This window comes from Actinoplanes sp. NPDC023714 (genome assembly GCF_040639855.1).
Lineage (GTDB): Bacteria > Actinomycetota > Actinomycetes > Mycobacteriales > Micromonosporaceae > Actinoplanes.
The window spans coordinates 112,819-227,778 of the sequence record NZ_JBFAAR010000007.1 but is presented as its reverse complement, the minus strand read 5'-3'; the positions used below and the strand labels follow the sequence as shown (position 1 = coordinate 227,778).

The following is a 114,960-nucleotide window of genomic DNA, read 5'->3' as shown; positions in this document are numbered from 1 at the left end:
TACGTCACCTTCGGCCTGATCCAGGCGCTCGGCATCGCCGGCGCCATCGGCGCCGGCGTCACGCTGCGGACCATGGAGGGGAATCGGCGGCGGGCCCTCGATTCGGTACGGGTCGAGCAGCGTGCCGAGTTCGCGCGCGACCTGCACGATTTCATCGCCCACCACGTCACCGGGATCGTCGTGCAGGCCCAGGGCGCCCGGTTCGTCGCCGAGCAGGACCCGCAGCGGGTGCTGCTCGCCCTGGAACAGATCGAGCAGGCCGGCGCCGAGACGATGGCGTCGATGCGGCGGATGGTCGGCGTGCTGCGCGACCCCTCGTCGGAGCCGGACGCCCCGCTCGCGCCGGTCGCCGGGGTCGGCGACCTCCCGGCCCTGGTGGAGCAGTTCGCCGCGGCCGGTGACCTGCCGGTCCGGCTGGACACCGGGGACGACGACGGGTCCGGCCTCCCGGTGGAGGTGTCCACCTCGGCGTACCGGGTGGTGATGGAGGCGCTCACCAACGCCCGGCAGCACGCGCGGCAGGCCACCGCCGTGGACGTGTGGCTGCGGCGTACCGATCATCAGTTGCTCCTGCGGGTGGCGAACGACGGCCCTCCGCCCCGTCCGGCCGGCCCGCGTGATCGTCCGGGGTACGGTCTTGCCGGGCTGACCGAGCGGGTCCGCGCGGTCGGCGGGCAGATCACGGCCGGCCCCGGGGTCGACGGCGGCTGGGTGGTCGACGCCGCGTTGCCACTGAACGGGAGTGATTCGTGATCCGCGTGCTCATCGCCGACGACCAGGCCATGGTCCGCACCGGCTTCGGCATGATCATCGGCGCGCAGCCGGACATGGAGGTCGTCGGCGAGGCGTCCGACGGCGTGGAGGCGGTCGCGGCCGCCCGGCGGCTCCGGCCGGACGTCGCGCTCTTCGACATCCGGATGCCGAAGATGGACGGCCTCCAGGCCCTGAGACTCCTGGCCGGGCCGGGCGTGCCGGACCCCGTGAAGATCGTCGTGGTGACCACGTTCGACCTCGACGAGTACGTCCACGCGGCACTGCGCAACGGCGCCGCCGGCTTCCTGCTGAAGGACTCCGGGCCGGCGCTCCTCGTCGAGGCGGTCCGGGCCGCCGTCTCCGGCGACGCCCTGATCAGCCCGTCGGTCACCGTCCGCCTGCTCAAGCACCTCGCCACCCCGGCCCGGCCGGCCGACGACAGCGGCCTCTCCCCGCGCGAGCTGGACGTGGTCCGCCTGACCGCGCGCGGCGCCACCAACGCGGAGATCGCCACCGAGCTCTTCATCTCGGTCGGCACCGTGAAGACCCACCTGGGCAGCGTGCACGCAAAACTCGGCACCCGGAACCGCGTCGAGATCGCCGCCTGGGCCTGGGAACACCGCCTCGTCGGCTGACCACTCCGCCCAGCTCTCCCTTCCCGCCCAGCTCTCCCTCCGCGCAGCTCTCCCTCCGCGCAGCTCTCCCTCCGCGCAGCTCTCTCTCCGCGCAGCTCTCTCTCCGCGCAGCTCTCTCTCCGCGCAGATCTTGGAGAGTTGCGCCCGCATTCCGACCCAAACTCGCCAAGATCTCGGCCGGGACGGCCGGGACGGCCGGGGACGGCCGGGGACGGCCGGGGACCGCCGGGGAGCGCTCTCACCAGCCAAAAGATCCCTAAAGAATCCTTAACACTCTTTACTGTTAAGAGAACTTAATTTACGTTGGTGAACATCCCCGCACCTCCTACATCGGAGTAACTGGATGAAACGCAGGTTCTCTCTGCCCGCGCTGACCGTCGCTGCCGTGACCGGTTCCCTCTTCGTGGCGGTCTCCCCGGCCTCCGCGCACGGCTACATCTCGTCCCCTCCCAGCCGGCAGGCCAACTGCGCGAGCGGCGCCGTCTCCGGCTGCGGCGACATCGTCTACGAGCCGCAGAGCGTCGAGCAGCCGAAGGGCTCGACGCAGTGCAACGGCGGCGGCAGCCGGTTCGCCGTGCTGAACGACAACGGCAAGGCGTGGCCCGCCGCGAGCGTCGGTTCGACGGTCACGTTCAACTGGGTGCTGACGGCGCGGCACTCGACCGCGACGTGGGAGTACCTCATCGGCAACAAGGTGGTGGCGTCCTTCAACGACGGCGGCGCGCAGCCCGGCGCCACGAAGAGCCACACGGTGAACTTCGCCGGCTACTCGGGCCGGCAGACCGTGCTCGCCCGGTGGAACATCTCGGACACGGTGAACGCGTTCTACTCGTGCGTCGACCTGAACTTCGGCGGCGCCACGAACCCGGCGCCCACCCCGACCACGCCCGCCCCGACGCCGACGACGCCGGTCCCGACGACCAGCCCGACCCCGACCCCGACGGCCACCAACCCGGGCGGCACGACGTGGGCGGCCGGCACCACCTACAAGGTCGGTGACCGGGTGACCTACGGCGGCCGGACCTATCAGTGCCGGCAGGCGCACACCGCGATCAGCGGCTGGGAGCCTCCGAACGTCGCGGCGCTGTGGGCCGCGGTCTAGCAGCCAGGCGAGCAGCAGGGGGTCTCCTCCTGCTGCTCACCCTGCTGCTGAGCGGGTGTGGCGCGGAGGAGGCGGCGCACAACGACACCGACGTCATGTTCGCGCAGATGACGCTCGCACAGATCGGCGAGGGTGATCAGGTCGCGGCCGTGGCCGAGAGGTCGGCGACCGGCGCCTCGCTGCGGACGCTGGCCGCCGAGCTGCGCGGCCAGTGGCAGACCGAGAAGGCCACGATGACCACCTGGCTGACCGATTGGGATCAGCCGCTGGAGGCCGATCCGGGCACCGGGCTGCACGCCGGGCACGGTGATCTGCACGCGCTCCAGCCGGGCGACATCGACGGCCTCTCCGCGGCGAAGGGCTCGGATTTCGACCGGATCGCGGTGGCGCTGCTCCTCGGCAACCTGCACAACACCATGGAGACGTTGCGGATGCAGGCGGACGGCGGCGCCCACCCCGAGGCGCTGAGCCTGGCCGAGTCGATGACCACGACCCGTCAGGGGCAGATCCAGCGCCTGCTGGCCCTGGCCTCGGGGTGAGATTCAGGAGCAAGGTCAAAGGCGTTTTCTGTACGGTCGGAGCATGCCCGACCTGATCCGGCCGACGATCCGCCTGCACGAGTCCTGGCTGCGGTCCCGCGCCGAGTGGGGTGCCGTCCACCAGCCGGGCTCCGGGCTGCGGCCGGACGACGACGTCGAGTCGGCGGCCGGGTTCGCCACCTGGGTGACCCGGCTGCGGTCCGAGGAGGACACGTCGCTCACGCCCGTCGAAGGGCTGGTGCACTGCACCTACCGCTGGATCGTGGAGGACGACGAGCTGCTCGGGGCGATCTCGCTCCGGCACACGCTCAACGACTTCCTGTTCCGCGCGGGCGGCCACATCGGCTACGGGATCCGCCCCTCGGCGCGCCGCCGGGGCCTCGCGAGCTGGGCACTCGGCGAGATGCTGGTCGAGGCCGGCAAGCTCGGCATCGACCGCGTCATGATCAGCTGCGACGTGACGAACGAGGCGTCGGCCCGGACCATCGAGAAGCACGGCGGCGTCCTCGAGGACATCCGCGACTCGGAGATCGGCCGGGTGAAGCGGTTCTGGATCACGCTCTGACCGGCACCGCCGTGACGGTCTCCCGGAGCAGCCGCATCACCTCGGCCACCATCGGGTTCGGCGAGCGCCGCCGCGGCGTCGCCGTCCCGATGAACCGGCAGGGGCCGGGCGGGGCGAGCCGGATCGCGGTGATCCCGCTGCGGTCGGCGGTGAGCGCCACCTCCGGGATCATGCTGATCCCCACGCCGGCCCGGACCAGCGACTGGGCGAACTGGTAGTCGGTCCCCCGGCACGCGGTGCGCACCTCGAAGCCGGCCAGCGCCGCGTAGTGGCCGAACACCTCCTCGATCCGCAGGCAGCCGAGCACCCAGCGCTCCAGGGCGAGCTCGGCCAGGGTGATCGAGGAGCGGCCGGTGAGCCGGTGCCCGTCCGGCAGGACGATCCACATCGGGTCCTCGGCGAGCGGGGTCCAGAGCAGGCCCGGCGCCGACGGCGGCGGACCGTCGAAGTGGTAGGCGAGGGCCAGGTCGGCGGCCCCGGTCCGGACCAGTTCGAGGCTTTCCTCGGGCTCGCTCTCGATGACGGTGAGCTCGACGCCCGGGTGCTCCGCGGTGAACCGGGTCAGCGCGGCCGGGAGCAGCCGCTGGCCGCCGCTCGTGAACGTCGCGACGGTGAGCCGCTCGGTCCCGGCGCCGGCCAGCCGCTCGATCTCCTGGTGGGCGTGGAGCAACTCGGCGGCGATCGACTCGGCGGTCTCGACGAGCACCCGGCCGGCGTCGGTCAGCTCGACGCCGCGGGTGCTGCGCCGGACGACCGGGGTGCCGACGGTCCGCTCCAGGGCGGCGATCTGCTGGGAGACGGCCGACGGCGTGAGCCGCAGCACGGCGGCGGCGCGGTTGAAGCTGCCCTGGCGGGCCACCTCGGCCAGCACCTGCAGGCGACGAGTGTCGATCATCAGTTTTCCTTACAACGCCAACAGGAAGTCGTCACTACCGCTTACCACCGTACGCAATGAAGCTGATCCTGTGAATCGTCTCGCGTGGCTCCTCTTCGTCCTCGTCTCAGCCCTCTGGGGCGTCCCCTACCTCCTCATCAAGATCGCGATCGTGGACCTCTCGCCGGTCTTCGTGGTGGCCGGCCGCACCGCGATCGCGGCCGCCGTGCTGATCCCGATCGCGGCGGCCCGCGGCACCCTCGGGGCCCTGCGCGGCAGGCTGCCGGTCGTCACGCTGATCGCGATGGTGCACATCGTCGGCCCGTTCCTGCTGATCACCTACGGCGAGCAGCACATCTCCTCGTCGCTGACCGGCATCCTGATCGCCGTCGAGCCGGTCGCCATCGCCCTGCTGATGGCCCGCAGCGAGCCGCTCGGCCCGGTCCGCGTGGCCGGCCTGATGATCGGGTTCGCCGGCGTCGTGGTCCTCGTCGGCCTCGACGTCTCCGGCGACCGGTACGGCCTGCTCGGCGCCGGCATGGTGCTGACCGCCGCGATCAGCTACGCGGTCGCCACGATGCTGGTGCAGCGCCGGGCCTCGGACGTCCCGCCGGAGACGCTCACGGTCGGCACCACCGTCATCGCCACGGTGGTCCTGCTGCCGTTCGCGCTGATGAACCTCCCGGCCGGCCCGGTCAGCACCGGCTCCTGGTCCGCGCTGGTGGCGCTCGGCGTGTTCTGCACGGCGGTCGCGCTGCTCGCGTTCTACCGGCTCATCGGGCTGGCCGGCCCGACCCGGGCGGGGCTGGTCACCTACGTCAACCCGGTCGTCGCGCTCGGCCTCGGCGTGGTCCTGCTGCACGAGCCGATCGGGCCCGCCACGATCGCCGGGTTCGCGCTCATCGTGGTCGGTTGCTGGCTCTCCACCCGCCCGTCCCGGCCGGCGCCCGCCACCGCGCCGGCGAGGGATCTTCACCTCGTCGGTCAAGATTGACAGGCAACTCCCAGGCGGACGACAGCGTGTGCACCTATTCTGCACAGACTCTTTGCGAAATCTTTTCCTGGTCAACAAGATCGCCGAGGGGAGTCTCGTCATGTCGCGGGATGGGAGCACGCCCACCGACCGCCCGATCTTCGTGGTCGGGTGCCCCCGGTCGGGCACGACGATGCTGCAGCTCATGCTGCACGCCCACCCACGGATCGCGATCCCGCCGGAGACGAGGTTCCTGCTCGCCGGATACGCGAAGCGCGCCGAGTTCGGCGACCTCACCGACGCGGCGAACCGCCGCCGGCTCGCCGCCTGGATCGCCGAGTCGGCGCAGTTCGGCGACCTCGGCCTCGATCCCGCCGCGACGATCGAGGCGATCGTGGCGGCCCCGCCGACACTCGGCTCGGCGTTCGGGACCGTCTTCAAGATGTACGCCGACCGGTTCGGCAAGCCGCGCTGGGGCGACAAGCGGCCGCTCTACCTGCGTCACCTGCCGACGATCCTGCGGCTCTTCCCGGACGCGCAGATCATCAACATCATGCGCGACGGCCGGGACTGCGTCTCCTCCCTGAAGGAGACCCCGTGGAAGCCGGCCGAGTTCGACACGCTGATCGACTACTGGACGCAGTCGGCCGACGCGTCGCTGCTCGCGGCCCGGCGCTACCCGGACGACGTCTACCACCAGGTCCGCTACGAGGATCTCGTCGCCGACCCGGAGCCGCACCTGCGCCGGATCTGCGCGTTCCTGGAGGAGGACTTCGACCCGGCGATGACCCGGCCCAACCGGCTGGCCTCGGTGGCCGTGCCGGAGTGGAAGACCTGGCACACCCTCACCCACAAGGAGCCGACCACCGAGCGGGTGGCGAGCTGGAAGTCCCGGCTCACCGCCGACGAGGTGCGCCGCTGCGAGACGGCCTTCGGCGACCGGCTCGCGAAGTTCGGCTACCTGCCGTCGCTCCCGGTGCCGCGCAGCGCCCGGATGCGCTACGACGCCCGCCTGATCGCCCGGCACCGCCTCGGCCCGGCCCGCAGCGCGGCCCGCGACCTGTGGACCCAGGTGCGCAGCGGGCAGGGCGAGCCCGAGGTGGCCGCCCGGCTGACCTCCCGCCAGCTGGCCGGCTGACCCCGCCCGGTTCTAGGCCCGGCGCTCCAGGAAGTCATACACATCGCGGTTGTCCACGCCCGGGAAGGTGCCCGGCGGCAGCGCCGCGAGCAGGTGGGAATGCACCCGGGCGCTGGGCCAGGCATTGCCCGCCCAGCGGTCGACCAGCGCGACCGGCGGGCGGCGGCAGCAGTCCGGATCGGGGCAGTGCGAGACGGTCCGGCCGGCCACGTCGCCGCCCCGGAACCAGCGGGCGTGCTCGTAGGGCGTCCCGACGGTCACCGAGAACAGCCCGGCGCTCGTCGACTCGACGTGCACGGTGCACCAGTACGTCCCGGCCGTCGTGTCGGTGAACTGGTAGAACGACGAGTACGGGTCGTCCGCCTCGAAGACCGTCCGGGACGCCCACTTGCGGCACACCGGCTGCCCCTCGATCGCGCCGGTCACGTCGGACGGGAAGCGGACGTTATCGTTCTCGTACGCCTTGTAGACGATGCCGCTCTCGTGCACCCGCGCGAAGTGCACCGGGATGCCGAAGTGGTGGGTCGCCAGGTTGGTGAACCGGTGCGCCGCGGTCTCGTAGGAGACGCCGAACGCGTCCCGGAAGTCGTCGATCGCGAGGGCCCGGTCGGCCTTCGCCTCGGCCAGGAAGTCGGCCGCGAACTTCTCCGGCATGAGCAGCGCCGCCGCGAAGTAGTTGACCTCGACCCGCTGGCGCAGGAAGTCGCCGTAGTCGGCCGGGTCGTTGTGGCCGAGCACGAAGTGGCCGAGCGTCTGCAGCACCACGGCGCGCGGGTCGTGGCCCTTGCCGCTCGCCACCTGCGGGAGGTAGATCCGCCGGTTCTTCAGGTCGGTGACGGATCGGGTGGACGAGGGCAGGTCGTTGACGTAGTGAAGGGTGAACCCGATCTGCGCGGCGATGTCGAGGATGCCTCGCTGCGACAGGGGGCCCGTCGTGTGCCGTACGGATCGAAGGACTTTCGCGGCGGCCTGCTCGATCTCGGCGAAATAGTTGTCCCGCTTGCGCATCTCCGCGCGGAGCTGCGCGTTCGCGCGGCGGGCCACCTCCGGCGTCGCGCTCTGCTCGGTCAGCACCCGGTTGAGCTCGCGGTGCATGCCGATCAGCGACTCCAGCGCGTCGGCCGGCAACCGGCGGCCCGCCTTCACCACCGGCAGCCCGAGCGCCTGATAGGCGGGGTTCTGCTGGAAGTGGGCCAGTTCGATCTCCAGCCCGGCGCGCCTGCTCGGCGCCTCCGGGCGGAGAAGATCCTGCATGGGTACGCCGAGGGCCTGTGCGATCGCCTGCAACACCGACAGCTTCGGCTCCCGCTTCCCGTTCTCGATGAGCGAGAGCTGGGACGGCGCCCGGCCGACAGCCTCGCTGAGCTGGTCGAGCGTCATGCCCTTGGTGCGGCGCAGATGCCGGAGTCGTTGCCCGAGGGTGACGAGGTCGACGTCGGTCTGCTCGGAAGGTGAAGCGGTCACGGGTTTCACGCTAGCAGAATTTCTTCACTTCTTTCCTCGCAGGAGCCCTTCAAAGGGGCTTGTGTGATCCCCGAGAGTGAAGTTCTTCCACGAGGAAGAACGCGACAGGGCAGGAAAGGGATCTTTCGTCATGACTGAGCTGACCGGAAACCGTGGCGGTACCGCTGAGGACCTCACTCGGGAATGGGCCAGTGACCCCCGCTGGGCCGGCGTCAAGCGGGACTACACCGCGCAGGACGTCGTGCGGCTGCGGGGCACCCTCCAGGAGCGGCACACCCTCGCCGAGCGCGGCGCCGCGAAGCTGTGGGACCTCCTGCACACCGAGGACTACATCAACGCTCTCGGCTCGCTCACCGGTGGCCAGGCGACCCAGATGGTGCGCGCCGGCCTGAAGGCGATCTACCTGTCCGGCTGGCAGGTCGCCGCCGACGCGAACCTCTCCGGCCACACCTACCCGGACCAGTCGCTCTACCCGGCCAACTCGGTCCCCGCGGTGGTCCGGCGGATCAACAACGCGCTGCTCCGCGCCGACCAGATCGACACCGCGGCCGGCCGGTACGAGCGCGACTGGTTCGCCCCGATCGTCGCCGACGCGGAGGCCGGCTTCGGTGGCCCGCTCAACGCGTTCGAGCTGATGAAGGGCATGATCGCGGCGGGCGCGGCGGGCGTGCACTGGGAGGACCAGCTCGCCAGCGAGAAGAAGTGCGGCCACCTCGGCGGCAAGGTGCTGATCCCGACCCAGCAGCACGTCCGCACCCTGAACGCGGCCCGCCTCGCGGCCGACGTCGCCGGCGTCCCGACCCTGGTGATCGCCCGCACCGACGCCCTCGCGGCCGACCTGCTCACCACCGACGTGGACGAGCGCGACCAGCCGTTCCTCACCGGCGAGCGCACCTCCGAGGGCTTCTTCCGGGTGCGGCCCGGCGACGACGCGGCGATCGCCCGCGGCATCGCGTACGCCGACTACGCCGACCTGCTCTGGGTGGAGACCGGCAAGCCGGACCTCGAGTTCGCCCGCAAGTTCGCCGAGGCCGTGCACGCGAAGCACCCGGGCAAGCTGCTCGCGTACAACTGCTCGCCGTCCTTCAACTGGAAGAAGAACCTGGACGACGCCGACATCGCCCGCTTCCAGAAGGAGCTCGGCGCGATGGGCTACAAGTTCCAGTTCGTCACCCTGGCCGGCTTCCACGCGCTCAACCACTCGATGTTCGAGCTCGCCAAGGGCTACGCCGAGACCGGCATGACCGCGTACGTGAAGCTCCAGGAGGCCGAGTTCGCGGCCGAGGCCGACGGCTACACCGCGACCAAGCACCAGGCCGAGGTCGGCACCGGTTACTTCGACGCCGTCTCCACCGCTCTGAACCCGGACAGCAGCACCACCGCGCTGTCCGGATCCACCGAGGCCGAGCAGTTCTAAGGGGTTATCCGATGGGCGCCGAAGAGATCACCATCACCGGTACGGCCGAGGGCCGCTACGCAGAGATCCTGACCACCGAGGCCGTCGAGTTCATCGTGGCCCTGGACCGCGAGTTCGGCGCCCGCCGGGTGCAGCTGCTGGAGCGCCGCCGGCGCCGCCGGGCCACCCGGACCACCGACCTGGACTTCCTGGTCTCCACCCGGCACGTGCGGGACGACCCGTCCTGGCAGGTCGCGCCCGCCGCGCCGGACCTCACCGACCGGCGGGTCGAGATCACCGGCCCGCCGGAGCGCAAGATGACCATCAACGCGCTCAACTCCGGCGCTCGGGTGTGGATGGCCGACTTCGAGGACGCGACGTCTCCCACCTGGGAGAACGTGGTCCTCGGGCAGGCCAACCTGCGGGACGCGCTGGACGGGACGCTGGGTTTCACGGCGGCCGACGGCAAGGTCTACGAGGTCGGCTCCTCGGTGCCGACGATCATGGTCCGCCCGCGCGGCTGGCACCTTCCCGAGTGCCACCTGCGGATCGGCGGCCGGGCCGTCTCGGCGTCGCTCTTCGACTTCGGCCTCTACCTGTTCCACTGCGGCCAGAAGCAGATCGACCGGGGCAGCGGGCCGTACTTCTACCTGCCGAAGCTGGAGTCGCACCTGGAGGCCCGCCTCTGGAACGACGTCTTCGTCTACGCGCAGGAGTACCTCGGCATCCCGCGCGGCACGATCCGCGCGACAGTGCTGATCGAGACGATCAACGCGGCTTTCGAGATGGAAGAGATCCTGTACGAGCTGCGCGAGCACTCGGCCGGCCTGAACGCGGGCCGCTGGGACTACCTCTTCAGCATGATCAAGAACCGTCCGGACGCCGTCCTGCCGGAGCGCTCGCAGGTCACCATGACCACGCCGTTCATGCGGGCGTACACCGAACTGCTCGTCCGTACCTGCCACAAGCGCGGCGCCCACGCGATCGGCGGCATGGCCGCGGTCGTCCCGAGCCGCGACCCGGTGGCCGCGAAGCGGGCGCTCAACCAGGTCCGCCAGGACAAGCGCCGCGAGGTCGGCGACGGCTTCGACGGCTCCTGGGTCGCCCACCCGGGCCTCGTCGACACCTGCCGCGAGGTGTTCGACCAGTGGCTCGGCGACGAGCCGCACCAGATCGTGCGCAAGCGCGAGGACGTGCGGGTCACCGCTTTCGATCTTCTCGAGGTCAAGAGCGCCGACGTCACCGTCAGCGAAGTGGCACTACGCACCAACGTCAGTGTCGCCCTCCGCTACATCGCGGCCTGGCTCGGCGGCCGCGGCGCCGTCGCCCTCGGCGGCCTCATGGAGGACGCCGCCACCGCGGAGATCTGCCGGGCCCAGCTCTGGCAGTGGATCTCCTCGGGAACGCTCACCGACTACGGCGTGCCGGTCACGGCGGGCCTGGTCACCCGAATGCTCCGCGAGGAACTGGACGTTCTCAGCGAGACCGGCGCGTTGGACGAGGACGCGGCCCGGTGCTTCGGCCAGGCCCGGACGCTGCTGACCGTCCTGCTCACCGAGCGGACCTGCCCGGAGTTCCTCACCCTGCCGGCCTACCTACGGCACCTGTCCGGCGGGGTGGCGGCTCCGGTCACCGCTCAGGCTCCTGTCGCGGCCTGACGCGGTACGAGGGAGGCGGGGTGGCTCGGGCCGCCCCGCCTCTTTCCTCCTTTGAAGCCCTTTGCTCCCGCCCTTTGCTCAGGCCCGGTCCTGCCAGGCGCTTCGCGCCCCCTATGCCCGGTCCTGCCACGTGCAGAGACACACCCGGTTGCCCTCCGGATCGGCGAGCACCCAGAAGCTCGGCGCCTCCGCGTCACTCACCAGCGTCCCCCCGGCCGCGATCGCCGCGTCGATGCGCGCCCGCACCTCGGACGGATCCACCCACAGATCCGGATGCCAGCGCTGCCGCGGTTCCGCACTACCCGACCGCTGAAACCAGAGCGTAGGCAGCTTCTTATCCGGATTTTTCACCTCATCTTCGCCTTTATCACCACCGAAGATCGCGTGCCAGAACGGCAACACCTTCGCGATCTCCGGACTGTCCAGGGCGAACTCCAGCTCCACCAGTCCCGCACTCTCCAGAGCCACCCCGGCCTGCGAGGCGAGATCAGCGATCGTACGGGCCATCCGCAGGTCCCGCTCACTCACGGCGCCGACGTCGTGACTGACCAGCCGGACGTCAACCCAGGTGTACCGCAGATCCAGATCAGGGTGATGATCGGCCGCCTCGGCAGCCGCCCCGATCGCGTTCACGAGCGCCAGCCCGGTCCCGAAGTCCCCGGTCCGCAGCCGCGTCCGCAAAGCCCCGAGCAGATAAACCCACCCCTCCGGAGCCCGCTCAACGATCTCCCGTGCCGTCATTTTCGTCATGCCCCCATGCTCCCCCGCACCCCTTCCTCCCACTTCCCGCTCTCCCTCTCCCCTCGCAATCTTGTGACTTCCCGCAGAACCGCCCCCGCGCGCGATCACAAGATCGCGGAAGCCCTCCCCGCCCTCCCCAGCCCTCCCCTCGATCTTGTGACCTCGTGCAGGACCGGCCCTGCGGGAAATCACAAGATCGCGGAAGGAGCAGGGCGCGCCGCGGAAGGGCAGGGCGCGGAAGGGCAGGGCGCGGAAGGGCAGGGCACCACGGGAAGCGCACGCCGCGGGAAGCGCACCGCGGGAGGGATCTGCCGGCGCCGAGCGGCCACGATGCCGGCGCCGCAGCGCGTTGGCGGCGATCACCACCCACGGGAGGCGGCAGAAGCTCGGCCAGCGCCTCCGCACGGACCTCCCCGCGGTCGAAGTCGCCGGCCTCAGCGTCGCAGCCGGGAACGGTCACCCGCCGAGGGCGCCACCACGACCGGGAAGACCCCCGGCGAACCTCACAGGTCGAGCAACTCGACAGTCACCGCCGCCACATCGCCGGCCTCGAGGGACTCCGCCTGGCGGACCGCCCGCTTGATCGGGAGCACGAAGGCCTCCGCACCCGGGAAGATCGACGTCTTCCAGGTGGTGCCGCCCACGGTCACCCGCACCCGGAGTGAGCCGAAGCCCCGCCGGACGCCCTCGGTCAGCTCACGGATCAGCTCCGACTCGGCCTTCGGCAGGCTCACGAAAGTCCAGCTCTCGCCGCGTCTCGCATCCCAGATCCACAGCTCCCCCTCGAACTCCACCAGCACCGGGACAGCCTCCCACAGGGGTACGACAACAATCCGGGATAACCCTTTACTCCTATCGGCCAAGGGGTTAATGTCGGCAGCGCCTTCCGAGATCCACAGGAGACGATGTGACGAACCGTGGGACCACCCGCCGCGGGGTTTTCGGCGCGCTCGCCGGCGCTGCCGCAGTGACCGCCATCCCGGCGGAGGCCGGCGCCGCCCCCATCGAGACCCCGTTCAAAGCCGAAAGGGGAAGCGCCAGGCGACCGAACATCCTGTTCATCCTCGCCGACGACCTGGGCTGGGCCGACCTGAGCAGCTACGGCTCGCCGGACATCAGCACGCCGAACCTGGATCGGCTGGCCCGGGGCGGCGTGCGGTTCACCCAGGGCTACTCGGCCGGCGCGGTCTGCTCGCCGACCCGGGTGGCGCTCTACACCGGCCGCCTCCCCGGCCGCACCCCGGGCGGCCTGCCCGAGCCGATCGGCAGCGTCAACGAGCGGGACGGCATCCCGGCCACCCACCCGACGCTGGCGTCGCTGCTGAAGCGGCAGGGCTACGCGACCGCGCTGATCGGCAAGTGGCACGGCGGTTTCCTGCCGAACTTCAGCCCGCTGCGGACCGGCTGGGACTACTTCTTCGGCAACTACTCGGGCGGCGTGGACTACTACTCGAAGTACAGCCACACCGGGAAGTACGACCTGTTCGAGGGCGAGACCGCGGTCGAGAACGACGGCCGGTACTACACCGACGTCATCGCCGACAAGGCTGAGGGATATATCCGCAAAAAGCATGACGGGCCCTGGCTGCTCAACCTCAACTTCACCAGCCCGCACTGGCCCTGGGAGGCGCCGGGCGACCGGAGGATCAGCGAGGAGATCACCGCCCGGATCAAGGCGGGCGACGTCCAGGCGATCTTCCACAACGACGGCGGGTCGCTGGAGACCTACGTCAAGATGGTGGAGAACCTGGACAGGCGCATCGGCCAGGTGCTGACCGCGCTCCGGCAGACCGGCCAGGAGGAGAACACCCTGGTCGTCTTCGCGAGCGACAACGGCGGCGAGCGGTTCTCCTACAACTGGCCGCTCACCGGCAACAAGGGCAGCCTGAGCGAGGGCGGCATCCGGGTGCCGACGATCCTGCGCTGGCCGGCCCGGATCCGCGCGGGCCAGGTCAGCCACGAGCCGGTGGTCACTCACGACTGGACGGCCACGCTGCTGGAGATCGCCGGCGCCGCACCCGACCGGGCCTATCCGCTCGACGGCACCAGCCTCGCCGGCTATCTGCTGCGCGGCTCGGACGTGCCGGAGCGCGACATCTTCTGGCGGACCCGGGCCAACCGCGCCCTGCGCCGCGGCAGGTGGAAGTACCTGCGGCTCTCCACCAGCGACGCCCTCTACGACGTCGAGGCCGACCCGCGCGAGCAGGCCAACCTCGCCGCGAAGCACCCCGAGATCGTCGCCGAGCTGCGCGCCAGGTGGGAGCAGATCAACGCGGGCCTGCTGAGCTACTGAGATATGCCGAGAGCCGGGAGGCCGCCGCCGTCTCGAACGGCTCGATCCCGGCGCTGAGCCGGCCGACCAGATCGCCGGTGGTCGCGAGCGCTTTCGCGATCACCGGCTCCGGGTATCCGTAGATCACCTGATGCTCGGCGAATTCGTCCTCGTCGAGCACGCGCACCGAGCCGTCGAAGAGCCGGACCACATCGAGGTCCAGATCAACGGCAGAGACCACCCCTTCCGTGTACGAGGGAAGCGTCGTCACGTCGAGATAGACCGCCACGTCGGTATCGGCCGACGACGGGTTGAAGCTCGCGATCCAGTCCTCGGCGTAGGGCACGAGGGTCACGAAGTCGTGTGGCTGCGGGACGGGTTCCTCGTACCCTCGCTGCATGATCGTCCCGGCGCGCGCGCCGAACCAGAGACCGTGCCGATCGGAGCCGATAGGCTCCAGCGCGTAGTGCCAGTGCAGCTTGCCGCCCCACTTGGTGAACCGCATGCGGGCCGTCACGCCGGCACCGCTGCCGTCGCCTCCACCTCGATCAGCAGGCCGGGGAGGAACAGGCCGGCCACCTGGACGAGGGAGCTGGCCGGCGGCTGCAACGTGTCGACGAACTCGTCGCGGACGCGGCGCACGGCCGGCAGGTCGCCGACCCCGGTCACGAAGTAGGTCAGCTTCACGACGTCCGGCCAGCCGGCGCCGGCCGCCGCGAGCACCGCCGTCAGGTTCTGGAAGACGAGCCGGGTCTGCGCCTCCCAGCCGGCCGGAATGCTGCCGTCGGCGGCCATCGCCACCTGACCGGAAGTGATGATCAGCCGGCTGCCCGGAGCGATCCCGACGACGGGGCTGAAGCCGTTCGGCGCGGGCGGGGAAGGGAAGTCGAGCGTCGCCATGGGCCTACCCTACGGTCCAATATGGCCCGCGACATGACCACGACACAGGTGGTTCCGTTGATGAAGGCGGCGACCACGTCGCTCGGGTGGTGCATGCCGCGGTACATCCGGGAGAACGCCACCCCGATCGGCACGAGGACCAGCGCCCAGCAGAGGGCCTTGAGCCAGGTGTGCCGGGCCAGGCCGGCCAGCAGCAGCGCCAGGCCGAGGTAGAGCGCCACCGCCGCGGACGTGTGCCCGGACGGGAAACTGCTGGTCGGCGGGGACTCGTCGAGCCGCTGCACGTCCGGGCGGGGCCGGTCGATCGCCTTCGTGGTGAAGTAGAAGACGAGCGCCTGCGCGGTCACCGCGAGGCACAGGAAGACCGGCTCCTGCCAGCGGCGCAGCACCAGCCAGAGGATCGCCGCGACGGCCGCGGTGACCGCGATGATCCAGCCGGTGTTGGCGACCGCGCTGACCCATCCGGAGATCCGGGTGAGCGGTTCGAAGCGCTCCGCCTCGAACTCGCGGTTCACGCCGTCCTCGACGGTCAGCGGCCACCAGTGCGCCGCCTGGTGGGTGAGCAGGAGTCCGAGTCCGATCAGGAAGACCAGCAGGGTGCCGATCGGCAGCACGATTCTGGTGGCGGCCTGTTTGACGACAGCGAACATGGTCGCTGCGTTTACCCTTCCACGGGCTCCGGCACACCTCGGCGGGAATGGATGGCCGCCGATGCGACAGCGATCGCCGCGCCGAGGAAGAGGCCGGCCGTCACGTCGCTGAGCCAGTGCACCCCGAGGACCACCCGGGTGAGCGCGGTGACCAGCGGCAGGACGATCGCGGCGGCCCAGAGCCCGGCCGTCGCGAGCCGGCGGCCGCGCACCATCGGCGTCAGCACCAGCAGGAGGACGGCGGCGCCGAGGGCCGCGTTGAGGGCGTGCCCGGACGGGAACGCGTACCCGGAGGCCTTCGCGACCGGTTCCAGGAACTCCGGCCGGGCCCGGCTGAACAGCAGCTTCAGCACGGCCCCGAGCAGCCCGCCCGCGATCATCGTGATCGCCGCCCAGATCGCCACCGATCGGGCGTCCCGGCGCCACAGCCAGATCACCAGGGCCAGCACGGCGACCCGCCAGGCGGTCGGGCTGAGCAGGTGGGTCAGCCAGGTCATGGTGTCCACCCAGCCGGGACTGGCGAGCGCCACCTCGTGCATCCGCGCCGAGACCGACTCGTCGAGGTCGTGCAGCGGCGGCCAGCGCACCGCCACCAGCGACGCGAGCAGCACGAACGGGACGAGCAACGGGAACGCCACCCGGTTCCGGGCGGCGACCGAGATGGGAGGGGCGGAGGTCGGCATGGCGAGTGATTACCCCACACGCCGCTGCGAACCACCTGTGTGCCCGGGACCGGCCGCCAGCTCTCCGATGCCGCCGAGCGCGTCGCGGACCTGGGCCACGAGCGCGCCGATGGTCTCCTGCTGGTCGTCGGCGACCGAGCTGACCTGGCCGATCGCCACCCGGACACTCGCGATCGCCTCGGTCATCGTGGCGACCGCGCCGGAGACGTCGGTGGCGGTGCTGGTGAGCGTGCCGAGCGTCGCGGTGATCCGCTCGGCGGACTCGGCGGTGTCGTCGGCCAGCTTGCGGACCTCGTCGGCGACCACCGCGAAGCCGAGCCCGGCCGGTCCGGCGCGGGCCGCCTCGATGGTGGCGTTCAGCGCGAGCATCCGGGTCTGCCCGGCGATCGAGGCGATCAGCGCGACCAGGTCCCGGGTGGCCGGCAGGCTCACCGTGAGCGCCTCGACGGCGCGGTCGGCCTGCTCGGCGTTTCCGGCCATCCGATCGGTGGCGATCCGGGCAGCCGCCGATCCCGCGGTGATGTCGCCGACCGAGGCGCGCACCGCGTCCACACCGCGGACCGCGTCGCCGAGCCGTCCGGACACCCCGCTGATGATCTGCTCGGACTCGGCGCGCACCCGGTCGGCCGTCTCCCTCCGGTGCTGTTCCTGCTCCTGGAGACGGTCCTCGCGGTCGTGCTCCTGACGTACCCTCATCTCTTCGATCTCTGCGGACTCGCGCGCGATCTCGGCGAGCATGTCGTTGATCGCCCGGCCTACCGCGTCGATGTCCGGACCGGCGGCGGGCGGCACGCGCAGCGCCAGGTCACCGGATTTCATGATCTTTTCAACGGTACGGCGGAGCGGCCTCACCTGGACGCGGACCGCCCGCCGCTGCGCCATCGCGATCATCAGACCGGCCAGTGCCACGCTGAGCAGCACCACCCCGCCGAGGCGCAGCAGGGTGGACTGCGCCAGCCCGTGGATCGACCGCTCGTTCAGCGACTCGAGGGTCACCGCGACGCCGTCCACGCCGGTGATCGTGCAGGCCACCGCGATCTCGTCGCCGGCCGGCACGGTGCTCACGGCGATCGTCCCGAACGGGCTGTCCAGCTCGCGCAGTGGCTCGGCGCCCGCGCGCGGCGCGTCCCGCAGCGTGATCGAGTCGTCGGTCTGCCCGGCCAGTGAGCCCACCCCGGCCGCGTCCAGGGCCCGGACCAGCAGCAGCGATCCGGCGGACGCCCCGGTGCCGGAGTCCCGGTAGACCGGGAAGCTGCAGAACTCGGCCGGCTCGCCGGTCACGCTGGTGAGGCCGCAGAAGCCCTCGGCCGCGGGCGCGCCGGGCCTGATGTAGCCGCGCATGGTGGCCGGGTCGCCGAACGGCGCCGGCATCGGGGCGTAGGCGTCGCCGCGCATCACCCCGCCCACCACGATCCGGCCGGTCGCGTCGACACCGGCCGCCCCGGTGATGCCGTACTGCTCGCGCAGCACCGCCGGCGGCAGGTCGACGGCGAACTGCCGGTCGTCGCCGCGCGCGAGGTCGTCGTGCAGGCCGGTCCAGATCGAGTTCGTGACGCCGAAGTCGCGCAGGCGCTGGGCGTGCGCGCCGATCGCCACCCGCAGCTCCTCGGCCTCCTGGCCCAGCTCGCTGCGCTCCAGCTGATCGAAGGCACGGAGGGTGATCAGGTAGACCGGCACCACCAGCACCACGAGCATCAGCGCCACCAGGGTCAGCGTCGGCGGCCACTCCCCACGACGCAGTGCCGCCACCGGCCGGAACCCCACACCCTCCCCGTTCGGCAACCGCCCGGCATCACTGAGCGGCGGGTCGCCCCGGCGCCCCGGACACCTAGACGCCGCCTCGCAGGGCCCGGACCGCGTCGAGGAGATCGTGCTGGGAGATCGGGTCGGCGCCGGCGCCGCGGGCGTCCTGCATCGCCTTGGTGAGCTGGACGCGGCGCAGGATCTCCTTGATGTCGGCGCCGGTCATGCCGGTGGCGGCCACGCCGAGGGCGCCGAAGTCGAGGTCGTCGGCGAACATCCGGAAGCCCGGGGTCTCGTGCGCGGCGATCAGGGCGCGGACCATCTTGCGGAAGATCTCGGCGCGGGCCGTCTCGTCCGGTTTCGGGACGCTCACCTTGATGTCGAAGCGACCGGAACGGATCAGCGACTCGTCGACCCGGCCGGGGAAGTTGGTGGTCGCCACGACCAGGACGTTCGGGTTGGCCTCGATGAGGTCGTTCATCTCCTGCTTGAAGATGCCGGCGACCGCGTTCAGCGCCTGGCTGGCCGCGTCCCCGCCGGCGCCCGCGTAGCTGACGATCGAGTCGAACTCGTCGAACAGCATGAGGGTCGGCACGCGGTAGCGGCGGGCGTCCCGGAAGATCTGCTTGATGTTGCGCTCCGAGCCGCCGAGCCACTTGTCGAGGATCTCCGGGGTGCGGATCTCCCGGAAGTCGGCGCCGATCTCGTTGGCCAGGGCCCGGGACAGCATGGTCTTGCCGGTGCCCGGAGGCCCGTACATGAGAATGCCCTGAGGGCGACGGGCCCCCCACCGTGCCATCGCCTCCGGATGGCGGAAGGAGACCGCCACCTGGCGCAGCTCCGACACCACGTCGGCCAGCCCGCCGACCATGTCCAGCGTGACCGCCTGAGTGGTCACCGGCGTCTTCGGCAGGCTCTCCCGGCTCACCACGTAGTGCCGCCCCCGCAGCGCGTCCGGCTCGCTCACCTCCAGCACCGCCTGCAGGGTCAGCGTCACGAAGGCGCGCAGATGCTCCGGCCCGACCGTGTCGCGCGGCACCCGCGCCTCGAGCCGGGCGATCGTCCCGCCCTCCTCGTAGGTCACGCTCGCCTGGAGACCCACCGCGGCGTCGGCGAGGACTCCCGGTTCGCGTTCGGCCGCCGGGCCCGGGGGACGATCAAGACCGAGCCTCCGGTACGCCGCGGCGGCCGCCGTTCCGACGCCGTCCACGATCCTGGTCGCCACCGGGTCGCCGGCGGCTATCCGCTTCGACAACAGGAGTCCGAGCGGGTCGTTGCCGAGCACGATCCTGCGCATCTTCTCGGTCGACATCGGCTCGGCGCCGGCCGCGATGCGGGCCGTGAACACGTGGTCGGCGCCGTCCGCCGACACGGTCAGGTCGACCCGCTGCACCGGCGGCGGCCAGGTCGCCCGGCGCAGCAGCTCGACCGGGTTCACCCGGGCCGCCGCGAGCAGGGTGACGGCGTCGACGAGCTGGACGGTCGCCCCCGCGTACTCGAAGGTCTCGGTGTTGGGTCGCGCCTCGGACATGCCACCCTCCGCATCGTCTACTCCTCCCAGAGTGACACGTGCGCGCGATCCGCTTCCCGCGGACATCCAGGCGGGTTAATCTGCGCGCTGACAACCCTCGATGTCGCGGGCTCGCGCCGGACTGCTCCGGCGGCGGATCGCGACCGTCGCACGGAGGAGAGTTTCGTTGCGTAGATCGGCCATACCCGCCATCGCGACACTGCTCGTCACCCTGGCCGCGGCACCGGCGACCGCCGGAGGACACGGCCACGGCCACCATCCCGAGAGCTCCAAGCGCCTGCGCGAGGCCGTCACCGTCGGCGGTGTCCGGGACCATCTCAAGGCGTTCCAGAAGATCGCCGACCGGAACGACGACACCCGTGCCTCCGGCACACCCGGCTACGAGGCCAGCGCCGCGTACGTGAAGAAGAAGCTGCAGCGGGCCGGCTACCGGGTCACCGAGCAGAAGTTCATCTTCCCGTTCTTCGACGAGCTGGCCCCGGCCCAGCTCACCCGGGTCTCCCCGGCCGGACCGGCCTACGAGACCCACACGTTCGACTTCTCCGGCACCGGCGACGTCACCGGCCAGGTGGTCCCGGCGCTGAACAACGTGCTGCCGCCGACCCCCGAGCCGAGCTCCGCGGCGGGCTGCGCGGTCACCGACTTCACGCCGGCCTCGGCGACGGCTCCGCAGATCGCCCTGATCCAGCGGGGCGGCTGCGACTTCGCGGTCAAGGCTGCGAACGCGAGGACCGCCGGCTACGACGCGGTGATCATCTTCAATGAGGGTCAGCCGGGCCGGGACACGCTGCTCACCGGCACCCTGGGCGGCCCGTTCGACCTGCCGGTCGTCGGCCTCAGCTTCGCCGACGGCAGCGCCCTCGCCGCCGAGGCCGCCGCCGGCGTGGTGACGCTGCGCGTGGTGACCAGCACGTTCACCGACCCGAACGCGACCACCAGCAACATCATCGCGGACAGCCGGGGCGGCGACCCGAACCGCGTCCTGGTCGTCGGCGCGCACCTCGACTCGGTCACCGCCGGGCCGGGCATCAACGACAACGGCAGCGGTTCCGCCACCATCCTGGAGATCGCCGAGCAGGTCTCCGCTCTGAAGATCAAGACGAACCAGAGGCTGCGGTTCGCGTTCTGGGGCGCCGAGGAGGCCGGCCTGCTGGGCTCCGAGCACTACGTCGCCTCGCTCTCCGAGGCGCAGCTGTCCTCCATCTACGCGAACCTGAACTTCGACATGGTCGGCTCGCCGAACTACGTGCGGTTCGTCTACGACGGCGACGGCTCGGACACCGGCACCGCCGGCCCGGCCGGCTCCGGCGAGATCGAGTCGGTCTTCACCGACTACTTCGCCTCGCAGGGCCTCGCCAGCGACCCGACCGCCTTCGACGGCCGCTCCGACTACGGCCCGTTCATCGCCGTCGACATCCCGGCCGGTGGTCTCTTCAGCGGCGCCGAAGGGGTCAAGACCGAGGAGCAGGCCGCGGAGTACGGCGGCACTGCCGGTGAGCCGTACGACCCGTGCTACCACGAGGCGTGCGACGACATCAGCAACCTGAACAACCGGTCGCTGAGCGAACTCGGCGACGCGGCCGCGCACGCGGTCTACACGGTCGGCCGGCTCAAGGGCGACCTGGCGTCCCCGTCGGCCTCCGCGGCGGCCGCCGCGGCGGCGAGCAGCGGCGGATCACACAGCCACCCGTCCCGCTGACCGTTCACGCATCAAGGGGCGCTGTCATGACGACAGCGCCCCTTCCACGCCACACCCGCCCCACGTGTTGAGTTCAGGTCCACCCCACACCCCAACTCAACACACGGCACGGCACCCGCCCCACGTGTTGACTTGAGGTCCGCTCCGCACCCGAACTCAACACACCAACGCCGCACCAGCACAGCGTGTTGACTTGAGGTCCACTCCGCACCCGAACTCAACACACCAACGCCACACCGGCACAGCGTGTTGACTTGAGGTCCACTCCACACCCGAACTCAACACACCAACGCCGCACCAGCACAGCGTGTTGAATTGAGGTCCACTCCACACCCCAACTCAACACGCCGGCACGGGACCGGCGCGGGACCGGCGCGGGGACGTCAGGGGCGCGGGCTCGTCAACCGGTGCGCGGCCAGGATCACCAGGCAGGCGACGGCCCCGCCGATCACCGTCTCCAGCCCGCGGTCCCACAGCAGATCGACGGGAGGGCGCGGCGCCGCCACCTGGTTCATCAGCAGCGCCAGCGGGGTGATGAAGAGCATCGCCACCCCGTAGTTGCGGGCCACCACCAGTTCGGCCGCCACCTGCAGGACCGCCAGGATCGCCACGGCCGTGTACGGGCCGAAGCCGGGCGCCAGGATCACCGCGGCCAGCAGCAGGCCGCCGAGGGTGCCGGCGATGCGGTGGCCGGCCCGGACCAGCTGGGCGGTCCGGCCCCGGGCCGACAGCGGGGCCACGGCCGCGACCGTCGCCCAGTACGGGTGGCCGATGCCGAACCCGGTCGCCACGGTGCCGGCCACCAGGGCCGAGGCGGCGGTCGACATCGCCGCGGGCATCGTGTGCCGGAGCTTCGTCCGTACATCGAGGGGCCGGAACTCACGATCGGCGGAGGACGCGGCACGCGGCCCGCCGCCCGGAAGAGCTCGCGCGAGGGCCGGCGCGTTCGCGACGAGCAGGGAGAACGCGGCGCTCGCGGCGGCCACCGCCACCGCCGCCGGGAGGTCGGCGAGCCGGTGCGGCACCGACGCGACCGCGCCGAACGCGAAGACCAGGAAGAGCGCGCCGGGCGGATGCCATTCGGCGAGCGTGGCCAGGACGGTCCCGGCGCCGCCGATCAGGGCCGCGATCAGGACGGCCGGCCAGGTGCGCGCCTCGAGGACGCCGGTGAGCACGCCCAGCAGCACCGCGGTGACCAGCGCCGACGCGGCGCCGCACTGCATCGTGAAGCGTTCCGTGCCGGAGCGGGTGCGGCCATAGAGGGAGGTGAAGGCGCCGAACGCGGCGTACATCGACCAGTGCGGGCGGTCGATCAGCAGCACCACGAGCAGCGGGGTTGCGACGCTCACGCCGGCCCGAGAGCGGCGGGAGCATCCTTGGCGAAAAGGCGCATAACGACTCGACTCTATAAGCCGCCCATCAGAAATCCGCGAGGGACGCAATAGTCACTTCCGGGCGATGACCAGCGGACCTGGCCGGTGGCAGCATGACCCAATGTTGGTCTTGTTCGCGCACAGCGGTACCGGCTCCACCGTCGCCACGGTGCACCGCGGCGACGGGGTCGTCCTTCAACTCCCCGGCTACGACCGGAAACATCGGGTTCCCCACGATCTCGCCCACTTCGCCACCGAGCGCGCCCTCGGCCTGACCGCCGGGGTGTTCGGGGCGATCGCGGCCGGCGGGGTCTTCGCCAACATGCGGCTGGTCAGCGGGAAGCCCCGGCACGACGCCGCGCTCCGCAGCCGCCGCCTGCTGGAGGCGCACAAGCGGGCGCTCACCATGGCCGAGCTCATCGCGGGCGTGGTGCACCGCGCCGTCGAGGAGGACGAGGCCGGCCGGGCGCCGGTGCTGGTCCGGGAGGCGTGGGTGTCGTTCGACGGCACCGAGTGCCCGTGGACGGACGCCCAGGTGACCGAGGCCGTGACCACGCTGGCCGAGCTCGCCGAGGAGTGGGAGGCGCACGGCGCGGTGCGGGCCACCTGGCCGGACGACCTGGTGGCGCCGATGCCCGAGGCGCACGGGGTGAAGCGCGGCCGGCGCGGCCGCACCTGAGCCACCGGCCACGGATTGGTCGTCGCGGGCTCGCCGGAGCCGGGCGAGGCTGGAGCCGTGGTCACGATCTCCTCGGTTCTCGCCGTCTCCGCCGTCGCCCTCGGCATGGTCCTCACGCCCGGGCCGAACATGATGTACCTGATCTCCCGGAGCATCACCCAGGGGCGCCGGGCCGGCCTGGTCTCGCTGGCCGGGGTGGCGCTCGGCTTCCTGGTCTACCTCACCGCCACCAACCTCGGGCTCTCGGTGCTCTTCGTCGCGGTGCCGGAGATCTACCTGGCGGTGAAGCTGGCCGGCGCCGCCTATCTCGGGTGGCTGGCCTGGAAGACGCTGAGGCCGGGCGGCACGTCGATTTTCCAGACCCAGGGCCTCGGGTACGACGACAACCGCCGTCTCTTCACGATGGGGCTGCTCACGAACCTGCTGAACCCGAAGGCCGCGATCCTCTACCTGTCGCTGATCCCGCAGTTCGTCCGCCCGGACGAGGGCCACGTGATGATGCAGGGCTTCCTGCTCGGCGGGGTGCAGATCGCGGTCAGCATGGCGGTGAACCTGCTGATCATCCTGGCCGCCGGGTCGATCGCGGTGTTCCTGGCCGGCCGCCCGGGGTGGCTGCGCGCGCAGCGCTGGGTGATGGGCACGGTCCTCGGCGCGATGGCCGTCAAGCTCGCGACGGATCGGGCACGGCCGATCGCCGCCTGATCAGGGTTTCCAGCCCCAGCAGCAGGATCTGGGCGGCCGGCACCGCGAGCACCGTGGCCAGCATCGCCCCCTGCGGCCGCATGCCGAGGTGCAGCAGCGTCATGAGGCCGCTGATCGCGAGCAGGCTGACCCAGGCGGCCCGGTCCGACGGCGCCCGCCACAGCCGCAGCCCGCACGGCAGGCAGGCGAACGCCAGCACGGCGAGCCCGGCCAGCGCGGCCGGCGCGTGACCGGCGTGCTCCCCGGCGAGCGCCAGGTGCACGGCGATGCCGGCGGCCCCGAGCAGAGCCGCGAGGCGGCCGGGTGTCGCACCATTGTGGATCACCGGCCGAACTATGCCAGGACGAGACGCCGGTCACAACGAGGCAACGGATCCCGCCCGGCCGGCAACTGGATCATTGCACCGGTCGCCTCTGTCCCCAGCAATCGCGGCCGGACGCCAGGGCCCCGCCCTCCCCGCCAGGAGGAGCGGGGCCCTATTTCGCTCTCCACCGCCTGCTCCCCGCCCGAGGAGGAGTCCGAGGCCTCGTCGAGCAGCGCGGCGACCGCCACCAGCGCAGCCGATCTGGGTGGCCTGGACGCCCTGGTCGCCGAGGCGAAGAAGGAGGGCGCGCTCAACGTGATCGCCCTGCCGCCGGACTGGGCCGACTACGGCGAGATCATCAAGGCGTTCGGCGACGAGTACGGCATCAAGGTCAACTCGGCGCAGCCGGACGGCTCGAGCCAGGCCGAGATCAACGCGGCGACCCAGCTCAAGGGGCAGGTCCCCGCCCCGGCGAACGTGGCCGACCTGCTGAAGCCCGAGTACAAGGGCAAGGTCGCGCTCAACGGCGACCCGACCCAGGCCGGCATCGAGTCCGGCCAGACCCCGGTCGTCTTCGACCGGGACTACCTGAACGCCGCGCAGTCGAAGAACACTCCGAACTGGAAGGTCTTCCTGCCGTCCGACGCGGTGCTCGGCTCGTACTACGCCCAGGCGATCAACAAGGATGCGCCGCACCCGGCCGCGGCCCGGCTCTGGCAGGAGTTCCTCTACTCGGACGAGGGCCAGAACCTGTGGCTCCAGGGCGGCGCCCGCCCGGTCCGCGCCGACGCCATGCAGAAGGCCGGCACCATCGACGCGGCTGCCTTCGCCGCCCTGCCCGCGGTCGCCGGCACCCCGGTGATCCCGACCGAGGCGCAGAACACCACGGCGAAGGGGTACCTGACCGCGAACTGGGCCAAGGCCATTGGCTGAGATCGCTTCGGCGGCTCCGCGGCGCGTGGTCACCCGGCCACGCCTGCGGGGCGCCGCGCTGCTCGGCACGGTGCCGTTCTTCGCCTACGCCCTGGTCACGACGCGCCCGGACGGCGTGCTGCGCCGGGTGGTCACCGCCGCGGCCGGCGTGCTCGCCCAGTTCGGCGGCGTCACCCTGGCCTTCGCCTTCCTGGCGACGATCGGGCTCTCCGGCTTCCTCACCCTCTGGCTGTCGGAGCACGGCGTCGATCTGTACGCCGGGGGCGTCTGGCTGTTCGAGCTCCCCGGCCTCACGCTCGTCTACACCTACTTCCAGATCCCGCTCACGGTCATCGTCTTCCTGCCGGCCCTCGACGGCATCCGCCCGCAGTGGCGGGAGGCGGCCGAGAGCCTCGGCGGCACCACGTGGCAGTACTGGACCCGGGTGGCCGGCCCGCTGCTCGCCCCGGCGTTCCTCGGTTCGACGCTGCTGCTGTTCGCGAACGCGTTCTCCGCGTACGCGACCGCCGCGGCCCTGGTGAGCCAGGGCAGCCCGATCGTGCCGCTGCAGATCCGCGGCGCCCTGACCAGCGAGGTCGTCCTCGGCCAGGCGAACCTCGGCAAGGCCATGGCGCTCGGCATGGTGATCGTCGTGGCGGTCGTGATGACCCTCTACTCCCTGCTCCAGAGGAGGACCGCGCGATGGCTGGCCGCCATGGTGGAGTTCAGCACCCGGGACGCGACGACCTGGCCGCTGCTGGTGAACTGGCCGGAGCTGAGCAGCACGTATCCCGGCCTCGCGAACGGGATCGTGGCGTCGCTCCTGCAGGCGGCGCTCACCTCCGTACTCATGCTGGTCCTTCTCGTCCCGACCGCGATCTGGGTCCGGCTGCGGCTGCCGCGGCTGCGCCCGCTCGTCGAGTTCCTCTGCCTGCTGCCGCTCACCATCCCGGCCATCGTGCTGGTGGTGGGCCTGGCCCCGGTGTACGCGTGGGTCAACTACTTCCTCGGCGGCTCCTCGCTGACGCTGGTCTTCGCGTACACGATCCTGGTCCTGCCCTACGCCTATCGCGCGATCGACGCCGGGCTGTCCGCGATCGACGTGAAGACGCTGGCCGAGGCGGCCCGCAGCCTCGGGGCCGGCTGGACCACGGTGATCTGGCGGGTGGTGCTGCCGAACATCCGCTCGGCGGTGCTCTCCGCGGCGTTCCTCACCGTGGCGCTGGTGCTCGGCGAGTTCACCATCGCGTCCCTGCTGCACCGCACCAACCTGCGGGTCGCCATCGACTACCTGGGCAAGAGCAGCGCCACCATGTCGGTGGCCGTGTCGCTCGCGGCGCTGCTGCTGGCGTTCGTGCTGCTCATCGTCCTGTCCCTGATCGGCGACCGCCGTAGCCCCTTCGGCGACCGCCGTTAGATCCAAGGAGTCCCGATGACCGGTGTCGCTGTGCATCTCGAGGGTTTGCGGCGGACGTTCGGCGCGACGCGCGCCCTCGACGACCTGGACCTCAGAATCGAGCCGGACGAGCTGATCGCCCTGCTCGGCCCGTCCGGCTGCGGCAAGACCACGGCGCTGCGGATCCTGGCCAGCCTCGACGACGCCGACGCCGGACGGGTCCTGGTCGGCGGCAAGGACGTCACCGGGCTGCCGGCGAACAAGCGCGGCATGGGGATGGTGTTCCAGGCGTACAGCCTCTTCCCGCACCTGGACGCCCAGCGCAACGTGGAGTTCGGCCTGCGGCTGCGCTCCTCGCGCGACGCCGCGAAGCGGGCCGCCGAGATGCTCGATCTCGTCGGGCTCGGCGCGTTCGCGAAGCGTTTCCCGCACCAGCTCTCCGGCGGCCAGCAGCAGCGGGTCGCGCTGGCGCGCGCCCTCGCCATCGAACCCCGGGTGCTCCTTCTGGACGAGCCGCTGTCGGCCCTTGATGCAAAGGTACGGGTCCAGCTGCGCGACGAGATCCGCCGGATCCAGACCGAGGTCGGGACCACGACGCTCTTCGTCACCCACGACCAGGAGGAGGCGCGCGCCGTCGCCGACCGGGTGGGCGTCATGCGGGCCGGCCGGCTGGAGCAGCTGGCCGCGCCGTCCGAGGTCTACCTGAGACCGGCGACGGCGTTCGTGGCCGACTTCGTGGGCCTCAGCAACCGCCTGCCCGGAACGGCCGCCGGCGACGTGGTGGAGGTGCTCGGCGCGCGGCTCCCGCTGGTCACGCCGCACACCGGGGACGCCGCGGTGACCGCGCTGGTCCGGCCGGAGTCGATCGCTGTCACCCCGGACCCGGCCTCGGACGCGAGGGTGCTCACGGCCGGCTTCCTCGGCCCACCAGCCGGGTCACGGTCGCCGCCGGCGATCAGCTCGTCGTGGCGCAGGTCCCGAGTGGACAGCTGCCGTCGCTCGCCCCGGGCACGGCGGTCCGCCTCGACCTGCAACCGGTGCCGGTGGCGCTGGAGGTCTGATCGGTTTTACACACCTCGATGATCGGGCTAGAGTCGGGCTCCTTGGGAGCGCTCCCAGCACCCGATCCCCCTCCATCCCCGAGGTGTCGCAGTGAAACGCAGAGCGAAACTCATCCTGGCCACGGCGTTCGCCGTGGCCCTCGCGTCGGGCACCGCGTTCTTCGCGCTGCCGGCCGGCGCCGAGACCGCGACGTTCGCCGTCCAGAACTCGTGGAACAACGGCTACCAGGGCCAGGTGACGGTCACCAACGACACGTCGTCGACGCTCAACACCTGGAAGGTCGAGCTGACGCTACCCGCCGGAACGACGGTGGGCCAGGCCTGGAACGCGACGATGGCCGTCTCCGGCTCCACCTACACGTTCACGCCGGCCGGCTGGAACGCGACGATCGCGGCCGGCTCCTCGGCGAACTTCGGCATGATCGTCAACGGTTCCGGGCGCCCCACGTCGTGCCTCGTCAACGGCAAGGCGTGCACCGGTTCCGTCGTACCCTCGTCGCCCGCCACCTCCTCGCCGGCGCCCTCCTCCCCCAGCGCGTCCCCGTCGGTCTCGCCCTCGGCGTCCGCGTCCCAGCCGACCGGCGGCACCCCGGTGCAGGTCAACGGCAACCTGAAGGTGTGCGGGACCAAGCTGTGCAACGAGCACGGCAACGTGGTCCAGCTGAAGGGCATGAGCACGCACGGTCTGCAGTGGTTCCCGAGCTGCTACACCGACTCCTCGCTGGACGTGCTCGCGAACGAGTGGAACGCCGACCTCTTCCGGATCTCGATGTACGTCCAGGAGGGCGGCTACGAGACCAACCCGAGCGGCTTCACGGCGCAGGTCAACAACCTCGTCGAGAAGGCCACCGCCCGCGGCATGTACGCGCTGATCGACTTCCACACGCTCACGCCGGGTGACCCGAACTACAACCTGGACCGGGCCAAGACCTTCTTCCGCGAGGTGTCCGCGCGGCACGCGTCCAAGAAGAACGTGATCTACGAGATCGCGAACGAGCCGAACGGCGTCAGCTGGCAGCAGATCAAGAACTACGCCGACCAGGTCATCCCGGTGATCCGCGCGAACGACCCGGACGCCGTCGTGATCGTCGGCAGCCGTGGCTGGTCGTCGCTGGGCGTGTCCGAGGGCTCTTCGTCGTCGGAGATCATCAACAACCCGGTCTCGGCGTCGAACGTCATGTACGCGTTCCACTACTACGCCGCGTCGCACAAGGACAACTACCGCGCCGAGGTCGAGCGGGCCGCCGCGTCGATCCCGCTGTTCGTCACCGAGTTCGGCACGGTCACCTACACCGGTGGCGGCGCCGTCGACGTGGCCAGCAGCAACGCCTGGTTCGACCTCCTCGACCGGCTGAAGATCGGGTACGCGAACTGGACGTACTCCGACGCGGGCGAGGGCAGCGCCGCGTTCAAGCCCGGCACGTGCAACGCCGGCGCGTTCTCCGGCACCGGCTCCTTGACCGAGTCGGGCACGCTGGTGCGCAACCGGATCCGCGCATAGTTCTCCGGGCACCGGTTGTAAGGGGCCGGTGCCCGGTCGGCGTGTCATCCAGCTCGGGGATCCGGTTCGCCACCGGGTCCCCGAGCTTCGTCGTGTCCGGCTGTACGGTGGGGCTCGGTTGGCGCCCGAAATGCCGCTCTCCCGTACAGCCAACCGCGACCGGCTGTACGCCATGGTTCGATCGGCGCCCGAAAAGTCGCCCTCCCGTGCAGCCGGCGGCCAGCTGTACACCACGGCTCGAACTCCGCCCGAAAAGTCGCCCTCCCGTACAGCCAACCACGACTGGCTGAACGCCACGGCTCGGTTGGCGCCCGAAAAGTCGCCCTCCCGTGCAGCCGGCGGCCAGCTGTACACCACGGCTCGAACTACGCCCGAAAAGTCGCTCTCCCGTACAGCCAACCGCGACTGGCTGTACGCCACGGCTCGAATTGCGCCCGAAAAGTCGCCCTGCTGTACAGCCGGCGGCGGGGAGCGATCCTCGGGCGGCTGCCTGCTCCGCGGTGGGGTACGGGTCAGTGGGCGACGGTCTGCTCCGCGGCGGTGAGGCGGGCGGGCAGGGCCGGCCCCCGGGTACGGGAGCGGAGGCTGCTGCGGACGTCGCCGGCGCGGAGGCGGGCCGGCCCGAGGCGGTCGCGCATGGCCAGCCAGGTGCGGGTGGCGCGGGCGCGCGGGGTGCGGTGCGCCGTCGTGGAGAGCTGGTAGCCGAGGCGGGACAGGCGGTCGCCGAAGACGGCCTCGCAGCGGTCGATCTCGTCGGCGGTGAGGCGCTGCTGCCAGCTCGCCACCCGTGCCGTCGTGACGTCGGAGTGGGTCAGCGAGTGCCAGGTCTTGTACTCGGGCACGGCCACCGGAGCCATCTTCGACGGGCGGGCCATCGCCGGGTCGTACTCCTCGCCGAGGAACGCGCAGATCCCCTGGAGGTGGACGGCGGGGTCGGCGCAGAGGTCCTCGTAGCGCACCTGGTGGTAGACGTCGGCCGGGTAGAGGCGGGCCGCGCGCATCGAGGCGTCCGCGGACCGGGCCCAGGTGTCGACCAGTTTGCCGAAGTCGGCGGGACCCCACGGCGTCTCCTTGAGCGACGCCACGCAGTCCCGGCCGTCGCGCAGGATGTTGATGATCTGCGCGTCCGGGAAGAGCCGGAGGATGATCGGCAGGTTGCGCAGGTAGGACGGCCGTTTGTCACCCCATCGTGGCTTGCCGAAGCGGGCCGCGTACATCTTGAAGATCGTCCCGAAGGCGGAGCCGAGGGTGGGCGGCGCCGCGACGACGGCCTCGACCACGTCGGGGGCGGCCAGGCCGAGGTCGTCGAAGTGCGGGGACGCGACGATCCACTCGGCGAGGGCGCGGCGCTGCTCCGGGGTGCCGAGATCGCCGTATTCGTGGCGGCGCTCGTAGGCGGGCAGCAGGAAACGGCTCTCCGGGGGCAGCGCGATCCGCGGGTGGGCGTGCAGCATCAGTTGAAGCATCGTCGTACCGGACCTGGGACAGCCGACGACGAAGATGGGGCGGTCACTCGACATGCCTAGACCGTAAAGTAGTTTTTGTCCTTTTTGCAAAGAAAGTCGCGTCTATATGGAGGACAACCGGTGCCATGAACGCATCTGAGCTGCTGAGCCACTGTCTCGCGAAGCCCGGCGCGTGGCAGGACGAGCCGTGGGAGGGCGACGTGGTCGTGAAGGTCGGCCCGAAGATCTTCGCGTTCATCGGGGACCCGGCGAAGAGCGAGAGCGTCGGTGTCAAGTGCGGGAAGGGCCGGGACGCCGCCGACGAGTGGCTGGCGCGTTACCCGGACGACGCCTCGGCGAGCGCCTACATCGGCCGGCACGGCTGGAACACGCTCCGGATCGGTGGCGCCATCCCGGACGAGGAGATCGTGGAGGCGGTCGACGCCTCGTACACATCGGTGGTCTCCGCCCTGCCCAAGAAGGACCGTCCCTGATTCAGGGGACCGCCATCCCTGGAGGCCGGGACACCGGGCGGGACACCGTTGCCACGAACGTGAGCGACGGAGGAGATCCCATGACACACACGACCGGGCGCGCCTGGGCGATCTGCGGCCTGCTCGCCGGCTGCGCCGGCTTCGCGGCCCTGGTGCTCGAGTCCGGCCTGGCGATGTTCGGCGAGGAGCACGTGTACGCCGACGCCGCCCTGATGTACGCCGAGACCTACGACCGCGGCTTCACCATCGCCGTCTTCCTGCCTCTGATGGTGTTCGCCGGCCTGGCCGCCGCGGTGTTCGGCGCCGGGCTGCGCCGGCTGCTCGCGGACCGGTCGCCGGCCGGAAGCCTGCTGCCCGGGCTGGCCGGCTGGGGCACGCTGCTCGTGGCCGCGCTCAGCCTGGTCGGCTCGGGGCCGGTCACCGAGGTCTACTTCCAGGTGAAGCACACCTACAACCCGGCCGACCCGGACATCGCGATGACCCTGCAACGGCTGCTCGACACGCTGCCGTGGGTCTGGACCGGGCTGCTGCTGACCACCGGCGCGATCACCGTGGCGGCGCTGCGGCACGGGGCGGCGCCGCGCTGGCTGGGCTGGGTGAGCGCGGTCGTCACGGTGCTGATGGTGGCCGTGAACGTGTTCCCCCAGCAGTACCTCACCGGCTATCTCGGCGCGCTCTGGCTGATCGTCGCGGGGGCGGCGTTCACGGCCGGGGGACGGCGGGCACCGGATGCCGCGACTGTCTCGCAGCTGACTGGGGAGCGCCGCGCGGCCTGACATCATGGCGGCGTGCCGGCGACTGCAGACCACCGGACGGCGGCGGCCGCGGTCGCCGCCGTCGCGTTTCTCACCGCGATCGTGGCGGTGGCGTTGCTGCCGTTCACCCGGACCGACGAGGCGTGGACCGAGTGGTTCTTCCTCACCGACGTGACGGTCGCGGTCGTCTACGGGCTGCTCGCCTACCTGCTGCTGAGCCGGAGCGCGGGTCGCGGCGGGCCGGCGGGCGGATCTGCGGCGCCGGGGGCGGCCGCCGTGGGGGCCCTGTCCGGGCTGGCCGCGATCGGGTGCGGTCTCGCCGCGATCGGTCATCGGCTGCCGGAGCAGCTTCCCGACCTGGTCGGCACGGCGTGGGTGCCGGGCACGCTCGCGCTGATCACCGTGATGCCCTGGCTGGTCCGCGACGACCCGCTCCCCTTCTCCGCCCGGCTGTGGGTCGCGGCAGGCGCGACGGTCACTGTCGCGATCTCTTCGGTACGGGCGGCGCGTCCGCTCGGCGGCGAATTCCGCGCGGTCGTCGAGAACACGCTGCCGGCGCAGATGGCCGTGGTGGTGGTCCTCGGTCTGGCGGCGACGGCCGGCGCCGCGGTCCGGTGGCGGCGGCTGCCCGGCGACCGGCGCCGCGGGCTGGGCTGGCTGACCGCCGGCTCGGCGCTGATGGCCCTCTCGTTCGTCCCGATCGCGCTGCCGCTCGAGGTGTCCCGCCCGATCGTGTACGCCTCGGTCACGCCGGTCCTGCAGCTCGCCGCGCAGGCGTTCTTCCCGGCCGCGGCGCTCGCCGTGGTGCTGCGGCAGCGTCTCTGGGGCATCGACGTGGCGGTGGGCCGGACCCTGCTCTGGTCGCTGCTCACGGCCGGGGCGGTCACCGCGTACGTGCTGATCGCGCAGGCGGTGGTGCTGCTCGCACCCCTGCCGGACGGCACCGCCGGCGCGGTGGCGGCGGGCGTGCTGGCGGTCGCCGTCTTCCCGGCCCGCACCTGGCTCCAGCAGCGGATCGACCGGCTCGTCCACGGCCCGGCGGCACGCCCCGGCCTGGCCGCCGAGCGCCTGGCCCACCGCATGACCACCGACGCGACCGGCCCGGATGCGGTCCGGCCGGTCGAGGGGGCCCTCGCGTCGATGCGGGAGTCGTTGCGGCTCCACTCGATCCGGCTGGAGATCGGCGCGGACGGCGAGGAGGAGGTCATGGCCGAGGTGGGACGGCCGGGCGGGCCTCCCCTGACGCTGCCGCTGCGGTTCGCGGGGCGGGTGGCGGGACGGCTCGTCGTCACGGGGGCGCCGGGTGAGCGGCTCGGCGCCCGTACCCGGAAGGACCTCGGCGTGCTCGCCGGGCCGGTCGCCGCGGTGGCGCAGCTCGCCGTGCGGACCGGGGAGCTGGCGGCGGCCCGGGCCCGGACCACGGCGGCGCGGGTGGAGGAGCGGCGGCTGCTGCGGCGGGAGTTGCACGACCGGCTCGGGCCCACGCTGATCGGGATCGGTCTCGCGGTGCGCGGCGCCCGCGGTCTCGTGGCGGCCGGGCGGACCGCCGAGGCGGCCGGGGTGCTCGACGCGCTGCGGGAGGAGCTGGACCGCAGCGCCGAGGACGTCCGCACCCTCGCCCGCACCCTCCTGCCGCCGTCGCTCGAGCACCACGGTCTCGCCGCGGCACTGGCCGAGCTCGCGGAACGGCTCAGCGGACCCGATCTGACGGTCCGCGCCGAGGTGACCGGGCCGGCCGGGGAGCTGGCTCCGGAGATGGCCGCGGCGCTCTACGGGATCGCGGCGGAGGCGCTCGTCAACGCGCGGCGGCACGCCGGTGCGGCGCATGCGGCGGTGCACCTGACGTGCCGGTCGCCGGGTCCCGAGGTGCTCCTGGAGATCTCCGACGACGGGTCGGGGCTGCCCGGCGACGCCGAACCGGGTGTCGGGCTGCGGTCGATGCGGGAGCGGGCCGAGGAGCTGGGCGGCGTCCTCAGTGTGGTGCAGGCCGTGCCGAGCGGGACCGTCGTGCGTCTGGCGTTCCGCCCGTGACACTGCGCGTCGTCGTCGTCGACGACCATCCGCTGTTCCGCTTCGGCGTACGCTCGCTCCTGGAATCCCTCGACGGCCTGGAGGCGGCCGGTGAGGCCGCGGATCTCCCCGCCGCGCTCGAGGTCGTCGCGGTGACCAGGCCGGACGTGGTGCTGATGGACCTGCATCTGGCCGGCGGTGACTCGGGGGTGGAGGCGACCGCGGCACTGCTGCGGCGTGATCCGGAGACGCGCGTGCTGGTGCTGACCATGCTGGACGACGACGATTCGATCTTCGCGGCGATGCGGGCCGGGGCGCGCGGCTACCTGCTCAAGAGCGCGTCGCCGCAGGCGCTGGAGCGGGCCGTCCGGGCGGTGGCGGACGGTGACGCGCTCTTCGACGGCCCGATCGCGCGGAAGGCCCTCGCCCTGCTCACCGGCGCCACCGTGTCGCGGTCGCCGTTCCCCGAGCTCACCCAGCGTGAACTGGACGTCCTCGATCTGGTGGCGCGCGGCCTGGACAACGCGGCGGTGGCCCGGCGGCTGTCGCTCAGCGGCAAGACGGTGCGCAACTACCTCTCCGGCATCCTCGGGAAGCTGCGGGTGCCGGACCGCGCGCAGGCGATCGTGCGGGCCCGCGAGGCGGGCCTGGGAGGTGCGAAGTGAATCCCCGCCACCCGGGGGCGACGGGGATTCAGCGCGGGAGGATCAGGCCAGCTTCTTGGACTTCTTGATGGCCGCGGTGAGGGCCTCGAGCAGCGGGGCGGAACCGGCCCACGAGTAGATCGGGACGGCCTGCCACGGGAAGACCTGGTTCGCCTTGACGGCGGGCAGCGCGTTCCAGGCCGGCTTCGAGGCCAGGTCCTTCGGCTGCAGGGTACCGGTGCGGGCGTCCAGGAAGATGATGTCGGCGTGGTACTTGTCCGCGTTCTCCCAGCTCAGCGACTCGTAGTAGTCACCGCCGTCGGTCTTCTCCGGGACGATGATGTCGACGCCGAGCTCCTTGAAGTACATGATGTCGGACGACACCTTGGGGTTCGACACGTAGAAGATGTCGGCCGCGCCGGAGCCGGCCAGGACCTTGATGCCACCGCTGGCCTTGGCCGCGGCGGAGAGGTCGGCGGCGGCCTTCTCGAAGCGGGCCTTCGCCTCGGTGACCTTCGGGGCGTTGAGGTCGGCGCCGAGGGAGGCGGCGAGCTCGGCGTACCGCTCGATCGGCTTGTTCAGCGGCACCCGGCCGACCGTGATGGTCGCGGTCGGGGCGAGGCCGAGGATCTTGTCCTTGCTCTCGTCCGGGATGTACCAGTACGCGCCCGGGTCGAACATGTGGGTGATGAGCAGCTCGGGGCCGAGGGCCGCGTACTTCTCCACGGAGAACTCGCCCCAGGCGTTGCCGATGATCTCGACCTTGTTGATGTCGAGGTCGCCGGCCTGGTCCTCGGCGGTGCCGTCGGCCTTCTTGGTCTCGCCGAAGACACCGACGATCTTGTCCTGGAGGCCCAGGTCGACGAGCGCGGCGGCGACGCCGGTGAACGCGACGATCTTGCTCGGGGCCTTGTCGGCCTTCAGGTCCTTGGGCTGGTCGTCGGTGAACGACCAGGCGCCGCCGGCGGCGGCCGGGGCGGAGGCGGAGTCGGAGGAGGAGGACCCGGTCTCCTCGTTGCTCCCGCAGGCGCTGAGCAGCGCGCCGAGACCGGCGGCGCCGCCGGCGGCCAGCAGGCCACGACGGGACAAAGAAAGGTTCGAGTACGACATCTTCAAGTCTTTCTCATGGGTACGACCGGTCACTCGACCGCGTGAATGGTTAGGCTAACCTAACGAACCGAACGCGCGTCAACTAGATCCGCCGAAGCGTGACGGGAGCATCAACTGTCCACCTATGACATCCCCACGGATCAGGGCGTCCGCGAGGCGGTGCGACCTGATCCGGCGCCACCGGGCGGACGCTTCTCCGTCCGGTTCATCGGTCTGCTGATCTCGCTCGTCGTGCTCGCCGCCGTGCTGGTGCTGAGCGTCGGGTTCGGCGCCCGGTTCCTCAGCCTCGGCGAGGTGTGGGCCGGCCTCACCGACCCGGCGTCCGACTACTACCGGATCGTCCACGAGATGCGGCTCCCCCGCACCCTGCTGGGCCTCATGGTGGGCATGGCACTCGGCCTGGCCGGCGCGATCATGCAGGCGCTCACCCGGAATCCGCTCGCCGACCCCGGCCTGCTCGGCATCAACGCCGGCGCGTCCGCCGCGGTCGCCACGGCCGCCGTCTTCTTCGGCATCGGCTCGTTCTACGGCTACATCTGGTTCGCCCTGGCCGGCGCCGCGATCGTGACCGCGATGGTGTACGCCGTCGGCGGTGGACGGTCGGCCACCCCGGCCCGGCTCGCGCTGGCCGGCGCCGCCCTCAACGCGACGCTGTACTCCTATGTGAGCGCCACCCTGCTCTCCGACTCGCAGGCGATCGAGAAGGTCAAGTTCTGGACGGCCGGCTCGCTCGCCAGCGCCGACTTCGCCACGGTGACCCGGCTGCTGCCGTTCTTCCTGGCCGGCCTGATCGTGGCGCTGCTGTCGGCCCGCCCGCTGAACGCGCTGTCGCTCGGCGACGACGCGGCGCGCGCGCTCGGCGCCCGGCCCGCGGTGATCCGTACGGCGGTCATCGTGGCGGTCACCCTGCTCTGCGGCGGCGCCACCGCGGCCTGCGGCCCGATCGTCTTCGTCGGCCTGCTCGTCCCGCACATGGTCCGCCCGTTCACCGGGCCCGACCTGCGCTGGCTGCTGCCGTACACGGCCGTGCTCGCGCCGGCGCTGCTGCTCGGCGCCGACGTGCTCGGCCGGGTCCTCGGCAGCCCCGGCGAACTGCAGGTCGGCACGGTCACCGCAGTCGTCGGCGGCCCCCTGTTCCTCTACCTCGTGCGAGCCGCCAAATGACCACCGCAACGCTGCAGAGATCGGTCCGGAGCCGGATCGGCGTCCGGCCGCGGGCCGTGCTCGTCGGGATCGTCGCGACCGTGCTCACCGCCGTCATCGTGGTGATCACGCTGGGCACCGGCGAGTTCCCGATCGCCCCCGCCGACGTGGTGAAGACGCTGTTCGGTCAGGGCACCGCCGCCCAGGACTTCATCGTCAACGAGCTGCGCCTGCCCCGGGTGATCACCGCGATCCTGGTCGGCATGGCCCTCGCCGCGGGCGGCGCGGTCTTCCAGTCTCTGGTCCGCAACCCGCTCGGCAGCCCCGACATCCTCGGCGTCACGAACGGCGCGAGCACGGCCGCGCTCACCGTGGTGATCCTCGGCGGCAGCAGCACCCAGCTGTCCCTCGCCGCGGTGGCGGGCGGCCTCGGCGCGGCCCTGCTGATCCAGCTGATCGGCGGCCGGCACGGGCTGCACGGCTTCCGGTTCATCCTGGTCGGCATCGGCCTGTCCGCCATCTTCACCGGCATCAGCGGATACCTGCTGACCCGCGGCGTGCAGATGGAGAACGCTCGGGCGCTGCTCTGGCTCACCGGCAGCCTCGACGGGCGGGACTGGCAGCAGGCCGGGCCGCTGCTCGGCGTCCTCGCCGTCATCCTGCCGATCCTGCTCCTGGCGTGCGGCCCCGGCCTGAGGATCCTGGAGATGGGCGACGACACGGCGGCCGCTCTCGGTGTGCCGGTGCGGTTCCTCCGTACCCTCGCTCTCTTCACCGCGGCCCTCCTCGTGGCCTGCGCCGCGGCAGCGGCCGGGCCGGTCGCCTTCGTCGCGCTCATCGCCCCCCACCTGGCCAAGAAGCTCACCCGGGCGCCCGGACCGAACCTGATCCCCTCCCTCGCCATGGGCGCGCTGCTGCTGGTCGGCGCGGACTGGCTCGCGCAGCACGCGCCCCGGGCCCTGCCGGTCGGCGTGGTGACCGGCATCGTCGGCGGCGCCTACCTCGTCGGGCTGCTCACCATGGAACGCCGGGCCGGCCGGATCTGATCATGACTAACACTGGAGAGAAGATGAGTCGCCTCAGCGGTACGGGAATGACTCTGGCGTACGACAAGCGGGTCATCGCCGAGGAGCTGAGCGTCGACATCCCGGACGGCTCGTTCACCGTCATCATCGGGCCGAACGCGTGCGGCAAGTCGACCCTGCTGCGGGCGCTGTCCCGGCTGCTCAAGCCGGCCGCCGGCACCGTGCTGCTGGACGGCAAGGACGTGCACTCGGTGCCGACCCGGGTGGTCGCGAAGACGCTGGGCCTGCTGCCGCAGTCGTCGACCGCGCCGGACGGCATCACGGTGGCCGAACTGGTGGCCCGCGGCCGGTACCCGCACCAGAGCGTCCTGCGCCGCTGGTCGGCCGAGGACGAGCGGGTGGTGACCGAGTCGATGACCGCGACCGGCGTGGCCGACCTGGCCGACCGCAACGTCGACGAGCTCTCCGGCGGCCAGCGGCAGCGCGTCTGGCTCGCCATGGCGCTGGCCCAGCAGACCCCGCTGCTGCTGCTCGACGAGCCGACGACATACCTCGACATCGCCCACCAGATCGAGGTGCTCGACCTCTGCGCCGAACTGCACGAGACGCAGGGCCGGACCCTCGTGGCGGTCCTGCACGACCTCAACCACGCGGCCCGGTACGCCACCCACCTGATCGCCATGCGGGGCGGGAAGGTCGCCAAGTCCGGCGCCCCGGGCGACGTGCTCACCGCCGAACTGGTCGAGGACGTGTTCGGCCTCCCCTGCCGCGTCATCGACGACCCGGAGACCGGGACCCCGCTCGTGGTGCCGGCGGCGCGCAGGCGAGCTCCTTCCCCGCTCTGACCCCGGCTCCCGATCTTGTTGATGCGGGGCGCACCGTTCCCGCACAGATCAACAAGATCGGGGAGGGTCAGCCGTAGATCTCGCCCACCACGTGTTCGGCGATCGCCAGGGAGGAGGTCGCCGCCGGTGAGGGGGCGTTGCGGACGGCCGTGATCGGGCCGAGGCGGTGGATCCGGAAGTCGTCGACGAGGCTGCCGTCGCGGTCCAGGGCCTGGGCGCGCACCCCGGCCCCGGCACGCTGGACGTCGTCCGCGCCGATCTCCGGGACGTACTGCATCGCCTCGGCCATGTAGCGCCGTTTCGAGAGCGAGCCCCGGACCTCCTTCACGCCGGTCCGCCAGTGCTGCCGCGCCATGTGCCAGGTCCCGGGCCACGCCGCGATCGCTGCGAGATCGAGGACATTAACTTTCGTACGGGTGTAGCCCTCCCGCGCCGTGGCGAGGACCGCGTTCGGGCCCACCTCGACCACGCCGGTCACCCGGCGGGTGAAGTGCACCCCGAGGAACGGGTAGCGCGGATCCGGCACCGGATAGATCATGCCGCGCACCATGTCCGCCTTCGCCGGCTTGACCCGCATGTATTCGCCCCGGAACGGGATGATCCGCGGACCGGGTGTGTCCCCGGCCATCTTCGCCACCGTGTCCGACTGGATGCCGGCGCAGAGGACCACCCGATCGGCGAGGACCCGCCGCTCCCCCGAGGCCACCTCGATCCGGCCGCCGGACCGGGTGAGGCGATCCACCGCGAACCCGGTGCGCACCTCTCCGCCGGCCGCGACGACGTCGTCGGCGAACGCCTTCGCGACGCCCGGGAAGTCGGTGATCGCGGTCTCCGGCGAGTGCAGCGCGGCCAGGCCGGCGGCGTACGGCTCGATCTCCCGGATCCCGGCCGGGTCGACCCGGCGCAGGCCGGGCACGCCGTTCTCGCGGGCCCGCTTCTCCAGGTCGTCGAGCCGGCCGAGCTCGTCCTCGCGGACCGCGACGACGAGTTTGCCGCACTCGTCGTAGGCGATGCCCTTCTCGGCGCAGTACTCCCGCAGGAGCAGCCGCCCCCGGGTGCAGAGTTCCGCCTTGAGGCTGCCCGGCGTGTAGTAGATGCCGGCGTGCACCACCCCGGAGTTGTGCCCGGTCTGGTGCTGCGCGACGGCGGCCTCCTTCTCCAGGAGCACGACTCTCGTCCCCGGCCGGCGCCGGGTGATCTCCCGGCCGATCGCCAGGCCGACGATGCCGGCTCCGACGATGGCGATGGTCTCGTCCGCCACGTGTGCTGCTCCTCCACGACTCGGCCACCGCATGAACGACGAAGGCGGCCTGAGACTATCCGCTCACGGCCGGGGATGGACCCTGCCGCCGAGCAGCAGCCGGGCGGTGGTGATCACACCGGGGCGCCCGGCAGCCGGATCGTCATGCTCGTCCCGGTGGGAAGGTGCGGGGCGGCCGCCACGGTGCCGCCGTGCTGGGCCGCGGTCTGCGCGACGATGGCGAGGCCGAGGCCCGAACCGGGCATCGAGCGGGCCGCCGCGGCCCGGTAGAAGCGGTCGAAGACGTGCGGGCGGTCCTCCTCGGCGATGCCCGGGCCGGTGTCGGTGACCGTCAGGCAGCAGAAGCCCGGGCCGTCCGGGGCCAGCGTGGTCGTCACGGTGCCGCCGGCCGGGCTCCACTTGGCGGCGTTGTCGAGGACGTTCACGATCATGCGTTCCAGCTGGCCGGGACGGCCCAGGACGGTGATCGGGCGGAGGTCGGCCGCGAAGGTCAGCGACGGGGCCCGGAGCTGGACGCGGTTGACCGCGGCGGTCACCACCTCGGCCAGGTCGACCGGCTCGACGGCCTCCCGGCTGCCCTCCTCGCGGGACAGCTCGACCAGCTCGGTCGTAAGGGTGGCGAGCTCGCGGACCTGGGCGTCGAGGTCCTCGAGCAGCCCGGCCCGGTCCTCCGGGCTGAGCCGGTGGGCGAGGTCGGGGCGGCGCTCGACCGAGAGCAGCAGCTCCACGTTCGTACGGATGCTGGTCAACGGGGTTCGCAGCTCGTGGCCGGCGTCCTCGACGAGGGCGCGCTGAGCCCGGCGGGAGGTGTCGATCGCGGAGAGCATGGCGTTGACCGAGCGGCCGAGGCGGGCGATCTCGTCGTTGCCGGCCACGTCGACCGGGCGGGTCAGATCCATCGTGACGGCGACGTCCTCGACCGCCTCGGTGAGCCGGTCGACAGGGGCCAGGCCGGCCCGGGAGACCGTGCGGCCGAGCAGTGCCGCGCCGCCGATGCCCACCGCCGCGCCGGCGGCGAGGAGCACCGCGAACGTGACGAGCACCCGCTCGTCCGGGTCGCGGTCGAGGGCCACCTGCACCGCTCCCCCGCCGGTGATCGGCAGGGAGAGCATGAGGTAGTCGCCGGGGCCGATGCTGACCTCCTCCTGCACCGGCCCGCCCGCCGCGCCCGAGGCGACCGCCGCGGCCGACTCGGTGATCGGCAGCGGGGTGGCGGTGCCGCCGACCAGGTCGCCGGCCGTGTCGATGATCTGCCAGCAGGGGCCGATCTCCTTGCCGTGCGGCGCCGGCCCGCCGTCGACGTGGTCGTAGCGCGCCCGGGTGCCCTCGGCCGCCAGCCAGTAGACCGGGTTCGCCGCGATCGTCTTCGCGTCCGAGACCAGCTCCGCCGCGATCTTGTCCTGCTGGATCTCGCGGACGGTGAACCACGCGCCGGCCGAGACGAGCAGCACGGCGGCGGCGACCGCGCCGGCCACCAGCAGCGACAGCCGGGCGTGCAGGGTCCGCGCCCGCCACCAGCCGGTCACAGCGGTTCCTCCCTCTGCCCTCTCACAGCGGCTCCTCCCTCAACACGAAGCCGACGCCCCGGACCGTGTGCAGCAGCCGCGTCTCCCCCTCGGCCTCCAGCTTGCGCCGCAGGTAGCCGAGGTAGACGTGCAGGCTGTTCGACCCCTCGCCGAAGTCGTAGCCCCAGACCTGCTCGAACAGCGCCGCCCGGGACAGCACCTGCCGCGGATGGCGGAGGAAGGCCTCCAGGATGGTGAACTCGGTGCGGGTCAGCCGGAGGGAACGGGATCCGCGCCAGACCTCCCGCGTCCGCGGATGAAGCCGTACGTCGCCGAAGACCAGCCACTCGCCCGGGTCGTCCGGGACGGCCGGCACGGACAGCGCGGACCGCCGCAGCAGCGCCCGGACCCGGGCCAGCAGCTCCTGCAGGGCGAACGGCTTGACCAGGTAGTCGTCGGCGCCCGCGTCGAGCCCGGCGACCCGGTCGCCGACCGTGTCCCGGGCCGTGAGCATGAGCACCGGCAGCACCACGCCGTCGGCGCGCATCCGCCGGCACGCCTCGAGGCCGTCCATCCGGGGCATGTTCACGTCCAGGATGATCGCGTCGGGGTCGGCGGTGCGGACCGCGTCGAGGGCGGCGAGGCCGTCCCCGGCGATCTCCACCTGATATCCCTCGAAACGCAGGGTGCGCGCCAGCGAGTCACGCACCGCCGCGTCGTCCTCGACCACAAGGATCCGCATGCCCTCTACCCTGCACTATGCGATCTGGGCCGCATCGAGCGCCGACTGCAGTGACTCCACGTAACCGCCGCTCGTGAACGTGGCGCCGGAGACCGCGTCGATGGCGGCGCTCTGGGCATCGAGGGTCTCCTGCACGAGGATCGGCAGGGCCCGGGCGCTGATCTCCTCGTGCCGGGCGCTGCCGCCCGGGCGGATCGGCACGTCGACCGCCGTGATCCGCCCGCCGGCGACGGTGATGACGACCTGGACGTCGCCCTCCCGCGTCGGCACGGTGTCGCCGGTGTAGGTCTTCCCGCCGGCCGCAGGAGTGGAGACGGCCACGACCTCGGGCGTGACGGCCGCTCCGGTGCTGGTCCGATAGCTGAACAGCAGCACGAGAGCCGCAACGGTGGAGAGCAGCCAAAGACTGATACGTCGCATTTTTCCTCGCTTACCAGGCGAACAGTTCGGTGTGCACGCGCGCCGGCTTCACCCCGGCGCCGAGGGCGGCCGCCCGGGCCAGCGCCGCCCACTCCTCCGGGCCGCAGATGTAGACGTGCGCGGCGGCGACCCGCGGAACGATCTGCCGCAGGACGTCCGGCTCCCCGGCCAGGCCGGCGGGCAGCCAGGAGTCGCCGGCCCGGTGCCCGAGCAGCGGCACGACCCGCACCCCGCGCTCCCGGGCGAACCACTCCAGCTCGCCCCGGAAGGCCAGCTCGGCCTCGCTGCGCGCCCGGTAGATCAGGGTCGCCTCGCCACCGCGGTAGGGCAGCTCGCCGAGGAGCGACAGCAGCGGCGTGATCCCGATCCCGCAGGCCATCAGCACGACCGGCCCGCCGTCGTAGCCCTCCCCGGTCAGCTTCCCGTACGGCCCCTCGACGAGCACCCTCGTGCCCGGCTTCAGCGTCGCCACCCGCGCCGACCCGTCGCCCTGGCTCTTCACGGTGATCCGGAGCATGTCCGGCCGCGGCGTCGCGGAGAGCGAGAACGGGTTCGACCGGGTCCAGCCCGGGCCGTCCAGGAACCGCCAGTGGAAGAACTGCCCGGCGCGCACCGGCAGGTCCCCGAGCCGCTCGCCGGTGAGGTACACCGAGGTGAGCCCGCGCCCTTCGGGCACGACCTCCGCGACCACGAGGCGGTGCCGCCGGTTGCGCCGGAGGGGAAGAGCTATCCGGTACGCGAGGACGGCGCCGGCCGCCGCCCCGTAGAGCGTCCACCAGTACGCGCGGGCGAGCGCCGACCCGGCGAAGTCCGACCCGGTCCAGATCTGGTGTGGGAGCGCCAAAGCCACGCCCAGGTAGGCGTACAGATGAAGAAGGTGCCAGGACTCGTAACGCATCCGGCGCCGGGCCGCGCGGATCGAGGTGACCACCACGAGGAGGAGCAGCAGGGTTCCGGCGGCGGCGAGGAGCATGCCCGGGTACGTCCAGATCAGGTCCCCGAGCTGCACGAGCACGTTCGTGGTGCCGGCCGCGTAGCCGATCGTGACGGTGACGATGTGCAGCACCATCAGCCAGAACGACGTGAAACCCGTCCACCGGTGCCAGCGCGCGAGCCGATCCTGGCCGAACGACCGCTCCACCATCGGGATCCGGGCCATCAGCAGCACCTGGAGGAGCAGAAGGTCGGACGCCCAGAGCCCGGCGAGCCGGCCGGCCGCGGTGACCGCGGCGGAGCCCCCGCCGGCAAGCTCGCGCAGGCCGCCGTTGCCCACCCAGAGGGCGGTCACCACGAGCAGGCTCAGCCCGGCGGCGATCGCACCGGCGTCGCGCCACCATCGCGGTGTGGCCCGGGGCCGGCTTCTCCTGCTCACGGGCACGGCTGTCGTCGTCATGGGACAACCCTGACCGGGCCGGTTAAGAGGGACGCCGGACGAGTCTAAGCGTTGCCTAAGAACACCTCTCACCAACGACTTAAGGGCCTCACAGGGCGCCTACAGCTCGCTCGGGCGGAATGGGGAACACCAGATGAACGACGCCTGAAGGACAGACTGTGACCACGTTGCTTGCCGTCGCGGTGGACCTCGCCGCCATCGCCCTCCTGACGTTCGGGGTCTACTACCCCCGGCACCGCCGCCGCGACCTGGTGACCGCGTTCCTCGGCATCAACATCGGCGTCCTGGCCGTCGCCGTCGTGCTGGGCTCCACCACCGTGGGCGCGGGCCTCGGGCTCGGCCTCTTCGGCGTCCTCTCGATCATCCGGCTCCGCTCCGACGAGATCTCCCAGCACGAGATCGCGTACTACTTCGCGGCGCTCGGCCTCGGCCTGATCGCGGGCCTCGGCGGCGCGCCGACCGCGACCACGGCCGGCCTCATGGCGCTGATCATCATCGGCCTGTGGATCGGCGACCACCCGGCGCTGTTCCGCCGCTCGCGCAGCCGGCAGCTGCGGCTCGACGTCGCGTACACCGACGAGGAGGCGCTGCGCACCCACCTCGAGACGCTGCTCGGCGGCCGGGTGACGAGCATGGTGGTGCGCCAGGTCGACCTGGTCAACGACAGCACCCTGGTGGACGTCCGCTACACGGCGCCGGCGGCCGGCCGCGCGCCGCGGGAGCCGGGCCTGCGGGTCGCGCGCGGGGTGAACGCCGCATGATGACCATCTCCCTGGAGGAGCTCGTCAGCGAGGCGGCGCTGCTCACCCGGCTGGACCGCAAATACCTGATCCCCGCGGCCGAGCTGCCCGAGCTGCTCGACCGGATGCCGGCCGGCGTGCGGATGCTGGAGATCGACGGCCGGCGCTCGTTCGCCTACCGCTCGATCTACTTCGACACCCCGGGCCTGGACAGCTACCGCGCCGCCGCGACCGGCCGGCGCCGCCGCTTCAAGATCCGCATCCGGACCTATCTCGACAGTGGCCTCGACTTCGTCGAGGTGAAGACGCGCGGCGCGCGGGGGGTCACCGTCAAGGAGCGGATTCCGTACGAGGGTGACGGCTCGTGCCTGGGCTCGGCGGGCCTGTCGTATGCGGCCGAGGTGCTGCACAGCGCCGGGATCTCGCCCGAGGGGTTCGACTTCCGGCCGGTGATGGCCACCTACTACCGGCGGACCACGCTCTACGTGCCGGCCACCGGCAGCCGGGTCACCGTCGACAGCGACCTGGCCTGGATGCTCCCGGACGGCGCCACCCGGCGGATGCCGGACTCGGTCGTGGTCGAGACGAAGTCGGCCCGCGCCGCCTCGGACGTCGACCGGCTGCTCTGGTCGCTCGGCCACCGTCCCCGCCGCATCTCGAAGTACGCCACCGGGCTCGCGGCGCTGCGTCCCGACCTGCCGGCCAACAAGTGGCACGGCGTGCTGCGCCGCCACTTCACCTCCTGAGGGGTTCCCATGCGCTTGCGTAAGAAGTTCGTCGCCGCGGTGAGCTCGGCCGTGCTGGCCGCCGCGGTCCTGGCCGGTTGTTCCTCTTCGACCTCCGTGGAAACCGCCTCGGGCGTCACGGCCGCGGTGACCGCATCCACTGTGGACGGCGCCCAGTCCGCTGAGGCCGTGCTCGCCGCGAACAAGGCCGTCCACACGGCGGGATCGTCGTCCGCCGACGGCGCCGTCACGATCACGTTGTCCGGGTCGTCGGCGTCCTCATCCGGTGAGGGCGTCACGATCGACGGCTCGACCGTGACGATCACGGCAGCGGGCACCTATCGGATATCCGGCGAAATGAGCGACGGGCAGATCGTCGTGAACGCGCCGGATGCCACCGTCACGCTGATCCTCGACGGCGCCACGATCAGCAGCTCGACCACCGCCGCGATCGCCGCTACCGAGGCCGAGCAGCTGGTGGTCGTGCTCGCCGACGGGACCGTGAACACCCTGTCCGACGCGTCCTCCTACGCCGACGACGCCGACGTCAACGCGGCCCTGTTCAGCGCCGGCGATCTGACGATCACCGGTGCCGGTTCGCTGACCGTGACCGGGAACGGCAACGACGCGATCGCGAGCAAGGACGGCCTGCTCATCGCGTCCGGGACGGTCACCGTGACGGCGGCGGACGACGGTATCCGCGGTAAGGACTACGTCGTCGTCGGCGGTGGGACCGTCACGGTGACGGCCGGCGGCGACGGCATCAAGGCGGACAACGACGCCGACGCCGACGCCGGATACATCTCGATCTCCGGTGGCGAGGTCGCGGTGACCGCCGGCGGCGACGGCCTCGACGCGGCCACCGACGTCGTCATGACCGACGGGACGCTCACGGTCGCGGCCGGTGGCGGGCACACCGCGCAGGTCGCCGCCGACGCCTCCGCGAAGGGCGTCAAGTCCGGCGTCATCACCGTCCTCGAAGGCGGCACCGCCACCGTCGACGCCGCCGACGACGCGGTGCACAGCGACGGCGCGGTCCACTTCGCCGGCGCCACGGTCAGCGTCGCGAGCGGCGACGACGGCGTGCACGCCGAAGGTTCGCAGATCATCGACGGCGGCAGCGTCGAGGTGACCGCGGCGGTGGAGGGCCTGGAGGCCGCCGCGTTCGTGCTGAACTCCGGCACGGTGCACGTGGTCTCCAGCGACGACGGCATCAACGGCGCCGGTGGGTCCTCCTCCGCCGCCGCGGGTGGCAGCTCCGGCGGCGGTCCTGATGGCGGCTCCGGTGGCGGCTTCGGTGGCGGCCCTGGTGGGGGCGAGGAGGTCGGGGATTATTCGGTCACCGTCAACGGCGGCACCCTCGTGATCGACGCCGAGGGCGACGGCCTCGACTCCAACGGCACCGCCTCGATCACCGGCGGGACCGTGGTGGTCAACGGCCCGCAGGGCAACGGCAACGGCGCGCTCGACGTGAACGGCACGTTCACGATCAGCGGCGGCACGCTGCTCGCGGCCGGCAGCGCCGGCATGGTGGTGACGCCGGACACGTCCTCGGCGCAGGGCTGGCTCTCGGCGACGCTGGACAGCGCCGTCGAGGCGGGCACCACGATCCAGATCACCGACGCCGGCGGTGAGGTGGTCGCCACGTACGTGACGAGCAAGACCGTGCAGAACGTCGTCTTCTCGTCGCCGGCCATCACGTCCGGCGCGACGTACACGGTCTACGCCGGCGGCACGGCGAGCGGCGCGACCACCGGCGGGCTCGCCGCGTCCGGCTCGCTCGGCTCGGCCTCCACGATCGCGACCGTGACGGCCGGTCAGGCGGCCGCGGGCGGCGGGCGCGGCCGGCGCTGATACCCTGCCCCGACAAGACGGCCCCCGGGGACCCCGGGGGCTGTTGCGTTGTCCACTTCGGACCATACGGCTATGGAACGGTGACGCCGGGTCGCAGTAGTATCGACGCAGCCCGGCGCGGGCGCTGACGAGCCCCCTGAAGGGGGAGGCCTGGGTGACCGATAACGACAATGGCGGGGCGACCGTACGCCGGTTGCAGCTGGGCGCGCATCTGCGTGCGCTGCGCCGGGCCAAGGGCGTCACCCGCGACGAGGCCGGCTACCGGATCCGCGGATCCGAGTCGAAGATCAGCCGGATGGAGCTCGGCAAGGTCAGCTTCAAGGAACGCGACATCACCGACCTGCTGAGGCTCTACGGCGTGGACGACCCGGCCGAGCACCAGCGGGTCCTGGCGCTGGCCCGGGAGGCGAACACCCCGAGCTGGTGGCACGCCTACGGCGACGTGCTCGACACCTGGTTCCAGAACTACCTCGACCTCGAGCAGGCCGCCGAGCTGATCCGCACCTACGAGGTCCAGTTCGTGCCCGGCCTGCTGCAGACCGACGCGTACGCCCGCGCGGTCATCCGCCTCGGTCACGACACGGCCGCTCCCGACGAGATCGACCGCCGGGCCCGGCTGCGGATGGCCCGCAAGCAGGTGCTCGAACGACCCGACGCCCCGCGCCTCTGGGCCGTGCTCGACGAGGCGGTCCTGCGCCGGCCGATCGGCGGGCCCGAGGTGCTCCGCGAGCAGATCGAATACCTCCTCGACATCTGCGGCTCCCCCAGCGTGCGGCTGCAGATCATGCCGTTCGCGTCGGGCGGGCACGCGGCGGCCGGCGGCGCGTTCAGCATCCTGCGGTTCCCGCACGAGAAGCTGCCCGACGTCGTCTACATCGAACACCTCACCAGCGGGCTCTACCTGGAACGGCGCGAGGAGGTCGACCACTACGCGGCGGCCTTCGGCAGGCTCTCCATCGAGGCCGAGCACCCCAGCCGCACGCCCGACCTGCTGCGCGAGATGCTCGCCTCCCTCGGCGACGCTTCCTAGCCTTTTCCTTGGCCGGCGCTTCCTGGCCTTTCCTTGGCCGGCGCACAGATCCGCCACAACGAAGGCCTGTTCCATTGCCCTCGTGACAGCCGATCCCACAGCTCAGCGCCCTGCCGCACCCTCCCGTCCCGGCGACCCCGGCGGTCGCGCCCGCCTCAGCCGGCGCGGCCTGCTGGCCGGCGGCCTCGGTGTTCTCGCGGCCGCCGCCGGTGGCGGCGCCTGGGCCCTCGACCGCTACGTCCTCGATCACGTCGAGGTCTCCGGCGCCTCCTCGATCAGCGCCGCGAACGTGTCGGTGGCCGAGGCCGCGGGCACCGGGACCGCCACCGCGACGACCTGGACCAGCGACACCTCGACGATCTCCATCGAGACGGTGTCGACCGGCTCCGGCAGCGACACGGTCACGTACTTCGTCGCGGACGTGCGGGTCAGCGACGCCACGATCGTCCGGTCGGCGTTCGCGAACGACCAGTTCGGCGAGAACATCACCGCCAACCCGTCGGCGATCGCCGCCTCGGTGAACGCGGTCCTCGCCATCAACGGCGACTACTACGGCTTCCGGGACACCGGGATCGTGATCCGCAACGGCGTGCCGTTCCGCGACGCGGGCGCCCGGCAGGGCCTCGCGTTCTACGCCGACGGCTCGATGAGGCTCTACGACGAGACCGCCACGACCGCCGCCGAGCTGCTCGACGCCGGCGTCTGGAACACGCTCTCGTTCGGTCCCGGCCTGGTCGAGGACGGCGCCGTGATCGACGGGATCGACGAGATCGAGGTCGACACGAATTTCGGCAACCACTCGATTCAGGGAGCCCAGCCGCGTACGGGCGTCGGCCTCATCGCCGGCAACCACCTCCTCTTCGTCGTGGTGGACGGCCGCAGCAGCGGGTACAGCCGCGGCGTCACGATGCCGGAGTTCGCGCAGATCTTCGTGGACCGGGGCGCGACCGTGGCGTACAACCTGGACGGTGGCGGATCGTCGGCCATGGTCTTCCGGGACGAGCTGGTCAACAACCCGCTCGGCAAGGGCCGGGAGCGCGGCACCAGCGACATCCTCTACGTCGCGGGCTGATCACCATGATCGTTCTCATCCCGGCCTACCAGCCCGACCAGCGCCTCGTCGACCTGTGCCACCAGCTCGGCGGCCACCACCTGCTCGTGGTCGACGACGGCAGCGGTCCCTCGTACACAGCGGTCTTCGAAGCCGCCCGCAGGGCCGGCGCCGAAGTGATCACGCTGGACCACAACCGGGGTAAGGGGTTCGCCCTGAAGACCGGTTTTGCCCATATAGCGGCCCGCCGTCCCGGCCACGACGTGGTGTGCGCCGACAGCGACGGCCAGCATCGTGCCGCCGACATCGAGGCGGTCGCCGCCCGCCTGTCGATCTCCCCGGCCGCGATGGTGCTGGGCGTGCGCCGCTTCACCGGCGACGTGCCGGCCCGCAGCCGCTTCGGCAACACGGTGACGCGCGGCCTCTTCCGCCTCGTCACCGGCCGGCCGATAACGGACACCCAGACGGGCCTGCGCGGCTACCCGGCGTGGATCCTGCACTGGCTGTGCGCGACACCCGGCGACCGTTTCGAATACGAGTTGCGATTGCTGCTGCGAGCGGCGCGCGAGAGCCTGGCGATAGACGAGGTCGAGATCGCGACGGTGTACCTGGAGAACAACAGCTCCTCCCATTTCCGGATTTTTCACGATTCTGTACGAATTTATCGGCCACTCCTCGGTTCGATCTTCGCCTTCGCCGGCTCTTCCCTGCTGTCCTTCGCGCTGGACGCGGCCCTGCTGGCCCTCTTCGTCACGACCTCCGGCCACCTGATCGCCTCAGCGACAGCCGCCCGCCTGATCAGCGCTACCGTCAACTACACGATCAACCGCCGCACCGTCTTCGGCCCGGTGGCCCCTCATCGCCGGACCGCTCCCCGATACGCGGCCCTGGCCCTGCTCTCCCTCTCCGCGAACGTCCTCCTCCTGAAGGCGTTGACCCCTGTGCTGCACTCCCTGCCCACAGCGAAGCTCGTGACGGAGTTTTCCCTGTTCGCAGCCGGTTTCCTGATCCAGAGAGCTTTCGTCTTCGCCAGAGCTGTCACCACCCCATCCCGAGCCCCCGAGTCGTCGAGCCCGTGGCTGCCGGCGGTGAAACGTCCGTGATGTCGCAGTCCCCGGCCCCACCGGCTCGCGGTCATCGCACTCCGAGCGGCATCCTAGGAACCTAGGCTTATTGGTCCGACGGTCGAGCACGGTGCCATTCTCCCGGCGGCTTCGGCCGAGACCCGCTCGATGCAACTCGGCCGAGACCCGCTCGATGCAACTCGGCCGGGACCCGCTCGATGCAAATCGGCCGGGACCCGCTCGATGCAACCCAACTGCACCCCGGCGGCTCCCATGAGGAGCCTCCGGGCTGGCAATCCTTGCGCCATGAGTTCTGTGGCGAGCGCCGTCACCACCCGGCGCATCCAGGCCTGGCATCTCAGCCTGGCGGCAGCCCCGTTGATCATGCTTGCCTACTTCATGCTGGGCCGTCTCGACGTGCTGCCCGGCACGCAGGTGGCGCTCTACTGCAGCGCGAACACGGTCCTCGCGGTGTCCGCGCTCGTGGCAGCCCGGCGGCACGCCTCACTGCGTACCGTAATGATCTTTGTGGCCGCGTCGGCGATCTGCGGCGTCATCGGGGACGTGACCTATTACTTCCTGGCGCTGGTCACCGGCGAAGAGGTCTACCCGAGCATCGCGGACGTCTTCTATCTGGCCGCGTATCCGCTGCTCGCGGCCGGCCTGCTGCTCATGGTCCGCAAGCGCACCCCGGGCTGGGACGGCGCCAGCATCATCGACGCCGCGATCGTGGCGATCGGCGCCGGCTTCCTGGTGTTCGAGTTCATCATCAGCCCGACCATGAAGAACTCGGTGGCCGACATGGTCGGGCTGGTCTCGGTGGCGTACCCGATCGGCGACCTCATGCTGCTCGTGGTCGGCGCCCGCCTCATGCTCGGCGCCGGCCCGCGCGGCACGTCGCTGCGGATGATCGGCACGTACCTCGGTCTCGTCCTCGTCGCCGACGCGTTCTACAGCTACCAGTCGATCAACGCGACGTTCGAGGCCGGCGCGCTCCTCGACGCGGTGTGGATGACGGCCAGCTTCATCTTCGCGGCCGGCCTGCTGCACCCGTCCGCGCCGAAGCTGGTGGCCCGCTCGAACGCGGCCACCCCGGACGCCACCACCGGCCGCCTGATCATCCTGGCCGTGGCCGCGATGACCGCACCCACCTCGATCCTGATCGAGGAGGCCCGGAGCGGCAACCCGGACACCGTCGCCGCGGCGATCGTCTGCAACGTGCTGTTCCTCCTCGTCCTCATCCGGATGACCGGCCTGGTCCGGGCGCAGCGCCTCGCCGCGATCACCGACGGGCTGACCGGCCTGCGCAGCCGCCGCTACTTCGAGGAGTCGCTCACGAACGAGAGCGCCCGCGCGGCCCGGCAGAACCAGCCGCTGTCGATGCTGTTGCTCGACATCGACCACTTCAAGACCGTCAACGACACGTTCGGGCACAACGGCGGCGACCGGGTACTGGTCGAGGTCACCCACCGGCTGGGCGAACTGGTCCGCCCCGGCGACGTGGTGGCCCGCTACGGCGGCGAGGAGTTCGCCGTGCTGCTCCCCGCCACCGGCCCCGACCAGGCCCTCGAAATCGCCGAGCGCATCCGCCGCGGCGTCAGCTCCGCGCCGATCGCGGTCGCCGACTCCCGCGTCCACCAGGTCACCGTCTCGATCGGCGTAGCCGGCATGCCCGCCGCCGCCACCACGGCCGAGCTGGTGCTCACCGCGGACCGGGCGCTCTACGCCGCGAAGAACGCCGGCCGCAACCGCGTGATCAGCACAGCCGACGTGCCGCTCCAGCAGGCCGCGTGACCCGACGGCACGGTCAGTCGGCAAGACGGCAGCCGTGCCGAACGCACCACCCGAGATGACGGCGCGCCGCCCAGGTCGACGGCGTCCTCGCTTACGACGAGGGCGCCCGGCCCGAGCAGCGCGCCGCTTCGCTTGTCAGCGCCCTGGCAAGGGCGGCGCGCCGCTTCGGTTGTCAGCGCCCTGCTCAGGACGGCGCGCCGCTTCGCTTGGTAGCGCCCCCGCTTCGGACGAGTAGGCCGCGGCATCTCGCTCGACCTGGCGCGCCGTTCTCGCTTCAGCTCACAGCACCCCCGCCCAGGATGACGGCGTCCCACTTCGCCCCTCTTCAGGAGGACGGCGTCCTGCTTCGAACCACGGCACCCGCTCTCGGAACGGCGGCACGCCGCTGCGGACAACGGGCGCCGGAACCGTCAGAATCGTCGCCATGCGGTTCGGCATTCTCGGTCCCGTTCGGGCGGAGCTCCCTGACGGGCGTTCGATCCCGCTCGGCGGTCCGAGGTTGCGTGCCCTCCTGGCGATGCTGCTGCTCGACGCCGGTCGTCCGGTCGGCGTCGAGCGGCTGATCGACGGCCTCTACGGCGACCATCCGCCGGCCGGTGGCGCGAACGCCCTCCAGTCCCAGGTGTCCCGGCTGCGCCAGGTGTTGCCGGTCGAGCTCGGGCCGGCCGGTTATCGCCTCGCGATCTCCCGGGACGACGTCGACGCGCACCGCTTCACCGCGCTGGCGACGGAGGGGCGGCAAGCACTCGCGGCGGGTGATCCGCACCGGGCCGCTACGGTCCTGCGCGAGGCACTGGCGCTGTGGCAGGGCGACGCGCTGGCCGACGTGCGGGATGCGCCCTTCGCCGCTTCCCAGGTCGACCGGCTGGAGGAGTCGCGCCTCACCGCCGTCGAGGATCTCGCCGAGGCCGAGCTGCCGTCTCACGGCCAGGCTCCGCCGGACAGCCAGGCTCCGCCTCACGGCCAGACTCCGCCTCACGGCCAGACTCCGCCCCACGGCCAGACTCCGCCCCACGGCCGGGATTCGCCTCAGGGCTGGGATTCGTCCCTCGGCTCAGCTCCGCTTCATGGTGCACCTCCTCGGGGGGACGCGATCTCCTCGCTGCGCACGCTGATCGCCGCGCATCCGCTCCGGGAGCGGCCGCGGGGGTTGCTCATGCGCGCCTTGGCGGCGGCTGGGCGGTCGGCCGAGGCGCTTGCCCTGTATGAGGAGACGCGTCGCCTTCTCGCCGAGGAACTGGGGGCCGACCCGTCGCGGGAGCTGTCCGATCTGCATACGGCAATCCTCCGCGGCGACGGCCCGGCCGGCCACGGCACGTCTTTCCGGGGTACGCCGCACCCAGGCCCGGCCACCCGGGGCCCGGCCACCCCGGGCACGACCACCCCAGGAACGGCCACCCCAGGCACGGCCAGCCTGGGCACGGCCACCCCAGGCACGGCCACCCAAAAAACGACCACCCCAGGAACGACCACCCCAGGAACGGCCACCCCAGGAACGACCACGCCCAGGCAACCCTCCCGCCGAGGGGTGCCGATCCCCCTCACCAGCTTCGTGGGCCGCGACGACGACCTCATCCGCCTCACGACATCCCTGGCCACGGCACGGCTCGTCACCCTGCACGGACCGGGCGGCGCCGGCAAGACACGCCTCGCCGCCGAGGTGGCCGCCAAATCCACGACCGACTGCTGTTTCGTCGAACTGGCGGCGGCCACGGCCGACGACCTGCCCCGGGCGGTCCTGGACGCGCTGGGGCTCAAGGATGCGCGGCTCAACGACCGTACGCTCGGGGAAGCCGCCGCCGAATCGCCTGCCGCAACCGACCGCCTGGTCTTCGCCCTGTCCGATCGTGATCTCCTGCTGATCCTGGACAACTGCGAGCACGTCATCGACGCGGCCGCCGCTCTCGCCGCCCGGCTGCTGGGCGCCGCGCCGGGTCTGCGGGTGCTGGCGACGAGCCGGGAGCCGCTGGGCATCACCGGCGAATCCCGGTACCCGGTGGGCGGCCTGACCGTCCCGCCGCCGGCTGAGACAACACCGGAGAACGATGCCTATCCGGCGGTACGACTCTTCGCGGACCGCGCCGCCGACGTCTCCCCCGGCTTCACGGTGACCAGCGAGAACGCCGCCACGGTAGGCCACATCTGCCGCATGCTCGACGGCCAGCCGCTCGCCGTCGAGCTCGCCGCCGCACGCCTGCACGCACTACCGCTCGACGAGATAGCCGCCCGCCTCGATGACCGATTCCGATTGCTCACGAAGGGGAGCCGCACGGCCGCCTCCCGGCACCGCACCCTGCACGCCGTCGTCGCCTGGAGCTGGGATCTGCTGACCCCTGCCGAACAGATGCTGGCGCGCCGGTTCACGGTGTTCACCGGCGGCGCCGACCTCGAGGCCATCGAACAAATATGCAACGATAAATCGGATAAATCCGATTTGTTGGACCGCGTCCACGACCTCGTCAGCAAGTCCCTGATCGAACGGGACGGCACACGCTACCGGATGCTCGCGACGATCCGGGCCTTCTGCGCGGAACGGCTCGAGGAGTCCGGCGAGCAACAGACGCTGCACCGCGCGCACGCCGCGTACTACCTCGATCTCGCCTCTCGCGCGGACCCCTGGCTCCGCACCGCCTCGCAGCTCACCTGGCTCGACCGCCTCGACGCGGACCGCGACAACCTGCACACGGCGCTGCGTCGCGGCGACACGGCGACGGCGTTGCGGCTGGTGGCGGCGCTGTCCTTCTACTGGTGGCTGCGCGGGCTGCGCTCGGAGGCCACCGCCCTCGCCGAACGTGTGCTGCGCGCGGCCGGCCCGCAGCCGCCGCCGGGCCTCACCGAGGAGTACGTCCTCTGCGTCCTCAACGCGGCCCTCGGCGGCACCCGCCCGACCGAGCCGTGGGACGACTATCTGCGCACCATCGAGAAGCCGCCGGCCCAGCCGTTCCTGCTCTACCTCTCGGCCATGGCGGTGGGGCCGCCGGACGCACCGCCCGGCGACGTCATCGCGCTCAGCCGGGAGCTGCGCACGCGGCTCCGCAGCGGCTCCTGGATCAACGCGCTCGGCGGTGTGGGCGGCGGCTGGATGATGCTCTTCGCCGGCGCCGGACCGGAGGCCGCCGCGCCCGAGTTCGTCTCGGCGCTCGACGGCTTCCGCGCGCTCGGCGAGCGCTGGGGCACCATGATCGCGCTGTCCGGCCTGGCCGAGCTCGCGATCTGGGGTGGCCGTCCGGCCGAGGCGCTCCCCCAGCTCGACGAGGCGCTGCGGCTCGCCGAGGAGCTCAAGGCCATCGTCGACGTCGCGGATCTGCTGCGCAGTCGCGCCGAGAGCCGTCTCGCAGCGGACGATCTAGACGGTGCGGCGGCCGATTTCGCCAGTGCCGCCGAGGTGGCCCGGGACTGCGGCGCCCAGGAGCTGGTGGCGTCCGCGAAGCTCGGCGAGGGCACCGTGGCGTTCCGTCGCGGCGATCTGGAGGAGGCTCGTCTGCGCTGTTCAGCGGCGTTGGAGGTATGTCCGACCGGCTGGTACGGCGCCGACGGCACCCGCATGTCCATCCTCGTGATGCTCGGCCGGATCGCTTCGGCTCAGGGCGACCCGTCCGAAGCGGCCGACCGGTACCGATCAGTGTTCACCCTCCGCTCCGGCATGCTCGGCCTCCAGGTGATGGCCGAGGCGATCGACCGGCTCGCGACGCTGGTGCTGGATGCCGGCGATCCGGAGCGTGCGGCCGAGCTGCTCGGCACCGTCACGGCGCTCCAGCTTCGCCCCGGGACCGCGCCGGGCACGCTCGCCGCGCAGGCCGCGGCGAGGGCGGTGCTTGCGCTGGGCCCTGATGCGTACGAGAAGGCACACGCCCGCGGCGCCGGCCTCACCCCGGCTCAGGCCTTCACGATCCTCCGTTCCTGAAGTAAGGACTGTCAGCGCCTCGTGCGCGGTTGGTGCGGGAACGGTCAGCGCCCCCCGCCACGCTGCGGTCATGACATCTGCGGTTGCGGCCGAAGGGCTGCGGAAACGGTACGGGGGCGGGACCACCGCGCTGGACGGGTTCGATCTGCATGCGCCGGCCGGCGGCGTCTACGGGCTGCTCGGCCCGAACGGCGCCGGCAAGACCACGGCGGTCCGGGCCCTCGCCACCCTCCTCACATTCGACGCCGGGCGTGCGGAGGTGGCCGGCGCCGACGTGCGGCGGCAGCCCGAGGTGGTCCGCGACCGGATCGCGCTGACCGGCCAGTACGCCGCGGTCGACGAGATCCTCAGCGGCCGGCAGAACCTGGTCCTGTTCGGCCGGCTCCAGCACCTCGGCGCCCGCGACGCCCAGCGCCGGGCCGACGAGTTGCTCGAACAGTTCGGCCTGACCGAGGCGAAGGGCAGGTCGGCGGCCGAGTACTCCGGTGGCATGCGCCGCCGTCTCGACCTGGCGGCCAGCATGATCCGCCGGCCGGCCGTGCTCTTCCTCGACGAGCCGACCACCGGCCTCGACCCGCGCAGCCGCAACCAGGTCTGGGACGCGGTCCGCGCGCTGGTGGCCGGCGGCACGACGGTGCTGCTGACCACGCAGTACCTCGACGAGGCCGACCAGCTCGCCGCCCGGATCGCCGTGGTCGACGCGGGCCGGGTCGTCGCCGAGGGCACTCCGGCGCAGCTCAAGGCCACGATCGGCGCGGACCGGCTGGAGCTCGTCGTCGAGGACGCCGCCCGCCTCGCCGACGCCGCGACCGTCGTGGCCGGGCTCACCGGCACGACGCCGGACGTCGACGCCGACCAGCGGCGGCTGCGCGTTCCGGTGACGGACCGGGTGGGGTCGCTGGTCGCGACGGTCCGCGCGCTCCAGGACGCGGGGATTCCGGTGGCGGACGCCGGGTTGCACCGCCCGACCCTCGACGAGGTCTTCCTCCACCTGACGGGAGCTGCCCGATGAGTCTCGTGACCGATCAAGAGCAGACCCCCATGCGTACGAAGGAAGCCGCAGGAGTGACCCGCCACCGGGGCCGCGCCGTCGCGGACGGCTGGGTCATGACCGGGCGGTATCTGCGTCATGTGGTGCGCGCGCCCGAAGAGATCGTCATCTACTTCAGCCTGCCCATCATGTTCGTGCTGGTGTTCGGCTATGTCTTCGGCAGCGGCATGCAGGTGCCGGGCGGCGGTGGCTATCGCGAGTTCCTGCTGCCCGGGGTGTTCGTCATGACGATGCTCTACGGCATCGGCGCGACCGCCACGGGCATCGCGACCGACGTCGGACGTGGCGTGGTCGACCGATTCCGATCGATGCCGATGGCGCGGTCGGCGCTCATGACCGGGCGCGCCGCGGCTGATCAGTTCCGGGCGATGCTGGAGATCGTCGTGCTGCTGACGTGCGGGCTGCTCGTCGGGTGGACGTGGCATCGCGGCATCGGGGACTTCGTCCTCGCGATCGGCCTGCTGCTGTTGCTGCGGCTCGCGCTGAGCTGGGTCGGGATGTTCCTCGGCCTGGTCGCGCCGAATCCGGACACCGTCGCGACGATCGTGTTCCCGCTGGCCTTCCCGCTGAGCGCGGTGTCGAACATCTTCGTGGCGCCGGAGCTGATGCCGGGCTGGCTCGGGACGGTGGCGGCGTGGAACCCGATCTCGGCCACGACGACCGCCATCCGGGAGCTGTTCGGCAACCCCGGCCTGGGCGGCGACTCGTGGGCGACCCAGCACGCGCTGCTGCTGGCGGTGCTGTGGCCGATCGTCCTGATCGCGATCTTCGGCCCGCTCGCGGTCGGACGTTACCGGTCACTGGGGCGCTGAGAGCGTGGTCGGACGTTATCGCTCACTGGGGCGCTGAGCGCGCGGCCGGCCTGTTGCGCGGCGCTGCGGGCGGTGTCGCGGCAACGACCGTATCCCGCCCGCAGCGCCACCGGCCGCGGAACGTCCGGGCGGAGAGCGCCCCGGCGGCCGTGGACCGCGCTCCGGCCAGAGCGGTCCTGACCGGCCGCGCCCCTGCGGGGAACGGGCGCGACCGGAAGTCCTTCGCGAAGCAGTCTTGAACCCGATGGGCGCATCGCGCAAACTCACTCCGAGCAGATCCCTCGCGAGCTGCGGCTTCTGCGGACCAGTCTGCGCCCCTCGTGTTTCCGGCGGATACCGTGCGCGCATGACTTTCTCGATCGTGGGCCGGTCCGCCGACGGCGCGGCCGTCGGTGTGGCCGTGGCCAGCAAGTTCCTCGGTGTCGGCGCGGCGGTCCCGGCGGCCCTCGTGAACGTCGGCGCCGTCGCCACCCAGTCCTATGCGAACCTCGCCTACCGCCCGCAGGCCCTCGCCCTCCTCGGCACCGGCGTGGACGCGGAATCCGTGGTCAAGGGCCTGATCGCCGCCGACGACGGCCCGGTCTCGCACCGTCAGGTGGGCGTCGTCGGCGCGACCGGCCCGGGGGCCACGTTCACCGGCGACGACTGCCACGACTGGGCCGGCGGCGTGGCGGGCGACGGCTACGCGGCGCAGGGCAACATGCTGACCGGCCCCGGCGTGGTCACGTCGATGCGGGAAGCCTGGCTCGGGTCCGCGGAGTCGCTGCCGTACCGTCTCCTCGCCGCGCTCCGCGCCGGCGATCAGGCGGGTGGCGACCGGCGCGGTCGGCAGAGTGCGGCTCTGCTGGTGGTCTCGCAGGGGCGAGGGTACGGCGGCACCAGCGACGTCTGGGTGGACCTCCGGGTGGACGACCACCCGGATCCGGTGGCCGAACTGGGCCGGCTGCTCACCATGCACAGCCTGTACTTCGAGTCCCCCGACCCGGACTCCCTGCTCGCGCTGGACGGCGACGTCGAGGCCGAGGTCCGCTCCCGCCTGGCGTCGGCCGGCTTCACGGGAACCGCCCTCGACGACGAACTGGCCTCCTGGGCCGGCGTCGAGAACCTGGAGATGCGCATCGTCCCCGGCTCGATCGACCCGCTGGTGCTGGCCCACCTGCGCACGGTCACGCAGGCGGGCCAGTAGGGAGCGGATGGTCAGCTGCTCCGCCGCAGCACCGGGGCCGTGGCCGCCATCACCGCGACGATCGCGCATCCGATGGTGACCGCGGTCCCGGCGCCCCACGGGATGACCAGGTCGATGCCGCGGCCCAGTTCGGACTCGACGGCCGCCCGGATCCCGGCCATCGACACGGCCGCCACCGCCGCGCCGAGCAGCGCCCCGGCGCCGACCGCGAGCAGGGCCTCCGCGGAGAGCACCCCGAGCACCTGGCCCCGCCCGGCCCCGGCGAGACGCAGCACCCGCAACTCGCCGCGGCGGGCAGCGGTGGCCATGAGCAGCGTGTTCGCGACCGCGATCCCGGTGTATCCGGCGCTCAACCCGATCAGCGCCAGCAGGAACAGATCCACGAGCTCACCCTCCTCGTCCACCTCACGCTGCGCGAACTCCGCCACCGTCATCACCACTCCCCCGGCGGCCGCGGCGGTCCCGGCATCGGCGGCCCCGGCATCGGAGGCGTCGTCGTCGAGGAGCACGAGGCTGGTCAGCGCATCCGGATCGTGGGCGCGCACCAGCTCGCGGGCGAGCACCACCGGCGCCGCCGCCTCCGGTTCGACGGCGGTCACCGGCAGGTCGGTGCGGGTGCCGTCGGCGAGCCGCAGCGCGACCGTGCCGCCGGCCGCCACCCCGAGCTCGGCAGCGGTGTCGGTGTGCAGCACGACGCCCTCGCCGCCGTGCACGCCGGCTGCGTCGTACCCGGCGGCGGTCTTGCCCTCGCCCACCAGCACCCGCGTCGCCAGGCGCGACTCACCTCCCAGCGCCGCGACCGCCGCCTCCGAGAGGCCCGGCGTGTTGTCGGGCACCAGCACGTTCGCGGCCGGGTATTCCGCCGCCTCGTCGATCCCGGCCGCCTCCTCGATCGTCGCGATCATGCCGGTGAGCATCACGGTCAGCCCCACGGTGGCGAGCACGGGCGCCGCCGTCGACGCGACCCGGCGCACCCCGGTCAGCGTGCCCTCCCGGACCAGCATGCCGGTCGCCGACCGCCGCCACGGCGCCGCCACCAACCGCACGAGCGGGCCGATCAGCACCGGCGAGAGCAGCGCGGCCGCGGTGATCAGGAACATCGCGGCGCCCATGCCGGCCGTCGTCTTCGACTCGTTCGCCAGCGACGGCATCACCGCGAGCAGCGCCCCACCGGCGACCGCGGTCAGCAGCCCGGCCACCCATCGGGAGATCGGCATCGGGCGCGGGTCGGCCGCGGCCTCGCGCAGCGCGTCGAGCGGCGGGATCCGCGACGCGCGCCGGGCCGCCACGACCACGCCGGCGAGGGCCGCGAGCACACCGACGAGCGCGGCTCCGGCGACGGCGAGCGGCTGCCAGGTGACGGTGAAGCCGGGCGGCTCGAGTCCGGTTTCGACCATCGGCGCGGCCAGCAGCGGCGCGGCCATCGCCCCGAGGGGCGCACCGGCCGCACCCGCCACCACGGCGATCAGAATCGTCTCCCCGTACATCATCCGTCGCACCTGACCGGGAGTCGCGCCGACCGCTCTCAGCAGTCCCAGCTCGCGTCGCCGTTGCGCGGCGCTCAGCGCCGTCGTCGACGAGACCACGAAGACGGTCGCGAACGCACCCAGCATGACCAGGGCGATCAGCAGCTGAGCACCGATCCACCGGATCCGGGTGACACTGCCGGGCTCCAGCGCGTCGCGATCACTTCCGGTCACGACGCTGCCGGCCGCGCCGATCAGCGCTTGCGCCGCTGCCGCCACCTGCTGCTCATCACCGGTCACCGTCAGACCGATCACGGGTACGCCGGAAGCGCGCTCGGCGGCCACCCGATCCGCCACGAAGTAACCGGCCTGCGACCCGGCGCCCTCGAACGGACCGTTGTCGATCACAGTCCCGGTGATCGTCCACGTCTCCGGGCCGCGGGCGGTGAGCACCTCGGCCCTCTCGCCGGGACGCACCCCGGCGGCGGCCACCTCACCGTCCTTCTCCGGCGCCCGGCCCGCGGCGAGCCGATAGCCGCCGAGCGCCGCCGACGACCAGGCGTGACCCGCGTGCCGGGCGGCGGACGGGTCGCCCGTCGCCGTCCCGCCGGCCAGCCGCTGCACATAGAAGGAGGGATCGGGGACGGCGTGCTCGACACCCGGCACCGTCCGCAGCCGGCCGGCCAGGGCGTCCGCTTCGGCCGGGGTCCAGTTCGGCCGTTCCGGCTCGCCGTAGTCGTTCGTGCCGGTCTGCGGCGGCTGGACCAGGACCGGGGAGGCGCTGTAGCGCTGCGGGGCCCGCGGCTGGGAACTGAGGTACAGCGTCGCGGACGCGGCCAGCACGGCCACGCCCAGCGCGACCGCGACGAACGTGCCGGCGAAGCTCGCGAACCGGTGGCGGAAGTTCGCCCAGGCCGTGCTCATCGGACCACCTCGCGCCGGCCGGATCCGCCGCTCCGGGCCGATTCGAGGCGTGCCGTGCGCACGGCGATCCGCTCCGCGTCCGCGCCGCCGGTCAGCTCGTCGACCACCCGGCCGTCGGCGAGGAACAGCACCCGGTCGGCGTGCGCCGCCGCGTACGGATCATGGGTCACCATCACGATCGTCCGGCCATGCCGGTCCACGGCGGACCGCAGCAGCCGCAGCACCTCGGCGCCGGACGTGGCGTCGAGCGCGCCGGTCGGCTCGTCGGCGAAGAGCACCGCCGGGCGGGTGACCAGCGCACGGGCGATCGCCACGCGCTGCTGCTGACCGCCGGACAGCTCGGCGGGCCGATGGCCGGCGCGCTCGGCGAGACCCACCTCGGCCAGCGCCGCGGTCACCTCGCCGGCGGCCGGGCGGCGGCCCGCCAGGCGCATCGGCAGGGCGACGTTCTGCGCGGCGGAGAGCGCCGGCACCAGATTGAAGGCCTGGAACACGAACCCGACCCGGTCCCGCCGCAGCCGGGTCAGCGCCCGCTCGCTCAGCCCGCGCACCGGGCTCCCGTCGATGACCACCTCGCCGTCGTCGGCCCGGTCGAGGCCGGCCGCGCAGTGCAGCAGTGTCGACTTCCCGGACCCGGACGGCCCCATCACGGCGGTGAAGGTGCCCGCCGCGAACGTCGCGTCAAGGGCGTCGAGGGCGGTCACGGCCCGCTCACCGGTGCCATACCGCCTGGTCACGGCCCTCAACTCGACCGCTGCCGTACTCGTCGTCGTCATGCCCTCAAGCCTCGCCGCCGGACACGGCGGCGTCAGTACGGCAGGGTGCACTCTCCGGGGTACAGCAGGGGGTACCGGGAGAGGTATATCCAGCACTACCGACAAACGGCGGCCGCCTCGGTAGCGTTCCCGGCATGCCGGTCCGCACCGCGCTCGATGCGCTCTCGCTGCGGCCTACCGTGTTCCTGCGGTCGGCCTGGCCGTGGCGCTCGCTGGCCTATCTCATGGTGGGCGCGCTGGTCGGCTGGGCCACGATCCTGGCCGTGCTCTCCCTCCTCGTCGCGGGCACGCTGCTGTCGGTGCTGGTGGTGGGGTTCGCCGGGTTCGTCGCCACGGTCCTGTCCGGGATCGTGGTGGCCCGGGTGGAGCGGTGGCGGCTCCGGCTGGTCGACTTCTCGGATCTGCCCGACCCGCACGAGCCGGTGCCGGCGCCGGGGCTGCGCGCCTGGGTCGGCTTCCGGCTCCGCGAGGAGGTGACCTGGCGGGAGCTCGGGTACGCGGCGATCTCGGCGGGTCTGCTCTGCTGGATGGACGCCCTGGTCGTGGGCGGCGCCGGCTACATCGCCGTGACCACGATCGGCGCGCCGTTCGTGATCGGCGACGAGCCGCTGCACAACACCCTGCTGTTCCCGCTGTTCGGGGTGCCGCTGACGATCATTCTGGCCTACCCGATCGTCGCCTGGGCGGGCGCGCGGGCCGCCATGGCGCGGGCGATCCTGGCGCCGCGCACCGACGAGCGTCTGGTCGAGGTGACCCGGTCGCGGGCGCGGCTGGTGGACGCCTTCGAGGTGGAGCGCCGGCGGATCGAGCGCGACCTGCACGACGGCGCCCAGCAGCGGCTCGTCGCGCTGAGCATGCAACTGGGCCTGGCCCGGCTGGAGCTGCCGCCCGGCTCCCCCGCGGCCGAGCCGATCGCGGCCGCCCACGAGCTGGCCAAGCAGGCCCTGACCGAGCTGCGCGAGCTGATCCGCGGGGTGCATCCGCAGGTGCTCACCGGACGCGGCCTGGCGGCGGCGGTCGGTGAGGTGGCGTCGACCGCGCCGCTCCCGGTCGATCTCGACTTCGATCTCCCCGGCCGGCTCGCCCCGGCCGTGGAGGTCACGGCGTACTTCGTGACGGTGGAGGCTCTGACCAACGTGGTGAAACACAGCGGCGCCGCGCGCGCCGCCATCTCGGCCCGGGTGGTGCGGGACAGGCTGCTTCTGGAGGTACGGGACGACGGCCGTGGCGGCGCCGATCCCGCGAAGGGCACCGGGCTGGTCGGTCTCGCGGACCGGCTGGCGGTGCTGGACGGCGCCGTCACCGTATCCAGTCCCGAGGGCGGTCCCACGGTTCTGCGGGCCGAGCTGCCGCTGCCACCCGTACCCGATGATCCAAGATCTCCCCGCGCGAGGCCGCAGCCGGGCCGCGGGTTTGCGGCTGCTGATCAGGAGCGGTCATGACCGGGTTGCGTGTCGTCATCGCCGAAGACGGGCTGATCGTGCGGGAAGGCGTCGCCGGCATGCTGCGGCGCTTCGGGCACGAGGTCGTCGCCGCCGTGGGCGACGCCGACGAGCTGCTCGAGGCCGTCCCCGAGCACGCGCCCGACATCGTCGTGACCGACGTCCGGATGCCGCCCGGCTTCAGCGACGAGGGCCTGCAGGCGGCGATCACGCTGCGCGCCGCCGACCCGGAGCTGCCGGTGCTGGTGCTCAGCCAGTACGTCGAGCAGACCTACGCGGCCGAGCTGCTCGACTCCGGGCATACGGCGGGCGTCGGATACCTGCTCAAGGACCGGATCGGCGAGGTCACCGAGTTCGTCGACGCGATCGAGGAGGTGGCGTCCGGGCGCACCGTGGTCGATCCGGAGGTGGTCCGCCAGCTGCTCGGCCGCCGGCGCGACCCGCTGCACCGGCTGACCGGCCGGGAACGCGAAGTGCTCGCGCTGATGGCCGAGGGGCGATCGAACGCGGCCATCGCCCGCGCGCTCGTCGTCACCGAGGCGGCCGTCGCGAAGCACATCGGCAGCCTGCTCACGAAACTCGACCTGCCGCCGGACGCCGACGACCACCGCCGGGTGCGGGCGGTCCTAGCCTACCTGCGCGGGTGATCCGGCCCGCTCGCCGCGAACCGTGTTCCGGCAGTGGCGCTTGACGGCGTACATCACCCGGTCCGCGCGGTCGAGCAGGTCGGCGGCGTCGTGCGGCGGCTGGTCGAAGGCGACCGCCCCGATGCTGAAGCCGACGCGGGGTGACCAGGCCGCGGTCGCCTCGAGCAGTTCGTGGTGCAGCCGGCCGAGCCGGCCCAGCGCCTCGTCCAGCGTCGCGCCCGGCAGCAGCACGGCGAACTCGTCGCCGCCGAGCCGCGCCACGCAGCCGTGCCGGTCCAGCACCCGGGCCACGGCCTTGAGGACCTCGTCGCCGGCCGCGTGGCCGTTCGTGTCGTTCATCGCCTTGAAACCGTCGAGGTCGATGTAGGCGGCGGTCAGCGGCGCGCCGGTCTGCCGCATCCGCTCGATCTCCCCGTCCGCGGCCTCCCGGAACGATCGGGCGTTCGGCAGCGAGGTCAGCGGGTCGGTGCGGGACAGGCCGGTCGCCTCGGCGAGCCGTTCCGCGAGGTGACCGGCGAGCGCCGCGACGATCCAGAGCACGGCGAACCGGGCCAGCAGGTTCCACACCACGATCCCGGGCGGGATCGGCGGGCCGACCCGGGTCAGCACCTCGATGCCCGTCCAGGTCGTCGTCGCGATCGCGGCGACCCCGGTGCTCGACCGGCTGCCCGCGGCCGCCGCGAGGAAGACCGGCAGCACGTAGGCGACCGCGACCGAGACGTCCCGGATGGCGAAGTAGTCGAACACGCCCATGAGGCCGACGAGCGCGATCGACGCCGCGGTCAGCCGGCGGGCGGGCAGGCGGCCCAGCCACTCGATGACCGCGGCCAGAGGCGACCCCGTGATACGCACGAAGAGGAGATCGGCCGGCCCGCGCGTCACCTGAGGGTCAGGCGCTCACCGCCACCACGATCGAGGCCAGCAGACCGGACACCAGGTCGAACCGGTCCCGCGGGACCACGTGCAGGGTGCAGGCCCGCTCGTCGTTGACGGCCCGGGGCGTACGGATGCTCCGGTACGGCGGCAGTTGCGCGACCTCGGCGGTGAGCGCCTCGGGGAGGTGGAGCCGCCCGCTGTGCGCGACCGACCGCCCGCCGGCCAGGTATCCGCCCCGGTGCGCCTCGGCGTGGATGTGCACGGGCACGCCGTCCTGCCAGCCGGGGTGCACGGTGCGGAACTCGGCGTACCCCTGCGGGTCCGTCACCTGCGCGCCGCGTACCTCGGTCCGGCCGAGCGCGTCCCAGTGCCGGATGTCGAGCACCGCGCCGCCGATCGGATCCCCGGTCTTCTCCGCGAGCAGCCGGATCCGCAGCATGAGCGGCACGCCCGGATGGTCACCGGCGATGTCCCGCCGGACGAGTTCGAGAGGGAGGTGGTGAACGCGCTCCTCCAGGTCGGGGGTGAGCAGCAGCGCGGTGCGGGCCGTGCTCGATCCGAGCACCGCCGTGCCCGGCCGGGCCGCGGGCAGGAGCCGGGTGCCGGGCAGCGGGCCGGGGGCGGGGACGGCCGGAGGGCCGGGGGCGGGGACGGGGACGGGGACGGCCGGAGCGGGGACGATGGGAGAGGGGATGGCCGGGGCGGGGCCTGCCATCCAGGCGGTCGCGGGTACCGCCCGGGAGGGACGGGTGGTACCGCTGCTGCCGGGGATCGCGGGAGCCGCGGTGGCCGGTGTGCCCTCGTGTGCCGCTGAGCTCTCCCGCTGGCTGATGACCGGGCCCACGCCGTTGTCGTCGGTCTGCAATGCCGCCACTTCCCCCGCTGTCGATCGCCAGGACCGCAGTTGATCTTTCCAGGGGAATTACAGAAAAAATCCGTTTTGAGATATTTGTTCCTGTGTGTCCCGGAAGGGTCCAGGGATCAGGCGGGGTGGGCCGTCGCCACCGGGGCGAAGCGCTGCGCCGCCGTCAAGGTCATCGTCGACCAGCGCATCGCGTCGAGGAAGGGGCCGGCCAGGTCGCCGGAACCCCAGGATCCCTCGCCGTAGGCCTGGACGGCCCGCAGCACCTCGCCCAGCCGTCCCGAGCCCGTCGTCAGGGCGTCGGAGACGTCCGCGGCGAGGGGGAGCTGCTCCACCATCGCGGCCGGGGTCATCGCCATCAGCTCGGCCATGCCGCTGACCAGGCCGGCCACGAAGGCGGCGCCCGGGTCGGCGCGGAAGCGGGGGGCCAGGTTCTCGCAGAGGCGGGCCTTCGTGAGGGCCGTCAGGAGCTGTTCCTCCGGGGCCTCGCCGACGTCGTCGACGACCATGAGGGTGGCCCAGCGCCGGATGTGGGTCAGGCCGATCATCATGATGGCCTGGCGGACCGAGGAGATGCGGCTGGTCACGCCGGCCGCGACCGAGTTGCTGACGCGCAGGACGCGCATGGCGAGGGCCGGGTCGCTGGCGATGATCTGGGTGATCTTGTCGAGGCGGACGTCGGGGTGCATCAGGGCCGCGACCAGTTCGAGGCGGCGCATCCGGGACGGCGACAGGCTGGGGGTGCTGAGCACCTGAGGGCGGCTCAGGACGTACCCCTGACGCAGTTCCATGCCGTAGCGGTCGGCGATGGCGAGCTGCTCCTCGGTCTCGAGACGCTCGGCGACGATCTGCAGGCCGGGATGGCGGCGGATCTCGGCGACGACGCTCTCCAGGTCGCTCAGGTCCCCGTCGAGAAGATCGAGTTTCACGTACGAGGCCAGCCCGAGCAGCTGTTCGTGCCCGGAACCCCAGACGAAGTCGTCGAGGGCTATCCGGTAACCGGCCTCGGCGAGCGCGGTGATCCCGGCGATCACCTCGTCGTCGATCTCGACGGTCTCGAGGATCTCGAGGACGACCTGTTCCGGGCCGAACGGCAGCGGCAGGCGCCCGGTCACGAACTCGCGGGTGAGGTTGATGAAGCACGGCCGGTTCCCGGCCACCTCGGCGATGCCGAACTCGGTGAACGCGTTCACCATGACGGCGCTGGTGGCATAGGTGTCCTGCCGGCCCGACGCGACGGCGTCCATGCGACCGCGGAAGAGGAGCTCGAAAGCCACAACGACACCATCAGCGTCGAAGATCGGCTGACGCCCCACGTGCACGGCGTCCAACGTCGGGATTCCCACGTCGAGGCCATCGGCAGGATGCGGCCACACTTGAGAAAGCGAAGGGAAACAGGCCGGGGAAACAAAGTCGAAACGGAGGGTTCCTCGCACAGCCGTTCTCATGCTCAGATGAGACGGCCGTCACCACGAGACGCTCAGATGAGACGGCCGTCACCACGAGATAAGGAACCACCGGATGCTCAACCTCTCCGTACTCCTGGAGGACAGCGCCCGTCACTACCCGGACCGCGCCGCCGTGGTGCTGGGCCCGACGAGGCTGACGTACGCGCAGGTGAACGCCGCGGCCAACCAGGTCGCGAGCCTGCTCACCGCCCGGGGCATCGGACCGGGCGACAAGGTGGCGCTCTCCTGCCCCAACCTGCCGTACTTCCCGATCGTCTACTACGGGATCCTGAAGGCCGGCGCCGTCGTCGTCCCGCTGAACGTGCTGCTCAAGGGCCGCGAGATCGCGTACCACCTGAAGGACTCGGACGCGAAGGCCTACTTCTGCTTCCAGGGCACCCCCGAGCTGCCGATGGGCGCCGAGGGCTGGGCCGGCTTCGGCGACGCCGACGACTGCGAGCACTTCTTCCTGATCACCGCCGACCCGGCCGCCGCGTCGACGGTCGACGGCGCCGAGACGCTCGGCCAGGCGCTCGCCGGCCAGTCGCACGCGTTCGAGACGGTGCAGCGGGACGAGACCGACCCCGCCGTCATCCTCTACACGAGCGGCACGACCGGCCAGGCCAAGGGCGCCGAGCTCTCCCACTCGAACCTCGTACTCAATGCTCTGACCTGCACTCGCCTTTTCGGCACGCAACCGGGCACCGATACCCATCTGCTGGTGCTGCCGCTGTTCCACTCGTTCGGCTCGACGGTCAACATGAACGCCGGCTTCGCCACCGCCTCGACGCTGGTGCTGCTGCCGCGCTTCGACGCGCAGGCCGCGGTCCAACTGCTGCAGAGCGAGAACGTGACGTTCTTCGCGGGCGTCCCGACCATGTACTGGGGCCTGCTCAACGCCCTGAGCGAATCCCCCCAAACAGACGTCGAGCGGATCGCCGCCAACATGCGCGTCGCGGTCTCCGGCGGCTCCAGCCTCCCCGTCGAGATCATCAAGGAGGTCAAGCAGCGGTTCGGCGTCACCATCCTGGAGGGCTACGGCCTCTCCGAGACCTCGCCGGTCGCCACCTTCAGCGACCCGAACTCGGAGCCCCGGCCCGGCTCGATCGGCATCCCGATCTGGGGTGTCGAGGTGAAGCTGATCGACCCGGAGTGGAACACCGTCGACGGCACCGACGAGATCGGTGAGATCGCGGTCCGCGGCCACAACATCATGCGCGGCTACTACAACCGGCCGGAGGCCACCGCCGAGGTCATGAGGAACGGCTGGTTCCGTACGGGGGACCTGGCGCGCCGGGACAAGGACGGCTTCTTCTACATCGTCGACCGGGCCAAGGACATGATCATCCGCGGCGGATTCAACGTCTACCCCCGGGAGATCGAGGAGGTCCTGCTCACCCACGAGGCGGTCTCGCTGGCCGCGGTCATCGGCGTGCCGCACCCGAGCCACGGCGAGGAGGTCAAGGCGTTCGTCATCCTCAAGCCGGGCGCCACCGCCACCGAGGACGAGCTGGTGGCCTGGAGCAGGGAACAGATGGCGAGCTACAAGTACCCCCGCGTGGTGAGCATCGTCGAGTCGCTGCCGATGACCGCGACCGGCAAGCTGCTCAAGCGCGAGCTCAAGTAGAGGTGGTTGCGCCGGTGTCGCACAGTGGAGGGTGGATGTTACGGAGGTCCGCTTGACCATGACACTGGCGCAACGCCCCGCTGCGGGCGGCCGCGGAGTCCTGCGCCGGGTCGGTCAGTTGCGCCGCACCTCGCCCGGCCGCCTGCAGCTCCTGCTCGTGCTCCTGATCGTGCTCGGCGCGCTCACCGGCCTGGTCGCCGGGGTCACCGCGCAGTCGGCGGCCGGCGGCACGGCCGACCTGCGGGATCGGACGCAACCGCTGCTCGCCGAGGCCGAGACGATCTATTCGTCGCTGGCCGAGGCCGACACGATCGCGGCACAGGCGTTCCTGGCCGGCGGTCTGGAGCCCAAAGAGCTGACCGATCGGTACGAGGCCAGGCTGGCGCAGGCCACGACGGCTCTGACGAGCGCGTCCCGGCGTACCCCCGAGGGCTCGGAGGCCACCGAAGCGGTCCACGCCCTCGCGGCCGGGACCACCCGCTACGCCGCGCTGGTCGCCACGGCGCGCGCCGCCAACCGGCAGGGACTGCCGGTCGGCGCCTCCTACCTCGCCACCGCCTCCGAGCTCAACCAGCAGACGCTCCAGCCGCAGGCGCAGCAGCTGTTCCAGTTCGCCGCGCGCGAGGTCGACGCCGGCTACGAGGAGGCCCGCGCCTCGTGGTGGCTGATCATCCTGCTGGTCCTGGTCGTCGGGCTGACCGTCGCCCTGATCGGCACCCAGCTCTACCTGAGCCGCGCCACCCGCCGCACGTTCAACGTGCCGCTGGTGGCCGCGACCGGTCTCATGGCGCTGCTCGTCGCGTCGACGGGCGTGCTGTTCACGCTCCAGCGCGGCAACCTCGCGGACGCCGGGGAGCACGGCTCGGCCCCGATCGCCACGCTCGCCGAGCGGCGGATCCTCGCGCTGCGCGAGCGGGCCGCGGAGGCGCTGACCCTGGCGGCACGGGCCGGCAGCGGGCCGCACGAGATCGCCTTCTCCGACGCCCGGTCCCGGATGACCTTCGACGAGCCGGAGCTGGAGAGCGTGTGGCCGCTGATGTCCGACGCCACCGACCAGCACAACGCCTACGTCGCACTGCACCAGCGGGTGCGCGACCTCGACGACGCGGGTGACTACGACGGCGCGGTGCGGCTCGCGGTGAGCCCCGAGGCGAACGAGACGTTCGACGCGCTCACCAGCACCCTCGACGCGGCGCTCGACGACCGCCGGAAGGTGTTCGACGACGAGATCACGGCGGCCGGCAAGGGTCTCGGCGCGCTGACCGTCCTCGCCCCGCTGCTGGCGCTCGCCGTGTGCGTGCTGGCGGCGCTCGGGCTCCGCGCGCGTCTGGAGGAATACCGCTGATGCGTGCCCGGATCGCCCTCGCCGCCGCCGCCGTCCTGGCTCTCGCCGGGTGCACCGAGCCCGCGGCGCCCACCACCGCGCCGATACCGGCCCGGCAGACCGAAGCGCCGCCGGCCCAGCCGAAGGCGCCGGACTGCGACGCCACCGCCAGCCTCCGCCCGGCCGGAGCGCTGCCGGCCCCGGGCCGGATGCCCGCCGGCAGCTACATGGCGGAGATCCAGAAGACCGGCCGGCTCATCCTCGGCACCAGCCAGGACAGCCCGCTGTTCAGCTCCCGCGACCCCTTCACCGGCCGGGTCGAGGGCTTCGACATCGACATGGGCCGGCTCGTCGCCAAGGCGATCTTCGGGGACGCGAGCAAGCTCCAGATCAAGGTGATCCCGCACGCCGACCGCACCAAGCAGTTCGACGACGAGGGTGACAAGGTCGACCTGGTGATCAACACGATGACCGCGAACTGCACCCGCTGGCAGGAGGTCGACTTCTCCACGGTCTACCTGGAGACCGGGCAGCGCCTGCTGGTCCGGAAGGACTCGGAGATCGACGGCCTGGACGACCTCGCCGACCAGCGGGTCTGCGCCGCGGTCGGCTCCACCTCGTTCACCAACATCCAGAAGGCCGGCGCCGACGCGGTGGCCCGCAACGGCTGGGGCGAGTGCCTCGTGGCCTTCCAGCAGAACGAGGTCGTGGCGATCTCCACCGACGACACCATCCTGGCCGGGCTCGCCGAGCAGGACCCCTTCGCGAAGGTGGTCGGCCCGCGGTTCACCGAGGAGCCGTACGCCATCGCGATCTCGAAGGAGCACCCCGACTTCACCCGGTTCGTCAACGCGGTCCTCGAGCAGAGCCGCCGCGACGGGTCCTGGAAGGACGCGTACGACAAGTGGCTCGGCGCCCTCGGCCCGGCCCCGCAGCCACCGGCGGCGCGATACCGATGACCGACCCCGCACTGTCCCGCGCCGACACCGAGCTCGAGCGCCTGGCCGGCGCCGTCACCGCGATGGCGGCGAACCTCGTCGAGCTCGACGAGAACCCGGACCGCAAGGAGCTCGGCGCCACGGCGCTGACCGGGCACACCGCGACGGCCTGGGCCGACGCCGAGGACGCCCTGGCCCGGCTCTGGCAGGGCCACCGGCAGCTCGGCGAGCTGATCGCACAGGCCCGGGCGCTGCGGGGTCAGCGGCGGGTCGACGCGGACGCCTACACCCGTCTCGTCCTCGGCGGCTCGATCACGCTCTCCACCAGCACGGTCCCGCTCGCGCAGCGCGGTCTCACCGGCGCCGGCCAGGTCAGCACGGTCTGCTCCCCCGCCGACCTGCTCGCCGCCATGGAGGCCGCGTTCGCCACGGCCGTCGACGTGGTGACCCGGGCCGGTGAGCGCTGGCGGACGCTGCTGCCGGGCGCCGCCGACGCGGCCGCGGCCCTCGCCCACGCCCGGGCCCTGCAGGGCAGCCCGCTGCTCGACGACGCGGACCGGCTGCTCGGCGCGTTCACCGGCACCCTCGCGACCGACCCGCTCGCCGCCGACCCGTCGGTGCTCGACCGGGTCCGCGCGCTGGTGGCCCGGGCCGACGCCGAGCGCACCTCCGCCTTCGAGCTGCGGGCCTGGCTGGAGCAGCGGCTGCGGGACGCGCGGGCGCTCACCGCCGAGATCGCCGCGGCCCGGCGCGCCGCGGACGCTGCGCGTCAGGCGGCGGCCGGGCGTTTTCCCGAGCAGAGGATCGCGACCGTACGGGGGAGCGACCCGGGCATCGAGCTCGCGGCGATCGAGGCGCTGGCCGCCGCCGGGCAGTGGTCGCTCATCCCGCCCCGGCTGACCCGGTGGAAGCGGGAGGCGGCCGAGCGTCTCGCCGCGCTGCGGGCCGCCGCGGCGCACAACACCGCCCTGCTGACCGAGCGCAACGAGCTGCGCGGCCGGTTCGACGCCTACCGGGCCAAGGCGCTGCGCCGCGGTCTCGGCGAGGACGCCGCGCTCACCCCGCTGGCCGAGGCGGCCCGCGCGGCGCTGCACGAGCAGCCGTGCGACCTCGAGGCGGCACGCGCCGCTGTCGGCGCGTACCAGGACGCTCTTTCCACCACGATCGCTGCGAGGGATGCCCGGTGACCACCTGCCAGCGGAACTGTCCCGGCACCATCGAGGACGGGTACTGCGACACCTGCGGCATGGCGCCCGCCGCGGTGCCGGCCGCCGTCCCCGCGCCCGCGTCTCCCGCGGCCCGGCCCTCCCCGCCGGCCGGGCTGTCCGCGCCGACCACGCCGCGGCCCCGGGTCAACGGCTCCTCCTCGGTCCGCTCGTCGGCGCTCTCGACGCGGACCGGCGGCAGCGGCCGGAGCAGCTCGCGCGCCCAGTCCCGGCGGCGGTTCGGCGGCGGGCTCGTCGAGATCGCGCCGATCACGCAGGCCGACCCGGCGACCGCCGTGATGGCCGCCGGCGAGGTGCCGGAGTCGAAGCGGTACTGCGCCAAGTGCGGCAGCCAGGTCGGCCGCAGCCGGGGCGACCGCCCGGGCCGGACCACCGGGTTCTGCGCCTCCTGCGGCGAGCCGTTCGACTTCACCCCGAAACTGCGGAAGGGCGACCTGGTCGCCGGGCAGTACGAGGTGGCCGGTCCGCTCGCGCACGGCGGCCTCGGCTGGATCTACCTGGCCGTCGACAAGAACGTCTCGGACCGCTGGGTGGTCCTCAAGGGCCTGCTCAACTCCGGCGACGAGGACGCGCTCGCCGCCGCGGTGGCCGAGCGCCGGTTCCTCGCCGAGGTCGAGCACCCGAACATCGTCAAGATCTACAACTTCGTCGAGCACGACGGCGCCGGCTACATCGTCATGGAGTACGTCGGCGGCAAGTCGCTGAAGGACCTGCTCAAGGCGGCCCGCGCGCCGCTGCCGCTGCACCAGGCCCTCGCGTACGTCCTGGAGATCATGCCGGCGTTCGGCTACCTGCACGACCGCGGCCTGATCTTCTGCGACTTCAAGCCGGACAACGTGATCCAGTCCGGCGACCAGATGCGGCTCATCGACCTCGGCGGCGTCGTGCACATCGACGACCAGGAGGCGGCGCTCTACGGGACGATCGGCTACCAGGCCCCCGAGATGGCGACGGCCGGCCCGTCGATCGCCTCCGACCTCTACACGATCGGCCGCACGCTGGCGGTGCTCACCACCGACTTCCGGGGCTACCAGACCACGTTCAAGGAGAGCCTGCCCGACCGGTCCTCGTTCGACGTCTACGTCAAGCACGAGTCGTTCTACCGGCTCGTCGACCGCGCCACCCGCGCCGATCCGGCCGAGCGGTTCGAGGACGCGGCCGAGATGGCCGACCAGATGCTCGGCGTCCTGCGCCAGGTCCTCGCGGCCGAGGGCGAGCCGCGGCCGGCGCCGTCCAAGCTGTTCACCGGCGAGCTGCGGACCGACCCGCACGCGGACGGCGTGCGCTGGCAGGACCTGCCCACCCCGCTCATCGACCTGACCGACCCGGCCGCCGCGTTCCTCGCCTCGGTCACCGTGACCGACCCGGCCGAGGTGCTCACGCTGCTCGGCAAGGCTCCGCACTACACGCTCGAGGTGCGGCTGCGGGAGCTGCGGGCGCACATCGACCTCGGCGCCCGGACCGGCCGGTTCGACGAGGCCCGGACGTTCCGGACGCTGCTCGCCGAGTCGGCCGGCCCGGACTGGCGGGTCGCCTGGTACGAAGGTCTGCTCGCGCTCGCCACCGGCGACCACGACCAGGCCCTGGCCCGGTTCGACGCGGTCTGGTCGGCGCTGCCCGGCGAGCTCGCGCCGCAGCTCGCGCTCGGGTTCACCGCCGAGCTGAAAGGCGACCGGGACGCCGCCATCACGCACTACGACGTGGTGAGCCGGACCGACCCGGCGTACACCACGGCGGCGGCCGGCCTGGCCCGCTGCCGCCTCGCCGCCGGGGACCGGGCCGGGGCCGTCGAGGCGTACAACCGGGTGCCCGGAACCTCCTCGGCGTACGCCGGCTCGCAGGTCGGCGCCATCCGCGCGCTGGTCCGGGCGCACCCGTCCGGCGCCGTCGACGTCGACTCGCTGACCGCCGCGGCCCAGCTGATCGAGCGGCTCAAGGTGGAGGGCGCCCAGCTCGCGGCGCTCCGGGCCGAGCTGCTCGAGCAGGCCCTCGCCACGCTGGCCCGGGGCACCGGCGTGCCGATAGCGGTCCTGGGCCAGGCCGGGCCGGGCCAGAGCGGCTCGGGCCGGAGCGGCTCGGGCCGGAGCGGCTCGAGCCGGAGCGGTTCGAGGCAGAACGGCTCGGGGCAGAACGGCTCGGGGCAGGCCGGGTCGGGCACGGCGGGCGAGAGGGACGTACGGTTCGCGCTGGAGGCGGCGTACCGGGAGATGGCCCGGGCCGCCCACGGACCGGAGAAGATCCGCCTGGTCGACCAGGCCAACGCGGCCCGGCCCCGGACGCGGACGTGAGAGAGGCTGACAGCACCCCCATGATCGTTTTGGACTGCGCGGCGTGCGCGGACGAGCGGGCCGCCGGCGCGGCGTTCTGCGAGGCCTGCGGGCGGGACCTCAACTCCACTGTGGAGGGCGGTCCGGCCGATCCGGTCGCCGAAATCGGGGGTTCGGCCACTTCCGGTGGGGCGGGGCACGGCGGCAGGCTGGAGGCGGACGATCCGGATCCGGGCGGCGAACCCGATCCGTCGTCCGGGCGCCGGCGGGCGTGCCCGCACTGCGGGGCGACCCGGGCGGTCGGCGCCGACGGCTACTGCGAGGAGTGCGGGATGCTGGCCGGTCGGCCGCGGGACCACATCGAGGCGGACGGCGGCGCCGTGGCGGCGGCGGTGAGCGACCGCGGCCGGCGGCACCACCGCAACGAGGACGCCATGTGGCTGGCCGTCGGCGAGGCGGCCGCCGACGTGGTGGTCTGCGACGGCGTCTCGGCCTCCTACGACCCGGACGCGGCCTCGGAGATCGCCGCGCGGACGGCCGGTGAGCTGCTCGCGGCGGCCCAGCATCCCAGCGACGAGCCGGGGGACGAGGACACCCTGCGGCTCGGCGCCGACGACGAGACGACCAGGCTGCAGGCCGGCGCCGACACCACGACGGTGCTCCCGGGCGACGCCGAGGCGACCACGGTGCTGCCGGGCGACCCGGACGCGACCACCGTGCTCCCCGGGCGGGTCGATCCGGACGCGACCGCCGTGCTCCCCGGGCGGGGTGATCCGGACGCGACCGCCGTGCTTCCGGGCGGCGACGCCGAGACGACCGTCGTGATCGCCGACGCGGAGAGCCACGGGACCGGGGATTCCGGCGTACGCGAGAAGGCCCAGACCTCCCCCGCCGTCGCCATCGCCGGGGTCGTCGCGGCGGCCATCGCCGGCGCCGCGGAGGCCGTCGTCTCGCTCGCGCACACCGGGGACCCGCGGCGGGCCGCCTCGAACCCGGCCTGCACCATCGTGGCGGCGGCGGTGCGCGGGCCGCACGTCGGCTTCGGGTGGGTGGGCGACAGCCGGATCTACTGGATCGACGGCGACGGGCCCGCCGAGCAGCTCACCGAGGACGACTCCTGGGCGACCCACATGATCGCGCTGGGCGCCGACCCGATCGAGGCGATGGACGACCCGCGGGCCCACGCCATCACGGCCTGGCTCGGCGCGGACGCCGGCCCGATCATGCCGAGGGTGGGCGCGTTCACCGCCACCGCCGACGGGCTGCTCGTGCTCTGCAGCGACGGGCTGTGGAACTACCTGCCCGACCCGGCGGCCTTCGGCGCGACCGTGCGCGAGGCCGTGGAGGGCTCGGCCACGCTGCTCGAGGCCGCCCGCGCCCTGGTCAAGTTCGCCAACACGGCCGGCGGCGCCGACAACATCACTGTCGCGCTGGTGCCGGTCCTCGCTTCCACCGCCGCCGACATCGAGAATTAGGGGAGATCGAGTGTCGTACACCGCTGAGGCGTTCCAGAACGAGTACCTCGCCCTGGGCGCACGCGAGGTCAACGCGATCGTCACGGTCACGTCGACCGGCGCGACCGGCGGCGTCCGCACCGCCGGAGCCACCGAGATCATCATCGTGGACGCCTCCGGATCCATGCAGGCCGAAGGCCGGATCGGCGCGGCGCGGCAGGCCGCCAAGGCCGCTGTCGAGTGCATCGACGACGGCGTGCACTTCGCGATCATCGCGGGCGTGAGCACCGCCCAGCAGCTCTACCCCGATCCCGGGCAGCTCGCGGTCGCCTCGCCGGCGACCCGGGACGCCGCACTACGCTCGATCGACCGGCTGCAGGCCAGCGGCGGCACCGCGATGGGCGCCTGGCTGCTGCTCGCCGCCCAGCTGTTCGCGCAGCGGCCCGGCGACATCGCGCACGCCATCCTGCTGACCGACGGCGACAACGGCGAGCGGTACGGCTACCTCGAACAGGTCCTCGAGTCGATCACCGGGCGGTTCACCGTGGACTGCCGGGGCGTCGGCACGAACTGGAAGGTCTCCGAGCTCCGCAAGATCGCCACGGCGATGCTCGGCACCGTGGACATCGTGGCCCGGCCGGTCGACCTGACCGCCGCGTTCCAGCAGATGATGACGAACGCCATGGGCAAGACCAGCGCCGACGTGCAGCTCAAGGTCTGGACGCCGGTGAACACCACGGTCCGGTTCGTGAAGCAGGTCGAGCCGCAGGTGGTGGACCTGACCGGCAAGCGGGTCGAGGACGGGCCGCGGGCCGGCCGCTACCCGCTCGGCGCCTGGGGCCGGGAGAGCCGCGACTACCACGTCTGCGTCGAGGTGAACCCGGGCGCGGCCGGCGACGAGATGCTCGCGGCCCGGGTGTCGGTCGTCGAGGGCGACACCGTGCACGCGCAGTCCCTGGTCCGGGCCGTGTGGACGGACGACACCGCGCTCTCCACCCGGATCAACCGGCAGGTCGCGCACTACACCGGGCAGGCCGAGCTCGCCTCGGCGATCCAGGAGGGCCTGGCCGCGCGGGAGTCCGGCGACGACCGGACGGCGACGCTCAAGTTCGGCCGGGCCGCCCAGCTCGCGCACGCGAGCGGGAACACCGCCACCTCGGAGCTGCTCGCCAAGGTGGTCGAGATAGACGACGCCGTCACCGGGACCGTCCGGCTGCGGCGGAAGGTGAACGCGGAGGACGAGATGGCGCTGGACACCCGGTCGACCAAGACGGTTCGGGTCGGGCGGGCGCAGTGACGACCTGGACCTGCCCGAAGGGGCACGCGTCGGCGGAGAGCGACTTCTGCGACACCTGCGGGGCGAAGATCGGCGCCGCGCCCGTTCCCGCGGCCGCCGTCGCCGAGCCCGCCACCGTGCCCGACGCCGCGCCGGAGCCGTCCGCCGAGCCGCCCTGCCCGAACTGCGGCGCGCCCCGCGGCGGCAGCGCCCGGTTCTGCGAGGACTGCGGGTACGACCACAGCACCGGCCGGGTTCCGCAGCTCGACTCCCCGCTGCCGGGACCGCCGCCCGGCCGGTGGACCGCCACCGTCTTCGCCGACCGGGTCTACTTCGACGCCAACGAGGTGGACGGGGTCACCTTCCCGGACGGCGCGCCGGAGCAGACCGTGACGCTGCCGGCCCCGCAGGTGCGGATCGGCCGGAGCAGCTCGTCCCAGGGCACCACGCCGGATCTCGACCTCACCGAGGACCCCGGCGTGTCGCACAACCACGCGCTGCTCACGCTCACCATCGACGGCCAGTGGCTGGTCTCCGACCTGGGCTCGACGAACGGCACGTACCTCAACGACGAGGACGCGCCGCTCACCGCCGGGCAGTCCCGCACGCTCAAGGACGGTGACCAGGTACACGTCGGGATCTGGACGACGATCACCCTGCACGCCCCCTCTGATTGAGTAGCGGGCGTGTCCTTCGGTAACCGCCTCCGTTCCCTGCGCCGCTCCTCCGGCCTCACCATCGATCAGCTCGCCGCCGCCTCCGGGGTGAGCGGCCGGGCGATCAGCGACATGGAGCGGGGGCACAGCCGGGCGCCGCAGACCCGCACCCTGGCCGCGCTCGCCAAGGGCCTCGGGCTCTCCGCCGGGGAGCTGGACGAGCTGGAGTCGTCGGCGCGGGAGCAGCGGTCGCGGGGCGGCTCGGACGGTCCGCGGCTGTGCGAGTTGCCGAGGGCCGTGTCGGACTTCGTCGGGCGCGAGGACCATTTCGAGCGCATAAAAGCGCATTTATCGGATTCGTCGGGTCCGGCGCCCGTCGTCGTGGTGCACGGCCAGGCCGGCCTCGGCAAGACCGCGTTCGCGGTCCGCCTCGCCGGCCTGCTGGACGACCGCTACCCGGGCGGGCAGTTCTACCTCGACCTGCGCGGCACCGACGAGACGCCGATGGAGGCCGGCGAGGCCCTGGTCCGGCTGCTGCGCGCGCTCGAGGTGAGCCCGCGGCGGATCGCCGAGACCAACGAGGAGCGCTCGAGCCAGCTGCGCGCCACCCTGGCGTCCCGGCGCTGCCTGCTGGTGCTCGACAACGCGGCGAACGAGAGCCAGGTGCGCCCGCTGCTGCCCGGCGAGGGCGCGAGCCTGGCCGTGGTGACCAGCCGGCGGGTGCTCGGCGGCCTGGAGGGGGTGCTGCGGCTGCCGCTCGCACCGCTCGCCCCGGAGGAGTCGGCGCGGCTGCTCGGGGCGATCGCGACGCAGGCCGTCGGCGCCGGGGTGGCCGAGGTCGCGGCGCTCTGCGGCAACCTCCCGCTCGCGCTGCGGATCGCCGGCACCCGGCTCGCCACCCGGCCCTCCTGGACCGTCGCGCACCTGGTCACCCGCCTCGCCGACGCGGACCGGCGGCTCGCCGCGCTGTCCCTCGGCGACACCGGGGTGGCGACCGCCTTCGCGCTGTCCCACGCCCAGCTGACCGAGCCGGCGCGCGCGCTGTTCCGGCGGCTCGCGCACGTGCCCGGCGTCGGCTTCTCCCCCGAGATCGCCGCGGTGCTCGCCGGGATCGGCCCGGACGAGGCCCTCGACGGCCTGGAGGAGCTGGTCGAGCTCGGCCTGCTGCAGCCCGAGCCGGAGGGCGCGGTGCGCTACCGGTTCCACGACCTGATCCGGCTCTACGCGGCGCAGCGGCTGACGATCGAGGAGCCGCCGGGCGTGCGCGCCGCCACCGACCGGCTGCTCACCACGTGGCTGCTGGAGACCGCGATCGTGGCGGGCCGGTGGTTCGAACCCGGGTACGGCAGCCTGCCCGCCGGATACGCCGGACTCGTGCCGCTGGCCGGCCTCGAGGAGGCCGGCGCCTGGCTGCACGCCGAGGCGGACAACTGGCTCGGCGCGCTGCGGGCCGCGGCCGCCGCCGGGCTCGACCAGTTGGTCGTCGACGTGGCCGAGGCGATGCACTGGTTCTCCGACTCGATGGTCTTCTGGGCCGGCTGGTACGAGGTCTACGGGCTCTCCCGGGCCGCCGCGTCCCGGCTGCCGGACCGCCACCAGGAGGTCACCCACCTCAACTACTTCGCCTGGGCGGCCACCCACGCGGCCCGCCGGCCGGACGAGGGCGCGTCGATCGCGATGGCCGCCTACGACCTGGCCACCGAGCTCGGCGACGTCAAGGAGCAGGCGTGGGCGCTCCAGTACGCGGGGACGGCCTGGCGGTTCGCGGGTGATCTGGAGCCGGCGCTCGACGCGTACACAAGGGCTCAGATCCTCGCCGGAGAAGCCGGTGACCATGACGCCTATGTCCAGCTCTTCCAAGGTCTGGGGCTGCTGCTCGGCGCGCTCGGCCGCCCGCAGGAGGCGCTCGAGATGTTCGCCTCGACGGTCCGTGAGGTCGAGCGGCGCCCGGTGGGGCATCGCCCCGGCCAGAGCGCCCTGGCCGGGGCGCACACCTTCGCCTCGGAGATCCTCGCCGACCTGGGGCGCTGGGAGGAGGCCCGCGAGCAGGCCGAGCTGGCGCTGCCGCTGGTCCTCGACGGCGGCGACAACAGCCTGGTCGGGCAGGTCCACCTCACGCTGGGCCGGGTGCGGGCCGCGCTCGGCGAGGCGGAGGCGGCGCGTGCCGATCTGCGGCGCGCGCTCGAGCTGCTGGAGGAGACCCAGTTCGCCAAGGGCATCGAACTCGCTCGTACGCAGCTGGCCGCGCTCAGTTCTGCGTAATTTCCTGCGTGGTTCTCCGCGGTCCGGCCTGATGGGATTCAGGTAGAGCCATTTCCCCGGGAAGGAACCACAGATGAGTTTCGTCACGACCTCCGACGGCACCCAGATCTTCTACAAGGACTGGGGCACCGGGCGTCCGGTCGTGCTCAGCCACGGCTGGCCGCTCAACTCGGACAGCTGGGAGGCGCAGCAGCTGTTCCTCGCCGAGAACGGCTACCGGGTCATCGCGCACGACCGGCGCGGGCACGGCAAGTCCACGCAGACCTGGCACGGCAACGAGATGGACACGTACGCGGCCGACCTCGCCGCCGTGATCGAGCACCTCGACCTGCGGGACGTCACGCTGATCGGCTTCTCCACCGGCGGCGGCGAGATCAGCCGGTACATCGGCAACCACGGCACCGCCCGGGTCGCGCAGGCCGTCCTGGTCTCCGCCGTCCCGCCGCTCATGCTGAAGACCGAGGACAACCCGGGCGGCGTGCCGATCGACGTGTTCGACGGCCTGCGCGCCGGCTCCCTCGCCGACCGCTCGCAGCTCTACAAGGACCTCGCCGACGGCCCGTTCTTCGGCAACAACCGGCCGGGCGTCACCATCGCGCGCGGCCCGCGGGACGCGTTCTGGCTGCAGGGCATGGCGGCCGGGCACCGCAACGCCTACGAGTCGATCGCCGCGTTCTCGGCCACCGACTTCCGCGGCGACCTCGCCAAGTTCGACGTGCCGACGCTGGTCATCCACGGTGACGACGACCAGGTCGTGCCGTTCGAGGTCGGCGGCAAGGCGTCGGCCGCGCTGATCGAGGGCGCCGAGCTGAAGGTCTACGCCGGTGGCCCGCACGGCATCACCGACACGCACAAGGAGCAGCTCAACAACGACCTGCTGGCGTTCCTGAACAGCTACAGCGCTTGATATGTTGAGGCCGGGCCGCCGCGGCGGCCCGGCCTCGTTCCTTTTCCCGAAGGAGCTTCCGATGCGTCTCAGCCCGGTCACGGTCACCGCCTCCCGCTGACGGCCGCGTGCTCTTCGCGGTGGGGCGGTTCTTCGACGACCGTTTCCCTCCTGGTTCGAGGAGCTCCTTTTGCGTACCCTCCACCCGCGCCTCGGCGCGGGCTTCAACCGTCTCTGGGCCGCGTCCGCGGTCTCCAACCTCGGCGACGGCATCACCATGGTGGCCGGCCCGCTGCTGCTCGCCTCGATCACCGCCGACCCGGTCCTGATCGCCGGCGGCGTCCTCGCCCAGCAGCTGCCCTGGCTGCTCTTCGCCCTGCTCGGCGGCGCCGTCGCGGACCGGTTCGACCGCCGCCGCCTGATCGTCCTCACCAACCTGGGCCGGGCGCTGGCCCTGACCGTGCTGACCGTCGCGGTCGCCACCGGCCACGTACCGGTGGTCCTCGTCTACCTCGTGCTGTTCGCGCTCGGCACCGGCGAGACGATCGTCGACACCGCGGGCGGGGCGCTGCTGCCCCTGCTCGTCCCGCCGGACCTGCTGCCCCGGGCCAACGCGCGGCTCAGCGCCACCTTCACGATCGCGAATCAGTTCGCCGCGAAGCCGTTCGGCGCCTGGCTGTTCGGCCTCGCCGCGGCGGCGCCGTTCGGGCTCGACGCCCTGACGTTCGTGGCGTCGGCCCTGCTGATCGCGTCGCTGCCGATCGCCGATGTCTCCGCCGCCGGCGCTCCCGCCTCGGGGCGGCGGTCGCTGCGCCGGGACATCGCCGAGGGCGTGCGCCGGCTGCATGGTCACCCCCTGCTGCGTACGCTGGCAGCGGCCATGGGCGCCGGGAACATCGCCTTCGGTGCGGCCTTCGCCGTCTTCGTCCTCTATGCACGGCAACGGCTCGGGCTCTCGGACGCGGGCTACGGCCTGCTGCTGACGACGTTCGCGATCGGCGGCCTGATCGGCGCCGGGGTCGCGGTCCGGGTGACCGCGAGGTTCGGCAACGCGGCCGTCCTCCGGGCCGGACTGCTGGTCGAGGCGGTCACCCACGCGACCCTGGCCTGGACGACCCGGCCGCTGGTGGCCGGGGCCGTGCTGATCCTCTTCGGGGTGCAGACGGTGGTCTGGGGCGTGATCACCTCGTCGCTGCGGCAGCGCCTGGTCCCGAACCACCTGCTGGGCCGGGTCGGCAGCGCCTACGCCCTGCTGGAGACGGGCGGCGCCGCGGCCGGCACGCTGATCGGCGGCCTGATGGCGCGGGTCTGGGGCCTGACGACGCCGTTCTGGGTGGCCGCCGCCATGATGGGGGCGATCCTGCTCGTGGTCAGCCACCGGCTGGCTGATGCGGATCGTCGCTAGAGGGTCGCGGCCCTTCTCCGGACCGCGAGGAGTCCTGCTGCCGCCACCGCCATGGCGGTCAGCAGGACCACCGGCGCCGGGACGCCCGGCCCGCCACCGAGCCCGCCGCCCGGCCCGTCCTCCGGCCGGCCGAGATCGATCAGGAGTGGCGGAACGGTCATGGTCCGGTTGTCGATCACCACCTCGGCGGTCTGCCGGGCCTCGCCCGCGCGCGCCGAGACGAGCACGCGGTGCGTCACCACCTGATGCACGACCGCGTCGTACCGCAGGAGGAATCGCCGCACCGGCTCGCCCGCCGGCGGGGTCAGCACGGCGTGCGCCACCACCTCGCGGTACTCGCGGTAGGAGCCCGCCGGCTGCTCCGACTCCACCGACGTGATCGCCACGTGCCACGGCCGGCCCGCGACCGTGGCGGCCCGCAGGTGGGCGCCGAGGTAGGCCCGCAGGTCCGGGCCGGCCGCGAGCATCAGCTCCTCGGCCGGGATCCGCAGCTCCGCCGCGACCGACGACTCCCCCGCGTCGAGGACCACTGCCGAGTGCGGCATCGGATGTGCCGCCGCGACGCCCGGGACGAGGAAGCCCGGGAGAAGCGCCGCCGCGAGCCATCTACGGATCATGAGAAGGAGAACTCGCCGCCGTAGTCACGGGTGTGATCGCGGTAGACGGTGTGGTAGTGGATCTGGTTCTGGATCACCACGCCGTTCTGGCAGACGAACTCGATCCAGACGCTCGGCCCGTCGATCCGCACGTAGTCGGCGTGGGTGTCCAGGCCGGTCGTGCCGGACCAGGCGACGTACGTCTCGTCCAGCTCTTCCTCGTAGGCCGCCATCAGCTCGGTGGCGGTCGCGTCGTCGGCCCCGGCCACCCACGGCTTGATCGCGGCGAGGACCAGGTCCTTCTGCTCGCCGGTGAGCGAACCGGCCGCGAGGCCCTGCTTCGCCGCCGGGAACTGCCCGTCCTCCTGCGGCCCGACCAGCACGTCGGTGAAGGTCTGCCCGAGTTTCGCCTTCGCCTGCTCGGCCGCGCTGAGCCCGCCGGTCATCGCCAGCATCGCGTCGCGCATGTCCTTCAGCGGCGTGTGCGTGGTGCCGCCGTCGCCGGTCCAGCTGGTCGGCTCCACCCCGACGAAGAAGGGTGACGCCCCGGTGACTTTCCCTGATTTGTACGTCATGTGCACCGCGAGGTGGTGCCCGCCGAAGTCGAGCTGCCACGTGCCGGTCACGCTCGGGTCACCCAGGAACGCCAGGAAGTAGAGCTCACTGCCGTAGCCGCCACCGGACATGTCACCCCCGCCCGGACCGCCCGACATCATGCCCCCGCCCGGTCCGCCGGACATCATGCCCCCGCCGGGACCGCCCGGGCCTCCGGACATCCCGGCCGGCGGCCCGCCCGACATGCCGCCACCGGGTCCGCCACCGGGACCGCCGCTGCTGCCCGTCCCGCCGCCGCCCTGGGCGTCGGCCAGGTAGTCGTCGGCGAGCAGCAGCTGTTCGACCCGCTCGTACCCGCTCCCGGTCTGCGCCCCGAGCGCCGTCTTCAGCACGCTCTTCGCGGCGGCGAGCTGGTTCGCGTCGAGGTCGCCGAACTCGATCCCGGGCCGGCAGGTGGAGCCGCACGGCAGGTTCGACCACGAGGTGGCGGTCTCCGCGGTGAGCTCGAGCTGCACCTCGGCCTTCTGCTCGTCGTTCAAGGTGGCGAGGAAGGCATCGGCCGCCTCGACGACACCGGCCACCGACTTGTCGTAGGACGTGACGGTCGCCGCCGCGGACGGGCCGGTGGAGGCCGTCTCCTCGTCGTCCCCGCCGCATCCGGCGGCCGCGACGGTCAGCACCGCACTGGTGGCGAGGCACAGGAGAGTTCTTTTCACCCTTCGGATGCTATAGACGATTTGTCCGAAAGGTCAGGGAACGACCGCCTTCAGCGCCGCATCACGCAGTTCCGGGCTCCGCGCGTAGATCGACGCCCCCGGACCCGGCCGGGAGTCCCCGTCGAACCGCGCGTATGCCCCGCCCGCCTCGGTCACGATCAGCGAGGTCGCCGCGAAGTCCCAGATCTGCCCGCTCGTCTGCGCCGCCAGGTCGAGGTCCCCGCGCGCCACCAGCAGCGGCGGGTGCAGCGACCACGGCCGCTCGTCGGCGACGGCGATCAGCGGCTCGGCCGGGGCCCGCCCCCAGTCCGGCACGACACCCAGCGTGCTCCCGGCCAGCCCGGACGCCCTGCTGCCGGTCACCCGGATCCGCCTCTCCTCCGCGATCCCGCCCGCCACGAGACGTCCCTCGTACGCCCCGGTCCCGAGCCCGGCCCACCACAGACGCTGCTGCGCGGGCACCACCGCGACCCCCGCGGTGATCGCGCCCTGATCCTCGCAGGCCACCAGCACGAGCCAGCGGTCGTCGCCCTCGACGAACAGGGCCGTCCCGTCGATCGGGTCGATGATCCACCGGCGGCCGGAGCCGGAACCGGTCGCGCCGTGCTCCTCGCCCAGCACCGCGTCGTCCGGGACCGCCTCGGCGAGCACCCTGCGGATCACCGTCTCGACGGCCCGGTCGGCGGCGGTCACCACGCTGCCGTCCGCCTTGAGCTCCCGGGGCAGCGCGGCCACCTCGGCGAAGTGCCGGAGGGCCTCCTCGGCGCCGGCCAGAGCCGCGGTCAGGGCGATCTTCACATCGTCGGTCACGCCTCCATCCTGCCGGGCGTGGCCGGTGGTCTTGTCCAGTGACGCGAGAACGGCGTGCGAAGATCGGAGTAACATCGCGTACTCCGATAGGACCCCATGGCGACCATCACCAGCGGCGTCGTCTTCACCACGCCGCCGACGCTGCCCCGGGGCCGGCACGTGCTCAGCCGCGACGAGGTGACCGCGGCCCAGCGCGAGCGGATGCTGATCGCCGCGACCGAGCTGCTGGCCGGCGAGGGATACCGCGGCTTCGGGGTGCGCGAGATCTGCGCGCGGGCGGCGGTGTCCCGGGCCGCGTTCTACGAGTGCTTCGCCGACAAGGACGCCTGCGTCTACGCGGCCTACGACCGGTTCATCGCGGTCTTCCTGGCACATCTGGCCGAGAGCGGGGCCGACGGCGAGGACTGGCCGGGCTGCGTCCGGGGCTTCGTCGCGTCCTACCTCGGCACGCTCCAGCGTGATCTCGTCGCGGCCCGCGCCTTCCAGGTGGAGATGGACGCCCTGGGACGCGCGGCGCGCGAGCGCCGCCGCGCCGCGCTCACCGAGTTGGCCGGCTTCGTGCGCACGTTGCGGTCCGAGCGCTTTCCGGGTACGGCGGGAAGCGTCCCGTTCAGCGCCTACCTCGGCGCCATCCACGCGCTGCGGCAGAGCGCCTCGGACGCACTGGACGCCGCGCCCGAGCCCGATCTGACGTCCCTGGTCGACGAACTGTCCACGTGGCTCTGCCGCATGGTCGAGGCGTGAAGGAGAACCCATGACCCAGGAGTGCACGGCCCCGGCCGCCGAGGAGGAGCTCGTCGCCCGGCTGCGGCGGGACAGCCCCCGTTCCTTCGGGGCGATGTTCCTGGAGCGCTCCGCCCGTACCCCCGACGCCCCTGCCTATCGCACACCCGGCGCCCGCGGCAGCTGGGTCTCCCGCACCTGGGCCGCGACCGCGCAAGCGGTCACCGAGATCGCCGCCGGACTCCTCGCGCTCGGACTCCGGCCGCAGGACCGGGTGGCGATCTGCTCGGCCACCCGGGTGGAGTGGATCGAGGCGGACTTCGGCGTGATGTGCGCGGGCGGGGCCACCACGACGGTCTATCCGAGCTCGTCGCCGGAGGAGGTGCTGCACATCCTCACCGACTCGGGCAGCCGGTTCGCGGTCGTGGAGGACGCCTCCCACCTCGACAAGATCCTCGCCGCGCCGGGGATCGAGCGGGCGATCTTGATCGAGGGGTCCGATTCTCGCGCGCTGCCGTTGGCCGATCTGCGGTCGCTGGGTCGGGAGAAATTAACGACAAATCCGGATTTAGTGGTTGATGCCGTCGCCGCCATCGGGCCGGACGATCTCGCCACGCTGATCTACACCTCGGGGACCACCGGACTGCCGAAGGGTGTGCGGGTCGGGCACGACGCCTGGATCTACCAGGGTCTCGCCATCCAGGCCATGGGCATCGTGCACCCCGACGACCTGGGATACCTCTGGCTGCCGCTCTCGCACGCGTTCGGCAAGGCGCTGCTCTCCTGCCAGCTCTCCGTCGGCTTCGAGTTCGCTGTCGACGGCGACGTCTCGAAGATCGTGCAGCGGCTCACCGAGGTGCGCCCGACGATCATGCCGGCCGTCCCGCGGATCTTCGAGAAGGTCTACGCCGGGGTGACCGCGACGGTGCGTCGTGAGGGCGGCGTCAAGGCCCGGCTCTACGACTGGGCGATCGGGGTGGCGCTGCGCGACGGACTCCTGCGGCCGATCGCCGACCGCCTGGTGCTCGCCAAGGTCCGGAACCGGTTCGGCGGCCGGATGCGGTACTTCATCTCCGGCGCCTCCGCCCTCTCCCCCGAGATCGCCGCCTGGTTCGACGCGATCCGGCTGCCGATCGCCGAGGGCTACGGCCTCACCGAGTCGTGCGCCACCACGATCTTCAACCGGCCCTCCTCCGTGGAATACGGCACGGTCGGCATGCCGCTGCCCGGCACCCGGGTCCGGATCGCCGAGGACGGTGAGATCCTGCTCAAGGGTCCCGGCCTCATGCAGGGCTACCACGGCATGCCGGAGGCGACCGCGTCCACGCTCGTCGACGGCTGGCTGCACACCGGCGACATCGGCGAGATCACCGAACGCGGCTCGCTGCGGGTCACCGACCGCAAGAAGGACCTGATCAAGACGTCGAACGGCAAGTACGTGGCGCCGCAGGCGATCGAGGCCAAGCTCAAGGGGCTCTGCCCGCTGGCCGGTCAGGTCCTGGTGCACGGGGAGAACCGCAAGTTCGTCACCGCGCTGATCGACCTCGACCCGGACGAGGCCCGCAAATGGGCCGCCGCGCACGGCCTCGGCGACGCCTCGCACGCTTCGATCGCGCGCTCCCCCGCGCTCCGCGAGGAGATCTCCCGCTGCGTCTCCTCGCTGAACGCCGGCCTCAACTCCTGGGAGACGATCAAGAAGTTCGTGATCCTCGAGGAGAACCTGGACGTCGAGGGCGGCGACCTCACCCCGTCGCTGAAGCTGCGCCGCCGCGTCGTCGAGAAGCGTTATGAGTCGCAATTGGACAGTCTGTACGCATAAGATCACGGTATGCATCGCAGCCGCCTCTTCGGCATCTTCATCGACACCCCGGTCGCCGACGCCGGCGCCGCCGCCACGTTCTGGGCGGAGGCGCTCGGCTCGACCGCCAAACCGGTCCCCGGCGAGGAGGAGTTCACCGCCCTGCCCGGCGCGTTCCCAGGCCTCGCCGTCGACGTACAGGCCGTCGACGACACGCCCCGCTACCACGTCGACATCGAAACCGACGACGTCACCGCCGAGGCGGCCCGGCTGATCGCGCTCGGCGCGGTCGTCGAGGTGGACAACGGAGGGCACCAGACACTGCGGGCGCCGGGCGGCCACCTGTTCTGCGTGGTGCCGGTGCAGTCCCAGGGCGACCTGTTCGAGCGCGAGGCCCGAACCTGGCCCTAGTTTTCCCGCGTCCCCTCAGCCCTTGAGGCACTCCCGCAGTTCCCCGCCGCCTTCCCCGCACCCCCGCGGTTGCCCCGCACCCCCGCAGTTGCCCCGCAGCCCTCCCGCAGGCCTCCCACGGTCCCCTCCGCAGCCTTCCCGTGGTGCCCCGCAACCCTCCCGCGATCTTGTGAATCCGTGCAGGAACGGGCCTGCACCAATAAACAAGATCGCGCGGGGTGGGGGAGCGGGAGGGGAAGGGGGAAGCGGCCGGCCACCCGTCAATGCAGGTCAAACAGATCCGCCGCCCGAGTAGCCCTCAACAACCAGCGCAGATGAGGCTGACAGTCGTGCAAGTGACACGTAGCCTGCCGCGCCTCCGCAACCCGCCGAGCCGCCACCAGCATCCTCAACCCGGCAGCGTCGCAGAAGTCCACCCCGGCCAGGTCGATGTGGATGTGCCGGACCGGCACGCCCAGCCCGAGCAGATCCTGCACCTGCGTGAGGTCGTACAGCTGGGTCTGCAGCGCGGTAGCCGACATCGCGTCGAGGCTGCCCTGCACCGTGATCAGCAGCCGGTCGCCGTCGCGAGAGCCGGCGATCCGGATGCCGCCGCCGGTCACGACGGCTCCTCCGGCCGGCCGCGGACGATGGCCCAGACCAGTTTGCCGCTGCGGGCCGGCAGCGCGCCCCACGCCGACGCCGCGGCGCTGACGATGCGGAGGCCGAGGCCGCGGTCGACGAGGGACGGGCCGAGCGGCCCCGGGACGGGTTCGCGCACCCGGGGCAGGATCGCGTCGCCGTCGTAGACCGCCAGGTGCAGGGCGGCCGCGGCGCCTTCGCCGCGCATCGACACGATCACCTCGATGTCGCCGTCGGCGTGCTCGGCGGCGTTCACCACGAGCTCGGAGATGATCAGGCGGGCGCGCTGGCAGAGGTGCGGGACGTCCCACTGCCGGCAGGCGTCGTTGACGAGCGCCCGGGCCAGTATCGCGGCGGCCGGGTCGGGGGGCAGTGCCAGGTGCATCCGGTCGGCGAGCGGGTGCCGGCCGGCCAGCGCGGTCCGGGCCTGCGCCACGGTCGCGTAGAGCACCAGCCAGTCCCGGGCGCCGAGGCGCCGTAACCGGCGGGCCAGCGGCGCGTTCGCCTTCACGCAGACCGCCACGGCGACCGGGGGCTGCATGGCGGCGCCCTGGGCGCAGGCGGTCAGCCACAGCGGTGCGCTGACCGCCTGCGGATCGCTCAGCTCGTGCAGGTCCACGATCATCCCGGTGGGGTGCTCGGCGAGGCACTTGTCGAGCACCATGCGTGCCCGCGTGGACAGTGCCCGGTCCCAGTCACCCCAGACCGAGAACTCGATGACCGCCGTGTCCGCGTCGATGACGGCCAGAACCGAGTCGGCCAACGCATCACCGGACCAACCGATCAGATGCGGAGAGCCTGCCCCCATATGCTCTTCTCCCGGCAAAATGCAATCAGCTGTGTCAATACTGCCGCCGCAATTCTTGGTTTATCCGGAAGACACCGTCAACGGGGATTCACCATCCGTGACTCCGACGGGCAGCAGCCGGGCCCCCGAAATGGGGACACCGGCTGCCTGACCGAACCGACCGACAACGGCCTTGATCAAGTCTTACCCGCAGATCCGCGATCAAATCCCCCGCTGCATCGCCAGAACTCCCCTGTTCACGGCCGTGATCGCCTTGCGGGCGGTCTCCTTGACGCTGGGCGAGGCCGACTCCGCCTCCTTGAGCTGGCCGAGCAGGTCGAGCACCTGACGCGCCCAGCGCACGAAGTCGCCGGCCGGCATGTCGGCGTCGTACTGATGGCCGCTCGCCAGAACCCGGGCGAGCGGCTCGCCGCGCGCCCAGCGGAACATCGGCCAGACGAAGCCGGGGTCGGGCTCGCGGGTCAGCGAGAGGCCGAACTCCGCCTCGTCCGCGGCGATCTCGCCCCACAGCTTGGCGCAGGCGTCCACCGCCGCGGTGATCGGGCCCTTCGGCACCGACGCGCGGTCCTCCCCCTCGCGGCGGGACTCGTAGAGCACCATCGAGACGGCGGCGGCCAGTTCCTCCGGCGCGAGGCCGTCCCAGACGCCCTGGCGCAGGCACTCGGCGACCAGCAGGTCGGCCTCGGACCAGATCCGCCCCAGCATCCGGCCGGCGTCGGAGACCTCGCCGTCGGCGGTGAGGTACCCCCGGGCCGTCAGCACGGCGCAGACCTGGTCGAACGTGCGGGCCAGCGAGCCGGTGCGGCCGGCCACCTTGTCGCGCAGCGTCTGGGTGTCGCGGTGCAGGCGGTGCCGCCGCTCGGCCCAGCGGGCGTGGTCCTCCCGCTCCGGGCAGGCGTGGCACGGATGCTGGCGCATCCGCACCTTGAGCAGGGCGATCTCGGCGTCCTCCCCGGGCTGCTGGCGGCCGCGCCGGCGCCGGTCGGGGTGGCGGTCGAGGCCGGTGCCGCTCACCTGCGCGGCCAGGTCGCGGCGCGCCGCCGGCGAGCGGGGGTTGAAGTTCTTGGGTACGCGGACCCGCGCCAGCACCTCGACCTCGCCGCCGAAGTCTCCGGGGCTGACCCGGCCGGCCCACCGGTCCTGGGTGAGCACGAGCGGCCGCGGCTCACCGAACCCGCTGGTCGCCGGCTCGAGGACGACCGCGAGACCGGCCCGCCGGCCCTGCGGCACCCGGATGACGTCGCCGATCCGCAGTCTCTCGAGCGAGGCGACGGCGGCCGAGCGGCGCTGCTGCACGCCCTGCCGGGAGAGCGACTTCTCCCGGTCCGCGATGGCGACCCGGAGGCCGAAGTATTCCTCGAAGTCGCCGTGATGGCAGGTCGCGTCCTCCGCGTAACCCTGCATGGTCTCCTCGTTGCGCTGCACCTGCCGGGCCAGCCCGACCACCGAGCGGTCGGCCTGGAACTGCGCGAACGACGACTCCAGCAGCGCGCGGGACCGCTCGGCCCCGACCGAGCCGACCAGGTTGACGGCCATGTTGTAGGACGGCCGGAACGAGGAGCGCAGCGGGTAGGTGCGGGTGCTCGCCAGCCCGGCCACGTGCCGCGGGTCGACGTCGGGGCTCCAGAGCACCACGGCGTGCCCCTCGACGTCGATCCCGCGCCGGCCGGCCCGGCCGGTGAGCTGGGTGTATTCGCCCGGGGTCAGGTCGACGTGGGCCTCGCCGTTGAACTTGACGAGCCGTTCCAGGACGACGCAGCGGGCCGGCATGTTGATGCCGAGCGCCAGCGTCTCGGTCGCGAAGACCGCCTTGACCAGGCCGCGGACGAAGCACTCCTCGACCGCCTCCTTGAAGGCGGGCAGCATGCCGGCGTGGTGGGCCGCGACGCCGCGCTCGAGGCCGTCGAGCCACTCCCAGTAGCCCAGGACCGAGAGGTCCTCGGACGGGATGTTCGCCACCTTCGCCTGGGCGATCCGGCGGATCTCGGCGCGCTCGTCGGGGTCGGTGAGGCGCAGGCCGGCGGCGAGGCACTGCTGCACGGCCGCGTCGCAGGCGGCCCGGCTGAAGATGAACAGGATCGCCGGGAGCAGGCCGGAGCGCTCCAGCCGGTCGATCACCTCGGGGCGCGGCGGCGGCTGCCAGCGCCGGGACCGGCCGCCCCGGCCACCGCCCCAGCCGGACGAGGACCGGTCGGTCATCTCGAGCCGCCGGTCCATCTCGCGCGTGTAGCGCAGCAGCTCGGGGTGCACGTCGTGCTTCTTCGCCGCGTCGGCGTCGTGGAACAGGTCGAACATCCGGCGGCCGACCAGCATGTGCTGCCAGAGCGGCACCGGCCGGTGCTCGCTCACCACTACCTCGGTCTCGCCGCGGACCGTGACCAGCCAGTCGGCGAACTCCTCGTAGTTGCTGACCGTCGCGGACAGCGAGACCAGGGTGACCGACGACGGCAGGTGGATGATCACCTCTTCCCAGACCGCGCCGCGGAACCGGTCGGCGAGGTAGTGCACCTCGTCCATCACCACGTAGGCCAGGTTGCGCAGCGAGCCGGAGCCGGAATAGAGCATGTTGCGCAGCACCTCGGTGGTCATCACCACCACCGGGGCGTCGCCGTTGATCGCGTTGTCGCCGGTGAGCAGACCCACCTTGTCGGCGCCGTAGCGCTGGACGAGATCGTTGTACTTCTGGTTGGAGAGCGCCTTGATCGGGGTGGTGTAGAAGCACTTGCGCTCGCCCGAGCGCAGGGCCAGGTGCACCGCGAACTCGCCGACGACGGTCTTGCCGGCGCCGGTCGGGGCGCAGACCAGCACACCGTTGCCCCGCTCCAGGACCTCACAGGCCTCGCGCTGGAAGTCGTCCAGGTCGAAGCCGACGTCGAGCATGAAATCCTCGAGCGCCGGGAACTCGGCGACCCGCGCCGCCCGCCTCTTGGAAGCCGCATACCGTTCGGCGGGACTAGTCATGACCACAAGGCTAGTTCGTACGTGTGACAAAACGCAGCACGGTATTCCATGGCCCCCGGAGGCCCCTCTCCGGCGATCGGTATCGTGCACCACGTGCCGGATGCCACTCACCCTCCCCATACCGTGCGGCAGGTCGAAGCCGTCCTCTTCGACTTCCACGGCACGCTGGCCCAGGTGGAGGACCCTCTGACCTGGGTGATCGCGGCAGCCGCCGCCTGCGGCCACGAGCTCGACCGGGGCCGGGCCACGATCCTCGCCGACCGGCTGCTCACCGCCGGGCGCGCCGGCGGGCCGCTGCCGCACCGGGTTCCGCCGCAGCTCGCCGAGCACTGGGCCGACCGCGATCTGTACGAGCACAGCCACCGCGCCGCCTACACCGGCCTCGCGTCCACGGTGCACACCGACGTGGAGGGTCTCGCCGACGCGCTCTACGACCGCCTGCTGCGGCCGGACGGCTGGCTGCCCTACCCGGACACCGAGCCGACGCTGCGCAAGCTGCACGACGCCGGCATCAAGATCGGCGTGGTGAGCAACGTCGGCTTCGACATCCGCCCGCATTTCGCGTCCTGGGGCCTCGACCCGCTCGTCGACGCGTACGTGCTCAGCTACGAGGTCGGCCGCACCAAGCCCGACCCGGCGATCTTCCTGCGCGCCTGCGGCATGCTCGGCGCCGACCCGGAGCGCACCCTCATGGTCGGCGACACCCCGGCCGACGCGGGCGCGGTCAACGCGGGCTGCGCCGTGCTGGTGCTGCCGTCCGCCGACGCCGGCCGCGCCAACGGCCTCGGCGCCACGCTCGCCCTGGCAGGCTGCGTCTAGGCGTACCGGTCCAAGGTTCTTCCCTGCCTGCTCTTGACGGGCGAGGGAGCCGGTTGTTCGGGGGCCTTCTCCTCGGGCGGCTTGGCCGCCGCCTCCGCCATCTGCTTGAGGGTCTGCCGGGCGCTGCCGAGCACCGACGCCGCCTTGCTGCCGATCGGGTTCGTCATGTCCTCACCCTTCGGCCGGATACCGGAGAACTTCAGCGCAGCAACCGGACCGCACCCGGCACACAGCGAATCTCGAGCGGCAGCGCGCCGAGCCGCTCGCCGTCCGCGTACCCGACGATCCCCTCGGCCTCGATCCGCACCTCGCGGGCCCGGAGCACGGTGACCCGCGGGTCGGTGACGTGCGTGCCCTGCCGGAGCCGCGGTTTGAGCCGGGCCAGCGAGATCCGCCCGAGCGGCGCCGCGAAGATCAGGTCGAGCAGCCCGTCGGCCGGGTCGGCGTCCGGCAGGATCCGCATCCCGCCGCCGTAGCTCGCGCAGTTGCCGACCGCGACGATCTCGGCGGGGAACCGGTGCTCCACCCCGTCGGCGTGCACGACGTAGTCCCGCGCCCGCAGCCGGGCCAGCTCCAGCAGGATCGCGAGGTCGTACCGCCGGGGTCCGCGCGGCCGCCGCATCCGGTTGGCGCGCTCGTTGACGAGGGCGTCGAAGCCGGCCGCGAGCACCGCGCAGAACCATCGGTGGTCGCCCCGGGCGGTCCGGGCCAGCGCCAGATCCAGGCGGTGGGCGCGCTGGTCACGCAGCGCCAGCCCGATCGCCTCCGCGGCCTTCAGACCTTCCATGGGTACGCCGGAAGCACTCGCGAAGTCGTTCCCGGTGCCCGCCGGAACCACCCCGAAGCCCACCTCGGTCCCGCCGACCGCCTGCAGCGCCCGGTGCACGGTCCCGTCCCCGCCGACCGCCACCAGCGCGGCAGCCCCTTCCCCGACCGCCGCGTGGCAGGCCGCTTCCGCCTCGGCGCCGCTGTGCGCCTCCAGAATCCGCACCGGCCGCCCACTGGCAGCTCCCAGCGCCTCCACGACCCCGGGAAGCAGACCGCGGTGCCGGCCACGCCCCGCGGAGGGGTTGGCCAGCACCGCGATGAAGTCCGCACTCATGGCGGGGAACGCTATATGGCCCGCGATCGCCGCCGGTGGCGGGGCACGCGATTTGTCGACGCCCGCGGGGTTTGCGGGTGGCGGGAAATCGCCTGCCCCGCCACCGGTTACAAGGCGATCGCCCGCGGAGCGAAGCGGAGCCAGCAGGCTAGGTCATGTCGTCGTAACGGCGCTCCAGGGGGGCCGGTCGCTCGACCGGGGTGGGACCCTCGACCGCCGTCGGCGCCTCGATCGGGTCGGAGGCGCCGACCGGCACCTTCTCCTCGGCGAGCGGCGAGATCGCGTCGTCGTCGAGGCCCTCGTAGAGCTCCTTGCCGCGGCCCTTGCGCCGGTCGTTGATGAACGCCACGCCGACCGCGATGAAGTAGAGCAGCGAGATGCACGCCGCCAGCAGCGTCATCCCGAACGGGCCCGGGTCGGGGGTGGCGATCGCCGCGAAGGCGAACGACAGGAACACGACGGCCCGCCACCAGCTCAGCAGCCGGCGGGCCGAGACCACGCCGGTGAAGTTGAGCATGAGCAGCAGCAGGGGGAACTCGAACGCCGCCCCGAACAGCAGGATCATGTTCATCACGAAGCCGACGTAGGACGTCACCTCGAGCTGGGTGGACTCGCCGATGACACCGGCTTCCATGATGAACGCGAGGCTGTGCTTGACCACGAAGTAGGCCAGCACCGCGCCGAGCACGAACAGCGGCGCCGCGATCGCGACGAAGATGTAGGCCCATTTGCGCTCGTGGCGGTGCAGGCCCGGCGCGACGAACGCCCAGAGCTGGTAGAGCCAGACCGGCGACCCGATGATGATGCCGACCCAGAGCGCGATCTTGAGGCGCAGGACCAGCTGGTCGGTCGCGCCCAGCACCAGGAAGCGGCACTGCCCGTCGATCCACGACGACGGGAGGGCGCAGTAGGGACCTTCGAGGATGTCGAAGACCCACTGGGAGATGACGAAGCCGACGATCAGGCCGACGACCAGTCCCAGCGAGGCGATGAACAACCTGTTACGGAGCTCCCGGACGTGCTCGATGAGGGTCATCGAGCCGTCGGCGGCCTGCTGGAACTTGGTCGGCTTCTTCGGCTTCCGGCGCAGGCTCAGTGCCATCGGGCCGGATCAGCGGTCGTTGGTGCGCTGCACCGGGTCGGTGTAGCCCTGCGGGGGCTGGTAGCCCTGGGACTGACCCTGCTGCGGATGGCCCTGCTGCGGCTGCTGGTAGCCGGGAGCCTGCTGGTAACCCTGGGGCGGCGGGGCCTGCTGGTAGCCGGGCTGCTGGTAGGGCTGCTGAACCTCGCCCTGCAGCGGGGTGCGGCTGTGCTGCGGCTCCGCCTTCTCCGCGACGTTGTTGTCGTCATCGACGAGGCCCTTGGTCTCGGCCTTGATGATCCGCAGCGAGCGCCCGAGGGAACGCGCGGCGTCCGGCAGTCGCTTCGCGCCGAAAAGCAGCACGAGCACGACGACGAGAACGATGATGTGCCATGGCTTGAGGGCGCCCATGGAATGACTCCAGTCGGTCGGATCAGGTTGCGGGGTCCATCGTACGTGTGGATTCCTGGGATATCGCTTTCCGGATGCCCTGGGATTCTCAAGATCTTGCTAAGTCTCGGACAACGGGGAAGGAACTGCCCCGGATCATCGACCGAGATTGGCCTTGATCTGCGTGACCGCGTCCTGGGCCCGCTCGGCGCGCTGCTGCGTCGCCAGCACGGTCCGCTGCAACTCCTCGGCTGCGGCCTGCAGCTTCATGGCGTCCTGCTGCCGGCGCTGCAGCTTCCCCGCGGCCCGGCGCAACTCGGGCAGCCGCCCCAGCAGGCGCGCGGCAGCCGTTCCCAGGACGATAAGCGCGATCGCACCCACGGCGATCCAGACCCACATCAGCACCCGGTCACCCTACCGGCTGCCTCAGACATACTGGTCCAACGCCGTGCTGGCCTGCGCGCGGATCCGGTCGATCAGCTCGGGCGGCCCGAGCACGGTGACGTCCCGGCCGAGGCCGGCGAGCAGCCGCTGCGCCCAGCCCAGGTCGGTGACCCGCATGGTGACGAGCCACTCGCCGCCGTCCCGCTCCACCTGCTCGACCGGGTAGTACTCGGTGATCCACCGGCTGCCGCGGCCGACCCGCAGCGTGATCAGCGGGAGATCCGGGCCGGGCCGGAACACGCCCTCGCTCACGTCCTGCGGCACCGCCTCGACCGGCGGCGCGGACGGCTCGGCCAGCTCGGTGAACGCGTCGATCCGGTCGACCCGGAACATCCGGGTGCCCTCGGCCCGGCGGCACCAGGCCTCCAGGTACGCCGTCCCGCTCACCATCAGCATCCGCATCGGGTCGACGGTCCGCTCGGTCGTCTCGTCCCGGGCCGCCGTGTAGTAGGTGAGCCGCAGCGCGTGCCCCGAGTCGACGGCGGCGCGGACCGCCTCCAGCTTCTTCTGGTTGGCCGGCAGCCGGACCGCGACCGGCGCGTCGGCCAGGTCCCCGGCCGCGCTCTCGATCTTGGCAAGAGCCCGTTCGATGGCGTCCCGGGTGCCGATGCCGGGCGTCTCGGCGAGCATCCGCAGCGCCACCACGAGGGCGAGCGCCTCGTCCTGGTTGAGGCGCAGCGGCTTGTCGATGCCGGCGTCGTGGCTGATCGTCACCCGGTCGCCGTCGAACGCCATGTCGATGAGGTCGCCCGGGCCGTAGCCGGGCAGCCCGCACACCCAGAGCAGCTCCAGGTCCTCGCGCAGCTGCTTCTCGGTGACGCCCAGGTCGCCGGCCGCCTCGGCGACCCGGATCCCCGGGCGCGCCAGCAGGTAGGGCACCAGGTTGAGCAGCCGGCCCAGGCGGTCGGCCGAGGCGTTGCTGCCGGTCCGGAGGGTCACGGCGCCGCCATCTCCTTCAGGTTCTGGATCACGGCGTCCCGGAGCTCCGGCGGTCCCTCGGCCTTCACGTCGGGGCCGTAGCCGGCGAGGCGCGCGGCCAGCCAGTCGACGTCGCCGTACGCGATGGTCAGGCGGTCCCCCTCGGGGAGCGCGACCGACTCGGTGGCCATCCGCCGCAGCCCGGCCGCCCGGCCGGGTTTCACGGTGACGATGGCCCGGCCGTTGCGCGCGATCGGCCCGGTCGAGCGGGCGACGTGGCTGATCAGATCGCGGTCCTCGGGCGGGGTGAAGGCGTCCGGCCGGCCCGCGGGCCTTACGTCGCCGACGATGCGGGAGAGCCGGAAGCAGCGGGTGGCGTCCCGGTCGCGGTCGTGGCCCACCACGTACCACCGGCCGCGCCAGCAGACCACGCCCCACGGCTCGAGGCGGCGGGTGGCCGGCTCGTCGCCCTCCGGCACCCGGTATTTGAAGGTGACCGCGCGGCGCTGCCGGGCCGCCGCGGTGAGCGGGCCGAACGCCGGGTCGACCGTGACGACCGGCTCCACGCCAAGGGTGGCCTGCGGATCCACCTCGACGCCGGCGGCTCTCAGCTTGGCCAGGCCGGACGACGCCGCGGCGGCGAGCCCGGCGTGCTGCCAGAGCCGGGCCGCGATGCCGACGGCGGCGGCCTCGTCGGGCGCCAGCAGGATGTCGGGAAGCGCGTATTCCCGCTGGGCGATGCGGTAGCCGGGCTCCTGGTCGAAGATGCTCGCCGTGCCGGTCTCCAGCGGGACGCCCAGCTCGCGCAGTTCGGCCTTGTCCCGCTCGAACTTGCGCTGGAACGCCTCGTGGTCGCGCGGGTCCTCGGGGTCGTGCTCGTAACCGGGCACGGTCGCGGCGATCTGCGCGGCGGTCAGGAACCGCCGCGTGGACAGCAGACAGATCACCAGATTCACCAGGCGCTCGGTGCGGGTGCGCGACACGAGAGGCAACGCTAGCAGCCTCGTCACACCGACGGTTATCCGCGCATCGGACGGGAAACACGTCGGTCGTGGCAGAACCCGAGCAATCCGAGAGTGTCGGCACCGTCGTCGTCGCGGGGGCCGCCAACCTGGCGATCGCCGTCGCGAAACTGGTGGCCGGCCTCACCTCCGGCTCCGCCGCGATGCTCTCCGAGGCCGCGCACTCGATGGCCGACACGGTCACCGAGGTCTTCCTCTATGTGGCGCTGCGCCGGGGCAGCAGGCCGGCCGACGAGGAACACCCGTTCGGGTACGGCAAGGAGAGCTGGATCTGGGCGTTCATCGCGGCGCTGTTCACGTTCGTCGGCGGCGCCGGGTTCTCGATCTACCACGGCGTCGAGACGATCGTGGAGGGCGAGGAGGCCGGGCCGTTCCTGGCGTCGTACATCGTCCTCGGCGTCTCGTTCCTGGCCGAGGGCGTGTCGTTCCTGAAGGCCCGCCGCCAGGTCCGCAACGAGTCCAGCCGGTGGAACGTCAGCACCCGCCGCTTCCTGCGCCTCACCCCGGACACCACGGTCAAGGCCGTCTACTTCGAGGACTCGGCGGCCCTGATCGGCCTGGTCCTGGCCGCGGCCGGCCTCGCGCTCGCCGAGATCACCGGCTCGCCGGTCTGGGACGGCGTCGCCTCGATCCTGATCGGCCTGCTGCTGCTCGTGGTCGCCTCGGTGCTCGCCAAGAGCAACGTGACGCTGCTGGTCGGCCGGGCGGTCCCCCGCCGCGTCCACAACCAGATCGCCGAGGACCTGGCCGGCATCCCCGTGGTCACCGCGGTCCCGACGCTGTTCACCATGCAGCTCGGCCCCGGCGAGATCCTGGTCGCCGCCAAGGTCGATTTCGCCGACGACGTCTCGGGCGCGAAGATCGAGGAGGCGTCCGACGAGGCCGAGAAGCGCTTGCGGGCACGATTTCCCGGGATTTCGTACGTCTTCCTGGATCCGACCCGCGGCGAGCCGGGTCACAAGGACCTCCGGACGCCTCGGTAGGGTCACCGGTCATGGTGCGGTGGCGGTCCGGGACGGTCCTTGCGGTGCGGCGGAGCTGGCGTGGCGCGGTCGAGCTGGACGTCGGGGTGGACGGCGCCCCGCTGCGGGCACTCGCCTACCCCGCCCTGGTCGGCACCCCGGCGCCGGGCGACCGCGTGCTGCTCAACGTCGGCGCGCTCGTGATGGGCCTCGGCACCGGCGGCTACGCCCTGGTCGTCGCGATCCCCGACCGGCTGCCCGCCGACCCCGAGGCCGACGGCAGCACCCGGGACGGCGGCCACCTGGTGAAGGCCCGCTACACCCCGCTCCAGGCGATCCTGCTCGGCGTCGACGAGGAGGCCTCCCCGCACCGCGCGGTCATGGAGGCCGCCGAGTCCCTGGACGGCATGCCCGTCGTCACCGCCGACCTGCACTCGGCGCTCCCGGCGATCCTGGCCGGCGTGCACGCCGCCCGCCCGGCCGCGAAGGTGGCGTACGTGATGACCGACGGCGGCGCCCTGCCCGCCTGGTTCTCCCGGACCCTGGACGGCCTGCGCGACCACCTGGCCGGCACGGTCACCACCGGCCAGTCCTTCGGCGGCGACCTGGAGGCGAGCACCGTGCACACCGGCCTGCTCGCGGCCCGGCACGTCCTCGGCGCCGACGTCGCGATCGTCGCCCAGGGCCCCGGCAACCTCGGCACCGGCACCCCCTGGGGTTTCTCCGGCGTGGCCCTCGGCGAAGCCGTGAACGCGGTCGCGGTCCTCGGCGGCCACCCGATCGGCTCCCTGCGCATCTCCGACGCCGACGGCCGGGACCGGCACCGCGGCGTCTCCCATCACAGCCTCACCGCGTACGGAAAAGTGGCCTTGACCCGGACGGACCTGATCGTCCCCGGCGGCCTCGACCCCCACCTCGCCGCGGTGGTAGAGGCGGCGCTGGCGCCGCTCGCGGCCCGGCACCACCTGATCCACGTATCCACGGACGGCCTGGACGAGGCGCTGCGCTCCTGCCCGGTGCCGCTCTCCACGATGGGCCGCAAGCTGGACCAGGACCACGCCTACTTCCTGGCGGCGGCGGCGGCCGGCCGGCACGCCGCCTCCCTGCTCCCCTAGCCTGCTTCGTCGAGCGCCCACGCGCCCGCGGCCGCCTCGACCCGGTTGCGGCCGCCCGCCTTCGCCGCGTACAGCGCCGCGTCGGCTCGTTTCAGCAGCTCGTCGGAGGTCTCGGCGCCGTCCCACAGGGCCACGCCGGCCGAGAACGTCTGGTCCAGCGGCGTCGCGTCGAGGGCGCGGGCCAGCACCCGGCGGGACTCGGCCGCGCCGGCGCCGGGGAGCAGGACCACGAACTCCTCGCCGCCGTACCTGGCGATCAGGTCGGCGTCGCGCAGCGCCGAACTCCAGGCCGCGGCGGCCGCCTTGAGGAGCCGGTCGCCGGCCGGGTGGCCGTACGTGTCGTTGTACGCCTTGAAGTGGTCCAGGTCGAGGATCGCCACGGTCACCGGGGTGTGATCGCGGCGGGCCCGTTCGAGGGCGCGGGGCAGCTCGTCGTTCCAGGCGCGGCGGTTCGGCAGGCCGGTCAGCTCGTCGGATCGGGCCAGGTCGCGGACCTGCCGCGCCTGCCGCTCCACCTCCCGGACGAGCAGCGCCATCCGCGTCACCACCAGCAGGAACAGCGTCGCCGAGCCGAGCACGATGGCCCAGCCGTTCACCACCCGGCCGTGGTGCACCTGCACGGCGAGCAGCGCCGGGGCGATCAGGGACGCGCCGGTGAGCAGCGCCAGCAGCCCGTGCCCGAGCCGGGCCGGCGGGGTGTCGGCGGCGGTCGCCACCTGGCGGGCGTCGGCGTGCAGCGCGGCCACGCCGAACAGCAGGAACCCGATCAGGAACACCGATTCCAGCGGACGGCGGAACCAGCGCGCCTCCTCCAGCATGACGCCGGCGTCGCCGAGGTTGCCGAGCACCACCCACGCGCTGTCGCCGAGCAGGAACATCGCCAGCGCCACGGTGATCCACCAGAACGAGGCTCCGCGGCTTCCCCCACTGCGGAGGAGCCGGGTCATCATGGCGAGGAGCAGAAGATCACCTATCGGGTACGAGACCTGCGTGGCGTGCGCCCACCGGTTCATGCGGTCGCCGAGGGCCTGCGGCTCGATGACGTACACCCAGGCCAGCAGCCCGAACCCGGTCGTGATCGTGGCGGCGTCGACGACGGCCGTCCAGTCCCGGCGGCGGTCCCGGCGCCACACCAGCACGCCGAGGCCGAGCGCGCAGGCCGGGTAGAGCCCGAGGAAGAACGGATCGGCGGGCGTCGGCAGGTCCAGCTGCCCGAAACAGATCTCGCCGATCACCGAGACCGGGATGCCGGTGGCGTTCAGGAACACCGCGGCCGCGAAACACCACCACGGCAGCCGGTCGGCCCGGGGCAGCCGGTGCGCGCCCACCAGCACCGCGGCGACGGCGGCATAGCCGGTGGCCAGCTGCCAGGCGGTACGCACCCACACGTTCTCCGGCAGCAGCAGATACCCGGCGACCGCCACGACCGCGATGACCGAGAAGAGCCGCAGGGCCCGGCGCTCACTAGACACAGCCATCAGGCAACGGCACTCCGGGGTCAGCCCCCGTACCCCACCGGCTGCGAATCGGTTGCACCCACCGCCGGCGGTCCCCCGTCACCCGGCTGCAGCCCACGGCACACCCTGCTGCAGCCCACGGCACTCGGGTGCAGCCCACGGTTCTCGGAAGCGCTCCCACCCGACCACACACCACAGCCGGCAACCCCGGCTGCAGCCCATGGCTCCCGGGAGTGCCACAGGACAGCCGTACAGTGCAGCCGGCCATCCGGAAACGCCACGGGACAGCAACACGCTGCAGCCGGCCATCAGCGGACGGCGGCGGGACGGCTACGAGTGGGCGGCGGCGGGACGGCGCTCAGCGTTTGCGGACCAGCGTGACCCCGTCGCGGACCGGGAGCATCACCGACTCGACGCGGTCGTCGGTGACTATGCGGTCGTTGAGGGCCGCCACCGCCTGCGAGGACGGGTCCTGCGGGTTCAGCACCCGGCCGGAGCGGAGCACGTTGTCGATGACGAGGAGGCCGCCGGGGCGGAGGCGCGGGACGATCTCCTCGTAGTATGCCGGGTAGCCGGTCTTGTCGGCGTCCAGGAAGACGAAGTCGACGATCGGGTCGGCGGGGAGTGACCGGACCGTGTCGAGGGCCGGGGCGAGACGCAGGTCGATGCGGTCGTCGAGGCCGGCCTCGGCCCAGTAGGCGCGGGCTATCGACGTCCACTCGTCGGAGACGTCGCAGGCCAGCAGCCGGCCGCCGGGGCGCAGGCCGCGCGCGATGCAGATCGAGGAGTAGCCGGTGAAGGTGCCGATCTCGACGGCGTTCGTCACACCGGTCAACTGCACCAAAATCGTGAGAAATGCGCCTTCATCGTGGGATATCTGCATCCCGGCATCCCCAGGCGGGTACTTCGCGTGCGTCTCGGCGGCCAGGGAACGCAACACGTCGTCGGCGGGGGTGCAGTGGCCGAGCAGATAATCGGCGACGGCGGGATCGATGATCTCGGGCATACACCCCACTCAACCCGATGGTGGACTGAGAGGAAAGGGGCGCAACCACTCACGCAGGCCGCGCGGCGCGGGAGCGCAGCGACACCGCGCCGCGCCCTCGGCGGGAGCGGCGGTCTGTACCACCCACCCCGCTGCGAAAAAAGCTTCTAGGAAGTCACGATCAGATAGATCCAGCCGATGATCAGCAGCCCGAGCACCGTCGCATAGAGCCACGTCGGGATCTTGTGATTGCCGGCGCGGTCCTTCTGGATCTGGCGGTAGATCCGCTCGCGGCGGCGCTCGATCCGATTCCAGCGCACCTCGTGCTCGGTGCGCTCGGGCTGCTCGGGAGGGGAAGGCTGATCAGACATGGCCCGATCAGCCTATCCTGAGCCGCTGGCTCCGCTTCGCTCCGCAGGCGATCGCGCCTACATGCTGGCGATCAGGCGCTCCACCCGCTCGTCGTAGGCGCGGAACGGGTCCTTGCAGAGCACGGTCCGCTGCGCCTGGTCGTTGAGCTTGAGGTGCACCCAGTCGACGGTGAAGTCGCGGCGCTTCTCCTGCGCGTGCTTGATGAACTCGCCGCGCAGCCGGGCCCGCGTGGTCTGCGGCGGCGTCTCCTTCGCCTCGAAGATCTGCAGGTCGTTGGCGATGCGGTCGACCTGCTTGCGCTTCTCCATGAGCGCGTAGAGGCCGCGGCCCCGGCGCACGTCGTGGTAGGCGAGGTCGAGCTGGGCGATCCGCGGGTGCGACATCGGGATCTCGTGCTTCGCCTGGTAGCGCTCGATCAGCTTGTACTTGGAGACCCAGTCGATCTCGCGGGCGACCGGGTCGAGGTCGCCGGACTCGATCGCGTTGAGGACGCGGCCCCAGAGCTCCACCACGCGCTTCGCGACCGGGTCGCCGCCGCGCCGCTCGACGAACTCGGTGGCCTTGGCGAGGTATTCCTGCTGGATCTCCAGCGCGGACACCTCCTTGTTGTTCGCCAGCCGGATCTTGCGGCGGCCGGTGACGTCGTGGCTGACCTCGCGGATCGCCCGGATCGGGTTCTCCAGGGTCAGGTCGCGCATCACCACGCCCGCCTCGATCATGCGGAGGACGATGTCGGCGCTGCCCACCTTCAGCAGCGTGGTGACCTCGTTCATGTTGGAGTCGCCGACGATCACGTGGAGGCGGCGGTAGCGCTCGGCGTCGGCGTGCGGCTCGTCGCGCGTGTTGATGATCGGGCGGCTGCGCGTGGTCGCGCTGGAGACGCCCTCCCAGATGTGCTCGGCGCGCTGCGACAGGCAGAACACCGCGCCGCGCGGCGTCTGCAGAACCTTGCCCGCTCCGCAGATCAACTGGCGGGTGACCAGGAACGGGATCAGGACGTCGGCGAGCCGGCCGAACTCGCCGTGCCGGGACACGAGGTAGTTCTCGTGGCAGCCGTAGGAGTTGCCGGCCGAGTCGGTGTTGTTCTTGAAGAGGTAGATCTCCCCCGCGATGCCCTCGTCGTGCAGACGCTTCTCCGCGTCGACGAGCAGGCCTTCGAGGATCCGCTCGCCGGCCCGGTCGTGGGCGACCAGGTCGGTGACGGAGTCGCACTCGGGGGTCGCGTATTCGGGGTGGGAACCGACGTCGAGGTAGAGGCGGGCGCCGTTGCGGAGGAACACGTTGCTGCTGCGTCCCCAGGAGACCACTCGGCGGAACAGGTAGCGGGCCACCTCGTCCGGAGACAGCCGCCGCTGCCCCCGATAGGTGCACGTGACTCCGTACTCGGTCTCGAGGCCGAAAATTCGCCGTTCCATGTCAGAACACTAGCCGCAAGAAACGGTTCAGCGGCAGTCACAACTCGCTCTTTCCCGCATACACCCCGCGACGACAGGCCCGGGAACACAGAAGGGCGGGCAGCCTCCACTCAGATCCGGCATCGAACCCGGATCACGTGGGGGCGGCCCGCCCTGCCGCTGCCTCAGTTCTCCTTCGGCGTCTCGGTGTCGGCCGACGCCGCCGAGATGGTCGGCTTGGCCTCGCCCGGGGCGGGCGGCGCCGAGTCGACGTCGCCCAGCTCGGCCTCGGCGACCGTCTGGTGGCCGAGCAGCGAGGTCAGCGCCGCGTCGGCGATCCGGCGGAACGCCCGGCCCTGCCGGCGGCGGTCCAGCACGGCCACCTCGAGCTGCTTGGCCTCGAGGGTGCGGGTCTGGCCGTTCTCCCCGCCGACGCTGCCCAGCGCCTCGGCGGCGAGCGCCAGGGCGGTCGGCAGGTCGGCGCCGGTGTCGTGCCGCTCGCGCAGCACATTGGAGATCGCCTCGGCCTGGCCGCCCATCGCCATGAAGCCCGGCTCGTCCATGACCGAGCCGTCGTAGGTGACCCGGTAGAGCTCGTCGGCCTCGGGCGAGGCGCCGACCTGCGCCACGCAGATCTCCACCTCGTACGGCTTCTGCGTCTCCGAGAAGATCGCACCGAGGGTCTGCGTGTAGGCGTTGGCGAGCGCCCGGCCGGTCACGTCCCGGCGGTCGTAGCTGAGCCCGAGCATGTCGGCCATCCGGACGCCGGCCCGGCGCAGGCTCTCGAACTCGTTGTAGCGCCCCACCGCCGCGAACGCGATCCGGTCGTAGATCTCGCTGATCTTCCGCAGGGTGGTGATGTTCTCGGCGACCAGCAGGATGCCGCCCTCGTACGTCAGCACCACGGCCGACCGGCCGCGGGCGATGCCCTTGCGGGCGTATTCCGAGCGGTCCCGCTGGACCTGCTCGGGTGATGCGTAGAACTGCATGGCCACGGGGGCTTCTCCTATCTGTGGTGGAGCGGATCAGCCGCCCGGGTTCTCCATGCGTCCCTGAACGACCCGCTCGGCCACCGTGGTGATCTCTTCGTCGCTCAGCCGCTGGGTGCCGTTCGCCGTCGCCGTCATCACGACCGGGTAGATCTTGCGGGTCACGTCCGGCCCGCCGGTCGCGGTGTCGTCGTCGGCCGCGTCGTAGAGCGCCTCGACCGCGAGCACGATCGCGTCCTCGGTGCTCACTCCGGGCCGGTAGCGCTTCTTCAGCGCGGACCTGGCGAACAGCGAACCCGAGCCGATCGCCTCGTAGCCGGTCTCCTCGTAGAGACCGCCGGCCACGTCGAAGCTGAAGATCCGCCCGGCCCGGCCGGGGTCGGCCGGCGACAGGTCGAACCCGGCGAAGAGCGGGACCACCGCGAGGCCCTGCATCGCCGCGCCGAGGTTGCCGCGGACCATCGCGGCCAGCCGGTTCGCCTTACCGTCGAGGGAGAGCATCGCTCCCTCGATCTTCTCGTAGTGCTCGAGCTCCACCTGGAACAGACGGATCAGCTCGATGCCGATGCCGGCCGTGCCCGCGATACCGATCAGCGAGTAGGCGTCGGCCGGGTGGACCTTCCTGATGTCGCGGCTCGCGATCAGGTTCCCCATGGTGGCGCGCCGGTCACCCGCCATCACCACACCGTCGGCCGTCGCGATCGCGACGATCGTGGTGCCGTGCGGCGCGACGTCGCCGGAGAGCCCGGGCGGAAGCGGCCGCCGACCCGGCAGCATCTCCGGAGCGGCCTGACTCAGGAACTGCGTGAAGGAGGACGTCCCCGTGCTGGTGAAGAAATCCGGTAGACGCCCGGATGGATCAAAGCCCGTCGCCACGTGGTTCCTTTCAGATACGTGCAGTTGCAGCACACTATCGCGCGCACCGATGCGGTGCGATGAACATCATCGACGTGTTGCGGGGTCGCCCGCGCCACATCGTCCGCGTGGCGGCCGCCGGAAGGCGTCACCGGACCGGCCCGCAGGCCCGCCCGGCGACTTCGGCGCTACGCTAAACGGACAAAAGCCTCACTGGCCGCCTTTTTGAACGTAGCCGCGGACGAACTCCTCGGCGTTCTCCTCGAGAACCGAGTCGATCTCGTCCAGCAGATCGTCGACGTCTTCGGTGATCTCCGCGTGCCGCTCGGCTACCTCGGGATTGGCCTCGACGGTGACGTCCTCGACTTCTTCGCCGCTGCGCCCGCGCTCGGACTGCGACTGACCACCTGTGTCTCGGGTTGCCATGGATGTCCCCCTTCTCAGCCACCCGAAGTCCTGCAACATCGGGTTGGGAAAAACCTACCTCGCGCCTGTGACAGAACGCATCACCGGCTTGTGATCACCTCGAGCAGGTCCTTGGCGCTCTCGCAGGTGTCGAAGAGCGCGCCCACGTGCTTCTTGGTCCCGCGCTCCGGTTCCATCATCGGCACCCGGACCAGCGATTCCCGGCCGACGTCGAAGATGACCGAGTCCCAGCTGGCGGCGACCACTTCGGAGGCGTACTGGGCGAGGCAGCGGCCGCGGAAGTAGGCCCGGGTGTCCTCCGGCGGCTCGTACATGGCGCGCTGCGTCTCGTCCGGGTCGAGCAGGGTCTTCATCGACCCGCGGGCGACCAGGCGGTGGTAGAGGCCCTTCTCCGGCCGCACGTCGGAGTATTGGAGGTCGACGAGCTGGAGCTTCGGCGAGTTCCAGCCGAGGTTCTCCCGTTCGCGGTAACCCTCGAGGAGGCGTAGCTTGGCGACCCAGTCCAGCGTGTCCGACAATTCCGAAATGTCGCCTCCGAGCGACACCAGTACGCTCTCCCACCGGTCCAGCACATCAGTGGTCTGCTCGTCGGCATCCGAACCGTAGCGCTCGTCGACGAATGCCCGCGCCCGCTCGTAGTAGGCCCACTGGAGGTCGAGCGCGGTGAGCCGGCGGCCGTCCCGCAGGCGCATCAGGTGCTTCAGGGAGGGGTCGTGCGAGACGGCCTTCAGCTCCGACACCGGGTCGGCGATGCCGAGCTCCCCGGTGAAGACCTTCTCCTCGATCATGTTGAGCACCAGCGAGGTGGTGCCCATCTTGAGGTAGGACGCGATCTCCGACAGGTTCGCGTCGCCGATGATGACGTGCAGCCGGCGGTACTTGTCGGCGTCGGCGTGCGGCTCGTCCCGGGTGTTGATGATCGGCCGCTTCAGGGTCGTCTCGAGGCCCACCTCTACCTCGAAGAAGTCGGCGCGGGAGGAGATCTGGAAGCCGGAGCCGGTGCCGTCCTGCCCGATCCCGACGCGCCCCACCCCGGTGAAGATCTGCCGGGTCACGAAGAACGGCGTGAGGTGCGCGACGATGTCGGCGAACGGGGTCTGCCGGCGCATCAGGTAGTTCTCGTGGGAGCCGTACGACGCGCCCTTGTTGTCGGTGTTGTTCTTGTAGAGCTGGATCCGGTGGGTGCCGGGGATCGTGGCGGCGCGGCGGGAGGCCTCGGCCATCACCCGCTCGCCGGCCTTGTCCCACTTCACGACGTCGAGCGGATTCGTGCACTCGGGAGTGCTGTACTCCGGGTGCGCGTGGTCGACGTAGAGGCGGGCGCCGTTGGTCAGTATCACGTTGGCCAGGCCCAGGTCCTCGTCGGCGAGGGCCTCGGCCGGGTCGTACGCGGCGCCGGAGTAGGTGAAGCCGCGGGCGTCGCGCAGCGGCGACTCCTCCTCGTAATCCCAGCGGGCACGGCCGCCGCGGTTGAGCTCGGGGCGGGCCCCGTAGGCGTTGACGACCTGCGAGGAGGTCACCATCGGGTTGGCGCCGGGCTGCCCGGGCACCGAAATGCCGTATTCGACCTCGGTCCCCATAATCCGTCGAACGCTCATGCGACCACCCTGTCCGCCACGAAGCCAAGCGTGCTCATGCATCGAGCCTAGACGCTCTCACGTTGCTTACCGAAGCTGCCCGTGCGCGTCGTTTCACCTTGCGTGGCGAGAAAGGCCGAAGGGAGCCGCTGCCCGGGCCGTTCGACGAACCGGTAACAGAGCCAGGCGGCGAGCAGAGTTCCGGTCGCGAAACCGATAACGATCAGTGCCCGGTTCTCCGTGAAGCGCACCAGGATGCCGAGAACCAGCAGGTGCAGCAGGTAGAGCGAGTAGCTGACGGTACCGAGCCAGGTGAGCACGCCTGGCACGGCACGGTGACGCAGTGCGAAAGCGATCCCGAAACTTCCGGCCGTCCCGAGGGCGACCGGCACGCCGAACTGATCGACGACGCTCGCGGCGACTCCGGCGAGGGCCAGACTCGCGGCGATTCGCCCGATCTGGCGATGCTGCGCCCGGTAGATCACGCTCCCGGCGAACATCACCGCGAGCATGGTGAGCGCCTGCGCCGAGGATCCACTGGTCACCCAGCGGCTCGCATGGCCGTTGGCCATGGCGAGCAGGATCAGGCCGAGCGAGACGGCGGCGGCTCCGAGCGCGAGACCATTCCGACCGATCATGTACGTCGTGACGACGGCCGCCACGACGACGAGCACCACGGCCGCGCTCCACCGGCGGGCGGCGGCGTCACCGGCCAGCAGGCCGTCCGGCAGGCCGTCCCCGGCCAGTACCGCCACCGCCGCGAGCCCGGCCGCCCAGCACGCGCTGAGCCGGTGCAGGCGCACCGCGAACAGGGCCGCCACCAGCAGGTAGAAGAGCATCTCGAAGCTCAGCGTCCAGAACGGGCGGACGATCCCTCGTACCCCGAGAAGGTCCTGCAACATCGTGGCGTGCGCCAGGACGCTCGCCGTGGTCTCGGTCCGCAGCTGGTCCGGCAGGCGGTAGAGCCCGGCGGCCGCGAGGGCGGCGGCCAGGGCGATCGTGACCAGGTAGGCCGGGTAGATCCGGGCCAGGCGGCCCAGCCAGAAGCGGCGCAGCGAGCCGTGCCGTTCCAGGGACATCGGGATGACGTACCCGCTGACCAGGAAGAACAGCAGCACGGCGTACTTGCCGGCGTCGAAGGCGCGATAGATCTCCAGATGCGCCGCCGACCCGATGATCACCGGGCTGAGGTGGAAGAGCGCCACCACCACTGCCGCATGGCCGCGGAGGGCGTCGAGCCAGGCCAGTCTCGTCACACGGGGTGCAACGAGGCCGGGGCCGGAGGGTTCCCCCTCCGGCCCCGGCCGGCGTGCTCGTTACAGGTACTGACCGGTGTTGGTCGCCGTCTCGATGGAACGGCCGGCCTCCGCGCCCTTGCCGCCGGAGACGAGCGTACGGATGTAGACGATCCGCTCGCCCTTCTTGCCGGAGATCCGGGCCCAGTCGTCGGGGTTGGTGGTGTTCGGCAGGTCCTCGTTCTCCCGGAATTCGTCGACGCAGCTGTCGAGCAGGTGCTGCAGCCGGAGGCCCTTCTTGCCGGAGGTGAGGAACTCCTTGATCGCCATCTTCTTGCCGCGGTCCACGATGTTCTGGATCATCGCGCCGGAGTTGAAGTCCTTGAAGTACAGGACCTCCTTGTCACCGTTGGCGTAGGTGACCTCGAGGAAGCGGTTCTCCTCGGTCTCCGTGTACATCCGCAGCACGACCGCCTCGATCATCGCGGCCACCGTGGCATCCCGGTTGCCGCCGTGCTCGGTGAGGTCGTCCCCGCTGAGCGGCAGGTCGGACAGGATGTACTTGGCGAAGATGTCCTTCGCGGCCTCGGCGTCCGGACGCTCGATCTTGATCTTCACGTCGAGACGGCCGGGGCGCAGGATCGCCGGGTCGATCATGTCTTCCCGGTTGGACGCGCCGATGACGATCACGTTCTCCAGGCCCTCGACACCGTCGATCTCGGAGAGCAGCTGGGGAACGATGGTGTTCTCCACGTCGGAGGAGACACCGGAGCCACGGGTACGGAAGATCGAGTCCATCTCGTCGAAGAACACGATGACCGGCGTGCCCTCGCCGGCCTTCTCCCGGGCCCGCTGGAAGACCAGGCGGATGTGCCGCTCGGTCTCACCCACGTACTTGTTCAGCAGCTCCGGACCCTTGATGTTGAGGAAGTAGCTGGTGTGCTTCTCCTCGCCGCGCCGCTCGGCGATCTTCTTCGCCAGCGAGTTGGCGACCGCCTTGGCGATCAGGGTCTTGCCACAGCCGGGCGGGCCGTAGAGCAGGATGCCCTTCGGCGGGCGCAGCTGGTGCTCCCGGAACAGGTCGGCGTGCAGGAAGGGCAGCTCCACCGCGTCGCGGATCTGCTCGATCTGCGCGTGCAGGCCACCGATGTCGGTGTAGTCGACGTCGGGGACCTCCTCGAGGACGAGCTCCTCGACCTCGCTCTTCGGGATCCGCTCGTAGGCGTACGCCGAGCGGGGCTCGATCATGAGCGAGTCGCCCGCGCGGAGCTTGCCGATCTCGAGCGAGTCGGCGAGGAAGACGATGCGCTCCTCGTCGGCGTGCGAGACCACCAGGGCCCGGTCGCGGGGGCCGCCGGACGGGTTGTCCAGGACCTCCTTGAGCAGGACCACCTCGCCGGTGCGCTCGAAGCCGAACGCGTCCACCACGTTGAGCGCGTCGTTCAGCAGGACCTCCTGGCCCCGCTGCAGCTCCTCGACGGCGAGCGACGGCGAGACCGCCACCCGCAGCTTGCGGCCGCCGGTGAACACGTCCACCGTGCCGTCCTCGTGTGCCGACAGGAAAACGCCGTAGCCGCTGGGCGGCTGGGCGAGCCGGTCAATCTCTTCCTTGAGAGTGACGATCTGGGTCCGGGCTTCCTTGAGGGTCGCCACGAGCCGCTCGTTGTTCTCGGTCACTCGGGCCAGCTGCGCCTGCGTTGCCGCGAGCCGTTCCTCAAGCTGCCGGACGTGTCGGGGGCTTTCGGTCAACTTCCGCCTGACCAGGGCGAGTTCCTCTTGCAGGAACGCAACCTGGCTGGAGAGATCGTTGGCCTCTTTCTCCCATCGTGCGGCGCGGGAGTCCGCTTCGTCGCTACGTGCCACGTCCCACCTCCCCGGGGGGCTCGAACGTCTTGGGATAACACTAGCTGTTGCGAAGCGGTTTTCGACCCTTGCAACACCCTCGTCACCGACTCTTGATCGATTGATCAACCCGCGGCCGATAGCAGTATCGGATCTTCGGGTACCGTCCGCGCGGACCCGTTGTGCGAGGTGAGGGTCCCGGCGCAGACTGCCGGCGAGGTGTGCCCGACGCATCGACGCACCGGTTTTTTCTACAGAGTGGGCCTTCCCACTAGCGACGCCACGACGCGGGAGAATTCCTCGAGGCGGGCGATCTGTCCCGGGCCGCCGTCGTCGATCGTCTTGCCGAAGCGCAGCGCGTCGTGCCGCAGCGGCGCCCGGCCCTCCTCCTCGCCCACGCCGGGCGGCGGCACCGCGTCGTCGACCGAGCTGAGCAGCAGATAGACGTCGATGCTGTCGACCCGGGCCTGCCCGTTCGGGGTGCGGGTGAGCCGCCGCCGGCAACCGACCTCGGTCACCGTGGAGAGCGGCACCACCCGCAGCGACGACGTCATCGAGCCGGCCGGGCCGTCGCCGGGCGCCACGTCCTCGCCGTGCCAGAGCACGAGGCGGCTGCCGTCGCAGACCACGACCTCCTGCCAGACCCCGTTCACCTCGTTGACGAAGCGCTCCAGGGTGAAGCAGAGCACCGAGGCGCCGCGCAGGACGCCGAAGAGCGCCTCCAGGGCCACGTCCGGGTCGCGCAGGTAGGCCCGCGCCGCGGAGTCGAGATCGGGGTAGGGCGACCAGTCCGGGAAGACCGCCGGCATCTCGTTGCTGCCCCCGAACGGCGGTGAGCTCATGGTGCCCCTTCCCCTAGACGCCCGCAGGAAACCTACCGGACGCCATCACGACGGTCACTCCCCGGTGGGGTCCTCCTGTGCGGCCTGCTGCGCGTGCAGCGCCGCCTGGGTCGCCTTGCGCAGCGCGTACGCCTCGGCGCCCTTGCTCGGCTTGCGGCGGCGCGGCGGGGCGGTCACCCCGGGCGCCAGCTTGCGCGCCGAGACCAGGAACGCGGTGTGCGCGATCATCCGGTGGTCCGGGCGGACGGCCAGGCCCTCGGCATGCCAGTCGCGGATCAGCGACTCCCAGGCCCGGGGCTCGGTCCAGCCGCCGCGCTCACGCAGCGCCTCGACGAGCTCGGACAGCTGGGGAGTCGTGGCCACGTACCCGATGAAGACGCCACCCGGGATGAGCGCCTTCTCGACCATGTCGAGCGCCTCCCACGGGGTCAGCATGTCCAGGATGATCCGGTCGAAGCCCTCGATGCCGTTGTCCGCCACGTCGCCGTGGTGCAGGTGCCAGGCCGGGTGCGGGCCGCCGAAGAACGCCTCGACGTTCTTCTGCGCGATCGCCGCGAAGTCCTCGCGCACCTCGTAGCTGTGCACCTCGCCGGTGCTGCCGACGGCCCGCAGCAGCGAGCAGGTCAGCGCGCCGGAGCCGGCGCCGGCCTCGAGGACCTTCGCACCCGGGAAGACGTCGCCCATCGCGACGATCTGCGCCGCGTCCTTCGGATAGATCACCTGCGCGCCGCGCGGCATGGACAGCACGTAGTCGCTGAGCAGCGGCCGCAGCGCCAGGTAGGCGGTGTTGCCCGACGAGGTGACGACGCTGCCGTCGGGGAGCCCGATCAGCGCGTCGTGCTCCAGCGCGCCGCGGTGGGTGTGGAACGCCTTGCCGGGCTCCAGCACGATGGTGTGCATCCGCCCCTTCGGGTCGGTGAGCTGCACGCGGTCACCCACCCGGAACGGCCCGCGGTGCGCGGGGACCTGCTCGGAGGCGGCGTCGGTGGTCGGGGTCGTCGTCACAGATCTACTCTCAGCTGTCTTTTCTCGGGTTCGGCACGGTCCGCCGCGGTTCCAGGACCGCGGCCACATCGGCGACGCGCAGGACGCCGACGACATCCTCCCCTGCCGTCACCAGGTACTGCGCACCCGGGTGAGCCTGCAGCGCCCGGACCACCTGCTCACCGGTCAGCCCGAGCGGCAGCGTGGTCAGCGCGTCCCGGGACCGGGAGACGCTCTCCACGCTCACCCAGGGCCGCCGGTCGACCGGGATCCGCTCGGCCGCGACCGGGTCCACCACCGCGGTGAGGCTGCCCGCCGAGTCGGCGACGGCGAGCACCACGTCCGGCCGGGGGTCCTCGGCCCGGCGGCGCTGCGCCTCGCCGAGCGGCGTGCCGGCCGGCACCGCGAGCACCGGGCGGGCCAGCGCGCTCAGGTCGATCAGCGGGAAGCGCCCGGTCATCCGGCCGAGCCGGATCGACTGCCCGGCGCCCTGCCACAGGGTGAGCACCACGAGCAGCACGAAGACGAGACCGAAAATGGTCAGCAGCCCGAACCGGTAGAGCCCGACCACCACGACCACGGTGGCGAGCGCCAGGATCCGGCCCGCCCAGCCGGCCACCACGGTCGCCCGGTTCCGGTCCTTCAGCAGCGCCCAGACGCCGGCCCGGAGCGCGCGGCCGCCGTCCAGGGGCAGGCCGGGCAGCACGTTGAAGACCGCCACCAGCACGTTGCTGAGCGCCAGCTGGAAGGCGATCTGCCCGGGCACGGTGTCCGGGGGCAGCAGCAGCGCGGCGCCGGTCGCGATCCCGCCGAGCAGCAGCGAAACGGCCGGCCCGGCCAGCGACACCAGCGCGTCGATCCGGGGCGTCGGCGCGTCCCGTTCCATCTCGGTCCAGCCGCTGAGCAGTTCCAGCGTGATCCGCCGCACGCCGATGCCGTGCCGCCGGGCGGTGAGAGCGTGTCCCAGCTCGTGCAGCAGCACCGAGCCGAGGAGGCAGATCACAAAGCCCAGACCCACGGCGTACGACCAGGGCGCCGCGAGCCCGAGCTCGGCGTTCGCGTAGTTGCCGTAGACCACCGTGACCAGCCCGGCGAGCAGCAGCATCGACGCGTTCGCGAACACCGGGATGCCCAGCACGTG

At 72.0% G+C, this 114,960-nt stretch carries 104 protein-coding genes (1 of these 104 only partly in view); 54 read left to right on the top strand and 50 right to left on the bottom strand.

Translation table 11 applies throughout. The annotated features are described in order from the left end of the window. From AB0G10_RS29080 to AB0G10_RS29060, 5 genes are all read left to right on the top strand, one after another. A protein-coding gene (locus AB0G10_RS29080; RefSeq protein WP_360928510.1) for a histidine kinase crosses the window boundary here: on the top strand, positions 1–753 show its 3' portion. The gene continues 531 nt to the left of window position 1, outside the view; 753 of the gene's 1,284 nt are visible here — the last part of the coding sequence; the start codon falls outside the window, past its left edge; the stop codon is at positions 751–753. Beyond that, positions 750–1,388 (top strand): response regulator transcription factor, encoded by a 639-nt coding sequence (locus AB0G10_RS29075; protein WP_360928507.1) that lies wholly within the window; start codon positions 750–752, stop codon positions 1,386–1,388. The genes AB0G10_RS29080 and AB0G10_RS29075 overlap by 4 nt, the downstream gene beginning before the upstream one ends. A 343-nt stretch (positions 1,389–1,731) precedes the next feature. Then, complete coding sequence (locus AB0G10_RS29070; RefSeq protein WP_360928504.1) at positions 1,732–2,490, top strand: lytic polysaccharide monooxygenase; 759 nt, start codon at positions 1,732–1,734, stop codon at positions 2,488–2,490. Beyond that, entirely contained in the window at positions 2,475–3,029 is a 555-nt protein-coding gene (locus AB0G10_RS29065) for a DUF305 domain-containing protein (RefSeq protein ID WP_360928502.1), read from the top strand. The genes AB0G10_RS29070 and AB0G10_RS29065 overlap by 16 nt, the downstream gene beginning before the upstream one ends. 43 nt (positions 3,030–3,072) lie before the next feature. Beyond that, on the top strand, positions 3,073–3,594 hold the full coding sequence (locus AB0G10_RS29060) for a GNAT family N-acetyltransferase (protein WP_360928499.1): 522 nt from the start codon (positions 3,073–3,075) through the stop codon (positions 3,592–3,594). Here AB0G10_RS29060 and AB0G10_RS29055 read toward each other — a convergent pair. Beyond that, positions 3,584–4,489 (bottom strand): LysR substrate-binding domain-containing protein, encoded by a 906-nt coding sequence (locus AB0G10_RS29055; protein WP_360928496.1) that lies wholly within the window; start codon positions 4,487–4,489, stop codon positions 3,584–3,586. The two genes, AB0G10_RS29060 and AB0G10_RS29055, sit on opposite strands and share 11 nt — an antisense overlap. Before the next feature lie 70 nt (positions 4,490–4,559). Between AB0G10_RS29055 and AB0G10_RS29050 the strand changes: the two genes are divergently transcribed. Together AB0G10_RS29050 and AB0G10_RS29045 are read left to right on the top strand one after the other, a co-directional pair. Further along, positions 4,560–5,462: a DMT family transporter gene (locus tag AB0G10_RS29050; protein ID WP_360928493.1), complete on the top strand. Its 903-nt coding sequence runs from the start codon at positions 4,560–4,562 to the stop codon at positions 5,460–5,462. A 52-nt stretch (positions 5,463–5,514) separates the two neighbouring features. After that, positions 5,515–6,579 carry a sulfotransferase gene (locus AB0G10_RS29045; RefSeq protein ID WP_360928490.1) on the top strand — a complete coding sequence of 355 codons (1,065 nt, stop codon included), beginning with the start codon at positions 5,515–5,517 and terminating at the stop codon, positions 6,577–6,579. 12 nt (positions 6,580–6,591) lie between these two features. Here the strand turns inward: AB0G10_RS29045 and AB0G10_RS29040 are convergent, their stop codons facing one another. Next, a complete protein-coding gene (locus AB0G10_RS29040) occupies positions 6,592–8,043 on the bottom strand; it encodes a helix-turn-helix domain-containing protein (protein WP_360928487.1) in 1,452 nt (483 codons plus the stop codon). 130 nt (positions 8,044–8,173) lie between these two features. Between AB0G10_RS29040 and aceA the strand changes: the two genes are divergently transcribed. Together aceA and aceB are read left to right on the top strand one after the other, a co-directional pair. Beyond that, positions 8,174–9,460: an isocitrate lyase gene (gene aceA / locus AB0G10_RS29035; protein ID WP_360928484.1), complete on the top strand. Its 1,287-nt coding sequence runs from the start codon at positions 8,174–8,176 to the stop codon at positions 9,458–9,460. 11 nt (positions 9,461–9,471) lie between these two features. After that, positions 9,472–11,097 (top strand): malate synthase A, encoded by a 1,626-nt coding sequence (gene aceB, locus AB0G10_RS29030; RefSeq protein ID WP_360928482.1) that lies wholly within the window; start codon positions 9,472–9,474, stop codon positions 11,095–11,097. 111 nt (positions 11,098–11,208) lie between these two features. On the opposite strand, the gene AB0G10_RS29025 is transcribed toward aceB, so the two are convergent. Both AB0G10_RS29025 and AB0G10_RS29020 read right to left on the bottom strand, forming a co-directional pair. Next, positions 11,209–11,847 carry a 4a-hydroxytetrahydrobiopterin dehydratase gene (locus AB0G10_RS29025; RefSeq protein WP_360928480.1) on the bottom strand — a complete coding sequence of 213 codons (639 nt, stop codon included), beginning with the start codon at positions 11,845–11,847 and terminating at the stop codon, positions 11,209–11,211. 494 nt (positions 11,848–12,341) lie between these two features. Continuing rightward, a complete protein-coding gene (locus tag AB0G10_RS29020; RefSeq protein ID WP_360928477.1) occupies positions 12,342–12,638 on the bottom strand; it encodes a DUF1905 domain-containing protein in 297 nt (98 codons plus the stop codon). 107 nt (positions 12,639–12,745) lie between these two features. On the opposite strand from AB0G10_RS29020, the gene AB0G10_RS29015 reads away from it, so the two are divergent. Next, positions 12,746–14,131: a sulfatase-like hydrolase/transferase gene (locus AB0G10_RS29015; RefSeq protein WP_360928474.1), complete on the top strand. Its 1,386-nt coding sequence runs from the start codon at positions 12,746–12,748 to the stop codon at positions 14,129–14,131. Here the strand turns inward: AB0G10_RS29015 and AB0G10_RS29010 are convergent. The 6 genes from AB0G10_RS29010 to AB0G10_RS28985 all read right to left on the bottom strand — a co-directional run bounded on the left by AB0G10_RS29010 (position 14,106) and on the right by AB0G10_RS28985 (position 19,617). Further along, the gene (locus AB0G10_RS29010) at positions 14,106–14,627 is read right to left on the bottom strand and encodes a DUF402 domain-containing protein (RefSeq protein ID WP_360928472.1); all 522 of its coding nucleotides are present in this window, start codon (positions 14,625–14,627) and stop codon (positions 14,106–14,108) included. The genes AB0G10_RS29015 and AB0G10_RS29010 overlap by 26 nt on opposite strands. Beyond that, positions 14,624–15,010, bottom strand: a complete 387-nt coding sequence (locus AB0G10_RS29005; RefSeq protein WP_360928469.1) for a RidA family protein — start codon at positions 15,008–15,010, stop codon at positions 14,624–14,626. Before AB0G10_RS29005 ends, AB0G10_RS29010 begins: the two co-directional genes overlap by 4 nt. After that, positions 14,929–15,660, bottom strand: a complete 732-nt coding sequence (locus tag AB0G10_RS29000; protein ID WP_360928466.1) for a phosphatase PAP2 family protein — start codon at positions 15,658–15,660, stop codon at positions 14,929–14,931. The genes AB0G10_RS29005 and AB0G10_RS29000 overlap by 82 nt, the downstream gene beginning before the upstream one ends. 11 nt (positions 15,661–15,671) lie before the next feature. Continuing rightward, positions 15,672–16,343, bottom strand: coding sequence for a phosphatase PAP2 family protein (locus AB0G10_RS28995; protein WP_360928463.1), 672 nt, complete (start codon positions 16,341–16,343; stop codon positions 15,672–15,674). Positions 16,344–16,352: 9 nt separating this feature from the next. Continuing rightward, positions 16,353–18,092, bottom strand: a complete 1,740-nt coding sequence (locus tag AB0G10_RS28990; protein ID WP_360928460.1) for a methyl-accepting chemotaxis protein — start codon at positions 18,090–18,092, stop codon at positions 16,353–16,355. A gap of 79 nt (positions 18,093–18,171) precedes the next feature. Continuing rightward, positions 18,172–19,617, bottom strand: a complete 1,446-nt coding sequence (locus tag AB0G10_RS28985) for an ATP-binding protein (protein ID WP_360928457.1) — start codon at positions 19,615–19,617, stop codon at positions 18,172–18,174. 166 nt (positions 19,618–19,783) lie between these two features. On the opposite strand from AB0G10_RS28985, the gene AB0G10_RS28980 reads away from it, so the two are divergent. After that, the gene (locus AB0G10_RS28980) at positions 19,784–21,316 is read left to right on the top strand and encodes a M20/M25/M40 family metallo-hydrolase (RefSeq protein WP_360928454.1); all 1,533 of its coding nucleotides are present in this window, start codon (positions 19,784–19,786) and stop codon (positions 21,314–21,316) included. A gap of 383 nt (positions 21,317–21,699) precedes the next feature. Here AB0G10_RS28980 and AB0G10_RS28975 read toward each other — a convergent pair whose 3' ends face one another. Then, entirely contained in the window at positions 21,700–22,665 is a 966-nt protein-coding gene (locus AB0G10_RS28975; RefSeq protein WP_360928451.1) for an FUSC family protein, read from the bottom strand. Between the two features lie 145 nt (positions 22,666–22,810). Here AB0G10_RS28975 and AB0G10_RS28970 point away from each other — a divergent pair, with 145 nt between their 5' ends. Both AB0G10_RS28970 and AB0G10_RS28965 read left to right on the top strand, forming a co-directional pair. Beyond that, positions 22,811–23,368: a hypothetical protein gene (locus tag AB0G10_RS28970; protein ID WP_360928448.1), complete on the top strand. Its 558-nt coding sequence runs from the start codon at positions 22,811–22,813 to the stop codon at positions 23,366–23,368. A gap of 57 nt (positions 23,369–23,425) precedes the next feature. Continuing rightward, on the top strand, positions 23,426–24,070 hold the full coding sequence (locus AB0G10_RS28965; RefSeq protein ID WP_360928446.1) for a LysE family translocator: 645 nt from the start codon (positions 23,426–23,428) through the stop codon (positions 24,068–24,070). Here the strand turns inward: AB0G10_RS28965 and AB0G10_RS28960 are convergent. Further along, positions 24,030–24,395, bottom strand: coding sequence for a hypothetical protein (locus AB0G10_RS28960; RefSeq protein ID WP_360928443.1), 366 nt, complete (start codon positions 24,393–24,395; stop codon positions 24,030–24,032). The genes AB0G10_RS28965 and AB0G10_RS28960 overlap by 41 nt on opposite strands. Here AB0G10_RS28960 and AB0G10_RS28955 point away from each other — a divergent pair. The 4 genes from AB0G10_RS28955 (at position 24,387) to AB0G10_RS28940 (ending at position 29,244) form a co-directional block, all read left to right on the top strand. Then, positions 24,387–25,307, top strand: a complete 921-nt coding sequence (locus AB0G10_RS28955; protein WP_360928440.1) for an extracellular solute-binding protein — start codon at positions 24,387–24,389, stop codon at positions 25,305–25,307. The two genes, AB0G10_RS28960 and AB0G10_RS28955, sit on opposite strands and share 9 nt — an antisense overlap. After that, positions 25,300–26,703 carry an ABC transporter permease subunit gene (locus AB0G10_RS28950; protein WP_360928437.1) on the top strand — a complete coding sequence of 468 codons (1,404 nt, stop codon included), beginning with the start codon at positions 25,300–25,302 and terminating at the stop codon, positions 26,701–26,703. The genes AB0G10_RS28955 and AB0G10_RS28950 overlap by 8 nt, the downstream gene beginning before the upstream one ends. Positions 26,704–26,718: 15 nt before the next feature. Beyond that, positions 26,719–27,765 (top strand): ABC transporter ATP-binding protein, encoded by a 1,047-nt coding sequence (locus tag AB0G10_RS28945; protein ID WP_360928434.1) that lies wholly within the window; start codon positions 26,719–26,721, stop codon positions 27,763–27,765. Positions 27,766–27,834: 69 nt separating this feature from the next. Beyond that, positions 27,835–29,244 (top strand): cellulase family glycosylhydrolase, encoded by a 1,410-nt coding sequence (locus tag AB0G10_RS28940; RefSeq protein WP_360928431.1) that lies wholly within the window; start codon positions 27,835–27,837, stop codon positions 29,242–29,244. Between the two features lie 512 nt (positions 29,245–29,756). Here AB0G10_RS28940 and AB0G10_RS28935 read toward each other — a convergent pair. Then, a complete protein-coding gene (locus AB0G10_RS28935) occupies positions 29,757–30,764 on the bottom strand; it encodes a sulfotransferase (RefSeq protein ID WP_360928428.1) in 1,008 nt (335 codons plus the stop codon). Positions 30,765–30,835: 71 nt separating this feature from the next. Between AB0G10_RS28935 and AB0G10_RS28930 the strand changes: the two genes are divergently transcribed. From AB0G10_RS28930 to AB0G10_RS28915, 4 genes are all read left to right on the top strand, one after another. Next, positions 30,836–31,183: an MmcQ/YjbR family DNA-binding protein gene (locus AB0G10_RS28930; protein ID WP_360928425.1), complete on the top strand. Its 348-nt coding sequence runs from the start codon at positions 30,836–30,838 to the stop codon at positions 31,181–31,183. An 80-nt stretch (positions 31,184–31,263) separates the two neighbouring features. Continuing rightward, complete coding sequence (locus AB0G10_RS28925) at positions 31,264–31,959, top strand: hypothetical protein (protein ID WP_360928422.1); 696 nt, start codon at positions 31,264–31,266, stop codon at positions 31,957–31,959. Positions 31,960–31,971: 12 nt separating this feature from the next. Next, a complete protein-coding gene (locus AB0G10_RS28920) occupies positions 31,972–33,969 on the top strand; it encodes a histidine kinase (RefSeq protein WP_360928419.1) in 1,998 nt (665 codons plus the stop codon). Continuing rightward, a complete protein-coding gene (locus AB0G10_RS28915) occupies positions 33,966–34,613 on the top strand; it encodes a response regulator transcription factor (RefSeq protein ID WP_360928416.1) in 648 nt (215 codons plus the stop codon). Before AB0G10_RS28920 ends, AB0G10_RS28915 begins: the two co-directional genes overlap by 4 nt. A gap of 42 nt (positions 34,614–34,655) precedes the next feature. Here the strand turns inward: AB0G10_RS28915 and AB0G10_RS28910 are convergent, their stop codons facing one another. Then, the gene (locus AB0G10_RS28910; RefSeq protein WP_360928413.1) at positions 34,656–35,702 is read right to left on the bottom strand and encodes an ABC transporter substrate-binding protein; all 1,047 of its coding nucleotides are present in this window, start codon (positions 35,700–35,702) and stop codon (positions 34,656–34,658) included. A gap of 129 nt (positions 35,703–35,831) precedes the next feature. On the opposite strand from AB0G10_RS28910, the gene AB0G10_RS28905 reads away from it, so the two are divergent. From AB0G10_RS28905 to AB0G10_RS28895, 3 genes are read left to right on the top strand one after another with little or no spacing between them, the layout of a single operon-like run. Then, the gene (locus tag AB0G10_RS28905) at positions 35,832–36,866 is read left to right on the top strand and encodes an iron ABC transporter permease (RefSeq protein ID WP_360929008.1); all 1,035 of its coding nucleotides are present in this window, start codon (positions 35,832–35,834) and stop codon (positions 36,864–36,866) included. Then, positions 36,863–37,891: an iron chelate uptake ABC transporter family permease subunit gene (locus tag AB0G10_RS28900; RefSeq protein WP_360928410.1), complete on the top strand. Its 1,029-nt coding sequence runs from the start codon at positions 36,863–36,865 to the stop codon at positions 37,889–37,891. Before AB0G10_RS28905 ends, AB0G10_RS28900 begins: the two co-directional genes overlap by 4 nt. Before the next feature lie 47 nt (positions 37,892–37,938). Continuing rightward, on the top strand, positions 37,939–38,715 hold the full coding sequence (locus tag AB0G10_RS28895; protein WP_360928407.1) for an ABC transporter ATP-binding protein: 777 nt from the start codon (positions 37,939–37,941) through the stop codon (positions 38,713–38,715). 67 nt (positions 38,716–38,782) lie between these two features. On the opposite strand, the gene lhgO is transcribed toward AB0G10_RS28895, so the two are convergent. The 5 genes from lhgO to AB0G10_RS28870 all read right to left on the bottom strand — a co-directional run bounded on the left by lhgO (position 38,783) and on the right by AB0G10_RS28870 (position 44,036). Next, positions 38,783–39,976, bottom strand: a complete 1,194-nt coding sequence (gene lhgO / locus AB0G10_RS28890; protein WP_360928404.1) for an L-2-hydroxyglutarate oxidase — start codon at positions 39,974–39,976, stop codon at positions 38,783–38,785. 113 nt (positions 39,977–40,089) lie between these two features. Beyond that, the gene (locus AB0G10_RS28885) at positions 40,090–41,502 is read right to left on the bottom strand and encodes a HAMP domain-containing sensor histidine kinase (protein ID WP_360928401.1); all 1,413 of its coding nucleotides are present in this window, start codon (positions 41,500–41,502) and stop codon (positions 40,090–40,092) included. A 22-nt stretch (positions 41,503–41,524) separates the two neighbouring features. Continuing rightward, a complete protein-coding gene (locus AB0G10_RS28880) occupies positions 41,525–42,223 on the bottom strand; it encodes a response regulator transcription factor (protein WP_360928398.1) in 699 nt (232 codons plus the stop codon). Positions 42,224–42,238: 15 nt separating this feature from the next. Next, positions 42,239–42,643, bottom strand: coding sequence for an FMN-binding protein (locus tag AB0G10_RS28875; protein ID WP_360928395.1), 405 nt, complete (start codon positions 42,641–42,643; stop codon positions 42,239–42,241). Positions 42,644–42,653: 10 nt separating this feature from the next. Further along, complete coding sequence (locus tag AB0G10_RS28870) at positions 42,654–44,036, bottom strand: ferric reductase-like transmembrane domain-containing protein (protein ID WP_360928392.1); 1,383 nt, start codon at positions 44,034–44,036, stop codon at positions 42,654–42,656. 158 nt (positions 44,037–44,194) lie between these two features. On the opposite strand from AB0G10_RS28870, the gene AB0G10_RS28865 reads away from it, so the two are divergent. From AB0G10_RS28865 to AB0G10_RS28815, 11 genes are all read left to right on the top strand, one after another. Beyond that, complete coding sequence (locus tag AB0G10_RS28865) at positions 44,195–44,797, top strand: DUF4956 domain-containing protein (RefSeq protein WP_360928389.1); 603 nt, start codon at positions 44,195–44,197, stop codon at positions 44,795–44,797. After that, entirely contained in the window at positions 44,794–45,522 is a 729-nt protein-coding gene (locus AB0G10_RS28860; RefSeq protein WP_360928387.1) for a polyphosphate polymerase domain-containing protein, read from the top strand. Before AB0G10_RS28865 ends, AB0G10_RS28860 begins: the two co-directional genes overlap by 4 nt. A gap of 9 nt (positions 45,523–45,531) precedes the next feature. Next, positions 45,532–47,355, top strand: a complete 1,824-nt coding sequence (locus AB0G10_RS28855; protein WP_360928385.1) for a carbohydrate-binding domain-containing protein — start codon at positions 45,532–45,534, stop codon at positions 47,353–47,355. A 154-nt stretch (positions 47,356–47,509) separates the two neighbouring features. Then, on the top strand, positions 47,510–48,385 hold the full coding sequence (locus tag AB0G10_RS28850) for a helix-turn-helix transcriptional regulator (RefSeq protein ID WP_360928382.1): 876 nt from the start codon (positions 47,510–47,512) through the stop codon (positions 48,383–48,385). 82 nt (positions 48,386–48,467) lie between these two features. Continuing rightward, complete coding sequence (locus AB0G10_RS28845) at positions 48,468–49,457, top strand: phosphodiester glycosidase family protein (protein ID WP_360928379.1); 990 nt, start codon at positions 48,468–48,470, stop codon at positions 49,455–49,457. 5 nt (positions 49,458–49,462) lie between these two features. Then, positions 49,463–50,539, top strand: a complete 1,077-nt coding sequence (locus tag AB0G10_RS28840) for a GtrA family protein (RefSeq protein WP_360928376.1) — start codon at positions 49,463–49,465, stop codon at positions 50,537–50,539. A gap of 267 nt (positions 50,540–50,806) precedes the next feature. Beyond that, positions 50,807–52,294, top strand: a complete 1,488-nt coding sequence (locus AB0G10_RS28835; protein WP_360928373.1) for a GGDEF domain-containing protein — start codon at positions 50,807–50,809, stop codon at positions 52,292–52,294. A gap of 424 nt (positions 52,295–52,718) precedes the next feature. Beyond that, positions 52,719–56,198 carry a BTAD domain-containing putative transcriptional regulator gene (locus AB0G10_RS28830; protein ID WP_360928370.1) on the top strand — a complete coding sequence of 1,160 codons (3,480 nt, stop codon included), beginning with the start codon at positions 52,719–52,721 and terminating at the stop codon, positions 56,196–56,198. 70 nt (positions 56,199–56,268) lie between these two features. Next, the gene (locus tag AB0G10_RS28825) at positions 56,269–57,210 is read left to right on the top strand and encodes an ATP-binding cassette domain-containing protein (RefSeq protein ID WP_360928367.1); all 942 of its coding nucleotides are present in this window, start codon (positions 56,269–56,271) and stop codon (positions 57,208–57,210) included. 29 nt (positions 57,211–57,239) lie between these two features. Further along, a complete protein-coding gene (locus tag AB0G10_RS28820; protein ID WP_360928364.1) occupies positions 57,240–58,061 on the top strand; it encodes an ABC transporter permease in 822 nt (273 codons plus the stop codon). 346 nt (positions 58,062–58,407) lie between these two features. Then, complete coding sequence (locus tag AB0G10_RS28815) at positions 58,408–59,247, top strand: DUF1028 domain-containing protein (protein ID WP_360928361.1); 840 nt, start codon at positions 58,408–58,410, stop codon at positions 59,245–59,247. Between the two features lie 11 nt (positions 59,248–59,258). On the opposite strand, the gene AB0G10_RS28810 is transcribed toward AB0G10_RS28815, so the two are convergent. Both AB0G10_RS28810 and AB0G10_RS28805 read right to left on the bottom strand, forming a co-directional pair. Then, entirely contained in the window at positions 59,259–61,637 is a 2,379-nt protein-coding gene (locus AB0G10_RS28810) for an FtsX-like permease family protein (RefSeq protein ID WP_360928358.1), read from the bottom strand. Then, entirely contained in the window at positions 61,634–62,413 is a 780-nt protein-coding gene (locus tag AB0G10_RS28805; protein WP_360928355.1) for an ABC transporter ATP-binding protein, read from the bottom strand. Before AB0G10_RS28805 ends, AB0G10_RS28810 begins: the two co-directional genes overlap by 4 nt. Before the next feature lie 134 nt (positions 62,414–62,547). On the opposite strand from AB0G10_RS28805, the gene AB0G10_RS28800 reads away from it, so the two are divergent. Both AB0G10_RS28800 and AB0G10_RS28795 read left to right on the top strand, forming a co-directional pair. Continuing rightward, complete coding sequence (locus AB0G10_RS28800; RefSeq protein WP_360928352.1) at positions 62,548–63,855, top strand: sensor domain-containing protein; 1,308 nt, start codon at positions 62,548–62,550, stop codon at positions 63,853–63,855. Beyond that, on the top strand, positions 63,852–64,502 hold the full coding sequence (locus AB0G10_RS28795) for a response regulator transcription factor (protein ID WP_360928349.1): 651 nt from the start codon (positions 63,852–63,854) through the stop codon (positions 64,500–64,502). Before AB0G10_RS28800 ends, AB0G10_RS28795 begins: the two co-directional genes overlap by 4 nt. On the opposite strand, the gene AB0G10_RS28790 is transcribed toward AB0G10_RS28795, so the two are convergent. From AB0G10_RS28790 to AB0G10_RS28780, 3 genes are all read right to left on the bottom strand, one after another. After that, positions 64,482–65,354: a GGDEF domain-containing protein gene (locus tag AB0G10_RS28790; RefSeq protein ID WP_360928346.1), complete on the bottom strand. Its 873-nt coding sequence runs from the start codon at positions 65,352–65,354 to the stop codon at positions 64,482–64,484. The two genes, AB0G10_RS28795 and AB0G10_RS28790, sit on opposite strands and share 21 nt — an antisense overlap. 37 nt (positions 65,355–65,391) lie before the next feature. Continuing rightward, positions 65,392–66,252: a hypothetical protein gene (locus AB0G10_RS28785; RefSeq protein ID WP_360928343.1), complete on the bottom strand. Its 861-nt coding sequence runs from the start codon at positions 66,250–66,252 to the stop codon at positions 65,392–65,394. Positions 66,253–66,359: 107 nt separating this feature from the next. Beyond that, entirely contained in the window at positions 66,360–67,517 is a 1,158-nt protein-coding gene (locus tag AB0G10_RS28780) for an HDOD domain-containing protein (protein WP_360928341.1), read from the bottom strand. A 244-nt stretch (positions 67,518–67,761) separates the two neighbouring features. Between AB0G10_RS28780 and AB0G10_RS28775 the strand changes: the two genes are divergently transcribed. The 11 genes from AB0G10_RS28775 (at position 67,762) to AB0G10_RS28725 (ending at position 83,009) form a co-directional block, all read left to right on the top strand. Further along, entirely contained in the window at positions 67,762–69,315 is a 1,554-nt protein-coding gene (locus AB0G10_RS28775; RefSeq protein WP_360928338.1) for a long-chain fatty acid--CoA ligase, read from the top strand. A gap of 58 nt (positions 69,316–69,373) precedes the next feature. Continuing rightward, positions 69,374–70,660 (top strand): hypothetical protein, encoded by a 1,287-nt coding sequence (locus tag AB0G10_RS28770; RefSeq protein WP_360929005.1) that lies wholly within the window; start codon positions 69,374–69,376, stop codon positions 70,658–70,660. Continuing rightward, on the top strand, positions 70,660–71,598 hold the full coding sequence (locus AB0G10_RS28765; RefSeq protein ID WP_360928335.1) for a transporter substrate-binding domain-containing protein: 939 nt from the start codon (positions 70,660–70,662) through the stop codon (positions 71,596–71,598). Before AB0G10_RS28770 ends, AB0G10_RS28765 begins: the two co-directional genes overlap by 1 nt. Beyond that, positions 71,595–72,764, top strand: a complete 1,170-nt coding sequence (locus AB0G10_RS28760) for a hypothetical protein (protein ID WP_360928332.1) — start codon at positions 71,595–71,597, stop codon at positions 72,762–72,764. The genes AB0G10_RS28765 and AB0G10_RS28760 overlap by 4 nt, the downstream gene beginning before the upstream one ends. Then, positions 72,761–75,091 carry a tetratricopeptide repeat protein gene (locus tag AB0G10_RS28755; RefSeq protein WP_360928329.1) on the top strand — a complete coding sequence of 777 codons (2,331 nt, stop codon included), beginning with the start codon at positions 72,761–72,763 and terminating at the stop codon, positions 75,089–75,091. The genes AB0G10_RS28760 and AB0G10_RS28755 overlap by 4 nt, the downstream gene beginning before the upstream one ends. 20 nt (positions 75,092–75,111) lie before the next feature. Continuing rightward, complete coding sequence (locus AB0G10_RS28750) at positions 75,112–76,545, top strand: PP2C family serine/threonine-protein phosphatase (protein ID WP_360928326.1); 1,434 nt, start codon at positions 75,112–75,114, stop codon at positions 76,543–76,545. Between the two features lie 10 nt (positions 76,546–76,555). After that, positions 76,556–77,821: a VWA domain-containing protein gene (locus AB0G10_RS28745; RefSeq protein ID WP_360928323.1), complete on the top strand. Its 1,266-nt coding sequence runs from the start codon at positions 76,556–76,558 to the stop codon at positions 77,819–77,821. Then, entirely contained in the window at positions 77,818–78,477 is a 660-nt protein-coding gene (locus AB0G10_RS28740) for an FHA domain-containing protein (RefSeq protein WP_360928320.1), read from the top strand. The genes AB0G10_RS28745 and AB0G10_RS28740 overlap by 4 nt, the downstream gene beginning before the upstream one ends. A gap of 9 nt (positions 78,478–78,486) precedes the next feature. Next, positions 78,487–80,718 (top strand): tetratricopeptide repeat protein, encoded by a 2,232-nt coding sequence (locus tag AB0G10_RS28735; RefSeq protein ID WP_360928317.1) that lies wholly within the window; start codon positions 78,487–78,489, stop codon positions 80,716–80,718. Positions 80,719–80,791: 73 nt separating this feature from the next. Next, positions 80,792–81,625: an alpha/beta hydrolase gene (locus AB0G10_RS28730; protein WP_360928314.1), complete on the top strand. Its 834-nt coding sequence runs from the start codon at positions 80,792–80,794 to the stop codon at positions 81,623–81,625. Positions 81,626–81,794: 169 nt separating this feature from the next. Then, the gene (locus tag AB0G10_RS28725) at positions 81,795–83,009 is read left to right on the top strand and encodes an MFS transporter (RefSeq protein WP_360928311.1); all 1,215 of its coding nucleotides are present in this window, start codon (positions 81,795–81,797) and stop codon (positions 83,007–83,009) included. On the opposite strand, the gene AB0G10_RS28720 is transcribed toward AB0G10_RS28725, so the two are convergent. The 3 genes from AB0G10_RS28720 to AB0G10_RS28710 are packed head-to-tail and all read right to left on the bottom strand — an operon-like array spanning position 83,006 to position 85,686. Continuing rightward, positions 83,006–83,626 (bottom strand): hypothetical protein, encoded by a 621-nt coding sequence (locus AB0G10_RS28720; protein ID WP_360928308.1) that lies wholly within the window; start codon positions 83,624–83,626, stop codon positions 83,006–83,008. The two genes, AB0G10_RS28725 and AB0G10_RS28720, sit on opposite strands and share 4 nt — an antisense overlap. Continuing rightward, positions 83,623–84,876 carry a DUF3500 domain-containing protein gene (locus tag AB0G10_RS28715; RefSeq protein ID WP_360928305.1) on the bottom strand — a complete coding sequence of 418 codons (1,254 nt, stop codon included), beginning with the start codon at positions 84,874–84,876 and terminating at the stop codon, positions 83,623–83,625. The genes AB0G10_RS28720 and AB0G10_RS28715 overlap by 4 nt, the downstream gene beginning before the upstream one ends. A 33-nt stretch (positions 84,877–84,909) precedes the next feature. Beyond that, a complete protein-coding gene (locus AB0G10_RS28710; RefSeq protein WP_360928302.1) occupies positions 84,910–85,686 on the bottom strand; it encodes an inositol monophosphatase family protein in 777 nt (258 codons plus the stop codon). Positions 85,687–85,782: 96 nt separating this feature from the next. On the opposite strand from AB0G10_RS28710, the gene AB0G10_RS28705 reads away from it, so the two are divergent. The 3 genes from AB0G10_RS28705 to AB0G10_RS28695 are packed head-to-tail and all read left to right on the top strand — an operon-like array spanning position 85,783 to position 88,618. Continuing rightward, a complete protein-coding gene (locus AB0G10_RS28705; RefSeq protein WP_360928299.1) occupies positions 85,783–86,430 on the top strand; it encodes a TetR/AcrR family transcriptional regulator in 648 nt (215 codons plus the stop codon). 10 nt (positions 86,431–86,440) lie between these two features. Beyond that, complete coding sequence (locus AB0G10_RS28700; RefSeq protein WP_360928296.1) at positions 86,441–88,228, top strand: long-chain fatty acid--CoA ligase; 1,788 nt, start codon at positions 86,441–86,443, stop codon at positions 88,226–88,228. A gap of 9 nt (positions 88,229–88,237) precedes the next feature. Further along, on the top strand, positions 88,238–88,618 hold the full coding sequence (locus AB0G10_RS28695) for a VOC family protein (RefSeq protein WP_360928294.1): 381 nt from the start codon (positions 88,238–88,240) through the stop codon (positions 88,616–88,618). A gap of 260 nt (positions 88,619–88,878) precedes the next feature. Here the strand turns inward: AB0G10_RS28695 and AB0G10_RS28690 are convergent, their stop codons facing one another. From AB0G10_RS28690 to AB0G10_RS28680, 3 genes are all read right to left on the bottom strand, one after another. Beyond that, entirely contained in the window at positions 88,879–89,220 is a 342-nt protein-coding gene (locus tag AB0G10_RS28690) for an STAS domain-containing protein (RefSeq protein WP_360928291.1), read from the bottom strand. Continuing rightward, on the bottom strand, positions 89,217–90,002 hold the full coding sequence (locus tag AB0G10_RS28685; protein WP_360928288.1) for an ATP-binding protein: 786 nt from the start codon (positions 90,000–90,002) through the stop codon (positions 89,217–89,219). Before AB0G10_RS28685 ends, AB0G10_RS28690 begins: the two co-directional genes overlap by 4 nt. Before the next feature lie 246 nt (positions 90,003–90,248). Beyond that, positions 90,249–93,008, bottom strand: coding sequence for a DEAD/DEAH box helicase (locus AB0G10_RS28680; RefSeq protein WP_360928285.1), 2,760 nt, complete (start codon positions 93,006–93,008; stop codon positions 90,249–90,251). 48 nt (positions 93,009–93,056) lie between these two features. Here AB0G10_RS28680 and AB0G10_RS28675 point away from each other — a divergent pair, with 48 nt between their 5' ends. Further along, positions 93,057–93,827 (top strand): HAD-IA family hydrolase, encoded by a 771-nt coding sequence (locus AB0G10_RS28675; RefSeq protein WP_360928282.1) that lies wholly within the window; start codon positions 93,057–93,059, stop codon positions 93,825–93,827. Here AB0G10_RS28675 and AB0G10_RS28670 read toward each other — a convergent pair. The 7 genes from AB0G10_RS28670 to AB0G10_RS28640 all read right to left on the bottom strand — a co-directional run bounded on the left by AB0G10_RS28670 (position 93,824) and on the right by AB0G10_RS28640 (position 98,745). Next, complete coding sequence (locus AB0G10_RS28670) at positions 93,824–93,994, bottom strand: hypothetical protein (RefSeq protein WP_360928279.1); 171 nt, start codon at positions 93,992–93,994, stop codon at positions 93,824–93,826. The genes AB0G10_RS28675 and AB0G10_RS28670 overlap by 4 nt on opposite strands. A gap of 32 nt (positions 93,995–94,026) precedes the next feature. Beyond that, complete coding sequence (locus AB0G10_RS28665) at positions 94,027–94,929, bottom strand: diacylglycerol kinase family protein (RefSeq protein WP_360928276.1); 903 nt, start codon at positions 94,927–94,929, stop codon at positions 94,027–94,029. 148 nt (positions 94,930–95,077) lie between these two features. Further along, positions 95,078–96,031, bottom strand: coding sequence for a twin-arginine translocase subunit TatC (gene tatC / locus AB0G10_RS28660; RefSeq protein ID WP_360928273.1), 954 nt, complete (start codon positions 96,029–96,031; stop codon positions 95,078–95,080). A 9-nt stretch (positions 96,032–96,040) separates the two neighbouring features. Beyond that, positions 96,041–96,421, bottom strand: a complete 381-nt coding sequence (tatA, locus tag AB0G10_RS28655; RefSeq protein WP_360928271.1) for a Sec-independent protein translocase subunit TatA — start codon at positions 96,419–96,421, stop codon at positions 96,041–96,043. Between the two features lie 135 nt (positions 96,422–96,556). Continuing rightward, positions 96,557–96,799, bottom strand: a complete 243-nt coding sequence (locus AB0G10_RS28650; RefSeq protein ID WP_360929002.1) for a hypothetical protein — start codon at positions 96,797–96,799, stop codon at positions 96,557–96,559. A gap of 27 nt (positions 96,800–96,826) precedes the next feature. Then, positions 96,827–97,783 (bottom strand): YafY family protein, encoded by a 957-nt coding sequence (locus AB0G10_RS28645; protein ID WP_360928268.1) that lies wholly within the window; start codon positions 97,781–97,783, stop codon positions 96,827–96,829. Next, positions 97,780–98,745: a WYL domain-containing protein gene (locus AB0G10_RS28640; protein WP_360928265.1), complete on the bottom strand. Its 966-nt coding sequence runs from the start codon at positions 98,743–98,745 to the stop codon at positions 97,780–97,782. Before AB0G10_RS28640 ends, AB0G10_RS28645 begins: the two co-directional genes overlap by 4 nt. 68 nt (positions 98,746–98,813) lie before the next feature. On the opposite strand from AB0G10_RS28640, the gene AB0G10_RS28635 reads away from it, so the two are divergent. Next, the gene (locus tag AB0G10_RS28635) at positions 98,814–99,767 is read left to right on the top strand and encodes a cation diffusion facilitator family transporter (protein WP_360928262.1); all 954 of its coding nucleotides are present in this window, start codon (positions 98,814–98,816) and stop codon (positions 99,765–99,767) included. 11 nt (positions 99,768–99,778) lie between these two features. Next, positions 99,779–100,861: a DUF3866 family protein gene (locus tag AB0G10_RS28630; RefSeq protein ID WP_360928259.1), complete on the top strand. Its 1,083-nt coding sequence runs from the start codon at positions 99,779–99,781 to the stop codon at positions 100,859–100,861. On the opposite strand, the gene AB0G10_RS28625 is transcribed toward AB0G10_RS28630, so the two are convergent. The 13 genes from AB0G10_RS28625 to AB0G10_RS28565 form a co-directional block, all read right to left on the bottom strand. Beyond that, on the bottom strand, positions 100,858–102,339 hold the full coding sequence (locus AB0G10_RS28625) for a GGDEF domain-containing protein (protein WP_360928256.1): 1,482 nt from the start codon (positions 102,337–102,339) through the stop codon (positions 100,858–100,860). The genes AB0G10_RS28630 and AB0G10_RS28625 overlap by 4 nt on opposite strands. A gap of 337 nt (positions 102,340–102,676) precedes the next feature. Further along, the gene (locus AB0G10_RS28620) at positions 102,677–103,324 is read right to left on the bottom strand and encodes an O-methyltransferase (protein WP_360928253.1); all 648 of its coding nucleotides are present in this window, start codon (positions 103,322–103,324) and stop codon (positions 102,677–102,679) included. A 146-nt stretch (positions 103,325–103,470) separates the two neighbouring features. After that, positions 103,471–103,674: a hypothetical protein gene (locus AB0G10_RS28615; protein WP_360928250.1), complete on the bottom strand. Its 204-nt coding sequence runs from the start codon at positions 103,672–103,674 to the stop codon at positions 103,471–103,473. A gap of 57 nt (positions 103,675–103,731) precedes the next feature. Beyond that, positions 103,732–105,090 (bottom strand): Pup--protein ligase, encoded by a 1,359-nt coding sequence (pafA, locus tag AB0G10_RS28610; RefSeq protein ID WP_360928247.1) that lies wholly within the window; start codon positions 105,088–105,090, stop codon positions 103,732–103,734. A 164-nt stretch (positions 105,091–105,254) separates the two neighbouring features. Continuing rightward, on the bottom strand, positions 105,255–106,064 hold the full coding sequence (gene prcA, locus AB0G10_RS28605) for a proteasome subunit alpha (RefSeq protein ID WP_360928244.1): 810 nt from the start codon (positions 106,062–106,064) through the stop codon (positions 105,255–105,257). A gap of 30 nt (positions 106,065–106,094) precedes the next feature. After that, positions 106,095–106,934 carry a proteasome subunit beta gene (gene prcB / locus AB0G10_RS28600; RefSeq protein WP_360928241.1) on the bottom strand — a complete coding sequence of 280 codons (840 nt, stop codon included), beginning with the start codon at positions 106,932–106,934 and terminating at the stop codon, positions 106,095–106,097. 189 nt (positions 106,935–107,123) lie between these two features. Next, positions 107,124–107,339, bottom strand: a complete 216-nt coding sequence (locus tag AB0G10_RS28595) for a ubiquitin-like protein Pup (RefSeq protein ID WP_014445468.1) — start codon at positions 107,337–107,339, stop codon at positions 107,124–107,126. Positions 107,340–107,419: 80 nt separating this feature from the next. Beyond that, the gene (gene dop / locus AB0G10_RS28590; RefSeq protein WP_360928238.1) at positions 107,420–108,937 is read right to left on the bottom strand and encodes a depupylase/deamidase Dop; all 1,518 of its coding nucleotides are present in this window, start codon (positions 108,935–108,937) and stop codon (positions 107,420–107,422) included. Positions 108,938–108,984: 47 nt separating this feature from the next. After that, the gene (locus AB0G10_RS28585; RefSeq protein ID WP_360928236.1) at positions 108,985–110,172 is read right to left on the bottom strand and encodes an acyltransferase; all 1,188 of its coding nucleotides are present in this window, start codon (positions 110,170–110,172) and stop codon (positions 108,985–108,987) included. Positions 110,173–110,232: 60 nt separating this feature from the next. Further along, the gene (arc, locus tag AB0G10_RS28580) at positions 110,233–112,014 is read right to left on the bottom strand and encodes a proteasome ATPase (protein WP_360928233.1); all 1,782 of its coding nucleotides are present in this window, start codon (positions 112,012–112,014) and stop codon (positions 110,233–110,235) included. Positions 112,015–112,244: 230 nt separating this feature from the next. After that, entirely contained in the window at positions 112,245–112,835 is a 591-nt protein-coding gene (locus tag AB0G10_RS28575; protein WP_127553400.1) for a hypothetical protein, read from the bottom strand. A 54-nt stretch (positions 112,836–112,889) separates the two neighbouring features. After that, complete coding sequence (locus AB0G10_RS28570; RefSeq protein ID WP_360928230.1) at positions 112,890–113,840, bottom strand: tRNA (adenine-N1)-methyltransferase; 951 nt, start codon at positions 113,838–113,840, stop codon at positions 112,890–112,892. A 10-nt stretch (positions 113,841–113,850) separates the two neighbouring features. After that, positions 113,851–114,957 (bottom strand): site-2 protease family protein, encoded by a 1,107-nt coding sequence (locus AB0G10_RS28565; RefSeq protein WP_360928999.1) that lies wholly within the window; start codon positions 114,955–114,957, stop codon positions 113,851–113,853. Positions 114,958–114,960: the final 3 nt, after the last annotated feature.

Excerpts from the sequence above, each read along its gene's own strand:
- AB0G10_RS29000 (WP_360928466.1), bottom strand. The coding sequence starts at position 15,660 with ATGTTCGCTGTCGTCAAACAGGCCGCCACCAGAATCGTGCTGCCGATC.
- AB0G10_RS28910 (WP_360928413.1), bottom strand. The coding sequence starts at position 35,702 with ATGTCGTACTCGAACCTTTCTTTGTCCCGTCGTGGCCTGCTGGCCGCC.
- AB0G10_RS28945 (WP_360928434.1), top strand. The coding sequence starts at position 26,719 with ATGACCGGTGTCGCTGTGCATCTCGAGGGTTTGCGGCGGACGTTCGGC.
- AB0G10_RS28900 (WP_360928410.1), top strand. The coding sequence starts at position 36,863 with ATGACCACCGCAACGCTGCAGAGATCGGTCCGGAGCCGGATCGGCGTC.
- AB0G10_RS28665 (WP_360928276.1), bottom strand. The coding sequence starts at position 94,929 with ATGAGTGCGGACTTCATCGCGGTGCTGGCCAACCCCTCCGCGGGGCGT.
- AB0G10_RS28680 (WP_360928285.1), bottom strand. The coding sequence starts at position 93,008 with ATGACTAGTCCCGCCGAACGGTATGCGGCTTCCAAGAGGCGGGCGGCG.
- AB0G10_RS28810 (WP_360928358.1), bottom strand. The coding sequence starts at position 61,637 with ATGAGCACGGCCTGGGCGAACTTCCGCCACCGGTTCGCGAGCTTCGCC.
- AB0G10_RS28970 (WP_360928448.1), top strand. The coding sequence starts at position 22,811 with ATGTTGGTCTTGTTCGCGCACAGCGGTACCGGCTCCACCGTCGCCACG.
- AB0G10_RS28720 (WP_360928308.1), bottom strand. The coding sequence starts at position 83,626 with ATGATCCGTAGATGGCTCGCGGCGGCGCTTCTCCCGGGCTTCCTCGTC.
- AB0G10_RS28875 (WP_360928395.1), bottom strand. The coding sequence starts at position 42,643 with ATGCGACGTATCAGTCTTTGGCTGCTCTCCACCGTTGCGGCTCTCGTG.
- AB0G10_RS28870 (WP_360928392.1), bottom strand. The coding sequence starts at position 44,036 with ATGACGACGACAGCCGTGCCCGTGAGCAGGAGAAGCCGGCCCCGGGCC.
- AB0G10_RS29070 (WP_360928504.1), top strand. The coding sequence starts at position 1,732 with ATGAAACGCAGGTTCTCTCTGCCCGCGCTGACCGTCGCTGCCGTGACC.
- AB0G10_RS29005 (WP_360928469.1), bottom strand. The coding sequence starts at position 15,010 with ATGGCGACGCTCGACTTCCCTTCCCCGCCCGCGCCGAACGGCTTCAGC.
- AB0G10_RS28815 (WP_360928361.1), top strand. The coding sequence starts at position 58,408 with ATGACTTTCTCGATCGTGGGCCGGTCCGCCGACGGCGCGGCCGTCGGT.
- AB0G10_RS28860 (WP_360928387.1), top strand. The coding sequence starts at position 44,794 with ATGATGACCATCTCCCTGGAGGAGCTCGTCAGCGAGGCGGCGCTGCTC.
- AB0G10_RS28820 (WP_360928364.1), top strand. The coding sequence starts at position 57,240 with ATGCGTACGAAGGAAGCCGCAGGAGTGACCCGCCACCGGGGCCGCGCC.
- AB0G10_RS28760 (WP_360928332.1), top strand. The coding sequence starts at position 71,595 with ATGACCGACCCCGCACTGTCCCGCGCCGACACCGAGCTCGAGCGCCTG.
- dop (WP_360928238.1), bottom strand. The coding sequence starts at position 108,937 with ATGAGCGTTCGACGGATTATGGGGACCGAGGTCGAATACGGCATTTCG.
- AB0G10_RS28750 (WP_360928326.1), top strand. The coding sequence starts at position 75,112 with ATGATCGTTTTGGACTGCGCGGCGTGCGCGGACGAGCGGGCCGCCGGC.
- pafA (WP_360928247.1), bottom strand. The coding sequence starts at position 105,090 with ATGGAACGGCGAATTTTCGGCCTCGAGACCGAGTACGGAGTCACGTGC.
- AB0G10_RS28830 (WP_360928370.1), top strand. The coding sequence starts at position 52,719 with ATGCGGTTCGGCATTCTCGGTCCCGTTCGGGCGGAGCTCCCTGACGGG.
- AB0G10_RS29060 (WP_360928499.1), top strand. The coding sequence starts at position 3,073 with ATGCCCGACCTGATCCGGCCGACGATCCGCCTGCACGAGTCCTGGCTG.
- aceA (WP_360928484.1), top strand. The coding sequence starts at position 8,174 with ATGACTGAGCTGACCGGAAACCGTGGCGGTACCGCTGAGGACCTCACT.
- AB0G10_RS29055 (WP_360928496.1), bottom strand. The coding sequence starts at position 4,489 with ATGATCGACACTCGTCGCCTGCAGGTGCTGGCCGAGGTGGCCCGCCAG.
- AB0G10_RS28695 (WP_360928294.1), top strand. The coding sequence starts at position 88,238 with ATGCATCGCAGCCGCCTCTTCGGCATCTTCATCGACACCCCGGTCGCC.
- AB0G10_RS28675 (WP_360928282.1), top strand. The coding sequence starts at position 93,057 with ATGGCCCCCGGAGGCCCCTCTCCGGCGATCGGTATCGTGCACCACGTG.
- AB0G10_RS28835 (WP_360928373.1), top strand. The coding sequence starts at position 50,807 with ATGAGTTCTGTGGCGAGCGCCGTCACCACCCGGCGCATCCAGGCCTGG.
- aceB (WP_360928482.1), top strand. The coding sequence starts at position 9,472 with ATGGGCGCCGAAGAGATCACCATCACCGGTACGGCCGAGGGCCGCTAC.
- AB0G10_RS28930 (WP_360928425.1), top strand. The coding sequence starts at position 30,836 with ATGAACGCATCTGAGCTGCTGAGCCACTGTCTCGCGAAGCCCGGCGCG.
- AB0G10_RS28615 (WP_360928250.1), bottom strand. The coding sequence starts at position 103,674 with ATGTCTGATCAGCCTTCCCCTCCCGAGCAGCCCGAGCGCACCGAGCAC.
- AB0G10_RS29025 (WP_360928480.1), bottom strand. The coding sequence starts at position 11,847 with ATGACGAAAATGACGGCACGGGAGATCGTTGAGCGGGCTCCGGAGGGG.
- AB0G10_RS28925 (WP_360928422.1), top strand. The coding sequence starts at position 31,264 with ATGACACACACGACCGGGCGCGCCTGGGCGATCTGCGGCCTGCTCGCC.
- AB0G10_RS28795 (WP_360928349.1), top strand. The coding sequence starts at position 63,852 with ATGACCGGGTTGCGTGTCGTCATCGCCGAAGACGGGCTGATCGTGCGG.
- tatC (WP_360928273.1), bottom strand. The coding sequence starts at position 96,031 with ATGGCACTGAGCCTGCGCCGGAAGCCGAAGAAGCCGACCAAGTTCCAG.
- AB0G10_RS28825 (WP_360928367.1), top strand. The coding sequence starts at position 56,269 with ATGACATCTGCGGTTGCGGCCGAAGGGCTGCGGAAACGGTACGGGGGC.
- AB0G10_RS28765 (WP_360928335.1), top strand. The coding sequence starts at position 70,660 with ATGCGTGCCCGGATCGCCCTCGCCGCCGCCGCCGTCCTGGCTCTCGCC.
- AB0G10_RS28985 (WP_360928457.1), bottom strand. The coding sequence starts at position 19,617 with ATGTCCGAGGCGCGACCCAACACCGAGACCTTCGAGTACGCGGGGGCG.
- AB0G10_RS28575 (WP_127553400.1), bottom strand. The coding sequence starts at position 112,835 with ATGAGCTCACCGCCGTTCGGGGGCAGCAACGAGATGCCGGCGGTCTTC.
- AB0G10_RS28625 (WP_360928256.1), bottom strand. The coding sequence starts at position 102,339 with ATGGCTGTGTCTAGTGAGCGCCGGGCCCTGCGGCTCTTCTCGGTCATC.
- AB0G10_RS28995 (WP_360928463.1), bottom strand. The coding sequence starts at position 16,343 with ATGCCGACCTCCGCCCCTCCCATCTCGGTCGCCGCCCGGAACCGGGTG.
- AB0G10_RS28630 (WP_360928259.1), top strand. The coding sequence starts at position 99,779 with ATGGTGCGGTGGCGGTCCGGGACGGTCCTTGCGGTGCGGCGGAGCTGG.
- AB0G10_RS28620 (WP_360928253.1), bottom strand. The coding sequence starts at position 103,324 with ATGCCCGAGATCATCGATCCCGCCGTCGCCGATTATCTGCTCGGCCAC.
- AB0G10_RS28880 (WP_360928398.1), bottom strand. The coding sequence starts at position 42,223 with ATGCGGATCCTTGTGGTCGAGGACGACGCGGCGGTGCGTGACTCGCTG.
- AB0G10_RS28895 (WP_360928407.1), top strand. The coding sequence starts at position 37,939 with ATGACTCTGGCGTACGACAAGCGGGTCATCGCCGAGGAGCTGAGCGTC.
- AB0G10_RS28650 (WP_360929002.1), bottom strand. The coding sequence starts at position 96,799 with ATGTGGGTCTGGATCGCCGTGGGTGCGATCGCGCTTATCGTCCTGGGA.
- AB0G10_RS28935 (WP_360928428.1), bottom strand. The coding sequence starts at position 30,764 with ATGTCGAGTGACCGCCCCATCTTCGTCGTCGGCTGTCCCAGGTCCGGT.
- AB0G10_RS28595 (WP_014445468.1), bottom strand. The coding sequence starts at position 107,339 with ATGGCAACCCGAGACACAGGTGGTCAGTCGCAGTCCGAGCGCGGGCGC.
- AB0G10_RS28770 (WP_360929005.1), top strand. The coding sequence starts at position 69,374 with ATGACACTGGCGCAACGCCCCGCTGCGGGCGGCCGCGGAGTCCTGCGC.
- AB0G10_RS28705 (WP_360928299.1), top strand. The coding sequence starts at position 85,783 with ATGGCGACCATCACCAGCGGCGTCGTCTTCACCACGCCGCCGACGCTG.
- AB0G10_RS28800 (WP_360928352.1), top strand. The coding sequence starts at position 62,548 with ATGCCGGTCCGCACCGCGCTCGATGCGCTCTCGCTGCGGCCTACCGTG.
- AB0G10_RS28775 (WP_360928338.1), top strand. The coding sequence starts at position 67,762 with ATGCTCAACCTCTCCGTACTCCTGGAGGACAGCGCCCGTCACTACCCG.
- AB0G10_RS28730 (WP_360928314.1), top strand. The coding sequence starts at position 80,792 with ATGAGTTTCGTCACGACCTCCGACGGCACCCAGATCTTCTACAAGGAC.
- AB0G10_RS28855 (WP_360928385.1), top strand. The coding sequence starts at position 45,532 with ATGCGCTTGCGTAAGAAGTTCGTCGCCGCGGTGAGCTCGGCCGTGCTG.
- AB0G10_RS28805 (WP_360928355.1), bottom strand. The coding sequence starts at position 62,413 with ATGACGACGACGAGTACGGCAGCGGTCGAGTTGAGGGCCGTGACCAGG.
- AB0G10_RS28840 (WP_360928376.1), top strand. The coding sequence starts at position 49,463 with ATGATCGTTCTCATCCCGGCCTACCAGCCCGACCAGCGCCTCGTCGAC.
- tatA (WP_360928271.1), bottom strand. The coding sequence starts at position 96,421 with ATGGGCGCCCTCAAGCCATGGCACATCATCGTTCTCGTCGTCGTGCTC.
- AB0G10_RS28700 (WP_360928296.1), top strand. The coding sequence starts at position 86,441 with ATGACCCAGGAGTGCACGGCCCCGGCCGCCGAGGAGGAGCTCGTCGCC.
- AB0G10_RS28670 (WP_360928279.1), bottom strand. The coding sequence starts at position 93,994 with ATGACGAACCCGATCGGCAGCAAGGCGGCGTCGGTGCTCGGCAGCGCC.